A 115,343-nucleotide genomic window follows, 5' to 3' on the forward strand; every position below is an offset into this window, starting at 1 on the left:
GTCCTGCCGGGGTTGGTCGCTCACATTCTGTGAGTATCTCTAAGTTACACGACGCATCTTAGAATCGTACAACGGCCTAAATCTAAAGGCCGAAGCGGTCGTTCTCAGTTCAACCGCCGGTTGTACGGCCTACAGGATCGTCTATATGAACTGCTGGGATTGCTGAGTCAATGGGCTAAGGCTGAAAATACGCGCTTTTCAGTGGACTCGTGTCCCTTGCCAGTTTGCAAAAACATCCGCATCAGCCGCTGCCGATTGGTTAAAGGCAAAGCCTTCCGGGGCTACAACGCCAGCAAGCGCGAGTACTTTTACGGCTACAAAGTGCATCTGATGACGGCGGCTGACGGTCGGATCATCGAGTTCGACTTCACACCTGGCAGCGCTCATGACCAGATTGGCTTTGAGTTGCTGGGCTTCGATTTACCGGCTGGTAGTGAGGTTTATGCTGACAAAGCCTATAATCACTACGCTCAGGAGGTTTTATTGGCGCAAGCCGGTGCAATCGCCTTTCAACCAATTCGGCGCAGCAATTGTCGGCGGGTCGACAACGACTACTGCACCAACTGGCTGCGCCAGCAAGCCCGACGTCATATAGAGACTGACATTAGCCAGTTGGTCAGCCGATGGCCCCGGCGCATCCATGCGGTAACGGCGAAAGGCTATTTGTTGAAAGTGGCAGGCTTCATCCTGGCTCACAACATCTTGTTCTATTTGTAACCACACAACTTAAGTTAAACTAGATATTTCACATCAGAACCCACCTTTTATGCAGAAAGGAGCTAGAATATAGACAGTACTTCATTACCAAAACAAATGTTGTATCTATCACTGTACCTAAACTGTATAAAATAAGAAAAGCACTCACGGTTAAGATCGTAAGTGCTTGAAAAATAAAAGTTTACTTCTGAGCGGGAAATGGGTCTCGAACCCACGGCCTGCAGCTTGGGAAGCTGCCGCTCTACCAACTGAGCTACTCCCGCTTACTACTCGTGCAACAAACATACAGCAAACTATTTGACTTTGTCAAGTCCTTCGCTGCGTGAACAAATTAATTCAATTGCGATTAACAAGGTAAATAGCGGTTTTCGCTTTCTTTGGTTTAAAAGCCTGTCTGCATGACATCAACTCCTACGCACAAACCCTTCATACCTGCTTCCGAATCCCCAGCCGAGTTCACGATGAAAGCCATCATCACGGGCGCGGTATTTGGGGTACTTTTTGGGGCAGCTACCGTTTATCTTTCCCTCAAAGCAGGCCTATCGGTGTCAGCTTCCATACCCATTGCGGTGCTGGCCATCTCGCTGGGTCGCCGATTCCTGAATACGACCATTCTCGAAAACAACATCATCCAGACAACCGGTTCGGCGGGTGAGAGCATTGCGTCGGGCGTCGTGTTTACCATGCCCGGCTTCCTGTTCCTGACGAACGGAACCGGTGCCGAGTTTTTCAATTACTGGACAATCCTGACCTTATCAATCCTGGGGGGATTAGTCGGTACGCTCATGATGATTCCGTTACGTCGGTCGTTGATTGTGCAGGAACACGGTACGTTGCCTTACCCGGAAGGTACGGCCTGTGCATCGGTGCTAATTGCCGGAGAAAAAGGGGGCGATTTTGCCAAGACTGCCTACCAGGGCCTGGGTATTGCCCTGCTTTACGCCTTACTGCAGAAAGTGCTGCACGTCATCGTGGAGGTACCGGTCTGGGCAACCAAACAAACCAACCGCTATTTTCCGTCGGCGCAGGTAGCCGGGGAAATCACCCCCGAATACCTGGGCGTAGGTTATATCATTGGTTTCCGCATTTCGGCCGTGCTGGTTGGCGGGGGAATTCTGGCGTGGCTGGGTATCATTCCGCTCCTGGCTTCGGTTGTGCCAGGCGATACAATTGCGCTTCAACTACAAAAACTTGGCTACCTGGATAACCTACAGACGGCCGGTGGACCCGGTGGCTGGAACCCACAGACGCATACGTTTACGGATACAGCAGCCGCTATTTATCGGGCATACATCCGACAAATTGGGGCTGGGGCCGTTACGGCGGGGGGGTTCATGACGTTAATCAAAACGATTCCAACGATTGTGTCGTCGTTCCGGCAGAGCTTTAGTCGATCGTCGCTGAACGCGATTGACACCGAAACCCAACTGAGCGAAGCGAGCCAGACGGCACGTACTGAACAGGATTTGAGTGTTCGCGTGGTCATTATTGGCAGCGCGGTGTTGGTGGGATTGATGGTGTTGCTGCCTCAAATTCCCGGTGATTCGTTGTTGACCAAACTGTTGATTGCCGTACTGGTGATTGTGTTCGGTTTCTTTTTCGTAACGGTTGCCAGCCGCATTGTTGGGTTGATTGGGTCGAGTTCGTCGCCGGTATCCGGCATGACCATTGCTACCATTATGGGAACGGCGCTTGTGTTCATCGGTTTCGGCTTGACGGGTAAGGCCTATGAGCCGGCCGTGCTGGTCGTCGGCAGCATGATCTGTGTAGCGGCTGCCAACGCTGGCGCTACGTCCCAGGACCTGAAAACGGGCTACCTCATTGGCGCTACGCCCCGGTATCAGCAGATTGCGCTATTTATTGGCGTTATCGTTTCCTCATTGGTTGTCGGCGCTACGGTAAAAATCCTCGACACTCCTACGCCCGATCTGGTTGCGCAGGGCATTACGCACGCGATCGGGTCTGACAAGTTTCCGGCTCCGCAAGGAACGCTCATGGCCACGCTCATCAAAGGCTTATTGTCGTTCAACCTCGACTGGCAGTTTGTGCTGGTTGGCGCATTTATTGCCTTTGTGTTTGAGCTGGTAGGCGTTAGCGCGCTGGCCTTTGCGGTTGGGCTTTACTTACCCCTTTCGACAACCTTGCCCATTTTCGCCGGTGGTTTGGTTAAAGCTATTGCCGATAGCACAGCCAAACGCCGGGGTATCGTTGAAGAAGATGCTGATTTGGGCAAAGGAAATCTGTTTGCAACAGGTCTGGTAGCAGGGGGTGCGCTGGCGGGTGTTGCCGTCGCTCTGTTATCGGTCAATGAATCGGTTTATAACAGCCTAACCGCCTTAACTCTGGAACCTGCCCTGGCAAGTGCCCTGGGCGAAGGTGGATATGAACTGCTGGGCGCTTTAGCGTTTGCTACCCTGGCTGGTATTCTCTGGCGAATCGCTACAAAGCGCTGATATTGCCTTTCTTTTCTGAGCTTAAACGGCCAGTCACAGCAATTGTGACTGGCCGTTTACTTAGTAGTGTTATCTTCCACAACCGGTTAGTAAGTACATGCGTAATAGTCAATGGAGCAGGTATTAATTAGCAGACATAATACTACTTTTCAAAACCACCCACATCCATGCTCACCTCACTCTCAACCTTTCTGTACCGGATTGCCTCCTGGAAAACCTTACTGGTGGCTATGTTACTTTACGTACCCTTTCCAGCCTATATCCTACGAACCCTGGAAGCCAACATGAACGCCCTGGCGGGTCAAACCCTTGGACCAATCGACTTATTGATTGGCTATGATCCGGCCAAAATTCAGCAGATGGTAGCTGCGTATGGCCCGGAAGGCCGAGCTATTTATGCGCAGGGTGAACTAACGGCTGACATCGCCTACCCGTTTATTTATACGCTGCTGTTCTGTCTTATTTTGTCGCTTCTCTTCCGAAGTCGGCTGTACACATCTTTTCAGCTTATCAACATAGTACCCCTTATCGCGCTGCTGTTTGATCTGTTGGAAAACGGCTGCATTATTTATTTGCTGAAAGCATATCCAACCTCATCCGATCTAATTGCTTCGTTGTGTTCGGTATTTACCAACCTGAAGTGGGCGGCATTTCTGCTTGTCGTTGGCCTGACCTTGTACGGATTAGTACGATTAACATTACCTAAACGACAAAGTGCATTGAGACAAGGATAGAAGGTGGCTTATTAGGTTGTTGCGAACCACTCAATCACCGCGCCTGGCCTGCCTTTTTAAGTAGCTCGACCACGCGTTCGACGGGCAACCGTTCTACCTGATGCCCCTCATCCCCGGTCATGGTCTGAGCAGCGAACAGCGAATTGATGATGGCCTCTTCGGTCGCTTCAATAGCTGCCATGAATAAGGGCGATACGTTATCGTTTCGTAGTAGTTTAACCTCATCAAATACGCTGGCCGTTTCGTGCGGAATGCGATACGCCGTTGAAACGGCAATGACGTAGTCACCACTGCCGTTTGAAGCGATACCCCCTGTCTGGGCTAAGCCCATGAACGCTCGTTTGGCCAGCCGTTTCAGGTTCCGGGCGTCGAGGGGTGCATCAGTAATTACGACCATCATGCAGGAGCCGTCGAGCTTTTCCTTGAATGAATAACGGCCCAACGCTACGCCTACTGGTACGCCCGCAATTTGCAGCACACCCCCAAAATTGGTTTGCACTAAAGCGCCAACGGTATAGCCGCCCAAGGATGCGGGCAGCTTGCGCGAAGCGGTACCAATGCCGCCTTTGAAGCCGAAACAAACTGTTCCGGTACCCGCTCCAACGTTTCCTTCGTCAACCGGACCAGCTTTTGCCTGCCGGATTGCGTCGAGTACGTGTTGTTTTGTTACGTGCCGTCCGCGAATATCATTGAGATATCCGTCGTTTGTTTCGCCGACAACCGGGTTTACGGAGCGCACTTGACCATTGCCCGGCTGCGCCAGGGTGTAGTCGATCAGGGCATCGGCCGCCGTTGGCAGACTCAACGTGTTCGTCAGCACGATTGGTGTTTCGAGGGTTCCCAACTCTTCGACCTGGCTGTAACCCGACAGTTTACCGAAGCCATTGCCGATATAAATAGCCGCCGGACTTTTCTGCTGAAACAGATTCCCGTCGTGCGGTACAATCGCCGTAACCCCCGTCCGAACAGTTTGCCCTTGCTGAAGCGTAACCTGTCCTACCCGCACGCCTGCTACGTCGGTAATGGCATTATGCTGACCGGTGGGTAGCACCCCAAACCGAATGCCATAGTCACGCGGGCGTTTTGGCGATTGAGCCATGGACGTATAAGCAATTTGTAGTGATAAAGTGGCCAGAACAATACGTATCACTGATTCCATTCGCGGTGTAAGTTCTTATGGTTCCCGGCCAAATTACTGGATAACGGTCAAAACTTACGAATAAAGAGGCTTTTGCGGTCCTAGCCTTAGTTGCTAAAACACAAACAAGGCTTTGCGAATTACTGTGGTATCAACAATAACCAAGGCTATGAAAATCGGCGAGAAGTTACTCAAGCAGTTAAACAAAACGTACGAACCGTCGACAATGGTTGCGGCTACATTCGGCCGGTATGACGTAGCGTTTAAGACAGACGAAGAAGGAAATCCGCTTCTCCTGTTCATCGGTCAGGCTGATGAACAGGGTAGGATCAAAGGCGATCAATTTACGCGTCGGCTATTAAAAGACCCCAACGGAGCTGTCATTAAAGATCACTGGGACCACAAAGGCAAGGTGTAGAATTAAATACGTTCTAGCTGGCCATCGACCGGAGCGTTAAGGCATTCCGGATGGCGTGGCCATCGATATCGTTGTTAAAGTACACGTAAATGTCTTTTCCGATGGCGTTCCACGACCGAATGTGTTCAGCCCACTCGCTCAGTTCGGCGTCTGAGTAACTGCCGTGGTACAATGGCTGCGACTCTGGCCCGTGCATACGTATGTAAATAACCGGAGCCGTTACGCGATAAATGCAGGGCAGATTCGCCCCGCTCATCATGCAATACGCTACGCGGTATTGCTGCAGCAACTCGAAAATAGCTTCGGTATGCCAGCTCAGGTGGCGAAACTCAACAGCGAGCCGAATCCATGACGGCATCTGAGCCAGAAAATCGGCTAACCGGTCGTAGTTCATGGCAAACCGAGGTGACAGTTGCACCAGCAAAATAGCTCTTTTGTCGCCCAGAGCGCTCCAGCTTTCCACAATCCGATCGGTCCATAGCTTGGGTTCTTTCAGGTTTTTGACGTGCGTTAGCCAACGGGGCGCTTCGGCGCACAATAGAAAATTATCAGGCAGCTTAGCCTGCCACCCGGCAAAGGTTTCGGGCTTGGGCCATCGGTAGAAACTACTGTTCAGCTCAACGGTATCAAACTGCTCCAGATAATACGTTAAGCGCTTGGCAGCCGGTGTTTTAAGGGGATACAAAATACCTTGCCAGTGGTCGTAACTCCAGCCTGATGTTCCAATGTGAATGCCCATGCCACCGTATAGCTAGTCTTTCAAAGACTATAACTATACCGCAGCCGTTTCTTCTTGTGCCGTTCGCATTCGCTTAATCACTATTCTTGACCCGCCTTACTTCGCTTCACCGGATAAGGGGATTAATTGGGCGGATAAGTCGGGGGTTTTCATGTCTTTGTCGAGCGGAAACATCGGCCGGATGATACGCTTGTATGGCAAGCGAGCCAAATCCTGATCGACACCGCCGGGCGTCAGCGCCATAATCCAGTCGGCGCGCATGGCGTACAGTTCGGGTTCGAGGTAACCGATTTTCACGACCACAATATCGGACTGGCGGGGCTTCAGGCCCAGTCGGGTAAAGTCTGCTTCCTTATGGTAGGGCTTCCGTTTCTGCGTAACGATAACGTGTACACTACCCACTTTCATAACTACCTCTACTTCCGCATCTTTGTCACCTTTCACAATTGACTCTACCGTGCCTTTGAGGGGTACGGGCGGGGCAAACCGGGCATCCACGTTAGCGCCTGCCTTACCTTCCACCTTGCCCCCCACACCAGCCGCTATCGCCTTTTTCACCAACTCCGGGTCGGGAATAGACGCATAAATCAGCGACGGACCATTTTCCTTTTGAAACTCGGGCCGAGCCAGTATCTGCGTGAGTGTCCAGGTTACATCGCCAGCGCCCCCGGCAGTCGGGTTATCGCCCGTATCGCTGATAAAGAACGGATGCTTTGGGCTCGCTAAAGCTTTGGCCAGACACTGCTCCAACGTACCGGTTGGGGCTACAAAGTCGAACTTGAAGCGGGCGTTCCAGAAGTCAAGGGCCAGCTTTTCAGCCGCCTGCGTCACTTTTGTTTTATCATCGCCCGTTACCATCACAGCCGCGTGGTTGCGTGGTTCATCGGCCCAGGCGTACCCGATCCAGATACCCGCATCGACAATGCCTTCCTGATGATCGGCAAGGGGTGCCACGGCTTGATACAGGGTTTTGCCCGGCTCAATGCGCGTGCTGGTCTGTTCGCCCGGTAGCAGAATGGGAATAGCGATCAACGCCTTGTAAGCAGGCTTCCCCTTTCCGCTTTTGATGCGCTCCAGCAGATTCACTACCGCCCGTTCTTTAGTCTGCATGGCATCCTCGTGGGGTGCCATTCGGTAGCAGGTCATCAGGTCGGTGTTCTGCGCCAACCGGGGCGATACGTTGCCGTGCAAGTCCATGGAAGTTGAAACCAGCGTTTTATAACCGATCACTTGCCGGATTCGGGTGATTAAATCGCCTTCGGGATCGTCAAGTCCCTTGACGCTCATCGCGCCGTGGATGTCGAAGTACAAGCCATCATAAGGACCATATTTTCGGAGCGAATCCAGCATTTTGTTGACCAGCGATTCGTATGCCTCACGGGTTACGGCTCCTCCCGGCAGCGATTTACCCACGATGGCCGGCAACCAGACTGCCTGTTTGCGCAAGGGAGAAACGGGCATCATAAACGGATACGCGTTGAAGACTTCACCGCTGTAGCGGGCATGAAAGGCTTCTTCGTGCGTAACAGCCGGCGAGAACGTACTTGATTCAATACCGAGTCCCGCAATAGCGATTCGTGGTAAGTTGGTTCGGTTAGCCGTATTTGGCGATTGGGCAGATACCCAGCCGGTAAAAGCGAAGCAGGCAGTAAGCCCCAGGAACAGGTGTTTCATGCCTCCAAGTTAACGTATTGACAAACGCAAGCAAGCCTCTACCAAGCGTTCTCCTTACGGAAGCTTAGTAGAGGCCATTAACTCAACCTCTTAACCGTTCCAGACAAGCCTTCGGGTAGAGAACCTGGTTACTTAGCCTCAACCAAAGCCGACGGCTGACTCTGGATCAGTTTAAGCGTGTAATCCATCACCGGGTCACGGTGGTTGAGAATATCGTCGATGGTTGGAGCAACGGCATGATCGGGTATGATGCCCTGCCCTTCCCGGATGTCTGCCGGTACGTTGGCCATATTGAACCCGAACGTGCCGATACCGAGGTCAATTTTAGAGTTGGGTAACTGGGTGATCGTGAAGATACCGCTGCTGTTGACTTTATAGCCGCCCCCCGATTCCTGCCCCACGAACGTAGCGCGTTTATCGGCATGGACGCGGGCGGCAAATTCGGTCGTTACCGAGAAACTATTTCCATTGAGCAAGACGTATACCTTAGCCCGAAACGCATCGCGATTAGGTTTCTTCGTTTTTAAGCCAGGCAGCATGGTCATGATGTAGCCATTATCACGCTTCTTCACCGCCAGCCATTTCATCTTCTTGTACAGATTCGAGGTCCAGGCGGGAAATGAAAATCCCTTTTTCTGCCGCACACTGATGTGATCGTAATAGCGAAAGGGTTTTTCGGCCAGGTACGTATAGAGTTCAACGCCCCAGGATTCCTCACCACCTTCGTTGTCACGTAGGTCTAGTACGAGGTTTCGTACACTTTTTTCTTTCAATTCCCGAAAAGCTTCTTTCAGGAACTTGTGAAAGTCCTGCTCTTTTTTGTCGCTCCAGAATCGCTCAATCGTCATTATGGCAGTTTGCTGATCGGCAAACGTTAGTCTAAACGGCTTTTGGCCGGCTGGTTTATGTGCCTCGACGTACTGTTTGATAGTCGTTTCGGTTACGGGCGATAGCGCGGCTGTTTTTTCTTCATGACCAGCCTTGTACACAACCTCAAACGTAGCGGGAGAACCAATGAACGTAGCGTAGTAGCCAGAAAAGTATCGATTCAAATCTTCGTATTTGCCGCCAATCCGGTCACCGTCGGCAAACATCATGTTGGGCAGCAACTTCTGAATGATGGCGGCTATTGGTTGCCCATTAATCGAGACAAGTTCAGCTCCGGCCGGAATAGTACCGGTACCATAATTCCCGACTACCCAGGCTTTGCTGTCCAGAAAATACAACTTCAGAGGGAACAGCTTATCTGTCGAAAATGGGTAGTGCTCATCGCGCCCGGAAACGATCCACTTGATGTGACCGTCCCGCAGAGCAGTTAGCAACGGCACCATCGTTACGTAGAATTCCTGCTGCGTCATGGAACGGTTTAGCTGAGCCGACGTAGCCGCAAACAGCGAATCGAATGTCGGCTTTGGCGTATAGCGATACATCTCGGGATGAACCTCATTCAATGCCGTCCGGAAACGGGCAAAATCGGTTTGGAGCTGTTCGGGCGTCAGCGTTTGAGCGATAAGCGGTGAACAGAGGAGTATGCAGAGGAAGGTAGCGAACAGCGTTTTCATAGATTGTTGTTTTTTGATTGAGCAAAACTGGCCGAAAAAAGCCGCTGCCAAAATGGAGCGGCTACCCAACAGTCGAAATTCAGCGCTGGGGCGTCAGTTTCATTCGCCCAACCAAAGCTTAAATTCACCCGCCTTCTCACGGCTGATAATGACTTCTTCCTCAAAAGCCGGGCATAGATTCACCTTCAATTTGCTGTTGAAGTACAGATGCGCTTTGTCGATAGACCGTAATTCGGCAATGACCTGGCGGTTAAGCCGGAAAAAACGCCGAGGGTCGAGCATGTGTACCAGTTCATCCAGGGTATAATCAATGAGCCATTCGTGTCCGTCACGGGTTTTGAGAAACGCCATTTTGTTGCGGGAGAAAATATAGGCGACCTCCTCAATGCTGATCGAAAATAAGCGCTGCCCCTGCTTGATCATGAATCGATCACGGAACGTAGCGGCTGGGCGAATAACTTCACCAAAAGAATCCGGCACCGGTTGCACAGCGCGTAACTGCCCAAGTAAGCTCGCTAATGATGACTCGAAGGTACTCGTCACCGCCAGGCCAGCCTGATCGACAAGCACTCGTTTGAAGGCATTCAACTTGGCTAACGCCTGCCGCAAATCGTCTTCTTTGACGGGCTTTAGCAGATAGTCGATGCTATTTACCTTAAACGCCCGAATGGCGTATTCATCGTAAGCGGTCGTGAAAATGACGGGGCTTTTCACCGTAACCTGATTGAAAATATCGAAGCTCTGTCCGTCGGCCAGTTCAATATCCATGAAGATCAGATCGGGCTGTGGGTTGCTTCGTAGCCAGTCTACTGACTCCTCAACGCTAACAGTCATGCCGACAACATTGGCGGTTGGCTCTACGTCGACTAGTAGTCGCTGAAGCTTACGGGCGGTCAGTTCTTCGTCTTCAATGATGAGAATAGTCATAATGGGTTTCTTGAATGAGCGGAATCATCACCTGAAAACAGTCGTCCGTTTGTTTTACCAGCACATCGGGCTGACCCAACAGACGGTATTTAGCCGTGATATTAGCCAGTCCAGTCTGGTTCGAGGGCACCAGATTCGTCTTTTTCCGGACTGTATTCAGAACAAACAGATTACTCGCTTCGTCAGAATAGATTCGGATCACAAGCGGCTTACTCGGCAGGGCAGCATTGTGTTTTACGGCGTTTTCAACGAGTAGCTGCAAGGTCAACGGCGGAATCATAAATGAGAGATAACGTTCGTCAATCGATAGATCTAGCTCGACACTCCGGCCAAAGCGCATTTGCAGCAAATGAAAATACGCCCGGATAAACTGGAGTTCACTCGCCAGCGTTGTCAGCAACTGTTCGTTGGTCTGCAGGACGTAGCGGTATACCGAGGCTAATTCTTCGATAAAGCGTTCGGCCTGTTTCGGGTTCTCGGCCACCAGCGACGATAACGTACTGAGGCTGTTAAACAAAAAGTGCGGATTGATCTGGGACTTTAGTGAATCGAGTTGGCTTTGCAGTGCTTCCTTTTTGAGTCGTTCAGCCTCGTGATAGGTCGACCACCACTGGTGGTACAAATATTTGGCTTCGTAAATAGCCGCCATCGGCACGGTAAACAGAAACGGAATCAACGTATTGACCCAGTAGGACCGTTCGGAGATCGGGTAGCCCCAAAACAGCGTTACGTCGTAGAGGTACATGATACCAACTCGCTGAACCACCGTAACGATCAGGAACCAGACAACCTGCTCCAGAATACGGGGGGTAGTTTGGTTGAGTCTAGGATAATGCCGACGCGCCCGAATGATACCTAGCCGGACTGCCTCCCAAAGCAGCACGCACTCGACCAGGCTTACGAGCAGGGCTACCCAACGACTGATGTGGTTAACATCGTTGCTGGGCTGGTAGAAGATATAGTTGGAGACAATCGAGATGAGCGGTACGCCCACCAGTCGCATCCAGCGATCGTTTAGCTTTTCCATCAGAGTGTAAATGTGTTAAAAAACCGGCTGACGCGAAAGCGTAGGGCTACCGAAGTGTCGGAAAGGCCTGCTTAAGTGTCGGAAGTTCAACGTACAGGAGTAAATAGCGGTAGCTTAACCTAACTGCTGTCTTTTGTTGAAAACAAGACACCCTTTTAGCCCTATGTTACGTCTCGCTACACTGAATACAGGCATCCGATTAGGCATAGCCCTCTTCGCGACAAGTTTGCAGGTAATGGCCCAGGCACCCCAGCGCCAGCCAACGCCTAACGATACGCTCAAATCTCCGAACGTACTGGCCGATAACCGGGTCGCCATTCGCCTGTATGCGCCTAAAGCCAGTGAAGTAACTGTCTCAGGAGATTTTTTGGGGCAGCCCAAACCACTCAATCTGACCAAAGATGAGCAAGGCGTATGGTCGGTGGTGGTTGGCCCACTCAAGCCAGACTATTACAGTTATACGCTGATGGTCGACGGAGTGCGGACGATGGACCCCAAGAATCCGTCTGTCAAGCAAGGCATCAGCAGTTTGGAGAATATGATGGCGGTGGTAGGCAAGGAGACCGCTTTTGAGGATAATCAGCCGGTTCCACATGGCGAAGTGCGGCAAGTCTGGTACCAGTCCAATTCACTGGGAATGCCCCGCCGGATGCACGTATACACACCGCCGGGCTATGAACAAAGCAAGTCGAAATATCCCGTTTTTTACCTGCTCCACGGGGGTGGCGACGATGATTCAGGTTGGAACACCATTGGTCGGGCCAGTTTCATCCTTGATAACCTGATTGCCGCTGGAAAAGCCAAGCCTATGATCGTAGTCATGCCGAACGGCAGCATGCCGATGCCCCCTTCGTCCGGTATGGCTGACTTTGCCAAAATGCTTCCTAAAATGCAGGAGATGTTTGCCAACGAACTCACGAAAGACGTAATGCCTTACGTAGAAAAGAGCTATCGAGTCTTAACCGGAGCTAACAATCGGGCGCTGGCGGGTCTGTCGATGGGCGGCATCCAAACACTAAACGTGAGCCTGTCGCGCCCTGAGTTGTTCAATTACGTAGGGGTGTTCAGTTCCGGTTTCTTCGGCGGTTCTATTGGCGAGGCCGAAACGCAGTATGCCAAAGCCTTACAAGACCCTAATTTCAACAAGAACAAAAAGGTGTTTCTGTTCGAGATCGGTAAAGATGATTTCCTGATGGAACCCTGCAAGCAAACCATGGCCCTGCTCGACAAGCATCAAATCAAATATCAATACAAGGAAACCGACGGTGGCCACACCTGGATCAACTGGCGGCATTACCTGAACGAGTACACGCCCTTGCTGTTTCAGTAAGGTTCGCACGTGCTAATCAGTAGGTAAACGATGAATCGGCTACGTAACAAATCGGCTCTGTTCGCAACGATGGCTATCGTTTACCTACTACTGGTGCTTACCTCAAGTACTAGCCACGGCCAGGATGGTTTTGTAGGTGAAAGTCCGAAGCTAGCGTACCGGAAAATCGGGCACAAACCAGAGGTTGTCATTGTACTTCACGGCGGTCCAGCAGCCCAGCACGAGTATAAAGCGCAACCGATTTATTAAAGTGACTAGAAAGATCTGATTAATCCCTAACAGCCAGGATTCGCCAGATAACCATTCCTGAACCTAACTGTTCTTCCGAAGCATCGGCATTCTTGGCCTACGCTAATCAGCATTAAAGCCTGATAAGTAACTAGCAAAAAAGTCGCTTGCCGGGATTAGTCACGTTCGGGAGCGCAATCGACTCTCGTCAATACGTATTGATACCCCTGCTCTGGGTTTGCCAGTACCCACTTGCCTTGTTTTTCAATGCGTTCACCTTCGAGCCATGTTACGGAATCGCCTTTAATGGTAAACAGAACTTCATAAGGCTGCGTAACCCCCTCGCCCGAGCGTTGCCAATCGGCCTGTATCTGGCCGTTTGTTAGCGTACCACGAATAGGACCAACCGCGCGATCTTTCTCGAACGGCAGTACCGACAACTCGCCCGTTACAATTGATTCGTTGACAGTTAAGTGCAGTACGGTTGTATCGCGCCCTACGACCTGTTGAAAGCAAGCCGTCTGGGAGGCAGTTGTCGTTGCAACGGAGTCAGTGGATGATGTTGTTTCGGAGGGCCGTTTGCCACAAGCCGCCAGGCAAATCAACAAGGTTACACAAGAGAGAATAAGTCGCATGAAGCAGAATAGTTTAATTCTGTAAAAGTACGAGTAAACACAGACGGCCGACCACCATTTTATAGTAGTCGGCCGTTTGTTCATCTACCTGAAGGGCAGGTTTATTCGTCTTCAGTAGTGGCTTCCCGATTAGGTTCGGGTTTGCCGTACTCGCCGTGGTAAGGGGTACCGGCCGTTACCTGACCACCGCTGGTCCATAAGCCACCTCCGCGTTCACCGTCATTTTTGGTGTTTTCACCACTGGGGCCGTCTTTCGGTACGCTCCGTTTTTCGTCGTTCTCTGTGCCGGAGTGCCCCAGACCTGATTTATCAGCTACGCCGTCTACCTGATCATCTGGCTTTTCAGAGCCAGACTTGTTTGCTTCGTTTTCCATGGTTGAGCTGGTTTATTACGTTCGCATTTGGGCTCGCGTTACGTAGCTCGTCGTTGCACCCTCAACCCACTAGTCAAATCGAATGTTTACGCTGGTAAGTTTAAGGAACTGGGTACGTACGCCCAACTATAAACCGTTCAACGGCTCATAGAACGCCAGCTGATTTTGCAGTTGGATTACCTGCTGCTGTAGTAACTCAATCCGCTTCAGGAGGTCGCTCACAACATCCAGATCGTCGGCGTGAATCGCCAGGTCCTGATGCAGACGTACTAGTTGCTCTAACCGAGGCAGCTCGTCGGGTTGAACGTAGGCCACCTGCTCGATCACTGTAATCTGAATGAGTCCACGCTGCTCCAACACGTCGATGAACGTAACGTCAACCTGATGATACAGACAGAACTCGCTAACAGGGATTAAGGGGTTCGTTTGCATAGGATTCATTTAAAGGCTGGCTAATTTCCGGAATAGGTCTTTCTGTTCGTCCGTCAGGTTTGTTGGTAACTTCACCTGCCACTGCACGTATAAATCACCGAACGCGCCTTCCTGTTTGTAAACAGGAAATCCTTTGCCTTTCAACCGCACTTTAGTGCCATTCTGCGTTTCGGGCGGTACCGTTACCTTTACGCGACCATCCAGCGTATCGATAACTTTCTCACCGCCTAACAGCGCCGTATACAGGTCGATCTCTTCATCCACGTAAAGATCGTTGCCTTTGCGCTTATAGCGACTGTCATCGGCAATCACGAACGTAATGTACAGATCGCCCGCAGGACCGCCGTTAACGCCTGGCCCGCCATAGCCAGCCAGCTTGATTTTCTGACCATTTTCGACACCCGCCTTTACGGTAATGCTTATCGTTTTACCATCAATGCTCAGCGTTTGTTTATGCGTTTTATAGGCGTCGCGCAGACTTATGTGCAGCTCGGCCTGGTAATCCTGCCCCCGGAATAGGGCTTCGCGCCGACCCGCCCGGGGACCGCCTTCCTGCCCAAACATTGACGACAGAAAGTCTGAGAAATCAGCTCCGCCAAATCCTTCCGAAAAATCATAATCGCCTGTTGTGCCCCGCGCTTGCTGACGACGTTGCTGCTGTTGCTGGCGGGCTTGCTCGAACTGCTCAGCCTGTTGCCAGTCTCTGCCGTACTGATCGTACTTCTTCCGTTTCTCCGCATCGCTTAGTACTTCGTTCGCTTCGTTAATCTGCTGAAACTTTTTGTTAGCCTCAGTGTCGTTCGGATTCAGATCGGGGTGGTGCTTGCGGGCCAGTTTACGATACGCCTTCCGGATGTCTTCGTCAGACGCGTTTTTGGGAACACCCAGCACATTGTAGTAATCAACAAAGTCCATAGTGGTTAAAAACAAAGCGTGTAGCAGCCACTTCCGTAAACGAGCAACCCATCAGGAAGGTTGCCGATATTCACACCGCAGCTTTGGGTTAAATAATCTTGTCACCTACGCCATCCGGTTATAAACCTTCGGATTACTTCTTTCAGACCTAGGTATCATACCATAAACAAAATTTTACTTGATTTTAGCCCATGAAAAAAGGCTTACTTATCCTTGCTCTTTTCTGCTTAACCCTTGCCGCTAAGGCCCAAACGGCATCGAAAACAGGTAGTTTAGCCGACATCAGTTTCATTGAAGGGCACTGGCAGGGCACCTTCAACGGTGGGCCAATTGAAGCGACCTGGATGGCTCCAGCAGGTAACAATGCCGCCGGATTTATCCGAATGATGAAAGACAGCAAAGTCACCATGTATGAAATCCTGGTTTATGAGCAAACCGAACAAGGGCCCGTCTCGATGGTGAAACACTTTAAACCCGGTCTAATCGGGCAGGAAGAAAAAGACAAGTCGGATCGGTACCGGTTTATCTCCGCCGAAAAAGACCGGGCGCTGTTCGAAAAAGAAGACGGCTCCATTCGTATTATCTACGAAAAACGCGGCAAGGACCAGCTAGCGATCCAGCGGGGTCAACAGAAAGAAGGCCAGTGGTCATTCAGCGATCTGTTTGTCTTCAACCGCGTTCGATAGCCCCCCGTTACGTCGGCCAGTACGAAGCAAACGGTTTCTGGACTACGTATCGCGTGGGTAGTCGGTTTGCTCAGGCCGATACGTTTAGCCTAAGAACGTAACCAGTTATACGTTAGAATAACGCCGTAAGTAAATACGATATGCGCTACAAACAGGCTCAATAAATATGGCTTCAACTGTATGGCGGGGGGCTTGGGATGCATCGCAAAAAAGCTGAACCAGGACACGATGGCGACCAACCCGCTTCCGACGCCAAACCAGATTCCCGATTGGATATCGGGTCGGCCAATATGCAGCGACCAGAGAAGATAATAGGCTAAGGCAAAGGCAATACCGATGGTATAATGCGCCAGAATGCCCACCGCAATCGCTCGCTTACTATCCGAGAGCTTTCCATCGGGCGACGTCTCAAACGTTAGCATCGTACCTAAAATCTTGGTTACTTTCATGACTCGTTCGGTAAAGAAGGTCATGATATACATGAACAGCGTCATCAGGGCTGTTCCGGCTATACCGGCAATAATGATCTCTAAGAACTTCATAGCCTGCGTATTCAAGGTTGGTGGTTAGTAGGGAGCAATGCAGTATAAACTAAATTTAGCGCGAATCGCTACAATCTGTTCGTCTATGGCACCTTACACAATCCCCGCACAGACCCGTATTGGTCACGTTCACCTCAAAGTAGCCGATCTGGATCGCGCGCTGGCTTTCTACTGCGATTTGCTGGGTTTTTCCCTGATAACCACCTACGGAAAAGAGGCTGCGTTCATTTCGGCGGGCGGGTATCATCACCACATTGGCCTCAATACGTGGTACAGCAAAAACGCCCCACCCGCGCCGGTTCACAGCGCAGGCCTGTTTCACACCGCTATTCTTTATCCGACACGACGCGACCTGGCCGTCGCGTTTCAACGGTTGATTGACGCCAAATACCCCATTACGGGCGCTTCTGACCATGGCGTATCGGAAGCTTTGTACCTGAATGATCCAGATCAAAACGGGGTAGAACTGTATTGGGATCGTCCGATGGATCAGTGGCCACACAAACCCGACGGGTCTATTGAGATGTATACGCACCGACTGGACCTGAACGACCTGCTTACAGAGTTGACTAAGTAAGAGTAGGGTAAAGAAGCGTTTCCCCTGTTCTCCTTGCCGCAGGTAGATTTACCTCAGCGATAACCGCCCCTCCTACTCTGAAGCCTTTTCGACCAAAAGTCTATCAGGGCTTTTGATTTATGACGCATTGGTTACCCCAGGCTCCACAAAATCTTACCTTATTTGCTGGTAGTAGTCGATTTGCTCGTTAACTCAATACAAAGCCTGGTGTTACGTTCAGTTGTCGGCTATTTGCAGAGAATTTAGCTATATTACCCATGCTTTCCTGCTTTCGTTTTATTTTTGCTTAAAAACCTACAATCTTACATGGAGACGCAATCAACCACCACTTCATATCCATGGCGACGCTTTTACCCGAAAGAAGTGCCGTATGAAATAAACGCCGATGCTTATCCGTCACTCGCTGCAATGATGGAGGAGGGTTTTCAGAAGTTTGCTGACCGACCTGCTTACGCGTGCATGGGTAAGCAACTGACCTTTGCCGAAATCGATAAGCTGTCGCAGCAGTTTGCCTCCTTCCTACAAAACGACTTAGGCTTAAAAAAAGGCGATCGGCTGGCTATTCAGATGCCAAATACGTTGCAATATCCTGTAGCTATGTTTGGAGCTTTACGGGCCGGGCTGGTGGTTGTCAATACAAATCCGCTGTATACTCCCCGCGAAATGCAGCATCAGTTCAAAGATTCAGGCGCAACGGCTATCGTTATCCTGTCCAATTTCGCCAGTAACCTGGAAAAGATTCTGGATAAGACGGATATTAAGCACGTAGTGGTTACGCAACTGGGCGATTTGCTGGGTTTCCCCAAGAAGCAGATTGTCAATGCAGTCGTCAAATACGTGAAGAAGCTGGTGCCTGCCTACAACCTACCGGGTGCTATCTCCTTTAACGATGCCTTAAGCCGGGGTAGTCGGCAACCCTTCCGGCCCGTCGCTATTAAAAATACAGACATGGCCTTTATTCAGTACACGGGTGGGACAACCGGTGTATCGAAAGGCGCAATGCTGACGCACCGCAATATCATCTCCAACGTAGAGTGCCAGCATTACTGGATGAAGCCGGGCGGTATTCCCGACGGCGAAGGAACAATTGTAGCCGCTTTACCTTTATACCACGTTTACGCCCTGACGACCAACGCGCTGGCCGCCCTGAGAAGCGGTTCAATGAACCTGCTGATTACGAACCCCCGTGATCTGAATGCGTTTATCGACGATCTAAAAAAGTATAAGATTACGGCCTTCACTGGAGTCAATACGCTGTACAACGGCTTGCTTAACCACGCACGTATTGGCGAAGTCGATTTTAGTCATCTGAAAGTAACGTCGGCCGGTGGCATGGCGTTGCAAACAGCGGTTGCTGAACGCTGGGCAAAATTAACCGGTAATACCCCCTGCGAAGGGTACGGGCTTACGGAAACCTCCCCGGTTCTTTGCTCTAACCCCGTCGACGGAACGGTGCGAGTGGGTTCCATTGGTATCCCCTGGCCAAGCACCGAAATGAAAATCATTCATGATGATGGTACCGATGCCGAAGTTGGCGACCCCGGCGAAATCGTGGCGCGCGGCCCTCAGGTCTTCCTAGGTTACTACAACCGCCCCGACGAAACCGCCAAATCCATGATCGGCGACTGGTTCAAAACGGGCGACGTGGGCGTAATGAACGAAGATGGCTTCTTCAAGATCGTTGACCGGAAAAAAGACATGATTCTGGTGTCGGGCTTCAACGTGTACCCAAACGAGATCGAAGACGTAGTAGCCCAGTGCCCCGGCGTAATGGAAGTAGCCTGCATTGGCGTTCCCGACGAAAAATCGACGGAAGTGGTGAAGATATTCGTCGTCAAAAAAGACCAGGGCTTAACCGAAGACTCGATCAAAGCGTACTGCCGGGAAAACCTGACTCCCTACAAAGTCCCCCGCATTATCGAATTCCGGAACGAGCTGCCTAAGTCGAACGTAGGTAAAATTCTCCGCCGACCGCTGCGAGACGAAGAAATGGCAAAACTGAAAAAATAAGCCTTAACGAACCGAAGCCCCGAACTATCTCTAGTTCGGGGCTTCGGCTTTAGCGACAGGATTAGTTAAGTCAGGCAACGAGTTGCTCCATTGAAGGCACTTCGTCGATCGTTGACAACTCCTGCTGAAATCCCTTCACCTGTTTGATAAACCGGCTTGCCTTCCGGCGGGATACCTCGACCCGGTCGCCGTTCAACAGGCTGACAGTCAATTGCTGCTGGTCGGGATGAATACCCTTCAGGTAAAGCAGGTTTATAATGTTTTTCTTGTGAGGCCGCACGAACACTTTGGCGGAAAGGCGGCTTTCCATCTTTTTCAGCGTGAGCGAAACCATAAGCTGGCTGCCGTCGTCGAAATGGAATACAGTGTAGTTTCCTTCGCCTTCCAGCCGTACAATACGATGCATGGGCATCTTCTTACGGTATCCCCAAAAAGGAAGTGTGAGGTCAGGCATAGCAAATTGGTCGGCAATTTGCTCCACGCGGGCATTCGTTAAGGGCTTGGCCAATAATAGAGCCTTCATAAACTGGACATTTTGAGGTGTGAATAGATAATCTGTGCTCTACAAGAATAAGATTATTCATCTATCTTCATAGGTCAACAGTAGCAAGTTTACACAAAATTCAGAATCAAGCCGTTAGATAACGTTATTTTTTTTAATGACTAATTTCAATTAGCCACTCAAATGCCCTAAAGCTAGCGTTTTGAGGCCTTCGACTTGTACATAAATATTGCTTAACGAACTTATTGAAGCGCTTTAGCCTTTGACGCTAAACGGACTAGTACTCTTTTACCAGCATGGCAACCCTGCTCGATTTAGTCGGCAACACTCCTTTAGTTGAATTAAACCAACTTAATCCCAATCCCAACGTAACGCTTTACGGCAAACTTGAAGGCAACAACCCCGGTGGCAGTGTAAAAGACCGCGCTGCTGCCAGCATGATTCAGGGCGCTTTGGAACGGGGCGAAATCAAACCCGGTACTACACTCATCGAAGCCACCAGCGGTAACACCGGCATTGCGCTCGCCATGATCGCCCGGCTGTACGACATCCCAATCGAGTTGGTCATGCCCGAAAATGCAACGCGCGAACGAGTGCTAACCATGGAAGCGTTCGGGGCCAAAGTCATCCTGACCGAAACCATCGAAAGCGCCCGCGATTATGCCGACGCTCAGGTGCAGAAAGGCGGGTATCTGATGTTAAATCAGTTTGCGAACCCCGATAATTACGGAGCGCACTACCGCACAACAGGTCCCGAAATCTGGCGTGACACCAACGGGCAGGTTACGCACTTTGTCTCGTCGATGGGCACTACAGGTACCATCATGGGTACGTCGCGGTATTTGAAAGAGCAGAATCCGAACGTGCAGATTGTGGGTTGCCAGCCAACGGATGGCTCCTCCATTCCCGGTATTCGGAAGTGGCCGATCGAATATCTTCCCAAGATTTTCGAGCCTGAACGCGTAGATCGTGTCATGGAAGTTTCCGAACAGGATGCTGTACTGATGACGCGCAAACTCGCAAACAGAGAAGGCGTTTTTGCGGGTATGAGCAGTGGCGGAGCGGTTCATGCAGCCGTGCAGCTTGCCCAGGAACTCGAATCGGGCGTGATCGTCTGCATCATCTGCGATCGGGGCGACCGGTATTTATCGTCGGAATTATTCGGTTAACTAGCTTTCCGAACAAACCCTGGCTACGACGGTACGTCTGCTACCTTTTACAGATTCACCCCGAACATAGCCGTGTTTTGGGTACCTTTGTGGCATGTATAAGCGTATTATTCTACCGCTATTATTCCGTTTTGACGCCGAAACGATTCACCATTTTGTGACATCGCTGCTCAAGCTGGCGTTCGCCATTCCGGGTATCTCGGCCATTTGTAGAAAACTCTACCTTGTAGAAGATCGCCGTTTAGAACGTACTGTTTTCGGTCTGACTTTTCCGAATCCGATTGGCATGGCGGCTGGGTTCGACAAAAATGCCGAACTGGTTAGTGAGTTGAGCGACCTGGGGTTCGGCTTCGTTGAGATTGGTACCGTTACCCCTCGCCCGCAGCCGGGAAACCCGCGCCCACGCCTGTTTCGTCTGAAAGCGGATGGCGGTCTCATTAATCGTATGGGGTTCAATAACAAAGGCGTTGGTCCAGCCGCGGGTCGCCTGCGTGATTTTGCGAAAAACAAAGGCCAGCGAACGGTTATCATCGGCGGTAACATCGGTAAGAACAAAGACACGCCCAACGAAAACGCGCTCGATGACTATCTGATCAGCTTTCGGGAGTTGTTCGATGCCGTCGACTATTTTGTGGTTAATGTGAGTTCTCCCAATACGCCGGGTTTGCGGGATCTTCAGGAGCGGGAGCCACTCACCCGCCTTTTAACCGCCCTGCAAACCGAGAACCACCGTCAGGTAACGCCCAAACCAATTTTACTAAAAATTGCACCTGACCTGACGAATGGTCAGTTAGACGACATCATCGCCATTGTGGGTGAAACAGGCATTGCCGGTGTCATTGCCACCAACACAACCATTAGCCGGGCTAACCTCGTCACGGATTCGGCCGCTGTTGAGCAGATGGGTGCCGGGGGCGTTAGTGGCCGTCCGCTGCGGGAACGAGCCACCGAAGTGATTCGGTATTTACACCAGCAGTCGGGTGGTGCGTTTCCGATTATTGGCGTGGGCGGTATCTTTTCGGCCGAAGACGCCCTCGAAAAGATTCAAGCCGGTGCCAGTCTGGTTCAGGTCTACACGAGCTTTATTTACGAAGGTCCAGTTCTGGCCAAACGTATCAATCAGGCGCTGTTACGCGATATAGCGACCAGGGCGCTCCCCACAAATTCGCCAACAGATTTTGGCTTTAGGGCGGTTGGTTAAGGTTGTTCAGTAATTCCATGCGTTTGTTCGCGGTTTTTCGTTAAAAAATGGGAAATTTACCCCTGCCGCTACAGCTTCATCTCAACGCATGGCTCAACCAACCACATCACCCCGCCAGAATACACTCCGACGCCCTACCGAACGTAACGAACCGCGACAGCCCCGGCCGAATCGGAACAGCGCAACCGGCGGTCGGCCACGAACTCCTTCGTTCAACTGGGGAGCTGCGCTCGATCGATGGCTTACCGATCAGCGCTCAACGCTTACTTTAGGTGTGTTGCTCATGGGGCTAGCGATTGGATTGCTCGTCGCCTTTGCCTCGTACCTGATCAATGGAGCAGCCGATCAGAGCGTAGTAGATTCAGCCTTTTCGGAACCGCTGGCCGAGTCGGGGACTGAAACCCGCAACTGGGTAGGTCTGGTTGGTGCGTATGTAGCGCACGTATTTGTTTTCCGCTGGTTTGGTGTAGGTGCCCTGGCTTTACCAATCATTGTGTTTCTGGCTGGTTTCAAGCTAACGTTTGGGCACGAACTGCTGCCACTGAGCCGAACAACCACGGCGTTGCTGTTTACCGCCGTCTGGACCAGTCTCATGCTGGGCTACATTGTGCTCGTTACCAACTCCGCCGAAACCGCCAGTGTCTGGTGCGGAGGCATTGGTTATGAGCTTAATGTGGCGATGTATAGTCTATTTGGCTGGGGGAATCTGGCCTTTATCGCTTTCCTGCTGTTCTTTTTTATCGTCTATTTCTTTGACGTCAGGAGCCTGCGCATGCCGAGTTTCTCAACCGCCACCCGGCCCCGTTATGAAGTTCGCACTGGCGATGCTCTGCAGACATACGAAGAAACAGATGAAGCCGAGGAGACGGCCGAGTCACCCGAAATGGAACCAGCCGTTCCCCGCAATCAATTTATTACGCCTACCCCGGCCGCTGAATTAGAAGACGAGGAGACGACGGATATCGCGAATCTACCTACTGATCCGGTAGAAAAGCCGTTTCCAGAGATCATTGCCCAGACAACCGGCGTTACGTTAACGATCAAGAACCGCGAACCGCTGTCCGACCCTTCGGCTGATGAAGAGCTTAGCGCTACGCCCGCGCCTACGTTTGAGCCCGACCCGTTTGAAGACGACGATCTGGTGGCTATTCATGGGTTGTACGACCCTACGCTCGACTTACCCCAGTATCTGTACCCCACAAACGAGCTGCTGACGGATTACCCAAACACCCGCAAGGCACAGGTATCGGACGATGAACTGACGGCCAATAAAGAAAAGATCGAGAACACGTTACGTAATTTCGGTATCGAGATCGACTCTATTCAGGCGTCGATTGGCCCAACCGTTACGTTGTATGAGATTGTTCCGGCCAAGGGGGTCCGTATTTCCAAGATTAAAAGCCTTGAAGATGACATTGCGCTGAGTCTGGCCGCTCTTGGCATCCGGATTATCGCGCCGATGCCCGGCATGGGTACCATCGGTATCGAAGTACCCAACAAGAACCGCGAGATGGTGTCGATGCGCTCGGTGATTACGAGTGACGTTTTCTCGAACAGCAAATTCGATTTGCCGATTGTGCTGGGCAAGACGATTTCCAATGAGATCTACGTAGCTGATCTGGCGAAGATGCCCCACCTGCTCATGGCCGGAGCTACCGGACAGGGTAAATCCGTAGGCTTGAACGTACTGCTGACTTCGCTGATCTACAAGAAACACCCGTCCCAATTGAAGCTGGTGCTGGTCGACCCGAAAAAGGTGGAACTGACTCTCTTCAATAAGCTGGAGCGGCATTTCCTGGCCAAGCTACCCGACTCCGAAGAACCGATCATTACCGATACGAAGAAGGTCGTGAATACGCTCAATTCGCTTTGTATCGAAATGGATAACCGGTATAACCTGCTCAAGGACGCTGGTTGCCGAAACATCAAGGAATACAACGCGAAGTTTGTAAAACGTCGGCTCAATCCCGAAAAAGGGCACCGGTTCCTGCCTTATATCGTCTTGATCATTGACGAGTTGGCCGACTTGATGATGACGGCCGGTAAAGAGGTCGAGCAGCCCATTGCCCGGCTGGCTCAGTTAGCGCGGGCCATTGGTATTCATCTGGTTGTGGCTACGCAACGGCCTTCGGTGAACGTAATTACGGGTCTGATCAAAGCTAACTTCCCGGCACGGTTGTCGTTCAAGGTAACCTCGAAAATTGACTCCCGGACCATTCTGGATGCGGGCGGGGCCGAACAGCTTGTTGGCATGGGCGACATGCTACTGTCTTCAAATTCCGACATTATCCGCCTACAGTGTCCTTTTGTTGATACCAACGAAATTGAAGAGCTTTGTGAGTTTGTCGGCAATCAGCGGGGATACGACGACGCGTATGCCCTGCCCGAATTTGTTGGCGATGATGGTGGCCAGGGTGAAGATAAGGATGTAGACCTCGACAACCGTGACCCGATGTTCGACGAAGCGGCCCGCCTGATCGTGATTCATCAGCAAGGCAGCACATCGCTAATTCAGCGTAAGTTGAAACTCGGTTATAACCGCGCCGGGCGGCTCATCGACCAGTTGGAAGCGGCCAAAATCGTCGGTGCGTTCGAGGGCAGCAAAGCCCGCGACGTACTGGTTTCGGATCTACAGGTGCTGGAGGAGATGCTCAAACGATTAAAAGGTGAGTAATCCAACCCGGACTTTCATCCAGTTAAACTTTTGTCTTCACATTTCAGTCTAACTACTAGACAAATCGCTTGACGAATAAGCGAATCAGACAGCTTTAGTTTACGAGTAACCCATAAAATAATGAGAAAATTAGCGTGGATGCTGAGCCTGGCAATGATCATGACCGTACCTGCCGTGGCCCAGAAAGATAAACGCGCCCAGACTATTCTGGATGCGATGAGCAAGAAATATAAAGCCTTAAAATCCTATCAGGCCAGCTTCACCTACGCCAGCGTAGGCGGAGGAGCTAAAGATTCGTACAAAGGTGATTTGACGGTAAAAGACAATAAATTTCGGTTGTTGTTAGGCGGTCAGGAAGTATTTACGGACGGTAAAACGATGTCGACCTACATCAAAGAATCGAATGAGGTGAACGTTCAGGACTACGATGCCAACGCCAACGGCGAGCTGAATCCAACCCAGATCTACACCATTTACAAGCGCGGATTTGATTACCGGTTCCTGAAAGAACAGAAGCAGGGAGGTCGCACGCTCGAAGTGATTGAGTTAACCCCGAACCGGCCGAAAAGCCCGATCGCGACCGTTCAGATCTCGGTTGACAAAGCCGATAAATCGGTTCGAAACTGGCAGATTGTGAATAAAGATGGGAAACGGACGTCGTATACCATTACCAAGTTTACGCCCAACGTTACGGTACCTGATACGTATTTCGTCTTCGACAAATCGAAATATCCCGGCGTTGAGGTCGTAGACCTTCGGTAAATGTTAATCGCTCAGGGCTGTGCATGAACGGGATAAAAACTTTTTTCTCACTCATGCACAGCCCTGTTTATTTATACTTTTCCGCCGAAAGCCAGATCGCCTGCGTCGCCGAGGCCGGGCACAATATAGTAGTGATCGTTCAGATAGTCATCGATAGCGCCTAACCAAAGGTGGCACTGTGGTAATCGCTGCTGAACGTGCTTAACTCCCTCGGGGCTGGCAATGGCCGCTGCAATATGCGTTTGGGCCGGAATTCCGTAACGTAACAGCGCATGATACACTTTTTCGAGCGAACGGCCCGTGGCTAACATCGGATCGCATAAGATCAGCGTTTTGCCACTCAGGTCCGGACTAACCACGTAGTCCATTTCGACGGTAAACTCGTCGCCTTCACCCGGTACGTACCCCCGGTATGCGCCGGCAAATGCGTTTTCGGCCCGGTCGAAATAGTTAATAAATCCTTGATGAAAAGGCAGGCCCGCGCGCATAATTGTGGCTAAAACGGGCTGTTGACGAAGAACTTGCGTGTTGGACGTACCTAACGGCGTCGAGACCGATACGTTATGATATGGCAACGTCTTGGAGATTTCATACGCCATGATTTCACCGATTCGCTCCAGATTCCGGCGGAACCGCAACGGGTCTTTCTGGAGAGAAACATCACGAAGTTCGGCGATAAATTGGTTGGCCAACGAGGGTTGCTGCGTAAAAACGAACATGAGTTGAAACGGTCTTCGGCTGTAAATTACCCGCACGGTTGGCGTATATCCAAACCAATTGTCTAATTTAACCGACTCATACGACCACCCGGTCGCCTTATGGAGCACCTTAGGGCCAACACCCGCAGACTTACATGCGTACCAACGTTTATCTTTTTTGCCTTCTTTTTTTTTCGATATCCGCTCGGGCACAAAGCCCATTTGTGCCGCTTAACGCCGATTATTACCACATTATCGATCGGTTCGAAATCCGCCAGAATCGCTGGGCAGACGGTTTTCACAGCTCCGTCAAGCCCTACAATCGCCAGAGCATTATTCAGCTAACCGATAGCCTGGCCGCTAATCCTCAGCGCGAACTCTCGGATACGGATTATTTCAACTACGATTACCTCCGGGACGATAGCTGGGAATGGGTGAAGCCGCAGGATTCGCTGCGGGTAGATCCGTTGCTGCGCCGGGTAACGTCGTCCGGAGCACCCGGCGATAGCCCCAAGCCATTTCTAAAGCATTTTTACCACAAGAAAGCCGACTTTTATAGCTTACAAACGGCGGATTTCGACTTGCACGTCAATCCGGTGCTGAACCTCGGCTTCGGTGTGGAAAACGTATCGCAACGTACTGAGTCCCCAACCCACGGGTTCGAGCAGCTATTTGTGAACACCAGAGGTATTGAAATTCGGGGCACCATCGCCAATAAGCTGGGCTTCTATTCATTCTTTTCGGATAACCAGGCGATTTATCCGACCTACATCCAGCAATACGGTCAGATTTACAGCCGCAACGCAGGTATTGAACCAGCCGCGCCGGGCGAAGGGTTTATCAAACCGTTTCGGACAAACGGCGTCGACTTTTTGTCGGCGCGGGGATACATTACGTTCAATACGTTAAAAATTATCAACGTACAGTTTGGCCACGATCGCAACTTTTTCGGTAACGGCTTCCGTTCGCTGCTATTGTCCGATAACAGTGCGCCCTATCTGTTCCTGAAGCTCTCCACTCGTTTAGGCCGTCGTATTCAGTACACGAATCTGTTTACGTCGCTGCAGAACACGCAGGCTCCGTTACCGAATGGCGACAAGCTTATTCCACCCAAGTTTGCGGCCATGCACCACATCAGCATCAACGTAAACGACCACATCAACGTCGGTTTGTTCGAAGCGGAAGTATTCAGCCGCGATCGGCTCGACCTCAGCTATCTGAACCCGATTATCCTGTACCGTTACGTTGAGTCCGGCCTGGGCAGCGCTGACAATGCTATGATCGGCATTGACTTCAAGGCCAATTTCCTGTCGCATTTTCTGGTTTACAGCCAGTTTATGCTCGATGAGTTCCGGCTTCAGCAGCTCGTAGGCGGCAAAGGCGACTGGACAAACAAGTTTGCGGTGCAGGTCGGTGGCAAATACATCGACGCCTTTGATGTTCCCAACCTGGATTTGCAGGTCGAAATGAACCTGGCTAGGCCGTATACGTACTCGCACGAAGCTTCGCGAACGGTAAGCTCAGGCCAAACTAACTACGCCCATTACAGTCAGCCACTGGCTCATCCGCTCGGGGCTAACTTCCTCGAAGGATTAGGTATTGTTCGGTATCAGCGAAACAAGCTGTCGGCAAACGGCATTTTCGGAATCATGATGTACGGCGCTGACCCAGCCGAGGACATCAACTACGGCGGTAATATTCTGAAAGATTATAACACGAAGTTCCGCGACGAAGGCAATTTCATTGGTCAGGGCCGTAAAACGGTCGTTACCTACGCTGATCTCCGAGCGTCTTACATGATCCGTCACAACATATTTCTGGATGCCCGGTACATGTACCGATTCCAGGACAGCCAGTACCGACCCAACAGTTACACCAATCAGGTAGCCAGCTTTGCCCTCCGCTGGAACCTACCCTACCGAAATTGGGTATTCTAAACGGATAACGGAGTTATTTACGGCTAACGTTATCTAGTTTAAGCGAAATGGTAAAACTTTGCAGAATTAAACCTGCTGAACGTATTAAATGCTCGACCTCATCCGTCAGGAACTGACTGAAGCCCAGTCCGTTCTGGATACATTTCTCAACAATCCGAATCACCTCAACGCAATTGCGCAGGCCGCTGAACTCATGGCCGATGCGCTGAAAGCTGGGCGTAAGATCATTTCCTGCGGCAATGGCGGCTCCCACTGCGATGCCATGCACTTCGCCGAGGAGCTGTCTGGCCGTTACCGCGACGAACGTCGGTCGCTGGCAGCCATTGCTATTTCTGACGTTAGCCACCTTTCCTGCGTCAGTAATGACTACGGGTACGAACACGTGTTTTCGCGCTTCGTCGAAGGCTTAGGTAACGAAGGCGATGTATTGCTCGGCCTGAGCACGAGCGGTAACTCAGCAAACGTAATCCGGGCCGTAGAAGCCGCCCGCCAAAAGGGAATGAAAGTCGTTCTGCTCACGGGTAAAGATGGAGGCAAACTCGCCAATCAGGCCGACGTTGAAATACGGGTACCCCACTTCGGCTACGCTGACCGTATTCAGGAAATTCACATCAAAGTGATTCACCTCTTCATCCTGCTCATCGAAAAACAGGTTATCTAAACCGCACGGGCCGCCCGTGCGGTTTAGAATTGCTTCAGGTACGATACCTTACCGATGATGTGCTGCTCCTGCTGGCGGTCGGTGATCCGTAACGAACCAGCGTAACTGCCGTGATTATACACGATGTACAGAAACGACAGGGGCTGAAACTCCCAGGATAACCGCATGTTCCAGACGTTTTTGTCGGTGTAGGTATTCCGCTGGAAAAAGCCGATGAGTTGTACACGAGGGTTCATAGCCAGTCGACCCTCGACGCTGTAGAGCGCAACGGTTCCCGTATAGCTACCTACGTTCTGAAACCGGTTCAGTTCGCTACTTAGCGTAAACGAGGTATGCGGGATGGGGGCCAGAATCATGGACGCCCGACCGTAATGCAATTGCCCATCGTAGTACCGGCCGGTTTCCAGGAACGTATTAAATGATACGCGTTTGGAAGGGTCGGTGCCCAGTATGGCCGCGTAGCGAACGTAACGAAACTTACCAGACCGGATTGCTAGATCAAGCGGGCGGTAATCGCCGTCGTCCAGCCGCTGAAACACCGGATTAACGAACAGACCAAAGTTGCCCGCGTTCTGAAACGTAAACCAGACAGGATTCAGGTTCCACTGCGCTTCCTGCAAATACCCCGTCGATGCTTTGTGGTAGAGTTCAATAAACGCGCCTGGCTCAAAATTACGGACCCATTTGGGGATCCACTTCGGCCGGTTGACGAGGAATCCGCCAAACGAATGAGAGAATACGTCGGAGCGTGACACAAACCCCATCTCAGGGTTGAAGTCCCGGGTTACTAACGTCTGCGTCAGCCAGCCAACGAACTGATTGGACCGATAAAAGAACTGACTATATCCTGCCAGGCCCTGGCCATTCGCGTTCGACTGCGCCCCCGACTCATTGGCGTCGTTGGTAAACGAGCCAATTACCATCGCGTTATAGGATAATGATTGGCTAATGCGAAAAAAACCGTCTACAGCTACCGTAGCGTTCTGACGCCCGGCGGTACTGTCTGTCGCGTGCACATTCTTAAACGTCACAATGCCACCAATGCGGTTCTGTTTGCCTACATTCTCTACGTAACGCCCCACGGCAAAATCCGTAGTTGGACTACCCGGAATGCCGCGCTGACGGATAAACATGCCGCCGTAATTGCGCGCAACGGACCGGTACACGATCCGGGCACCTGCGTCGATGGGAACCGGAGAACTCGTGCCATCGGGTAGTTGCGCCAGCCCGATTGTCCGGCTAAAAAACGGCTGAATAACCATGCTACCACCTTCGCCAAAATCGTTACCCGCTAATCCGGCCCCGAACAGACTGGCATTTTCCAGAAAGAATCCCCGTCGTTCGGGAAACAGCACCGAGAACCGCTTCAGGTTGTTCACCTGCCGGTCTACGTCGGCCTGCGCGAAATCCGTATTCAGCGTCAGATCCAGCACCGTGTTCGGGTTGATCGCCCATTTCAAATCCCCACCAATTTTAAGTTTGGCGTCGCTGCTAGTCCCTACCTCCGTGCCGTTATACCGATCATCGGCGATAAGTACGTACGGCTGTACACGGATATTGGCTCGGGGCGGAGGAGGCTTAATACCCATGATCAGACCCGCATACTCCATACGTAATGCGGAAGGAAAAGCCCTCGGAAACGGGGACCAGGCCGACAGCTCATTGCTCGATCGGCGGTTCCGAAAAAAGTTGATGCCCCACGTTTGAACGGAATCGGTGGTTCGGGGGTAACGTAACGTTTGCCAGGGAATCTGCATTTCGGCAACCCAGCCCGAGTCCGTTCGGGTCGTGCGCACTTTCCACAGTCCATCCCAATCCGTGTCGTACAGCAAATCATCGAAAGAAAGCAGATCGCGCTGCGTAGCGTACGGATTTGTCAGAAACGCCATGGCGTTACGTTTATCGTGAAATCCGTCCACGGCCACCCCAAACAGATCATTTGCCTGTGGTGAAAAATCGCGTTTGAAATTTGGTGTTCGTAACGCCCGGCGGCCTGCGGAGTCCCGGTTGAAAGCCGCGATGTACAGAAACTGCCGGTTATAAAGCACCCGAACGTCAGTGTCAAACGTAGCTGGAGCGCCCTGTTTTGGGTCAACCTGAATGAATTGGCGAATTGGGGCTGTACGTTGCCAGCCGGCTTCGTCCAACCGCCCGTCAATCTTCAGCTTCTCGTTGATTTCAACGGCCCGGATCGTTCGCTGCTTTTTGGCCGGAGCGAAAATAACGGCTTCTCCTCCATTACCAGCCAACGGAACCAGCTCTTCGCGCAGCGTATCGGGCTGCACAACGTCGGACTCGGCGGTATTCGGAATAACCGTTGTTGTCTGCGCGGTTACCGCAACCGGAAAAAGAAACAGAAGAATAAGGTGGGATAAATTAAACTGCATACCGAATGAATCGAGACGGCAAAAATAAACGGACAAACTTGGTTAGCCGTTTATTTTTGGCCGAACGGTTACTTCCTCTGACAGAAAGCAAATTTGTTCGGCAAAGATCGTTCATCGACAGCGCCAGGCTCGTAATGCTTCATCGCCCTAACGTACCGTACAGGCTGCACTGGCAGGTTATGAAGAAGCGCGAACGGGCAATCTAGTAATCACCACCGGCCCCACCACCACCGAAGCTTCCGCCCCCGAAGCCGCCAAAATCACTCCCCCCACCACCACTCCAGCCGCCCCCACCGGAGCCTCCCCAGCCGGAATAAGTAGATGTCGGGAAGAATACTGGTGGGAAAAAGCCACCACCCCGGTTGCGGTTGTTCCCTCCCCCGCCGTTGCGCCGTGAAATGGCGAAGACGATGATAAAAACAATAAAGATGATGACAAGGAGCCCTATCCCCGCACCGCCTGACCCATCCTCGCTCGAATCGTCCTTGTATTCGCCACGAGCACGCTGGATAATCTCGGTAGTCGCGGCATCTAGCCCTTCGTAATAGCGCTCCTGCTTAAAGGCGGGCGCAATTGTGTTGCTGATAATTCGCTTGGCAATGGCGTCAGGAATGGCTCCTTCCAGTCCGTATCCGGTCGCGATGAATATTTTTCGGGTTTGGGTAGCCCAGGCCAGCACCAGACCGTTATTCTTACCTTTTTGGCCAACGCCCCATTTCCGGCCAACCTGAAACGCAAAGTCACCGATGGGATACGGCTCCGTTGTCCGGACAATAACAATCGTGATCTGGGTCGAGGTCGTATCGTTATAAGCCCGCAGCTTTTGTTCGAGTTGTGCCCGTTCGTTGCTGCCCAGTATACCCACAAAATCGTTTACGAGCCGGGGCGGATTTGGCCGGTTCGGAATAACGGAATCGGCGCTGCTTACCTGCGCCAGCAAACGTAGTGGCGCAGTAAGTAATAACACCAACAGCCCTACACGTAACGTTCGGGCGATATGATAAAGGGTGGGTACGTTCACGGATGTATCAGTCAAACGAAATTTCGTCAGAGAGTTCGTTGGCGTCGTCGCTGGCGTAAGGAAAATACTGTTTCAATTGCTGCCCGGCCCGTTCGATACCCCGACTTAACCCCTCGGCGTACTCCCCGGCCGCGAAATGGCGCCGAAGCAGGTCTTTTGTGCTTTCCCAAAAATCTTTGGGCACTTTTTCGTCAATCCCCTTGTCGCCCACTACGGCGAACTTCCGATCAGCATGAGCCAGATAAAACAAGACGCCGTTTTTCGCTTTAGTCTGATGCATACCCAGCCGCGCGAATACGTCAATGGCCCGTTGCACAGGGTCCTGATCTACGCAATGGGGCTCTACGTGCACCCGGATTTCGCCAGACGTTGCCTTTTCGGCTTCCTGAATGGCTTTAACGATACGTTGCTGATCGGCGGGGGTGAAGGGGCTGTTCATGGCTTGAGTTATTGTTACCTTCCGATGTTTTTACCCCTCCCAGCCTCCCCTCGTAGGGAAGCCGGAAGGGGTAAAACACTGTAAGGACAACGTAATAACAGTTAAAACTGAACCGTTGGTGCACTCTGAGCCGCCTGCGAGGCTTCGAAGAGCCCGCGACGCTGGAAGCCGAAGATACCGGCAAAGATATTGTTTGGGAACGAGCGTACCGATTGGTTATAACTTGTAGCCACACCGTTGAAGTCGTTACGCGCTACCGTAATCCGGTTTTCGGTCCCTTCCAGCTGTGCCTGTAGCTCTGAGAAGTTCTGAGTCGCCTTCAACTGCGGATAGCTTTCGGCAACCGCCAGCAACCGGGACAATGAGCCGCTCAACTGATCCTGTGCCGCCTGAAACTTCTGAATATTTTCCGGGGTCAACTGGTCGGCATTCAGATTTATACCTGTTGCCTTCGACCGGGCTTCTATAACGGCCTGTAAGGTACTTTTCTCAAAATTAGCAGCCCCTTGTACCGTCCGAACGAGGTTCGGGATCAGGTCAGCGCGACGCTGGTATTGGGTTTGAACGTTAGCCCAGGCGTTTTCAACAGAGGTATCCTTTTGAACTAGCCCGTTGTATGAACTACAGCCGTATACACCTAAAATAAGGAGAATAGCAACGACGATAATAGTGGTTCTTGACATGGTTGTGTTACCTGATTAGGTTAGTTATTGATTCAAATTTGACTAAAACTTCTTACTTGTCAACGCAAAACTACGTCAACGGTGTTTTTCGGCCTATGTCCATTTGTCTGGATTGATGACCGGTAATGGGTAATCCTGGCCCAAACTAACGCCAAATTGACTTTGTTCCTGGGCGGATAAGTTATACACCAAATGGACGCGATCGGCGGGCACATGGGCCAACTCCGGCAGCCAGTGTTTTACGTATTGGCCTGCTTCATCGTACCGGGAAGCCTGGCTGTAGATGTTGAAATACCGATTCTCGCGCGGATCGTTGCCGACGCCCGCTACGTAATTCCAATTTCCCCAGTTACTGCACGGGTCGTAATCGACCAGTAAACTCTCGAAGTAAGCCGCCCCCCAGGTCCAGTCGATTCCCAGATCTTTTACCAAAAAACTGGCCACATTCTGTCGGCCTCGATTCGACATAAACCCCGTTGCGTTCATCTCCCGCATGTTGGCGTCGATAAACGGAATGCCAGTTTTACCATTGGCCCACGTGGCAAATGCCTCCGGCTCACGACGCCACTTTCGGTTCAAATCATGCTTGATGCCGCTCGGCTTAAAAATTCGGGTGCCGTACCGTAACGCTATGAACCGGAAAAAGTCACGCCAGATCAGTTCGAAGATCAGCCAGTACGTCGATTCGTTCTTAACCCGTTCTTCTTCGTACCGTTTAATTTCCTGATAAATGAGCCGGGGCGACAAACAGCCAATGGCTAGCCAGGCCGAAAACTTGGACGAGTAGTCTTCGCCCAGCATCCCGTTACGTGTTTCCTTATACGTTTGCACAAGGTCTTTTTCCCAGATGTAGCGCTTCAGTCGGGCGAGAGCTACCGTTTCTCCTCCTTTAAAAGGCACCGCTGCGCGAACGTCGGCGGTTAGCTCCGGCGCAAAGTTGAACGAAGCCAGCGTAGGCATATAGCCCGGCTCTACAGACGTGGTTACGAAACGAAGCTGTTCGGGTAGGGCAATAGGTTCACGCACCTGCGCGTGTTTTTCGAGCAGGCTCCGGAATTGAGTGAACACATTGGGCAATCGTGAAATTTCGAACGGCAGATCCCGAACATGATACAGCGTAGCGCCCCAGAACAACTCCAGGTCAACGTTAATCGGCTTCAGGCGTTTGCTCAAATCCGATTCCACGTCGGTTTCTTCCTGAGTGACTTCTTTGCTGGCATAAATGGCCTCCGCTTCCATATCCTCTGCCAGTTGAGCCAGTATCGTAGCGGCATCGCCCGTTCGAATAATCAAATCAGCGCCTTTGTTACGTAACGACTGACGCAGGTCAGCAACGGCTTCGAGAAGAAAACTGGTTCGGAAAATACCCGTCTTTCGAAAGCCAAGCTGCGGCATTTCATCAAACCAGTGGGGGTCGAACACATATACGGGCAACACTTCATCCGCAGCCTCAAGCGCACGAGCAAGGGCTTCGTTGTCGTGCAATCGCAGATCATTCCGGAACCAGTATACAATTCGTTTAGGCATAAGAATCAAGCAGAGGTAGTCTATGAACCGCAGTTTATACGTTATAATCTGAACCTGATTTCAGCCGCATTGTTCGCAACGAAAGGTCGGCTACTTAACGGCTTTCGGATGTTACTGCTCGTTAAGCGCCCAGTTGTATTTTAGAAACGAGATGGCCGTACTGCTGCGAAGTTTGATGTTGGCGTATTGATTTACCCACTCCGAAACGGTTTTTCCGTTTCGGGTCCAATCGCCTTTGTACCAGTCGAAATACTTCGATAAACTGGCTCGTTGAAGCGTAATCGCGTTCTTGGTCGGATCGTTCAGAAAATCCCGTCCCTGCTCGTCGAGTTGGGCGATGAGTTTGTTACCCGTATAGGCTTCGTTTCGCAGGCGGGGGCTCGACCGGGATGCGTTCACCAGAGCAAAGTGAATTCTGGGCTCATTAAACTCCTTAAGCACGTTGCGCTCAATATGGTCAAGACTCATCGGCTTCCCGCCAATACTGAAAAACTTACTGGCCCCCGGCGTAGTGACGCGCGGAATTTTGATCCTGGACCCAATATCGTTGACACTGGCTACCGGATAGTGGTTCAAAATCAGCTGAAGCGTATAGGCATCGTAGGCGTTGATCCAGTACGCAATCTGATCGGGTCTGGACCACGTAGCGGTCGGCGAATTACGACTCAGGAGATCGAGGTACTGTTTCAGTACGTTCTCCTCACCCTTCAACCCCTTGTAATTGACCAAGCCCTTCTCGTTGACGTATTTCTTTAGCAAACGATCGAGGATACGATTGTCCGTGCGGTCTGTGGCAAGCGGTCTTTCTGGCTCCGATCGGGGCTCTGTAAACGCACACAAAGCAAGAATCACTAGTCCGATCAGCTTACTGAGTCCTTCTTTTCGCATGGCATAGCCCATTATTTTTTGTTTGTTTAGGGCAAACATACGTAACGTCTGAACAGGTTTACGGTTTGACAAGAACTGACTAAACGTAAAAACAGAGCATGAATCTTGACTTCTCTGGAAAAACAGCCCTTGTTGGCGGCAGTACACAAGGCATCGGCCGGGCTACGGCACAGGAGTTAGCACAATTGGGGGCAAACGTGGTTCTCCTTGCCCGAAATGAGGAAGCCCTGCAAACAACACTGGCTAGCCTGGACACCGCCAAAGGTCAGAAACACCACTACCTCGTTGCGGATTTCAGCCAGCCGGGTGCCGTACTAACGGCAGTCAATGAGCACCTGACTCAGTTTCCCGAAATCCACATCCTGATTAACAATACGGGCGGGCCAGCGGGTGGACCGCTGCTGGAGGCAAAGCCTGAAGAGTTCGTGCAAACGTTCCATAATCACCTGCTCATTAATCAGGTGTTGGTACAAGCAGTAGTTCCTGCCATGAAACAGGCCGGTTATGGGCGTATTGTCAACATCATATCCACGTCGGTGAAACAGCCCATTGTTGGCCTGGGCGTATCAAACACCATTCGCGGGGCAGTTGCCCAATGGGCGAAAACCTTATCTCTGGAAATAGCTCGGTTTGGAATCACGGTCAACAACGTATTACCCGGTTACACGCAAACTGCCCGACTTGAGGCCGTGTTGAGCATGCGGTCAAAATCATCAGGCAAATCGGAAGACGAAGTAGCGGACCAGATGAAACAGGAAATTCCGATGGGTCGGTTTGTAACGGCCGAGGAAGTGGCCGCGGCCGTTGCTTTCTTATGTTCTCCCGCAGCCGCGGCCATCAATGGCATCAACGTTCCCGTCGACGGCGGCAAAACGGGAAGCCTTTAAAGGAGTTATACAGTTAGCGGGTTAGAGCGTTGTACAGTTGGCTGTTGCTTCATGAACTATACAATTCTGTAACCCGCTAACTGTATAACTACGAGGCTAAACAAGGCTATTCTTAAACGCGTAGGCTACCATACCGGCCGTATTTTTTGTTCCGGTTTTTTCCAGAATACGCAGCCGGTGGCCTTCAACCGTTCGGGGGCTCAGGAAGATTTTCTCGCTGATCTCGTTGGTCGAAAGCCCTTCGCAGATGAGCGTAAGCACCTCTTTTTCGCGTTCCGACAAGAGGATTTTGCTATTGTAAAACGCATTGACCGGTTTCGCAACGGTGGTTTTGTTGGTCATTTTCCGAAGCATGGCTTTCGAAACGAATTCGTTGAGGTACACGCCTTCGTCCATCACCTTGCGAATGGCTTTCTCTACTTCGCCCGCTTCTGCATCCTTCAGGAGGTAACCACTGACTCCCTTTTCCAGCAGGTGCAGCACCATCCGATCTTCGTCGTGCATGGTGAGCACGACTATTTTAATGAGCGGATAATTCTCCCGCAAAAAATCGGCGGTGGCGGTCCCGTCCATCACCGGCATCTGCAGATCAAGCAGCACAACGTCGGGCATCCGACGGGGAATTTTATCGATAAGTTCCTGTCCGTTGCCGGCTTCCAGGATTAATTCGAAATCGTGAATTTGACCGAGTATCGTTGCCATCCCCACGCGAAACAAGGTGTGATCGTCGCAGAGGGCCAGTTTAATTTTTCGCATAGAGGAGGGTTATTAGGTGCCGACTCGTTGATGGGCGATACCGTCGGCCATCCGGCTAACAAATTAACTCAATAAATCAACAGGTTCCGCGTCGTGGAGTCGTACTTGTACGTGAATCTGCGAACCCCGGCCGGGAGCAACGTCAAACGTTACGTGGCCATTGACAACACTTAATCGACTTTCTATATTTCGTAGCCCTAACCCTCCCTGCCGTTTCTCCATAATCGCGTCGAAGTCGAACCCGATCCCATCGTCCAGAACGGACAAACGGACCTCATCATCGAAGCACTGCAACTGAATGGCGATGTGGCTTGCCCGCGCGTGCCGGATGGCATTGTTGATCAGTTCCTGAGCAATTCGATAGAGCATCAGGTCAAGAGCGGGCGAAAGTTGCTCAATCGCTTCGGGGCAGCTTATCTGAACGTCGAGCTGGTTATCGGCAACGCGGTCGGCCAGTTCTTCCAGAGCGGCCACTAATCCAAATCGTTTGAGCGTTGTCGGGACCAGGTCGCGGCTGATACGCCGGACGTTCGTCATGGTTTCGTCAAGCATCGAGCGCGTTTTCTGAACCTGTAAGCTTGTCCGGATAGTATCGCCGTTTAACTGCCGTTCGAGTTGGTTGAGGCTCATTTTCGTCACCGACAGCATTGTACCAATTCCATCGTGGAGGTCTTCGGCCAGCCGTCGGCGCTCTTCTTCTTGTCCCCGAAACGTAGCGGCCATAAGTTCACGCCGGTGTTGCTCCTGCAACTCCTTAAGTGCCAGCTGCTGCTTTGCCTGTTTCTGCTGGTAATAGGCGACAAAAATGATGATGAACACCGCCATCATCAACAACACGGCCGTACCGACCGCAATTACAAAACCGGAATCCATCGGCGTTTTGTCTACTCACGGCGTAATCTGAGCAGAGTAAAGTTGAATAATTGTCAGCTGAATGTCAACGTCTTACCCATTGCTATTGAGTAAGCGGCAACGTACCGGTTTCACTACGTTACGTTTTCACGATCGTATTGGCCAAGCCAGAGACCAACCGAGAAAAATAGGCAGAAAACCATGAACAATAGCTGGCTTACGTTCCAGAAAAAATCGAATACCTCGTCAGAAACTTCTTTAGGATTATAGATGTACTCACCGAATAAAAAGATAAAAAACGTACCGGCCGTATATATTAATAAACCCGATGTTATCCAGAACATGCTGTACGTAAGTATATTCCGGACCACCAGTCGACTAATCAAATTATTGAAATACAGCAGGCAGACAGCAATCGAAAATATGCGGAAAATAGATTGTATCTCAGCAGATACCGCATCGGGTTTATAGAAAAAAAGCAAGATTGGGATGGCTACCCCAACCAAGGCCATAATGGTCAGTTTCTTACCTCTGGATGGGAACGAAGCACTGTATAAGACGCCGATCAACAGCAGTTCGATAATAGCCTGTATATTTTGTATGTATAGATTATTGTGATGGTGCAGACTGAGCCAGAGCGAGTACGTGTCTTTGATAAAATAAAACGAAAATAACAGCAGGCCTACCCGCTGTTCTTTTGCAATGAGCCGATAGTTGAACAGACCTACGAATATGGGCAGCAGACTACCGAAATGCGATATAAAATCGAGTGGATACTCTTTAATTTGTTCGTAAAGCTTTTCCCACATTTCGGTAGTTAAAACAATCGGCTATATCTCCTAAGCACAATGTCTTGGGCATGTATGACCTTCTCCTAACATTTCTTCACCGCCATCGCCGGGCATGTCCTTCAAACCGGCCTGGTCGCTCCGGATCGGCATGTCCTGACCTTTCCCGTCGACACCCGTTAATAACACGCGGGGTTTCAGCTGCCCTTTGCCGGGTTCGGTTGGATTGCCGTCTTCATCTTCCCACCGCTTTGCGTGGTGGATGCGCAGTCCTACGCAGCCCGGCTGACTCAGCAACTGCATGACCTGGTTAATACCAAAATATTCTGAGCGGACGTAATCGTCTTTGGTCAGGCCAACCGCCAGCTTCCGATCCCGGTAAGCATCCAGCAAGGATGTTGTTTCAGGCCGACTAAGAAAGCGCCCTGCATTTTCATTAAAAATACCCATAGAGGTAAACGTTTAAGAAGGAATTAGTACGTGCTAAGGTGGATGGATTTAAGCGGAAAGCTGAATAAAGATACAGCGAATAGATTGATGTTATTACATCACATGGCACACCATATAAAGTTCAACCCTCTGTATTTCAACAAGTTGAACTAACAATTACTTTATCTAATACGTACTTCTACGTGCTAAATTGCGGGGTTATGCCTGCTTTGTTTTTGAGAAATAAAATCGGGGTTTTTGCGCTTACAAACCAGCACCGGCCTATCTACCTTTGTCACGTAGCAATTAGGTCACGAACAGACAGAGCGCTGTGACTAGCCTGACTGCAACGACTTTTCTCATCCGCTTCGGCGGTACGATCATAGGTTAGGTTAACAAAAAACGCCGAAGCACTTGCTCCGGCGTTTTTTTATGTCAATTTAAAAAAGCGCTATTTTAGAATGTTCAGCAGGTATTCGCCATAGCCGCTTTTCACCAGTGGGCGGGCTATTTCAGCTAACTGATCGGCGTTGATGAATTTCATTCGATACGCTACTTCTTCGATAGCACCGATCTTTAACCCTTGTCGCTCTTCAATGACATGCACAAACTGACCGGCCTGCATGAGCGACTCGAACGTACCGGTGTCAAGCCAGGCGGTACCCCGGTCTAATACGCCGACTTTCAGTTTCCCCTGCTCCAGATAAACCCGGTTTACGTCCGTGATTTCCAGCTCACCCCTAGGCGATGGTTTGATATTCCTGGCGATGTCAACCACGTTGTTGTCGTAAAAATACAGCCCCGGCACCGCGTAGTTAGATTTTGGCTGTTTGGGTTTTTCTTCAATAGATACGACCCGATGGTCACCATCGAATTCAACGACGCCGTACCGCTCCGGATCATGCACTTTGTACGCAAATACGACTCCCCCGTCGGGGTCGTTGTTGGTTTGCAGCAGCTTCGATAATCCTGAGCCGTAAAAAATATTATCACCCAGTACCAGCGCCACTTTATCATTGCCGATGAACTTCTCGCCAATGATAAACGCCTGCGCCAATCCATCGGGGCTGGGCTGAACCGCATAGCTGAACTGGCAGCCGATCTGCGATCCATCGCCCAGGAGCTTCTCAAAGTGAGGTAAGTCGTGGGGCGTCGAGATAATCAGGACTTCACGAATGCCCGCCAGCATCAGAATCGAGAGCGGGTAATAAATCATCGGCTTGTCGTAAACCGGCATCAATTGCTTGGAGACGGCGAGCGTAAGCGGATGAAGACGAGTACCGGAGCCTCCGGCGAGTATAATTCCTTTCATGGTTTGTGAATGAGCGAAAGAGTGAATGAGCGAAAGAGTGAATTACTAATATGACTAATTCACTCTTTCGCTCATTCACTCTTTCACAATTTATCGATTCGCGTACATTCCCTGGTAATAGCTTTGATACGCTCCGGACGTAACGTTATCCAGCCAGGCCTGATTGTCCAGGAACCAATCAACTGTTTTTTCGAGACCTTCTTCAAACTGCAGCGAGGGCTGCCAGCCTAATTCGTTCATAATCTTGTTCGCATCGATCGCGTACCGAAGATCGTGCCCCGCCCGGTCAGTGACGTAGGTAATCAGCTTCGCCGATTCGCCTTCGGACCGACCCAATTTACGGTCCATGATCTGGCACAACAGGTTCACAAGATCGATGTTCTTCCACTCGTTGAAACCACCGATGTTGTAAGTTTCCCCAAGGCGACCTTTATGAAAAACAGCGTCAATAGCCCGTGCATGGTCGACCACATACAGCCAATCACGCACATTTTCGCCCTTGCCGTAAACAGGCAGCGGCTTGTTGACCTGAATGTTGTGAATCATCAGCGGAATCAGCTTCTCCGGAAAGTGATTCGGGCCGTAGTTGTTCGAGCAGTTCGACAGTACGACCGGCAGCTTATACGTATTGCCATACGCCCGTACGAAGTGGTCAGAAGCGGCTTTAGAGGCCGAGTACGGCGACTGTGGATCATACGGCGTTTCTTCGGTAAAGAACTCATCCGGATTGTGCAGTGAGCCGTATACCTCGTCGGTCGATACGTGGTAGAAACGCTTTTCGTCGAAGGCGGACGCGCCCCCGGCCTGCAGCCAGCTATTTTTGGCTGCATTCAAAAGGTTAACCGTTCCCACCACGTTCGTCATTACAAACGCCATTGGGTCAGTAATGGACCGATCGACGTGCGATTCGGCCGCGAGGTGAATCACTCCATCGAACGAAATCTCGGCGAACATATCCTCCAGAAATTTCGCGTCGGTGATGTCGCCTTTTACGAACGTATAGTTCGGTGCGTTCTCAATGTCAGTCAGGTTCGCCAGGTTACCGGCATACGTCAGCGCATCGAGATTATAAATGTGATATTCCGGGTATTTTGTAACAAACAGCCGGACAACGTGCGATCCGATAAATCCGGCTCCGCCAGTGATTAATATAGATTTCATAAACGGTATATCTTGGTGGGTCTCAAGTCGATTATTTTGCTATTGCGCCTGTATCAACTTATTTCATTAGTTTTTGCTGCCAGCGCCAGGCATCGCGCAACGATTCAGCCAGCGACCGACGGGCGGTCCAGCCCAGCTCACGGTTAGCTTTGGTTACGTCGGCGTATACCTGCTCAACATCACCCGCTCGGCGAGGGCCAATGGTGTAATTCAACGTAACGCCGGTTTCCTGCTCGAACGTTTTAATAATATTCAGTACGGTTTCGCCCCGGCCGGTACCGATATTGATTACGTCGTAAAACGCGTCGGTATCGGTCTCGCTCAGCTTCCGTAACGCCTGCACGTGCGCTTCCGCCAGATCCATTACGTGTATATAGTCACGAATGCAGGTACCGTCGGGGGTGTTGTAATCAGCCCCGTATACCGTCAGTCCCGCCCGAATACCAGCGGCTGCCTGCGTAATAAATGGTACCAGGTTTGCGGGTACACCTAAGGGTAGTTCGCCAATCTGGGCGGAGGGGTGAGCCCCAATCGGGTTAAAGTAACGTAACGCCATCGCTTTAATGGGCGCTTTGGCGTGTACCGTATCGCGAATAATATCTTCGCTGATGGCCTTTGTGTTGCCGTACGGCGACTGGGCCGGAAGCCGGGGCGTCTCCTCCGTCACGGGCAGCTGCTCAGGCTGGCCGTATACGGTGCAGGACGACGAAAACACCAGGTTCTTCACTCCGTATTTTGGCATTAGCTCCAGCAGCAATATCAGCGAATCGAGGTTGTTGCGGTAATATTTCAACGGCTGAGCTACCGACTCACCCACGGCCTTATGGGCAGCAAAGTGAATAACTCCGCTGACAGCTTCCTGCTGGAAGATACGTTCCATGGCGGGCGCATCGTTGCAGTTAACAGAATAACACGTTACGTCGCGCCCCAATATGGCCCGCAGGCCATCCAATGCTGAGCGTTCGGAATTGGAAAAATCGTCGACGATAACCGGCTCAAATCCGGCTTCGACCAACGAAACAACCGTATGCGAACCAATGAATCCAGCTCCGCCGGTAACCAGAATTTTGGGAGAATTGCCTGTAGGAGTCAAACCGTTTTTTATGAAAATTTTGTTATTACTTTAGCAGGATAGGTCGTTAAACCAGACAAAAGTAGTATATTCAATAGGTTTCCGAAAGCAGTATTTATCCTGGGGCTACTCAACAAAGGAGCAAAATCGAATGAACGACAACGAATTAAAAGCACTTATATCGCTCTTAGACGACGAAGACCAGGAAGTAGTGGAGCACGTCGAACAGCAAATCCGGCAGTTAGGTGGCCAAATGATTCCGCTTCTGGAGACTGAGTGGGAAGGCAGCTTCAGTCCAGCCCTGCAAAAGCGCATTGAAGAGCTTATTCATGACCTTCAGTACGAGTCGGTGCTCGACCGGATGCGCGACTGGAAAAACGGGGGCGCCATGGACCTGCTCGAAGGCCTCTGGATTGTAGCAACGTACCAATATCCCGATCTTTCGCTGGAAAAGCTCAGGCAGGAAGTAGAACAGCTGTATTATGAAGTCTGGCTGGACATTAAACCGGAAATGCACCCCGATGAGCAGGTTAAGGCGATGAATAATGCGTTTTTCACCAAGCTGAAGTTCGCGCCCAACACCAAGCATTTTCATTCGCCGGCCAATTCCATGATCAATCAGGTGCTGGAAACGCGCCGGGGCAATCCAATTACGTTATGTGTGCTGTACATGCTTATTGCCAAACGGTTGAACATGCCCATTTATGGCGTCAATCTGCCTAATCTGTTCGTGCTGACTTATAAGAACAGCAGTGGAGTTCAGTTCTATATCAATGTGTTCAATCGGGGTCTGGTCTTTACCCGAAAGGATATTGACCAGTACATTGATCAGCTTAATTTAAAGCGGCTCGATACGTTTTATCAGCCCTGCACGAATGCTGACATTGTGCGTCGGGTGTTACGTAACCTGACCCTGGCGTTCGAGAAGAACGGCGATACCGAGCGCGTTCGCGAAGTTGAACAGATCCTGAACACGGTCCGCGACGATGGCGACGGCCTTCCCCTTTCTGACTATACGCAACGCTAAAAAGCAGTTATAAAGTTGTAAGGTTATAGAGTTGTATAGTTGACTTCACTCATTAACTATACAACTCTGTAACCCTACAACTTTATTTAAAATGCCACGGCCAATAATCCGGGACCGACGTGAAAACAACGTACCGTAAGCTGCTCTTCGTGATCGGGCAACCGGACATGGCCAACAAGGTGTTCAGCCTTATCCGAGAACGGCTCAACGTGTAAATGCTCCCGGAATGTAAGCTCTCGTTTTCCGTAGAGTTTGTACAGTGCTTCTTTAGCGCACCAGTAGACAGCCAAGCGACCCACATCCCCGGCCGCGTGTGCAATTTCACTTTCCGACAGAACACGCGGCACTACGCGTCGAAATTGCTCCCGCAGCGGCTCAATGTCTATACCCACGGGTCTTGACCGGTGTAGTGCCGCAGCGGCCCAACCCGTCGTGTGCGACAGCGAAATATGCCAGGGTGCATTGAGCAAATGCGGCTTTCCAAACTCATCTTTTATCAGACCGACGTACTCAAGTCCCTGTTCTCGGGTCAGTTGCTGAATAGCAGCCCGGCAGGCCAGCCATTCGACGCGCTGAACCGGATGACGAATACGATCCAGCTCTTCCAACTCTAAGGATGAAAGGGGTAATTGATGGCGAAGCATGGTTTCATCTTCGGCAATTGACCAAAGTAATACCGTGCAGTCGTCGTTTATGAGTAGCTTACGTGTCACACGCCAAAAGTCGGAATAGGGTTAGAAAAAAGAAAGGCAAAGCCGCTTTCCTTACCTTTGGTCACTAATTCTGATTTACCTGTGCTTGTAGAGAAACTCGATACGTTCGGCGGACACCGCGACTGTGTGTATGCTCTGGAACGTGGCCCCGCAGTTGACCAATTTTTTTCGGCGGGAGGAGATGGGCTGGTGGTGCAATGGCAACTCGACCGGCCGGACTTAGGCAACGTAGTGGCCAAAATTCCAACTTCTGTATATGCCCTGGCGCTCCACCCGACTAGTGGCTTGTTGTGGGTAGGACAAAACTACGAGGGTATCCACGTAATCGATACCGCCCGTCAGCGGGAAGTTTACTCGCTCAACCTGACCTCAGTAGCTATATTCGACATCAAATTTTACAAGACTGATGCGTTTGTGGCCCTGGCTGATGGAGTGGTCGTCGTGCTGGATGCGGAGCAGTTAGTGGTGCGTAAGCATCTGAAAGCATCGGATCAATCGGCCCGGTGCATCGCCATCAATCCCGTGGAGCGTGAAATGGCCGTCGGTTATAGCGACACGACCGTACGCATCTTCGATTTACAGACGTACGAGTTAAAACGAGTCATTCCAGCGCATACCAACTCGGTATTTACCGTTGCGTATTCGCCCGACCTGCGGTATCTGTTAACGGCCGGGCGCGATGCCCACCTGAAAATATGGGATGTAGAAAAAGCTTACACTCTCCAGAACGATATTGTCGCACACATGTTTGCCATTAATCACCTTACGTTTAGCCCGGATAGCACGTGGTTTGCGACGGCGAGCATGGACAAATCCATCAAAATCTGGGATGCCGAAACGTACCGTCTGTTAAAAGTAGTCGATCGGGCCCGACATGCGGGACACGGCACATCGGTTAATAAATTGTTGTGGGTTGACCGCGACAACCAGTTACTCTCGGCCAGCGACGACCGGACGATTTCAGTCTGGAAGTTGACCTGATCCTCATCATTTGGGCGGAAAACTGCTGATTTTGTTGCTTTTTTTGTAAAATTCGCATTAAGGACGTTAATTCACCCTTACCAGAGTAGACAAAACCTACCAAACCCTAAGCGCACCGATGAAAATTACGGCTATAGAAATCCGGCAGCATACATTTGATAAAGGGTTGCGTGGTTATAAACCCGAGGATGTCGATGCATTTCTGGCTTCGTTATCGCAGGAATGGGAACGAATTACCGGCGAACATAAAATGCTGAAAATGCAGCTTGAACTAGCCGAAAAAGAGCTAGGAAAGCTGAAAGAAGTCGAGATGACGCTTTTCCGGACGCTGAAAACGGCCGAAGATACCAGCACACAAATTACCGATCAGGCCAATAAAGCAGCTGAACAATACGTTACCGAAGCGCGTCAGAAAGCCGATGAACTACTGGCCGAAGCGCGTAAACGGTCGGCGTTGATGGTGCAGGACGCCGAAAACCAGGCCAGATATCTGAAAGATAATATACTCAATGACCTGAAAGCCATGGAGTATGATTTTAAGGCACTGGAAAGCTATAAGGAGAACCTAGCCGTTCAGATTCGCAGCCTTGCCAGCAATGCGGTCGACACGGTAGAGCGCTTTGAGAAGAAGTTTGCCAAGCAGAACCTGAAAGGAAAAATTGATGAAGTAACCACTCAGATCAACGATGGTTCTCAGGAAGGTAACGATGAATTGGCTTCAGCACCAACAGCCGAGCTTCCTCCGTTAACCGAGCGCGAGACAGCAGTTCCCGAAGCCATTCCGGTTGATGAGGAACTCGTCGACAAACTCGACGAGGCTATTGAGCAGACCGATCATGCGTCTGATATGCCTGCCGCTGAAGACACAAGCGCAGATTCGGCAGAGATCGTTTCGAATGAGTCAACTTTACCAGAGCCAACGGCCGTTGAAGCAGCTCCCGCAGCGGTTGCGGAGGACGACAGTCAGCCTAAGAAAAGCGGCTCATTTTTCGATCAGATTTAACTACGTAATAGCCTGACGGGGTGGCATAAGATTCAGACAGTAACACCTGAAACTGGGCCTCGGTCGGGCTATAATTTTTATGGGAACCATTGCCCTGGAAGGCCTCGAATTTTTCTCCTATCATGGATTCTACGATGAGGAGCAAAAGATTGGCAATAAATACTCAGTCGATATTGTGGTAACGGCCGACTTTTCGGAAGCGGCCCGGCGCGACCGGCTAAGCGCAACAGTCAATTACGAAGACTTATACCGAATTACAGCTGCGGTTATGCAACAGCCTGCCCGGTTGCTGGAACACATTGCGCACCGTATCATCCAGGAAATTCGAACAAAATACGCGGATTTGCAAACCGTAGAAGTTAGCGTATCAAAGTTCAATCCGCCGATTGGGGGCGTCTGCCACCGGGCTAAGATTACACTGAGGGAATAAGTAAGAAAAGGCCAAAGGGGAAGAAAGAGACAGGTTACAACAAATGACACCTGTACTCCTTCTTCCCCCCTTTGGCCTTTTCTTATACCGCTTGCTGTAGACCAGCAAATGAAATGGCCATGTGTGAAGCATCGTAAACACAAGTACCATTTTTGATGAGCAGGACCTGAGGAGACTCGTGCTCAACACCAAATTCACTTTCTACTTTCTTAGAAATCGATCGATTGGCATGTAAGTCCAGATAGTACGGCTTAACTCCCAATTGATCATTCCAGTTACGCTCCATACGGCTCAAGGCCATGGCACTGATCGAACAGGTTGTACTGTGCTTAAAAATCAGCACCGGCTGTTTCGCCGACTCGTCTTTAATTGCCTCGAGTTGAGCGTCGTTTGTTAGTTTATTCCAGTTCATTGTATCAACACGCACTCTGTTGACGTAGAAGCATTTTTTAATATGAAAAGTTCGCTTATTGGTGCCGAACGATCAGCTTTTGTACCATCTCGGTAGATAATGCATCAGCATAGGGACCATAGGCGTTTACGAGGGTTCCGCGTTGGCCATTCTTTTCCTCAATTGCATACAAAATAGTTTCGTCATCGGGATCCGTCATCCCCTCAAAGCGGTAAAAGCTGGCAATTGTAAAATCCTCAGGATGCAATTCAAGGGCATCCTGCTGGCACTTTAGGTGATCCGTTTTCAAGTTATAATCTCGAGTATATCCTTGTTTTCTGAGGTCGTCCAGTGCTTCGGTGAGCGTATCATAGCCAGGCATAATCGGGTGAGTTTGCGGGTGAGTTTGTAGCTTTGTACATATAACTAACTGCATATTGCCTTGTTTTCGGCACTCTACACTACAGGAATTCACGCATTTGAACTGCTGTTACGGGCCATAGCCCCATTTAACCGAAAGGCTCGGCAGTGGATTGACGGGCGAAAAGGCTGGGCCGCAAACCTGGCAAAAATGCTGGCGGAACATACACAGCCCATTGCCTGGTTTCACGCAGCTTCGCTCGGCGAGTTTGAGCAGGGACGTCCGGTTATCGAGGCATTTCGAGAAGCGTATCCCGGCTACCGAATTTTACTTACCTTCTTTTCTCCGTCGGGTTACGAGGTCCGCAAAGATTACGACGGAGCCGATTACGTTACGTATATACCCACTGATACGCCCGCGAATGCACGCCAGTTTGTAGAGACAGTAAACCCCAAAATTGTCTTCTTTATCAAATACGAATTCTGGCATAACTACCTGCATACGTTACGGGCGGCTAACATACCAGTCGTGTCATTCTCGGCCATCTTCCGGCCAGATCAGTTATTTTTCAAGGCCTACGGTGGCTTTTATCGAAACATGCTTCACTGTTTTGACCATATTTTGGTACAGAATCAGCAGTCTGTTGAGTTACTGGCCTCTATTGGTATCACCAACGTAACATTAGCCGGTGATACCCGATTCGACCGGGTTGCGCAGACGGCAGCAGCCCGGAAAGACATACCGCTGGCGCAGGCGTTCAAAGCCGGTCAGCCATTGCTCGTTGTCGGCAGTGCCTGGCCGGAAGATATGGACGTTTTGATTCCGTTTATTAATCAATTCGATCAACCGCTCAAAGTCATCATTGCCCCGCACGAGATCCACGATTCTGAAATCGAACGCTGGCGAGGTCAGCTTACAAAGCCGTCGGTTCGGTTTTCACAGGCTGCTGACACCAACGTAGCGACTGCCGACGTACTGATTATTGACAACATCGGCATGCTGTCGTCGCTCTATCAGTACGGCGAGTTTGCCTATATCGGTGGGGCGTTTAAGCAGGGCTTACATAACATCCTGGAGGCTGCTACGTTTGGCATGCCCATTTTCTTTGGCCCCGAATACAACAAATTTCAGGAAGCGATCGATCTGGTTAACGAGGGGGGTGCCTTCCCGATTGGCGATGTTGATACGTTATCAACCGTCTTTGCGAAGCAGTATGCTAACGCAACTGAAGCCGCTCAGATCAGCCGTAACTACGTGCAGCGGAACATTGGCGCAACCGCACAGGTTATGAAAATTGTAAAGCATCTAATGAGCGAAAGAGGGCTGTAGTTCTCGCTCTTTTGCTCTATCACTCTTTCACTCTTTACCCCATTGCAGCAAGGTTTAGTCATACGCTCCACCGGCTCCTGGTACGACATCCGTAATGCGGACGGTCATATTTATCAGGGCCGTTTGAAGGGCAAGTTCAAAATTGCCGGTTTAAAAGTCACCAACCCGATTGCGGTGGGCGACCGGGTCGTATTCGACGTTGAAGATGAAGCCGAAAATACGGCGGTAATCACCGATATTGAACCCCGCGAAAATTACATTATCCGGCAATCGGTGCATAAAACGGCGCATGGTCATATTCTGGCCGCTAATCTTGATCAGGCTGTTCTGCTGGCAACGCTAACCTTGCCCCGTACCTCGCTCGGGTTTATTGATCGCTTTTTGGTCTCGGCCGAGTCGTTCCGTATCCCCACAACCGTGGTCTTTAACAAAGCCGATATTCTGAACGACGAAGGGCTTGCGTATCAGCAGGAAATTATAGATATGTACGAGCGTATCGGCTATAAATGTCTCACTACGTCGGCAACGGATGGCGTAGGCGTTGACGAGTTTCGGCAACTCCTGGACCATAAAGTAACGTTACTATCAGGACACTCGGGGGTGGGAAAATCTACGCTGGTCAACGCCATTGCCCCCGATCTGAACCTACGTACCAACGAAGTGTCAACGTTTGCCAATAAGGGCGTTCACACGACTACGTTTGCTGAGATGTTCGAACTGGCTCCTGATACGTACATCATTGATACGCCGGGCATCAAAGAGCTTGGATTGATCGATACGTCGAAAGAAGAGATCAGCCATTATTTCCCCGAAATGCGGGATCGGCTCAACCAATGCCGGTTTCATAACTGTCTGCACATTAACGAACCCGGCTGCGCCATTAAAGATGCCGTTGGCGAAGGCGAAATCGCCGAAAGCCGGTATATGAGCTACCTGAGTATGATGGAAGGCGGAGACAATAGGCGTTGATTACAATACGCCTTCTTCGGTCAGGATGGCTGCTACGTTGAGCGTAATATCGTCCATAACCGGAACAGGAGTGTCCCAGTTGACGGTAATCCAGTTTTCGCCTTTGGTAGCGACGAGTACTTTTCGCGATTGGGTCGTAATCCAGATAACGCGTTCCGTGCCGAAGTCGAGCATAGCCTGCGTTTTCTGGTGAACATAGTCCTGCTCCATGGCCGGAAAAGCTTCCAGATCGACCTTAATGTCGACCTCGACAACAACCTTTGGCGCTACATCAAAAAACTTACCTTTGATGGTTACTTTTTCCTTTTCGTAAAAAGCGATGTCATTGGCTAGATTGCCGCCTAACTGCAAGTGTAAACCCGGCTCATTCGTGACTACCCAGTAGACTTTTCGGTTGGTGTGATTTCCTAGATACAGATACAGAGCAGATACAATGATTGCTTGTAGATCGCTACAGCCCATGATTTCACCGGGAGTTTTTCGGTTTGCTAAAACATCTTTATAGCCCTTGCGGTATAAGGGTTTCCCGTTGAGCGTCTCATAAATCAGGTAGGACGGAATGGTCTGTTGCGCTGCTTCAGGTTCCATCGTCGTCAGTTCTGTTGCCATAGTTTTCCGATTTAAACCAATATACAAAGGTTTCAAAATATAACGCAGGGTTGCCCTGCGTTATAGGCCTTAGTTCGTCATGGCAGCTAGCAGATCGGCTTGCGTGATGATGTGTACCTGCTCTTTTTCGTCACGTACCAGCAACGCTTTATTATCTCGGTCGATGAGCGACGAAAGCGCATCGATGGTGTTATCTAAGCCGACAAATTTGAACGGTTTGTCCATGACTTCGCTGACGGCGTGGTCTTTGATCGCAGGGTCTTCAATGAGTCGCGTTAATACCGTTGAGTCGGTCAGGCTACCCACAATTTGACCCCCTTCGTCAGTAACGGGAATCTGTGAAATACCGTAGCGGTTGAGCACCTGAATAGCCTGGCTTACCGATACGCCCGAGCCAATGGTTGTCAATTGCGACTGGCCATTTTTACTATGGACAATATCGCGGGCTGTTTTGAACGACCGGTCTTCGAGGAAGCCGTGGTCCTTCATCCACGTATCGTTATAGATTTTGGCGAGGTAGCGCGTACCGTGGTCGGGCAGCAAAATAACCATTACGTCCTCGTCAGTCAGGTGATCTTTTGCCCACTCTAGCGCCCCATGCACGGCCGTACCGCACGACCAGCCCACGAACAAACCTTCTTCCCGCGACAGTCGACGCGTCATGATGGCGGCATCGCGGTCGGTAACTTTAATGAACTGGTCGATTACGTCAAAGTTGACGTTTTGCGGCAAAATATCTTCGCCAATGCCTTCGGTGAGGTACGGATAGATTTCGCCCGGATCGAAGATGCCCGTTTCTTTGTACTTCTTGAACACCGAGCCATACGTATCGAGGCCCAACGTAAATAGATTCGGGTTCTGCTCTTTCAAGAATTTCGACGTACCGCTGATCGTCCCCCCCGTACCGACCGAAGCCGCAAAGTGCGTAATCCGTCCGTCGGTATCCCGCCAGATTTCGGGGCCCGTTGTCTCGTAATGCGCGGCTGTATTCGACGGATTATCGTACTGGTTCGGATACAGCGAGTTCGGAATATCGCGGTTCAGCTTCTTAGCAACGGAGTAGTACGAGCGTGGATCGTCGGGCGCTACGTTTGTCGGGCAAACAACGACTTCGGCCCCAACCGCCCGCAGAATATCGATCTTCTCCTTCGACTGCTTATCCGCCATCGTAAAGATGCACTTATAGCCCTTGGCAATAGCCGCTAGTGCCAGACCGAAGCCCGTGTTCCCGGAGGTACCCTCGATGATGGTGCCGCCGGGTTTTAAGATCCCCTGTTTCTCAGCATCCTCGATCATGCGAATGGCGATACGGTCTTTCACCGAGTTGCCTGGATTGAAGTATTCGACTTTGGCGAGAATTGTCCCCCGGATGCCTTTCGTTACGTTGTTGAGTTTGACTAAGGGCGTATTGCCGATGGTATCGACAATGGTGTTGTAGTAGTTCATGTTGATAAAGTTTTGTTGTACTGGTTCAGGAAGGTTATCACCTGATTATGAAAATGTTTAAAACTAGCTGAGCGTTGCTCTAACCAAGAAACATCTAAATGCACTAAAATGTCATTAGCCAGTTCGAGTTGTTTAGCTACAAGCTTCGTATTAGCATAGACCGCTTGTTTAGCAGAAAGCCGTGGTTGCGGTTCCAATGCTGTATTCTTACCAGGTTCGTCTCTGTGCCGTTTAATGTACCAGAGCCAATATTCAATACATTGAACAGGCAGCATCACAACTGCTGGATGGTTTCTGCACTTATCCGTATAATGCTCCTGCTTCAGCTTGATTGCTGGATGATGTTCTGTGTCAATGTCACGGCCAACGAACAGTACGTCAAGGCCTAATAGAGCACGCTGCCGCAAAGCGTCTGGCAATAATACGTCTACCTATGCTCACTAAGAACATAATCCAAGAAAGCGACTAGATTAGAGGCATCTGCATTTACTATATCGGCCCCTTCACCAACTAAACTAGGTTGAGCTAATTTATTAGGGTCCGGTTTATATATTACCGCAGGTCCGATCTTCTCCTTCATCTTTTGAGGATCAAAATGCAGAAAGCTTCCAGTACCTTGTGTCTTTATATCAGCCTTTTCTATAAAGCCATTACTCGTCACTCTACAATTGACACCTTTTACAGGGTCTTGTTCATTAACAAGATACAGTAGTTCAATTTTTATTTCATGACCTTTCTGTTTTCCAAAAACCAGATGCTCAGGCTCCTCTTGATTTGTGTTATCCTTGACCATGTACTCTAGCGCCTTCAAGAAATTGGTCTTGCCCGAGTTGTTGGGACCGATGAGCAAGTTGACTTTTTGAAGGTCGAGCGTTACGTCTTTTAAGCTCTTGAAATTCTGGATAGAAACGCGCTTGAGCATGATCAGTAGCGGTTAATTTGCTTGTAAGTTAGGCAATTACTTACCCGGTTGAGTACGGCTCGACGCTTCGGCCCGCATGAGTACCGTGTTGTCAGGATCAATCACCACCGTAGCCGGGCGGCTGGCTACCGGAACCGTAAACGACTGCGTTTGTGCGTTCATGGTTAGCTTTCCAGTGCGGGTCAGTTCACGGCCACTGGCATCGCGGATGCTGAACACGAGCGGCAAGATATACGAGCCGGTACGTTGAATCTGCCGTACATCAATCACCATCGCTTTTTTAGCCGCATCGTAATTCGACTCCCACACTACGTCCGGAAAGCCCGGTTGGTAAAGCCATTGCTGGAAGAATCGGCCTAACCGTTTGCCCGATACCTTTTCCATAACCGTCTGCAAATCGCTGGTTCGGGCGTTGGCATTGCGGAACTTCTCGTAATATGTCCGCACACCTTTCCAGAATACGTCATCGCCCAGCTCGTGACGTAACATGTGCAATGCCCAGCCGCCTTTCTGGTATTGGTTTGGGTTCAGCAAATCCATCAGATTGGTCGTAGTCGAGTCGATAATCGTACTAGTCGGCTTTAGGGCTGTGTAGCGAAAAATCTGGTTTTTGTTCTGGTTGAGCACCGCATTGAGCGTATCGCGACCATAAGCCTGTTCGAGATATAAGGCTGAGAAATACGTAGCAAACCCTTCACTCAACCAAAGGTGAGCCCAGTCGGCTTCGGTAGCCGAATTACCAAACCACTGATGCGCAATCTCGTGCGCCAGCAACGCTTCAACGTCCGAATCTTTCCGACCGACAATGATTTTCTCATCGTAGAAAATGCAGCTCGCGTTTTCCATACCGCCAAATACGGTTGTTGACTGCACGTTCGCCAGCTTCTCATACGAGTACGGCCCGACCTTGTCAATGAAGAATTGTAGAATACTTTTGGCCGGTCGGTAATCAATAAAACCCTTCTGACTGTCGTTGGGATACAACCAGCTTTGCACCGGTACACCACCAACTGCGCCAACCTCCTCAACCGCAAATCGAGCCGCGCCAATCACCATCACTTTGGTTGGGATGGGTGTGCTTTCCTGCCAGCGCGTCAGCTTGCGGCCGTTGGGTTGTGGCGTTTCGCTCAGTAACTTCCCGTTCGAGATTACCCGATACGTAGCGGGCGCATTGATCGTGAACGAGCAGGTCGCTTTGTCAGACGGGTGATCGACGACGGGCAAATAATGCCGGGCATTGTTCGGCCAGTTGTCGCCAAAGAAAGTGCGTTCACCAAATTTATTCCGACTAATAATCAACCCTTTCGCGGGCGTACCGACGTAGCGTATCGTGAGTTCCGTTGGCTGATTGGGGGCGGCAGGTAAGTTGATAAAAACCCGATCGTTACGTTGGGTAAAGGGCGTCGACTTGCCATCGGCTAAACGCACCTCACCGACTTTCATTCCCGTTACGGTGGAGTCGGCACGTTCGCCAACTAAATCGAACCAGACTGTCTGGCGGTCATCGTTCCGGGTAAACCTAATTGTGGCTTCGCCCCGAATCTGATTCGTTGAGTCGCTGAGGGTTAACGAAAAAGCATAATTCAATACGTCGACGCCCGGCTGCGTGTAGCGAGCCAACCGATCGGGTAGCTGCGCATAGACAACAGACGTCAGCAATAAAAAAAGACTCAGCAACTTATATAACTTGGTACTCATCATAGAATAGGTTTGTCATGCATATACGAATAAGCAGGCGGCACGACAATGCAGTAATTGTTTACTCTTTAATTTCCTGGCAGAGCTCAATCAGCACGCCATTGGTTCCTTTGGGATGCAGGAAACATACCAGTTTGTTATCGGCTCCGCGCTTCGGCGTTTCTCTTACTAACGTAAAGCCTTCGTTTTTTAGCCGCTCCATCTCGGCGACAATATCATCGACTTCGAATGCCAGATGATGTATTCCCTCGCCTTTCTTCTCCAGAAATTTGGCGATGGGGCTATCCGGATTCGTTGCTTCGAGCAGTTCTATTTTGGTTTCATTGACCCGAAAGAACGACGTAGTGACGCCTTCTGACTCCACCGTTTCCGCCTTGTAAGGCGCTACGTTCAGCAGCTTCGTAAACAGGTCATTCGACGTAGCGATGTCGTGGACAGCGATCCCGATGTGTTCAACGTTGGTAAGCATAGGTAAGAAAAGAACTTTTCCGTTTGGGGGAAAGTTAATAGATTAGTATCGATTCGCGTCAAATTCGACTGTATTACGACTATGGTTACTGTCTCAGAAATTGCCAAAAATAAGATTATTGAGCTGCGTCAGAAAGACGGCCTTGCCGAAGAGTACGCCATTCGGGTAGGTGTACAAGGTGGCGGTTGTTCGGGACTGATGTACGATTTGCAATTCGACGCAACGCAACAGCCAACCGACCATGTCGTTGAAGATAAAGGCATTAAAATTCTGGTTGACCGAAAAAGCCTGCTGTACCTTGCCGGTACCGAGCTTGATTTTTCAGATGGCCTGAATGGTAAAGGTTTCCAGTTCAAAAACCCGAACGCCAGCCGTACCTGCGGCTGTGGTGAGAGTTTCGCTGTCTAGATCCGGATTTATCGGATTAGCTGGATTTACAGGATTTTGTTATATGATGAGAGCTGACTTGAGTAAGTCAGCTCTTGTTGTTTGTTAGTGTTGATTAACTTTCCGGCTTATAGCAAAATCCTGCTAATCCTCCCAATCCCGGCCGCAGTGGCGGTCCAATCTAATGAGCGCTAAACCAGTAAGCCATTCTCGCACGACACTTACGGAGTTGATGATTCCGTCGTATGCCAATTTCGGTGGTAAAATACACGGTGGTATTCTGCTATCCCTAATGGACAAGCTCGCGTATGCTTGTGCGGCCAAACATGCTGGTCAGTACTGCGTAACGGTATCGGTCGACGGCGTTAATTTCCGGCAGCCGGTTGAAGTTGGCGAGCTGGTATCGCTGATGGCGTCGGTAAATTACGTGGGTCGAACGTCGCTCGTGGTAGGAATTAAAGTTATTGCTGAGAACGTAAAGACGGGTGTTGTAAAGCACACGAATACGTCTTACTTCACGATGGTGGCCAAAGACGAATTGGATACGCCGACCGAAGTTCCTCCACTACTCCTCGAAACACCCGACGATGCCCGCCGTTTTCTGGAAGCGATAAAGCGCAAAGAGTTACGAGCCAGCTACAGCGAACACTTCGATAATGCCAAAACCCGGATGCTGTTAACCGAAAACGTCGGTAAGCTAACCAGCGAGCGCTGCCAACTTACCGACGATCTTAAAAATCAACTGTCGTGATCTAAAACCCCAGTTCGGCCCGCACTTTTTGGGCTCCAGCAACCATGTTAGTCAGCTTTTGCTTGGCAGCCCAGCGCGCCGTTTGGCTTAAGCCGCAGTCGGGGGCAACCGCCAGTTTCTCAGCGGGTACGTATGGCAAACACTTGCGAATCCGTTCGGCTACGTCGTCGGGCGTTTCGATGTAATAGCTCTTTACGTCAATAACACCGACCGCTACATCAAACTTTTCGGCAAAGCGTTCCAGCAAGTTGACCTCTGCGAAATTCAGAATGGTCATCTCCGAGTGAAGCTCGTCGACGGTCATGTCCAGAAAATCAGGGAGCATCGGCGCAATGCTCTTTTTACCGACCGACCGGCCTTTGTAATTGCCAAAACACAGGTGCATCGATAAGCGCGTTTTACCAACGCCCGGTGCAACCGTCCGATTGAAAATATCGACAAACCGCTTTGTATCCTCCCGATAGGCGTAGCACGACATGGATGGCTCATCGACACAAATTTCGGGCACTCCCAAAGCGACTAGGGCTTCAATTTCTTTACGAACTAAAGGCAGTAGGGCTTCGGTAACTTCCCAACGATCTTTATACAAGTCACCCGGTAACAGCCGACCGCTCAGTGTGTATGGACCAGGAATCGACACCTTCAGTCCTTGGCCTACCGGAGCCAGGCGTTTTAACCGTTGGTATTCCTCAACCACACCTAGGCCTTTGGGGGCCGACAGTGGCTCAACGATGTTGTGCTTTCCCCGCTGATCGTGCGCCGGTGGACCAAACCGACGTAATTCTGTTTCGTTATTCTGAATACCGTTGATGTAGCCATAAAAAGACAGGTTGAAATCAAAGCGGGTTTGTTCACCGTCGCTGATCACGTCCAGGCCAGCTGCCACCTGATCGTGAACCGACGCGACTACGGCGTCTTCAATCATTTCGTTGATGTCAGCAGGACCGAACTGAGATAGGTTCTGGCTGGAGAACTCAAGCCAGCCGGGAAATGGCATAGAGCCAACAACGGTTGTTTTGATAGGAGTCGGTTGCAAAGGAGTTAGCCGTTTTAATGAGAGTAGGAATGTATTCGCCCCTGTTCAATCCGGGTACGCGAATATAGGCTAATACCCAATCAGCTGTAATCGCTGATCCGACTGATCTTTCCGTCGCTAAACGCGAAGATGGTTACGCCCCGCAGCGATAACGTATCGCCAGCGTTACGTCCATTGGGGAGATCGATAGCTAAAACAGCTTTATACTCAATTTCAGCAGCAGCCGTCCGGACGCCTAGCGTCAGCGAACGGATCACTTGTCGACGGCTTTTGAACACGCCCAGCGATTGCTTCGCTAACGCTTCAAATTCGGCCCGGCCACTGGTTTCTGTAATCCCTGCCGTATTGGATACATTCTCGAAAACGATGACGTCATGCAGTAACGCCATCATTCCCGGTACGTCCATGCGGTTATAGGCCGAAATATACTGTTCGATTAGTTCTTGCATAGGCGGCAATGTAGCCAACGAACCGCTTAGAACGGCTTTTTGCCAAGCACTTTCTTAAATACTTCCTTAAGTAACACGGGTAAGGTAAAGTTGTGGCTCACGGCGTATCGGAAATTGCCGGTATTGATCGTCTCGATTGGCTTACCGTTCTCGCTATGCTGTACCGTCTTACCGGTGGCGATGTTTACTACGTGCCGCAGATTGAGGTTGTTGGCAAACATATCGGAGAACCGGGGCGAGTAATACATACAGCCTTCGAAGTAGTAGTGGGTCACCTGCGACCAACGCGTTACGTTACCGCCTTTTATGGGCATCCCGCCGTGAACTAAGTTCGACGACCAGATCAGGACGTCGCCTTTCTGCATGTGGATCTCCTGGCGTTGGTAGCCGTTTGCTTCCATGAAGTCTTCCATGAAGTCTTCGTAATGCGGATATTCAGCGTAGTTCTCCTGGGCTTCAATGCCGATGTCAAAGTAGTTAAATTCCTTCTGCCGGTGCGACCGCGGATAATAAAACAACGGGCCATTGCTGGCATTTGTCTCTTCCAGGGCCACCCATACGCCACACATAAAGCGGGCAGGTGTGCTGCTGAAGTGAATGGTATCGGAGTGCGCCCGTTGCTGCGTACCAAACTTGAAGTTGAGCGTTTGAAAGGGAATAGGTTCGCGTTCGTACAGCAACCGAAGAACGTCGAAAATCTGAGGTTGGCTGGCAATATCACGTACCGTCTTATACTTTTTCCAAAGATCTTGATGTCGGCTGGGCTGCTCACCTAGATTCGCCGGATACTCATGTTCGATTTCTTTTATAGTGCGATCGATTAGTTCAGGGGCAACCTGCTGACGTAAGAGCAGAAATCCTTCACGATTATAGTGAGTGACCATTTCTTGCTGCTCGGCGGTAAGGCTTCGTTTCATCAGCAGATCACTAAAGAAAGGAGACTCAACCCAGGGTAGGTTCATTTTCTGGGCTACGGCAAGATTGTTCATGGATAGAAAGGTTTGGGGTGATGATTAGAGTATCAATCTACTTCATTTATCGCCTATAGGATGAATTGATTTTAGTGAACGGCATACAGCTGTTGCACGTAATAAGAATTCAACTAAACGAATGCCAAACTATTCATTATAAGCATGATACCTTAAGCTGCCAGCATTAAAAGTTGATTAAAATGAAAGCGCCGGAAGTTGACATGACTTCCGGCGCTTTCATTTCTTATAGCGATTATTATTACACTCAACTAAAATTCATATTGCCACCAGAGCAGGTTCTCTGTCCGGTTGAACAGGACAAATCTATTTTTTTCGAGTACCTTCTGCGACGCTACATTCTCGACGTCCGTATCGGCGACTACGCGCAGCACACCGGGCTGTTTCCCGGCCCAGTCCACGAGTCCACCCACCATTTCGGACATATAGCCCTGCCGCTGAAAAGCTGGATACGTACCGTACCCAATTTCAACAGCACCCGTTTCATCAGGTTCGCCCTTGAACTTGGCTTCGGCAACAATCTGCTGTTTTTGTCGATCAATGGCCAGCCACATAGTATGATACAGCGGGTCGCGTGAAGGTTCTTTTAAACGGGGAATGGTGAAATGGGTAATCACGCTTAACACAGGCTCAACTGCCTTCCGATGACCTTGCCGTAGCCCCAGCGTTTCTTCAAGCCGATAACTATCGGCAACGTGTAAAATAACCTGATCGAGCGTCAGGGGGATAATGGTCAGACGTAACGTTTCAATCATAACTGAGTATCGGCCTGGCTAACGTAACTACTAATGCCAACATGACTATATAATTTGGCTAACCGATGCGCATGTTCGTCATAAGCCGCTTCAAATAAATCAACCGCCCGCTGGGCTCCCACAACCACGCCTGCGCTCAATACCTTCGGTGGCCGCCCCGCTTCGGTGAGCAGTCGTGCGACCTCAGCCTTGATACTATTGACAATAACGGCTCCGCCTACCGTACTCCCCGGCGCAACAGGTGTGTCAAGACCGGGAATGGTAAGCATCGCGTCGCCCACGGGTGCCCCTGTGTCGAGAATTAAATCGGCAAAGTCGCTTAATTTTTTACCATCAGTACGTTTACTGGTACTCTTCTCCGAATGCTCTTTTGTGATCAACACAACGACTTTTACGCCTTTTTGCTGAAACAGCTCAGCCATTTCAATAGGCACTACGTTGCAGCCCGACGACGATATGACCAGCGCTGAGTCCTGATCTGACAAGTCGTAGTTGCGAAGAATTCGGTCGGCCAAGCCAGGAACATTCTCCAGAAACATAGCCTGCCGTTGTCCGTTGGCTCCAACAACCAGGTTATGAAACGTAAGAGACAATTCGACAATGGGATTGAATCCCGGAAACGAGCCATAGCGTGGCCACATCTCTTCGACCATGATGCGGCTATGTCCCGAGCCGAACACATGGACCATGCGCCCCGCCAGAATCGTCTCAGCGAACCAGTTTGCTGCTTGCTGTATCTGAGCTTCCTGCGCTTCGACCGTATCTAGAATGGCGCGGCATTTTTGGATATATTGAAGAGTCATAATGTCTGAACCGGGATTAAGCTGACTATTCCTGATTAATTTGATTTAAACATGAGCTAGACAGAAACGTGCCTAAGCCAAACTTATCTCGCTGCTTATGTCCCATACTATGTCTGATTAGTTAATCAGCAATCAGGTCAATCAGCATCAATCAGCTTAAACCCGGTTTTGAAGGGCGAAGCTGGCCGCGCCGATAGCACCGGCCATATCACCAAAATGGGCTATTTTAATTGGTGTGACCTGACCACCCGGCCGCCACTCATACAAGCTCATAAATTCAGCCAGGGGGCGTAATAAATCATCTTCCGCCTGAGTGATGCCCCCGCCCAGCACGACTAAATCGGGCGAAAACAGGTTGATGAGTGAGTTAATGCCTATTGCCAGTTTTCTGACTGATGTCAACCACACCCACTGCGCAAAATACTCTCCCTGCTTATACGCTTCGAGCAGTTGGTAGGTCGACGTAAACCGCCCCAGCGACCGACGTTCGATTGTTGCGTTGCCAATGGCATCTTCTAGACTACCTGGCGCTCCGGTTATATCCCGATCGGCCTCAGCGTCTACGGTCATATGCCCAATGTGCCCGGCCTTCTGGAAATTCCCCTGATACAGTTTACCGTCGATTAAGATACCGCCCCCAACGCCCGTACCGAGCGTAAGCATGACTACGTTCCGACAACCTTTGGCAACACCGAATCGGCTTTCGGCCAGTAAAGCAGCGTGTGCATCGTTAACAACGTGAACGGTTGCGTTCAGGAAGTTGCCCCAATGGAACCCTTCCAGACCGCTCAGCCGACCAGGCATAAACGCAATGCACTGATTGGTTACGTTCGGCAAACCCGGAGCCGATAGCCCGGTAAACTCCACAGGTTCGGCCGAATAATCACGAAGCTCCTTGACGGTTTCCGATACGGCCTGCTTCCAGTGAACGTCAGTTTGGTCTTTCTCACCGTTGGTAGGATGGTATAGCTGCTTGACAATTTCGCCGGTATCGCTGTTCATAAGTACCCCTTTAATCCAGGTGCCGCCAAGATCTATACCAATTGCGTTCATAATTGCCCTTCGCTAACACTCCAGCCGCCGTCGACGGTCAATATCTGGCCGGTGGTGAACTTCGACTGGTCTGACATAAAATACACGGCGGCTCCGTCGAGGTCACTGGGCTGCCCAATACGTCCTCCATCGAGCGGTTGCTTACTTTTTGTGAACGACATGATCGCATCGTCTTTCGTAGCTCGTTGGGCCATGGGTGTTTCGACCAGAGACGGTGCTAAGGCGTTGATCCGTATGTTGTCATTGGCGTAGTAGGCCGCTACCGATTTTGTAAACCCGATAACGGCTGACTTCACGGCAGCATAGGCATGGGTAGCAAAGTAGGTTGGCGACGGTGACGACCCGAGTACCGATCCCATGTTCAGAATAGCTCCACCCGTTTTTTGGGCTCGAAACGCCCGAACGGCTGCCTGGTTCGATAGCATCAACGACGTAAGATTAAGATTGACGGTGTAATTCCAGCCCTCAAGGGTTATATCATGAAGCGGGCCATCTCCGAACCGCCGTCCACTACCTCCTGCTACGTGATATAATCCATCGAAGCCACCAAATATCTGCTGACAAAGCGCAATGGCTTTAGTGGCGGTTTGAGGGTCTGAGGCATCGCCCGACATGGCTAACCCGTTGCCATCTAATTGCTGTTCAGCGGCTGTGCAGCTTTCCGGATTACGTCCTACTACAACGACCTGTGCTCCTTCCCGGACAAACGCTACGGCTGCCGACAATCCCATTCCTGTGGTACCACCCACCACCACAATACGTTTATTCTCTAACCACATTCTGTTTGTTGACTCAAATTGATTTATACCGCAAGAAACGAAATAGACCGACGTCCACCAAGATTGCCCACAGCAAGCTTCTGTAGTAGTCTAGTCGAATTATTAAAGCAAAAGCGGAGCCTCAGAAGAAGCTCCGCCAATTACGTTACACTAAATCGCGCTCGATGATTTTCCCGCTGGCTTTTTCTTTCAGGATAAGCTTGTTGCGGCCGTCGTGGGTCATTTCCTGCTTGATAAGGTAGTGGTCAGCGTCGTATTCGGTTAAGGTTGTTTCCTGGGTTAGACCCTCTTTACCCCGCCAGACGGGCAACTGCACAGGCTCCCACTGCTTGGTTTCGGCGGACTTGTAAGCGGCATCAAGAATCGCGTTGACAACGTACCCATCGTAGAACGTTTCGGCTGGTTCACGCCCTTCCTCTACCGCCATAAACATGTCTGTAAACATGTGATTATAACCCAAATCGTTTACTTCATCGCCAACGGGGAATAACCAACCTGTGTTCGATTCAGCTTTTTCGGCTACGTAATCAGCACCTTTACCCGTTGTGAACATCTCAAAGCCGGTGCGCAGGAAGTTGTTGATCCAGATCGTACCCTCGGTACCCATCACCTCATCGCGAAGGTCCATACCGCCCCGGAACGTCCAGCTCACTTCGAACTGACCGATCGCGCCATTTTCGTACTTGACCAGCGCGATTGCGTGATCTTCGGCGTCGATCGGCTTCACCTGGGTAGCTGCCCAGCACATCACCTCGACCGGCTTCACATCTTTGCCGATGAAGTTTCGGGCAATTTCTACGCAATGGCAACCTAAGTCGAGCATACACCCGCCACCGGCCTGCTCTTTATCCCAGAACCAATTGGAGTGAGGGCCTGGATGCGTTTCGCGTGACTTTGCCCAGAGGATTCGGCCCAAAGCGCCGTTCTGGACGCTGTCTAAAGCTTTCAAAAACTTTGGGGAGTAACACAAATCTTCAAGGTAGCCCCCAAAAATTCCGGCTTCTTCTACCAATTGCATCATACGCAGTGCCTCTTCCGCCGTACGGCCCAGGGGTTTTGTGCACACTACGTTCTTTTTATGCTTAGCGCAAAGTTCAACCGCTGACGCATGAAGATTATTTGGCAAGGCAATGCACACCATGTTCACATCGGGATGGGCGATGACCTCTTCCATATCGGTCGACATGAAGGAACAGCCATAATCATCGGCAAACTTTTTGGCGGTTTCTTCCCGACGGGCGTAAATGGCTACGACTTTGTCGCGGCTCCGTTGACCATGAAGTGAATCGGCGTAAAAGCGGCCAATAAAGCCACCTCCCAGCATAGCAATACGTTGCATACGTAAAGTTTTAGGTAAAGGGTTAATCCGTACTTTCGCGGAATTCACGGCACTGGATTAAATCCGTAGACTTACATTCAGCGCCTTGAATCCGCGAACTAAAGTAGAGAAACACTGACTGAATACTGCCCCGATGGCCGATTTTTTTGATATCAACACGCTGTTCTTTACCGTCTGGGACTACCCGATGAGTTACCTCGAATTTTTTGGTGTCGTCAGCGGGGCGGTCGCGGTGTGGTTATCGGCCCGGGCCAACATCTGGAGCTGGCCGATCGGCGCGGGTAGTGTCGTCTTGTTCTTCTTTCTGTTCTATCAGATCCAGCTCTACCCGGATATGTTCTTACAAGTGTTTTTCTTTATCACCAACCTACAGGGCTGGTGGCGATGGTCGCACCCCGCACCGGTAGAAGCCGACGGCAAGCAAGAACTAAAAATCACCCGAATGCCTTCCCGCAGGTTAATGATCTGGACGTTACTAGGTATAATAGCAACCGTCCTTCTGGGCACTTTCGCCAGCAACTTACACGAGTGGTTTCCGATTCTGTTCAGCAAGCCTAGCGCTTTCCCTTATCTCGACTCCTTCACGACGGTTATGAGCATTGTGGCCACGTTCCTGATGATTGAGAAGCGGGTGGAATGTTGGTACGTCTGGCTGCTGGTCGATATTATCCTGACGTACATGTACTTCGTCAAAGGCGTTAAGCTGGTGGGTGTTGAGTACTTCGTGTTCTGTTTTGTCGCTATGGTGGGTGCCTGGCACTGGACCAAAGAATATCGGTCATATTCCACCCAGACGGCATGACAACAGGATTAGTTTTTGGCAAATTTATGCCAGTTCACAAAGGTCATTTAGCCCTGATCGAGTTTGCCCGACGTCAATGCGACCGTCTGATTGTGTCGATGACCGTCACGCCAACCGATCCCATTGATCCCAAGCTTCGGCTAGATTGGCTTACGGAACTTCTCGCCCCCTACCCAACCATTGAGGTTGTTGCCGAGTCGGACGACTTTCATGATCCAACCTTGCCATTGTGGGAAGCGACAAAGCTCTGGGGCGCGTTCATCAGGAAACGGTTTCCGGACGTTAGTGTGTTTTTCTCCTCCGAAGAATACGGCGCACCACTAGCCCATCATTCCGGTCTGCGACACGTATTGTTCGATCCGACGCGTCAACTTGTGTCTGTTTCCGCAACGCAAATCAGGCAGCACCCCTATCAATACTGGTCGTATATTCCTGACGTAGTACGGCCTTATTTTGTCAAAAAAATATGCCTGTATGGCCCCGAAAGCGTTGGCAAAACCACAACGGCCCATGTATTGGCCACTGAGTACCAGACAAGTTTTGTTCCGGAGGTTGCCCGCGACATGATCACCTCCAATGATTTCACACTCGACGATATTATCCGGATTGGGTACGCCCAAACGGAAGCGATCAAAACGGCTGAGCGGCAGGCTAACCGGATTCTGTTTTGTGATACCGACGTCATCACGACCCAGATTTACTCCGACCTCTACCTCCACCAGGTTCCGCCGGTTCTGTATGAATTGGAGCAGCAGGTAACGTACGATGCATACGTATTACTCGATATTGACGTACCGTGGATTGCCGATGGGCTACGCGATTTAGGCCACCGCAGACAGGAAATGATGGCTTGGTTTCGCTACGAACTCGATAAACGAGAACTGCCTTATTCGCTGGTAAGCGGCTCATATTCAGAACGTCTAGCCAGCGTCCGGGTTATTGCCAATCAGCTGTTAAACCTGAACGAGAATTACCAAACGGAATAGTCTGTATCTCAAGTAGATAAGTATAATACAAGATACATTGATTAGAACTATTTAAAGAATTTATGCCGGTAACCTATTGATAATTATGATCTTATTTTTTTGATAGTATAATTTTGCATTTGAAACCAAACTTTGTATTCATTATGGCAGTTGCCAAACAATTCCTTAAAAGCAAGCCAATTGCAAAAGTAACGTTTGAATTGTCGGCTGACGCCGTCAATGGAGCTAAGACGGTCGCGGTGGCCGGAGAATTCAATAACTGGGACCCTACTGCCCAGGCATTGAAGAAGCAGAAAGATGGTTCTTACAAAACTACGGTTGAGCTGCCAGTTGGCAACGAATACCAATTCCGTTACGTTTTGGACGGTTCAAAATGGGAAAATGATTCGGCTGCCGACAAATACGTAGCTAGTGGGGTTTCTAACGAACAGAACTCAGTAGTGGTATTATAATCAACATCTACTCAAAAAGAAGACCCGACCAATTGGTCGGGTCTTCTTTTTTGAGCGGTTTCCTTAAACGGTAAAGTTATCCGACTCTACATACGCTTTAATGAGCGCCAGTTCACCTTCTTTACCCTTCTGCGATTTACCGTGCTCCATACCGAAAATAAACTCTTTGTTTTCGGCCTTAGCCTTCTGGTAAACGTGCTTGAAGATATTTTTATAATTGATTTCGCCAGTCGTAGGTTCGTTACGTCCCGGATTATCACCGATCTGGAAGTAGCCAATCTCGCTCCAGGTCCAGTTGATGTGCGGGATAATATGCCCTTCATTTTTCTGCATGTGATACACGTCGAATAGAATCTTGCAGGAAGGACTATTCACCGCCCGGCAGATTTCGTACGTCTGGTCGGAGGTGCGTAAAAACAGGTTTGGCGTATCGCTGAGCGGTTCCAGCACCATAGTCAGTCCGGCCGGAGCCAGAATATCAGCACCCCGGCGCAGGGCGTCGATCACATTACCGGTTTGTACGCCTATTGGCAGGTTACGCTCAAAATCGCCGGGAACAACGGTTGTCCATTTGGCGTTGACCCGCTTGGCAGTTTCAACAGCCCTGCGGCAACCATCCAGGAAAATGTCGATATATTCTTTCTTGCCCGCGGCTAATGTATTTTGGGAATTGCCGCCTTTGTCGAGTACGAACACGCCCATGGTCATCCCGAGTCTGGCCAGTTCACTGCCTATTTTCTCCTGCAGCGCAGGGTCGCGGCCCATCATGCCGTTATCCTCCAGGGCAGTAAATCCCAGATCAGCCATGAATTTCAGTTGATCAATAGGATCTTTACCAGCACTGTTTTCAAACATGCCGAAGTGCGGGGCATATTTTAGCTTGAAGTTGTTTTTAGCGAACAAGGTGGGCTGCGAATGCCAGTTTCCGGCGACAGCCTCACCCGATACAGCGGCTCCGGCAAGGCCTAAGGTCGATTTTACAAAATTGCGACGTTGCATAATTGATTAAGGAAGAGTTTGCCTGCACACCTACGTAGGTGTGCAGGCAAAGAAACACGTTTATTTCCGTTTCAGGCTGCTTAGGTATTCAACCAAATCTACTAACTCCTGGGTGCTCATGGCCTCCTGCAAGCCAGAGGGCATCATCGACGAATCCATTTTTTTCATAGAGACGACATCCGACATTTTGTAGTTCTGCACGACCCCGCCAGGAAACTTCATTTGCAGATCGGTTTCGGTTTTGCTCGACACAATACCCGACATCGTGCTGCCATCTTTGAATTTTACCTCCCAACCTTCGTAGCCAAAGCTGATACCGGCATCGGGGTGTAAAATAGCCAGGTACTGACCTTCTTTTGGCAGTTTAGAGCCAATCTCCGACAGTTTAGGGCCGAAGTCCATGCCATCGCTATTGACCTGATGGCAGGTAGAGCAGTTGGTTTTAAACACATTAAGCCCTTTTGAGACATCGCCGTTCATCGCCAGTAGCTCGTTCATCGCCGGAAGCTTCTTGGTTGTAGCCACTGAACCCGCATCCAGGAAACTAGCGGCATCCTGACGTATTTTTTTCCGCCACGAACCACTTACCCCCTGCACCGCAGCGGCTTTATACTCGCCTTTTATATCGCCGGATTTAAGCAGAGCAATAACCAGATCTTCACCATCGCCACTTCCGCCCAGCGAACGGGTGGCCTCCCGACGTAACGGTGTGGGTCGTTTCTCATCCAACGCCACGGTTTTAAGTATCTCAATCGATTCTTTACTACCCACCCGACGTAACGCCATAAGCATATTCGTGGCCGCTTCGGGATCAGTACCGTTAACGACTTCCCAAACCATCGGGCCACCCTGCTGCCTGAGCAATTGCCGGGCGGCATCACGGCCCATACCGTCCAACGCTTTTTGAACCGCCAACTGCTTCAGGCGGGTGTTCTCGGAAGAAGGCTGATAACGGGTTACCAATTCGATGTATTCTGGGGTACCATATACATCGTTCATAAGTTTAGTCAAAGCACTGGCAGCTACGTCGGAGCTCTTGACGAAAGCCGGATCGAGGTGGCGGAGAGCCAACTTCGTTACGTCTACGGAACCGCTGTTTTCCTGCAAGATGGCTAACAAAGCCGTCGATTTCTCGGTAGCACCAGGGTTGAAGTCAAACGCCCGGAAGTAACGTAACCGCTGATTCAGATCGACACTGGCATCGCCAGCCAGCTTTGCCAGCATGGGCACCGATTCCTTCGTGCGAGCCCGCCACACTATATCTTGACCACCGGCGTTAGCGAGCGGATTGTTGTTCATCTGCTTCACCCAGGCGGTATAGTAACTGTCCCAATTCCCGTCGGCTCCGATACCGAGTGCTTCCAGATACCACCGGTCTTTGCCGTCGTGTCTACTGGCTAGCTGCGCCCATAAACCAGGTGCTTCGGATGACGTGCTACGACGAAGGGCGAGAGCACATTCGCGCTGTACCTGGGCGTCTGCCGGGCCGCCGTTGCGGTCGTTGACCAACTGTTTCACGGCTTTGATGGTCTGATCGGCTCCTAACTGACGCGCGGCACGTAACGCCGTAATGCGCAGGTCTGGGTTATCGCTCTTGAGCGCCGTCTCGACGTATTTGGAGCCATTATTTAACTTACTCAGCAGCCACAGTGCGCGGGCCTGCATGCGCGGATCACTCGACGATTTATACAGCTTCGCCAGCGGCTTCTCAGCCTTAGCGCCCATGTCATGCAGCTTTTGCCAACCGGCGTAACGGATTGCCATGTTTGGGCTTTGCAGCGCTTCAATGGCCCCTTCTGTCGTGGTTACATCGACCTTTGGCATTTTGTAAGGCGAATTTGGCGGAGCCACCCGATACACCCGACCCCGGTTCTGATCGCCCGCCTGGTGGCCACCTACTCCTGGATCGTACCAGTCAGCAATAATTAGCGAACCATCGGGAGCCACGCACACATCCGCCGGACGGAACCACTGATCCCGAGCCCCTTCTAAGACATTCACAATCTCAGCTTTATAGCCCGCCCCGTCTTTCTGCACCGGATACGAACGTACTACGTTAGGGCCCGCATCGCAGTGAATAACCTGCCCCTGAAACTGCTGCGGTAGCAACTTTCCTTCGTACACAATGATGCCCGTGGGTGAACCTGCGCCGGTTTGAAGTAAGTTGGGTACCACACCGGGATCGTTCAGGTGCCAGTGCCGCCGTGGCGTTTCGGGTTCAATATTGTCGCGATTTGCCTGCCAACCTGCACCCGTCATTTCGTCGGTATAGCCGTAGTTGCCGTACTCCATGACGTAGTTAATCCGAACGCTTTTGTTGCCATCGTCGTCGTTGTCCGACTGCCAGAGCGTACCGTAGGAGTCAACCGCTACTTCATAGTTGTTGCGGAAGTTCTGGCCAAGCAGTTCTACGTTCTTACCGTCTGGATCGCAGCGGAAGACCATGCCCTGCTTGAAATTTTCTTTGTTGATCGCTTTACCCGTGGCAATGTCGATAACCGGCTTACCATCTTTATCGAGTAACTGACCGCCTTCATTCCCGAAGTTAAAGTACCACTTGCCATCGGGTCCAAACACGAAGGTGTGCATCCCGTGGTCATGCTGCTCTCCGCCGATACCGGTAAACAGAAGCTCTTTTTTATCGGCCTTGTCGTCGCCATTTTCATCGGTCAGTACCCACACATTCGGGCTATCGGACACGATAACTTTGTTGCCCTGTACCCAGATACCCAGTGGTGATTCAATACTCGGATCCTGGAAGAATACCTTGCTGACATCCGCTTTGCCATCGCCGTTCTGATCTTCCAGAATAACAATGCGGTCGCCTTCCTTTCGGGTTGGATTACCGTTTATCGCGGGTCGATAGTTATAGGCTTCACACACCCAGACCCGTCCTTTTGCGTCTACGTCAATATCCGTCGGGTTCGTCAACATCGGCTCCGAGGCAAACAAGGTTGCTTCAAGTCCCGGCGCTACGTTCAGGCTGCCAACGGCATATTTTGGATCGTGCTTATCATCGTCGGTAAGCTGGGCAAACAGGCTTGTCAGGTAGCGGTTTGACGCAGCGTTGAGGTTGCGGTTCTGATACGCTCCGACGAACACACCACCTGCCAACAGGCCAGCCGCCGATAGCGCTACGGCTCGCTTAGACAGTATAGAGAAACCAGCGGATTGAGAAAATTTCATAGTACAGAATCAGGAAGAAACAAGTTGTACTTTGCCGAGTAAATTTAGTGACAAATCGAGTCCTCTCGACGCATTCACCACCGAATTCAGCTTACAAATACGTGCAGTATGAGAAGTAATTACCTGATAGAAACCTACTCACTTTATCTAAGTTGCAGCGCTGAAAAGGTTGTTACAGTATTTTTTAGCCATGTGTGTTACACCAATGTCAGACAGGACCGATACGGCATTTCCAGGGAAACTAGTGCAGAACATGCTGTTTCATCAAACCGCTTGTAGCATCATGCACTGGTAATAAGGCTATTGAGAATTATTGATTTTTTTATTAGAATACTTAAACAATAGACTTCATTCGCTGTTCTTTACTACAAAACGAAGGCAACTAATTTCAACCTTACTTAATAACTCAACTATGAAAAAGGTAATTGTAGGCGCATTATTTGTGGCAGCGACCGCATTCAGCGCCCAGGCACAGACAACAAACTCAGGAACTACCACCAATTCGGGTACCACAACGAACTCGGGTACTACACAAAGCGGTACAACGGGTAGCACTAATATGGGATCAGGTACAACCGGCACGACTGGTTCGAGTACGTACGGCACGCAGAGCGGTACTACTGGCTCCGGCACCCAGGGCTCTACGTATGGAACCCAGGGCACAACCGGTACCAGCAATACGGGTTCGGGTACAACCGGCACCGGCTCAGGTACGTATGGTACCAGCGGTTCTAGCTCATCAGGCATGGGGACCGGAAGTACTTCTGGTACGTATGGCACGAGTAGCAGTTCTGGCCAAACCAGCGGCAGCATGAGTAATACCACGACCAATAGCCGTAGAAACAACCGGAATAACAATAGCAACAACAGTAGTAGCGGTAGCAACAGCTCAACCACTACGCCACCACGGCGGTAATTGCTAAATAGCTTATTACGGAATCGGCCAGCTGATACGACTAGTCGTATCAGCTGGCCGATTCCGGTAAAATACCATTTGTGCGCACGTATACCCACCCAGAAGAGGGTATCGAACTGATTATCGTTTATCTATATCTGTCAAGCTCGCCGGCTGGCTTTGCCGGCCGGTCGACTTTTTCTGTACGTAGCCGTAAGTCCTGGTACCAGAAGCCGGTATCCCATTGACTGTCTGCCTTATCAGCATAATCATCAGAGCTTGTGGACGGCGCGTAGGTTCGCCGAACGATTTCGCCTTTCTCAAACGGTACGGGCTGCACAAAGATAGGCCCGTCATAAACGAACGAATGGTACTCTCCATTCTCCCCGCAGGGATCAACGGACTTGGGTAAATCCTTGAGTAAGTCGAGATCCAGCTCACGCCCTAAAAATTCAGCACCAAGCTGCTTTTCGTTGACACAGACGAGCACCGCCCGAAACCCTAGGTCTACAAACTCATGGATGAGTTCGGTTGAGTTACGCTGCCAGATCGGAAATACACCTTTAAGGCCAGCGCGTTGTACCTGCACTTCGCGATACTGCCGAAGGTCTTCCAGAAAAATATCACCGTAAATAGCATACGTAACACCTTGCTCGCGAGCGGTCTGAAAGGCATTCAACATACGGGTATTATATGTTTCCATCGATACATCACCCGCGAGACGTAGCATTTGTAGCGGAATGCCTATCCGATCGGCCTGAGCCGTTAGCAAGTCTGTTCGAACGCCGTGCATACTAACGCGATCAAGCTGATCATGAACTGTCGTCAGCAGGCTTGCTACGTTGTAATCACCTGACTGAAGGCAATGAAACAGAGCGAGGGCCGAATCTTTGCCCCCGCTCCAGTTCATGATGGCCGAATACCGGCTCATCGGAAATAAAACTTCGACGGGGCAATTTCGGCCCGAACTGAATCGATCAGGGTGCCATTGGTCTGATAACGCAGCACATAACCCGCCTGTTTAAAGGAAGGCGTGACACCAGCATACACAACACCATCCGAATATCTTGGGTCCGCAGTATCGACGCCTAATCCGCTAAATAACCGAGATTGAAACGGTGTTGACGTACCGGTGTTGACCGAGAACTGATAGGTTTGCCCTTTTTCTTTGAAGTTATCGGCAGGGTCGTAGAACGAGTTTACGAAATAGAATGCCTGCTTATTGGGGCTCAACACAAATGAGCGCGAAGATCGGGCCGGATCCCCCACTTTAAAACGCGCTTCCACCGTTTTACTAGCCGGGTTGATCCGAACCATTTCCTTATCGGACGAGGCATAAGCCCACAGCTTGCCATTAGCATCTACAGCCAGTGGATTAGCATTAACGCCGACATCAATACCCGGCTGTTTTACCTCATCAGTTTCGGTATTGATCACCGTAATGGTACGTTCGCCACCAGCGCTGCCGACAAACGCTTCGTTACCCACCACGACAATATTCTCAGCACCCTTCGTAACCGAAATCTTCTTCGTTACTGTCCGAGAGGCCAGATCCATCACCAGCACATAACCGGGTTTCACGTAGAAGTTAGAGAAATCGCCCGTGGCATCCCAGCAGGTAATGTATGCCTTGTTCGCGCCAGCTCTGGCTACGTAACGCGGATTCTCTACGTCGGGAGCTTTAACCGTTAGTATAGACTTAAACGTACCCGATTCAACTAGCTCAACTTTATCCTGTCCAGCGGTGCTGTTATCAACCAGAATTACTCCTTTGCCATCAATTTCTGTGAAATCCTGCACGCCACCAGTTAACGTTCGGGCATTGACGGCATTAAAAATATCTGTCGCTGTAGTCGTTGAGTTTTTGGGTAAGAATGAAATGGAGCCGTTGTTGTCGGTGAAATTACCAGAATTGATAATAAAGGCACCGGATTCATAAGGTGTTGGTTCTGGGTCTGTGGTTTTACAGTTCCACGCGCTCAGGGCCACTACTACTGCCACGATGCTTCTGGTTGCTTGCTTTTTCATTGTGTGTTGGAAGATAAATTGATAATGATATTTACGGCTACGTTTCGTCCAGGCATCGCATTCCGTTTAACGCTGAACGCCAGCGCATCAAATACGTTATTGATCTGGCCCTGCACTCGGATAGGTATGGGACCAAGCTTTACGGCACTTTCGAGCAACACGTTCGTTAACGTAGCGCCTTTGAAATACTGACTCTCATCGAACGTAATGTAGCGACGAGAATTGGCTTGTGTCTGCACCGTCAGACGCGTGCGGCCACGTTGCAGATAGGCATTTAATGTGCCTGTATGTATTGGTACGTAAGGCAGTTGCTTGCCGACGACGTCCTGCGCGTACGTGCTATACGCCCGCTCCTGCGAAGAGCGCGTGAGCGCATAACCCACTCGAACCCCCGCCAGCCAGGGCCCATGTGCGTAGGCAACCGTTGTGGTGAGCTCTCCACCCCGCGCCACAACCAGCTGAAGATTCTCGACGCGATAGCCATAGTCGGGATTCCAATACGACCAGTTATCAACGCGGTTCCGATAGGCGGTTGCTTCGGCGGTCAGGCTTATCGTTTCGGTTAAGCTGGCTTTGGCGGCTACTCCTCCCTCTACATTAAATCCATCCTCTGGAAGCAGGTTTGGATTGCCCAGGTTTTGCCAGTAGCGCTCATTTAAAGTCGGCACGCGGTAACTACGACTGATTGAGGCTTTCGCCGTCAGTGCAAACTCGTTACGTTGTATAAGCCGGTACTCAGCGCCAAGCGAAGGCGTTAGGGGCGGGTTGAAATGAGTCACAAACGCCTGCCGAAGGTTAGCCGAAACGAGCCAGCGCGTGGTTTCATAGCGCAGCAATGCATACAAATCACCCCTATTTTCTGTGATAAGCTGCCCGCCATAGCCATCCGTCAGCGTGCGATAGTGGGACAACTCGCCCCCAACCCGCAGATTTAACTGCGCATTTACGTTGGTTGGCATTAATTTAAACTCACGTTCGACGCGGCCCACAAACCGGTCGGTTTGCGTGTGGCTCGGCGCATCAAAATTGCTTTTCGCGTAGTCGTACACATCACGAATCCAGCCTAACCGAAGGGTCAGCCAATTTGCTTCGTAGGTCGTTAGCAGACGCGCCGATTGCGTTCTAGTCCGTTCGCGGGCGATAATATCCTGCGGACTTACGATCAGATCATTATCCGACAGCCAGGTATTCACCGAAATCTGCTTGCCGTTCTTGTGCTGAAAATACAGGTCCTGCACGAACCCTCGCTGGGCCGTCGTCGATTGCTCGACGAAGTAATTCCGGCGTTCGCTATACGGATAGGCGTTGTTGTATTGGTTTCGATAGGCAAACGTTTTACCAGACAGTTGCCAGTTTTGCCCTAAAGGCGCTCCGTAACGCACACCAACCTGGGTGTTGTTATTGTGAAAACTGGCAAACTGCTGACCGAGTGTAACGGTCACGCCATTAGCATACGTTGGACTACTCCCCAGCAAGACACTTCCTCCCACAGCATCGGACCCAACGGCACTAGCTGATGAACCGTACTGAATTGCTAATCGATCGAAACCCGCAACGGGTAAAGTCGAGAAATCGGTTTGGCCCAGGTTTGGCTGGTTGATGTTAATTCCGTTCCAAAGCACAGCCGTATGGTTAGCCGATGTTCCCCGAAATGATACGGTGGCTAACTGACCGGGCCCATAATTCTTGAACGCCAACGGTGTATTCAAGGCCAATAAGTCTGTAATTGTCCCGAACCGAAACTGGAGTAAGGTTGCTGAATCAAGTCGTTGCAGCTTCTGCCCCGCCAGAAATCGCTCGGGCGCAATGGCACGTACCGTTACCGTCGACAGCGATACAGTAGACGCCGTGGCCAGCGAATCCGTCCGGGTTTCCATACGCGTAACTGTATTGGGTTGCGCAAAGCCAACCTCAGTCGCCAGCAGGCAAACAACCAGTAGAGCCACCCACCGATGCAGGGTTCGTGTCAACAAAATGAACTGTCTTCAAATTGTGTGCAACCGTTTCAGTCGAAACGGCGCGCGGTCAGGGCATTTCCTCCGAACACCAAAACAGCGGATGATCTTTGGCAGGTCTCCTGGCTTGTCTCACCGGTTCGAGCCTTCCCGTGCTGATTGTGAACACAGTGGCTACGTAGATTGAACCGGTTTGTAAAAAGACTTACAGTTGCGGGGACAGCGTCGGTTTTACACCAACTTCCCTTTTAAGCCGTGAAAGCCACCACGAAGTGACATCAGGCACCAAAAACTCAGCCACAAAGGTAGAGTGAATAGCGCAATAAAAAAACCGGCACTTCCATGCAGAAAGGCCGGTACTAAACTTTACCAGGTTAAGTATACGTACAGAAGTATGAGAAAACGGCTGACGCGAAGCCCCGCGGCTAATTAGTTAATAGAAGCTGGCGCTATGATTAAACAGGCTTACTTTGTTCTACCTGATACGTTGTACCAACTGGCTTTTCTTCGATACCCTTTCGGGTCAGCAGGTGAATAATCACCCAGGCGACCAGATACGTAAAGCCGCAGATGGTGAACAGTACGTTATACCCACCAGACAGGTTTCCGGCGGCTTTGTAGTCATCAAGCAGACTGCCGACCAGCATTGGGAAGAGAATTCCACCCACCGCACCCGCCATACCCGCTATACCAACAACCGAGCTAACCGCCTTCTTGGGAAATAGATCGGACGCTAACGTAAATACATTAGTTGCCCACGCCTGGTGGACGGCAACGGCCAGACTGATCAAACCAACCGCAACCCAAACATTAGTGGCAAACTGTGCCAAGATGATGGACACCTCCAACCCAGCGAAGACGATTAGAACCGTTTTCCGGGCTTTAAGTGTTGGCCAGCCGCGCTGGATTAGCCAGGACGATAAATAGCCACCACCGATGCTACCAATCGTGGTAGCGGTATAGATAATCATCAACTCCCAACTGGGTTTCTTCAGATCAAGGCTGAAGGTTGATGAAAAATAGGAAGGTAACCAAAACAGGAAAAACCAGTATATTGGGTCAATTAAGCCTTTACCGGCAATCATAGCCCAAGTTTGCGGCATCGTAAAAAGCTTAAACCAGCTTATCGAGCCCTCCTCATCGGTTTCCTCAACACCCAACGTCTGACCGCTGACGATGTACTGATGCTCTTCCTTGGTTAGTCGGTGCTGCCGGGCGGGCACGTCATAAAAGATCAGCCAGAAGATTAACCAGACGAAACCCAGGGCTCCGGTAATCCAGAACACTTCCTGCCAGCCGTAGCGATTCAGGATTAAGGGCACGATGAGTACAGCTACCACTACGCCAATGCTTGTACCGGCGTTGAACAGCCCCGTTGCCAGTCCGCGTTCCTTTTGCGGGAACCACTCGGCTACTGTTTTCACCGCAGCGGGATAATTACCTGCTTCACCGATTCCTAGTCCTACCCGCGCGATACTAAATCCGGTAACACTCCGCGCAACGGCATGCAGCATACCCGCAATGCTCCAGATGATGATCGTCAACGAATAGCCAGCTTTTGTACCAATTCGATCGATTATCCAGCCGAATAGCAGCAAGCCTACCGCATACGCGGCCGTGAAGGCCATGACAATGTGCGCGAAATCGGTTTCCGACCACGAAAACTCTTTTTCCAGAATGGGTTTAAGCAAGCCGATTATTTGCCGATCAAGGTAGTTGATTGTCGTAGCGATGAACAGCAGGACAACAATGAGCCACCGGTAATTTTTAAGTCTAAGGGTTGACATACAGACAAGGTTATTTCATGAGTTTAGGGACTCTCTGGCTAATGAATTGATTCACGGGCTAAAGCACAGCGGACGGAACCTTACTGGCAAACTGTTTAAAATGCGCTTTTAAACCAGCCCAGTCGTTTTGCTTTATTAAGGTTTTATCAAACAATTGGCTACCCACACCTAACCCAACGGCTCCAGCCTCGAAGTAAGCGTTCATGTTATCCAGGCTTATCCCCCCCGTCGGCATCAGTTTGACCTCATCGAGTGGCGCTTTCACGTCTTTGATGTAATCGGGGCCGAGCGACGTAGCGGGATACACCTTAATCATAGAAGCACCTAACGACCAGGCCGTATAGATCTCAGAGGGCGTGAACGCACCGGGAAAAATAGGCACACTACGCTTCACGCACGCTTTGATGACCTTCTTGTTAATGATGGGCGTTACGATGAATTGTGCTCCGGCAGTCAGCGCTTTTTTCAAATCATCTTTCGTGCAGACGGTTCCGGCTCCAATGTTTAATCCATCACCGTGATTAGCCAGGGCGTGCCGGATAATCTCTTCGGCTCCGGACGTATTGAGGGTAATCTCGATGGTAGTCAGGCCCGCTTCCCGGTAAAGCGGTAAAATCTGATCAATCTCGTCAAAGCTCAGTCCTCTGACAATACCTACCAGGGGCACTTTATGAAATAGCTCCCAGGAAAACGGATGTTGACTACTGCGGCTCATTTGCTGACGGGGACGAGTTGGTTCTGAAAAATTTTCACTTGCCCGGCAAAAGCGGCTTTATCAATAAGATCAGCCGAAATTGTGGTCGTACGTTCGGCCAGACCAAGCTCATCGATGGCGGATTTGTACAGGTCGTATAAGTTATTTCCGCTACACAGAATCAACGGCCAACTGTCTTGTTCCAGCAAAGCTTTTAGTTCGTATCCAATAAGTAAACCGCTCAGATAGAATGTGTTCTGTTGTTTTGTTAGCTTATCGAACAACTGATTCGTGCGAACCTTGAACAAACTGTTCAGGATGGACGAATTCGTTTCCCGAACGCCCTGCTTAAACGCGCTTAGCTCATCGCCTGAGAACGTAGCCAGCCCCGTCGGCGCGATTGAATCCTTCAGAATGCTATGCTCCGACATCAACTTGAAAACTTCGCCCGTCATGAACGTCTGAAAGTCGACGACCTGCTGATGCTGAATGTAAATATGCTTCGAATGCGTACCGGGAAAGATCAGGATCGCATCTTTTACGGCATGGTGCAACGTATCCAACAGCGCGAGTAAGCCAATCAGCTGCGTTTCCTCCCCGCGCATAACGTCGTGCTCCGTTCGAACCCCGGCAATCAACGTAACGTCGTTAGTAAAGCCGTCCTGCCGCTCAAGTCGCTTCGTACTGGCCTGACTGCCATCAATCAGGAATGGCAACGTAGCATAGGGTACCTCTTCCATGCCAATCGACGACGATGCCATGCCCGATATTACAATTGGAATACCATCTAGATTTGTAGCCAGCTTGGCCGCTAACCGGTTAAGCTGGTTCTGTAGCCGATCCCGGAAAAAAGCGTCTCGCGATATGCCGTTAGGCTCTCCCTGCGTTTTCCAGGCCGTATATGTATGAGCAATGCCTTCCTGAGATGTAATTTCTCCGGTGAGCTGGAGGTCAGGAACACGAATTAAGCGCAGCCGGAATGAGGAGGTCCCCCAGTCACAACCTAACAGATAGTTTCTCATAATTAATCCATTTACGGCAGTGCAAACGCGATATACGAACCACCCGGTTTCAGGCCATACCGAGTACCACCCGCAGCAATGGCGACGTACTGCTTACCATCCACCATATACGTAATTGGTGTGGCGAATCCGCCCGCGGGCAGTTTGTACTCCCACACGACTTTACCGGTTTTGCGGTCGTAAGCGCGAAGTTTTTCGTCGTACGTAGCAGCAATGAAGAGCAGGCCCCCGGCCGTTACAATGGGGCCGCCATGATTTTCAGTGCCCGTTTGCGGAACACCTTTTTTCGTTAGCTCTGGGTATTCGCCCAACCGTACTTGCCATAGATACTCGCCTGTATTCAGGTCAATGGCGTTCAGTGTGCCCCAGGGCGGCTTAATGGCGGGATAGTTTTCCTGATCCCGGAACTGGGTGTTTCCGTTGTTCAGATACGGCGGCATATAGGGAAACTCGTCTCCTTCGGTAACCGGTGTCGTAACGGCCGAGCTGTGAATGTCGGTCGATGCGGAGGCAACCGCGGCCGGTTTCGATTCCATGTTCAGCAGGTAGTTAACGATGGCGTCCCGATCGTCTTTATTGATGTGCTGAAACGAAGGCATTCGTCCCCGCCCGGTCGACAGGATGTTGTTGATCTCATCGCGGCTTAGGCGTTTGCCCACATTGGTCAGGTCAGGATAAGCCTGTGCTCCTTTTGCTTCGTTACTCCCCTTTCCGCCAATGCCGTGACATACGGAGCAGTTGGTGTTAAACAGCGATGCTCCGCGCGTCATGGCGACGCCTTTACCCTGCATTCGGCTATCGCGCATCTTCAGCCACCAGAGCATGTTATTGCCGTTTACGTAGAAAACCCCGTTCGGGTCGGCAGCGGTACCGCCCCACTCGGCTCCTCCGCCAAACCCAAAAAACAACGAGCCTTCTTCGCTGGGCGGCATGTATTTACTACCGTGTCGGCTGTTTCGAAAGCGCTCCAGCACATACGCCCGCGCTTCTGGCGTACGGCTGGTGATGTTGGCCTCCGTCAGTTCCTGCATAGCGAACGGCGCGGGTTTTGTCGGAACGGGCTGCGTTGGCCAGGGCTGCTCGCCCGGTAGTGCGGGCGAGGTCGGTACCGGTACCTCTTTGACCGGGAACAACGGCTTACCCGTATCCCGATCGAACACAAATACGTACCCATCTTTCGTGGCTTGCGCGACAGCCTCAACCAGCTTGCCGTTGTGCCTTACCGTAATAAGGTTCGGCGGACAGGGTAAATCCCGATCCCATAGGTCGTGGTGTACGGTCTGGAAATGCCAGATTCGCTTGCCGGTTTTAGCGTCGAGGGCAATAACGCAGTTCGCGAACAGGTTCTGCCCAACCCGAGCCCCGCCGTAAAAGTCGACCGAGGGCGAACCCGTACCAGCATACACAACGCCCCGCTTCTCGTCGACGACCAGGCCCGCCCAGCAGTTAGCGCCACCTAGCTTTTTATATGAATCCTTCGACCAGGTTTCGTAGCCATATTCACCTGGTAAGGGAATCGTTCGGAAGACCCACGCCAGCTTGCCGGTTCGCACATTGAACGCCCGGATGTAACCCGGTGGCGCATCCCCGCCTTCGTTAACACTGGAACCGGTAATTAGAAAGTCTTTATAAATGACACCCGGTGTCGTGACGCGTATCGACAGGTTCGTTACGTCATGCCCAATTGTTTCTTTATCACCCAGCCCCGCGTGCAAGTCCGTCTCACCGTTTTTGCCGAAGTTTTCAACCAGCTTACCGGTCAATGCATTGACGGCATAGAGCGACGAGCCCACCGTGTACAGTACCCGTTTGTCGTCGCCGTCTTCCCAGTACATTACCCCACGTAACGGATGAAATCTGGGTCGCTTATCAGGACCAGCAAACGGATCAAACTGCCAGAGTTGCTTGCCCGTGGCCGCATCAACCGCGAACAGTTTCATTCTCGGTGAGGTACCATACATAATTCCTTTGACGACAATGGGCTGGCACTGAATGTCCATGCCCCGCTGCGTTGGGTCGCTATTGTCGCCGGTATTGTACGTCCAAGCCGGTTTTAAATTCTTTACATTCTGGAGGTTAATCTGAGTCAGGGGTGAGTAGCGGTTACCAGCGCTGTTTCCCCCGTAGGTTGGCCAATCATCACCGGTCTGTCGTGGATTGTCTAAGCTGATCTGGTTAAAAGACAGATAGCTTCCCAAAACCAGCAGACCCCACCCGCATTTTGCGATAAAATTCATGTAGTAACTACGTCAATAGGTTAAGGAATACGAAGCGGGCGCTTATCGCAGCGCACTACTTTGCTTTTTCGTAAAATTCATACGTAATGCGCCACGTCACCTCCTGATTTGGAGCTGCTTCCAATCGAATATACGGCTCCGGGCAAGACGTTGTAGCACAAGCCCAGTAGACTAATTTCTCCAGGGGCCGGTCACCCGTGATGTGGACACCAGCGCCTGATTTTACATTTTCAATCCGGATGTTGTAGTCATTCGCGGTGGGCGCGAAGCCCTGCAAACCCGCGCTGTATACATTCTCTTTTTTCTCGAAGTCACGTGTGTACACCAACCGGTTGCCTTGCGGTTGAATGAGGCTGCCAAAGCCTTTTCCTTCGCCGTTAACAGCAAACGGAAACTGGATCTCTATGCCCGGCCCGGTGGGCTGTTTGTCGATCACAAAAAAGTTGTGGTTGTACACACTCGTTTTGATCGGTTGCTTACCGGTATTTTTCAGGCTGTGTTCCAGCACTAACTGAGGTTTTCCGTTTACCAACCGCACCGTTTTACGATACAGATAGCTATAGCCCGTTGGGCTGTTCAGTTCGTGGGTAAAGTCGACATGGTCTTTATAGGGCTTCACGTTCCAGCGACCATGATCGGTTATTTCGTAATACCTCCCGAATGCATACGCTTTTTCATCGGCTCGTTTGAGAACACCCACGCCGATCTTGACGAACGTATCGCCCGGCTTGGCGTCTTCATACCCTAAGGGCACAAACTCCTCCACGGGTCCGTTGATGGCATCGTGCAATTGGGGATCATACTGTTCAAACCACTGGTCAACAAAGCTGTGCCCGTTGTACGTGAGACTTTTGAACGCACCCGCCCAATCGAAGCGGGTACCCCGGTAGTACCCCTGCTGAGCATCCGGCAGGTATAGCGTAGTCCGGATAATTCCGTTCGACAGTTCAGCCTGCGGCCACTCCGCTACGGGTACGGTACTGGCACTCAGACCCCATAGTGCACAAACGGAAATAAGAAGCTTTTTCAAAGTGGTCGCCTAAGTTGAAGTCCTCACAAGTTATCCACATCGAGCCCTATTTAGACAACCCGATGTGGATAACTATTACTTATTGATTCAAATTTGGGTTGATAGACGTATCTGAGTACGGCAACGTGAACCAATAATTCGCTTTGGTAATGGGCTTGATGGGTTGAAGGTCCTCAGGGCTCTTTTTCGCATTGGCCTCTTCCACTTTTTCGAGCCGGATCAGGTCAAACCAGCGCGTGTATTCACAGGCAAATTCCCAGGCCCGCTCCTGCACCACTTCGTCGGCAAACTGAGCCGACGAAAGGCCATCGGCTGGCGACAACGACTTGGCTCCGGCCGCCCGACCGCGCAATCGTACCTTGTTAAGGGCATCGTAAGCCGCCTGATCGGGGCCACCCGTGCCCCGTGCTTTAGCTTCGGCATATACCGTCAAGACGTGTGGATAGCGCATCATAACCGATGGTAGCGAACTGCTGGACGTAACGACATTACCTTTAATATACCACTTTTTGTAGTACGGGTGCTTCGTCAGGCTTTGCTGCCAGGGAATTGTCGTGGCACCAAGGCCAAACTGCGTCCGGAAAGTGGCGTCTTTGCGGGGTCCTTCGGGGAAATCACGGAAGAAGTTGAGTTCAGCAAACATATCGTCCCAACCGCCTTCTTCACCCGGCATGGTTGTATTTCCATACGTAGCGTTGGCCGTTCCGCTGCCACCCGTAAATCCGTTGATCTGGAAAACTGACTCTGGAAGAATAGCCACCGCCGGATCATTCGCAAATACCTCCGCAAACGTAGGCAGTAAGGCAAACCCGTATTTGGTGCTGTTGTCGATCACTTCTTTGGCTTTGGCCGCGGCCAGATCGTATTTGTCGGTTTGCTTGAGCGGCCAGCCCGCCATGGTCAGGTACACATCGGCCAGATACGCCTTTGCTGAACCGGCATTGGGCCGACCCGGATCGCGCCGGGTGTTCGGCAGCATCGTTTCCGCTTTTTTCAAATCTTCAACGATCAGCGCGTATACCTCAGCCGGTGTCGATTTTTTAACCGTAAGCAGGTCCGCCGAATATTCGCCCACCGTAATCAGCGGAATATTGCCGTAAAAGCGGGTTAGCCAGTAGTACGAGAACGCCCGGATGAAGTGCGCTTCGCCCGCAATGATGTCGATCGTGGCTTTGGTACCGACCGTTTTCTGGTAGTTATTGATCACATTGTTCGCCCCCTGAATGGCTTTGTAGCAGCCATTATACACCGCGCCCGAACGCTGGTTAGTGGTCGATACGTTGAACTGATCGAATTCGCGCCAGTCAGCTTTGTTACTCGCCGGGTGCGTCGTTACGTCGTCGCTGCCAATGGTAGCTGCGGTAGCCGATGGATGCAGAAAGCCATACCCCCACTGGTTACCCAGGCCCCGGTAAGCGCCGGTCAGCGCCGATTCAAGCCCGTCCTGCGTCGAAAGCACGTTACCGCCGTATAACAAGCCGGTTGTATCTTCTTCCAGATAACCGGTGCAGCCCGCCGTCAGCAGAGCTGCAATGCCAATGATTACTAATTTTTTCATGGTTGCTTAAAGAAGGTTAGAAGCCCAGGTTGATGCCGAGCGTATAGGTTTTCGCGTTTGGATAAGAACCGTAGTCGATGCCGATGGCCGTGTCGGTGCCCGAACCGACCCGCGCCGACTCTGGGTCCGGTCCTTTGTACTTGGTGATCGTCAGCAGGTTGGTCGCGCTGGCGAATACCCGAACGTTAGCCTTATTGCGCAGGATACCACTGGGTATGTTGTAGGACAGGCTCACGTTTTTCAGCCGAACGAAGCTGCCGTCTTCCAGGAAGCGGCTCGACTGGGTGAAGGGTTGATACGTTCGGGTAAAGGCTGGAATATTCGACGTTTCGTTGCCCGGACGGTAGTAGTCCCGAATTTCGGACAGAATGAACTGGCGAGCGTCACCCGAACCCGACAGGGCAGCCGCCCGGGTGTAGTTGAGCTTATCGACGCCGAATACGCCGTTAAAGAATACGTTCAGGGTCAAACCTTTGTACGTAAGGGTGTTGTTCCAGCCACCGGTTGCTTTCGGGAACGCGCGGCCAATGATCTGGAAATCGTCGGTCGTGATGGCATTGTCGCCGTTGAGGTCCTGATAATGCGGATCGCCCGGTACCCGGCCCTGCTTGGCCGCCTGATCGGCTTCATTGGGTTTCCAGGTACCCAGGTACTGTAGTCCCCAATAGGAACCTAGCGGCTCACCCGGCAGCAGCATGAACTCGTTGGTTGTCGACATACCGGCCCCTACACCCGTACCCTGACCCAGTCGTGGAAGCCCGCCCAGGCTAATTACTTTGTTTTGCAGGGTCGAGAAGTTCAGGTTAGTCTCCCAGCGGAATCCGGCGTTGTCGACGGGCGTACCGCCAATGGAAAATTCAAATCCCCGGTTCTCGATTTCTCCGACGTTACGTGCCTGCGTACCCCCACCGGCATAGCTCGGTATGGCTACGTTCAGAAGCAGATCGACCGTGTTTTTCTTGAAATAATCGGCTTCAATCCGTATCCGCCCGTTCAGGAATTCCATTTCCAGACCCGCGTCAATCTGACGGGTGGTTTCCCATTTGAGGTCGGGGTTACCGGGGTTGCCCAGGATGACCCCCGCGGTTGCGGCCGTGTTGTTGAACGCCGAAACGATGGTATTGTAAGTAGACAACGTAGCGTACGGGTTAATGGCCTGGCTGCCCGTCATACCCCAACTGCCGCGTAGTTTCAGGTTGCTGAATACGTTGAGCTTCTGGATAAACGCTTCTTCCGACAACCGCCAGCCGAGGGCGACGGACGGAAAAACGCTGTACCGGCTCGACGGGCCAAATTTGGACGATCCATCCCGACGAACCGCTGCCGTGACCAGGTATTTGTCTTTAAACCCGTAGTTGACCCGCCCCAGCAGCGAGAGCAGCGTCCATTTCTGATACCCCGATCCCACGGTAGCCGCGGTATTGCCCCCAATGTTGTTGTATCCTAACTGTGGAAACCGTAAGCCCGACGCACTGGCCGTAAAGTTCTGATTGGTGAACTGCTGCGTTTCCAGTACGGCTACCGCATTGATCGAGTGATCGCCCAGCTTGAGTTCGTAATTCAGGTTGTTAGTGTTTTGCAACGTCAGCAATTCAGCAGAATACCGGCTGGCCGTTGGGTTGTTGTTGGACAGGCGCTTGCCGTTCAGGTTCAGGTTTTGCTCGTTTACGTAATTGATCGCGTACTGTAAATCGAGCGAGAGGCCCTTAATCGGCAGCTTATAATTCAGCCCCCCATTTACATTTAAACCGGTTCGGTTCTGATCGACCGACTGATCGTAGAGATAATCCAAGGGATTCCGGTAAACTGAGCCGATTGGGTCGGTAAACGTAGGCTGGCCATCCGCGCCATACGCCGGTGTGGTGGGCGCCCAGGCCAGCGCCTGCACAATAGCACCGCCATCGAGGGTATTGTGGTTCTGCGTGCGCGTTCCCCACAGATTCAGCCGCAGCGAAAGCTTGTCGTTGATCTGCGTGTTGATGTTCGAGCGAAGAATGTACCGCTTAAACCCACTGTTATTAACAATACCATTCTGATTCAGGTAATTACCAGAAATCAAAAACGTAGTCTTGTCGCTGCCGCCCGATAAGGTAACCTGGTGTTGCTGACCGCTTCCCGTCCGGAAAACCAGGCTCTGCCAGTCGGTGCCGCCGTTCTGCTTGAACTGGGCAATCTGATCGGTAGTAAACGGCAGTCCCGAGCCAACGGCTGTAGCGCGGGCATTCACGATTTCGGCAAATTCACCAGCGGGTAATACGTCGTACCGTTTGATGTTTTGGGCCAGGCTAAACTGACCTTCGTAATTCACTTTGAGTCCTTTTGCTCCTCTTTTGGTCGTGATGATGACAACGCCATTAGCCCCCCGGCTACCGTAAATCGACGTAGAGGCTGCGTCTTTCAGGACCTGAATGGTTTCGATGTCATTGGGATTTACAAAGTTGAAGTTGGCTCCCACAAACCCGTCGACTACGTATAATGGGTCATTATTGCCCAATACAGAGTTGGCACCACGAATCCGGATGCGGGCATCACCACCGGGTGCGCCGTTGGTTTGGGTAACCTGTACACCCGCAGCCCGGCCCTGAAGAACCTGGTCGATCCGGGTAACGGGCTGCTGGGCAAATTCTTTCGTAGAAATAGCCGTTAAGGCCCCCGTTACGTCTGTTTTACGCTGCGTACCGTAACCGACCACAACGACTTCGCTGAGTGTTTTTTGATCTTCTTCCAGTTGCACATTGATAACGCTGCGTCCGTTCACCGGAACGGTTTGACTCACGTAACCGATGTTCGAAAATACGAGCGACGCGTCACCAGCTACGTTCAGGGCAAAATTGCCGGAGGCATCGCTGGATGTACCCAGCGTGGTGCCGCTCACTTGTACGTTAACGCCCGGTAGACCCTGATTGTCGGGCCCGGTGACTTTACCAGTCACCCTACTGGTTTGCGCAAAGGCATAGCTTCGGCACAAAAGCAAGACTAAAATAAAAAGCTTTACACAGTTTTTCATGGGTAATTAATAAAAAGGATTAGGAACTCCTAAATAGGTAAACAATTAATTACCAGTCTACTACTGACCCATCGAGGGCGTTGTAGCTTTCGGGGTTTTTCCAGTCGTGGCCGATCTTGTCTTTCATCTGGGCTTCATCAAGTTCAATGCCTAGACCCGGTCCGCGTGGTATCAGAACCGTGCCATCCTGCTGGAGCTTGAACGGGTTTTTCAGGTAGCCTTCGCCTAGCGAAACCTGTTCCTGAACGAGGAAATTTGGCACACTGGCGGCCAGATGGAGCCCTACTGCCAGCGAGATCGGTCCCATTGGGTTATGGGGCGCGATGGGTACGTAGTACGCTTCAGCCATACCCGCAATGATACGTCCTTCGGTAATGCCCCCGGCATGGCAGAGGTCAGGCTGCACAATGCTAACCGCCCGCTTTTCGAGCAGTTCGCGAAAGCCCCACTTCGTAAAGATGCGCTCGCCAGCGGCAATGGGCAGGTGTGTTCCCCGAGCAATGTCAGCCAGTATGTCTACGTTCTGCGCCTGCACCGGCTCCTCAACGAACATGGGTTTATAAGGTTCCAGCTCTTTAATGAGAAGCTTTGAGGTTTGGGGCGGAATAGCGCCGTGAAAATCGATGGCAATGTCCATGTCGTCGCCCCCGGCATCGCGCAACGACGCAAAGTTGTCGATGGCGTACTTAATAAATTTCGGGTTCTCAACGATGTTGGCCGGGCTCTTCTTAGCTACTCCCGTCTTAATGACCGTGTAGCCTTCCGCCTTCCGTTTCTTCATATCCTCGGCGTTGCTGGCCCGGCCATATACCCGAACCCGATCGCGCGTTGGTCCGCCCAGCAGTTCATACACCGGTACATTCAGCAGCTTGCCTTTGATGTCCCACAGAGCATGATCTATGCCGCTCAGGGCGCTCGTCAGGATAGGTCCACCCCGGTAGAAAGCGTGCCGGTAAATTGCCTGCCAGTGGTGCACAACTTGTCGGGGGTCTTTACCCAGCAAGTACGGTTCAACTTCTTTAATTGCCGTTTGAATGGTCAGCGCCCGACCTTCGAGCAGCGGTTCGCCTAAACCAACAATACCTACGTCGGTATGAATTTTCAGGAAAATCCACCGGGGCTTTACCAGAAAGGTTTCGAGCTTTGTAATCTTCACTTTACCATAGTCCACAAAGTGACCTGGGTTATGGGCATACGACGCTTCGGGCAAAGCCGTTATACTTGCCCCAACAGCGCCTAACACTGATTGTATAGCTGTTCGGCGGGATACAATACCAGTTTTTTTCATGCACGTTATCAGTTGACGGTTAATTTAATCGTTTAAGCAACTATCAAAAAAAAGGGTAAGTACAAGTCTACGGTGGACTTACCAACCTATGTAAGGCATTGTGGTGTCAGGTTTAATAACCTGACACCAGGGTAACGTCATGCTGTTCATTAAGGCCGAATGATCGTACCATCCATCTTCCGAACTTGCCAGTTCGACTTGGTCGAAATCGGGTATTTAGCCGCTTCTTTCTCGTTGATATCCACCCCCAGGCCGGGTACTTCGTTTACCGACATATAACCTTTGTCCATTGTCGGGCAACCGCTGAATACGTCCTTCATTTTGTCGGAAAACGATACGGCTTCCTGAATACCGAAGTTCCAGACGGCCAGGTCAATATGCGCGTGCGCTGCGTGTCCTACCGGCGATACGTCACCGGGTCCGTGCCAGGCGGTACGCACGTTGAACCACTCGCCCAGCCGGGCTACTTTCATGGCGGGCGTAATGCCCCCGATCTGCGAAACGTGAATCCGGATATAGTCGAACCACTGGTTCACCATAGGCTCTTTGAATTCATTGATGTTGTTGAACAGCTCACCCATGGCAATAGGTACGCTGGTTGTTTGCCGTAGTTGGGCGAACCACTTCATGTTCTCGGGCGAGAAGGGGTCTTCAATAAAGAACGGCCGGTAGTCTTCCAGCTTTTTGATCATGTTGATGGCTTCCATTGGCTGCACCCGCTCGTGAATGTCGTGGAGCAGTTCGATCTCTTCCCCGCACTGTTTGCGTACTACGTCGAACATCTTGGGCACCGATTTTAGATAGCCCTGTACGTTCATATAAGCGTCACCTTCGTAACCAAAATTAGCCGTTTTGAAGTCGGGCTTATCGGTGGTTGAGCCAACAGCACCATAGCCGCCCTGTTGAATCCGAATGTATTTGAAGCCCTGTTCCATGAACTTCTTCACACTCTCGGCGGCCGCTTCGGGCGTGTTACCACCGGCGTGGGTATAGCAGGGAACGGCAAAGCGAACCTTGCCACCGAGCAGTTGGTAGACCGGCATGCCCGCCCGTTTGCCTTTAATGTCCCACAGAGCCTGGTCCAGACCACTCAGCGCGTTGTTCAATACCGGTCCATTCCGCCAGTACGAGCTTACATAGGCCGATTGCCACATGTCTTCAATGTTATCCACATCTTTACCCACACAGAAATCATTGAGGTAGGAGTTGATAGCCACGACTACGGCGGCAGCGCGTTGGGTGAAGGTAGCACAGCCTAGGCCGTACAGACCCGGCTCGGTGGTTTCGACCTTAACGACAATCAGGTTTGAGCCCTGCGGAGCCGTAGCAATGGCTTTTACACTTTTAATTTTAACGGGTGCCGCTCCTTTTGCATAGGCTGGCGTCTCTTTACGTTCCTGGGCCTGGGCAGTCGAGTTGCCCCCAAATAAACCGAGCATACCAGCCGATGAGCCGAAGCCAAGCATTTTCAACGTTTCCCGGCGATTGTAATCCAGTTGATTCATAAGAAAAAGACTTGATAAGTTTAATACGTGACGGACGGCGCTTTACCCCTCCACTCGTTCTGGTGAAGTGATTAAGGGATAAATCCTACTTTTTATCCCACCACACGCGGGTATCTAATGTGTTCGGCCCCTGACGGGTGATGGCTTCGTTCAGTTTGCCCGAGTTGACAATGATCTCACTATCCGGATAAGGCAGCCGACGGATGAAGTCGCCTTTCACTTCAGAGCCGGGATACGGGTTTTTCTTTAGAGCCGGGAAACCGCTACGCCGGAAATTGGCCCAGGCTTCGTTGCCATCCAGGAAGCTAGCTACCCAGTATTGTGTATTGATCAGCTCTAATCCATTGGCTGCATTATACGGATGAGCATCCAGATAGGCTTTAATCGAGGCTTCGGGTATGGTTGTACCATACGAAGCCATCTGCTCCAGATTGGCCCGAATGCCCTTTGTGTAATAGTCATCCGCCGTGCCGGTTACCCAACCGCGGGTAGCCGCTTCGGCCAGAAGGAGCAGGGTTTGTGCGTACGTAACGTGAAACTCAGGAGAGTCCAATTTTAGTACCGTACTGAGGTTCACCTGCGAATAATCCCACAGACTCACGACCTTGTTGGCGGCAAACGTGCTCGCAATCGATACGTCGTTATAGCCCATCGGCATCCCGATCTGAACCGATGGGTCCGACGAGGCTCGTGCCGCCACCTGCTCCTGACCACCTTTCGCCCCTACGTAACGTACCGCAAAAATGGGCAAACGAGGATCGTTATTGGCTTTCAAGTAATCGACGAAGGGAGCAGCCAAGTAGAAGTTGGTTTTCTCGCGGGCTTGTAAGTGGTTGGCGATGTAGTTGTTATACAGCGACGTATGCCGAAGCGTCGAATTGTCCGCATTCGACTGGAACACACCACCCGCTACGGCTTTCTTCACGTACGATCCCGCCAGGGCCGGGTCAACCTTAGTCAGGCGCATACCAGCCCGTAGCATGAGCGAGTAACCCAACTTTTTCCATTTCGCTACGTCGCCACCATATAGAATATCCGTCACCACGGCGGCTTGAGCGGTGGTTAGAGCGGTTGAAGCCTCGTCAAGCTCTTTCAGAATATCCTTGTAGATGTCCTGTTGCGCGTCGTATTTGGGGGTAATGATTTCGGTTGTGTACCCCTGTCCCGCTTCCGTGTAAGGAATATCACCATACGTATCGGTCAGGATCATAAACACATACGCGCGCCAGATGCGGGCGGCCTGATACGTATTGATTTGCAGTGGATCGGACTTGGTTTGATCGAGCACGGACACCAACTGTTTCACTACGTTGCGGTAGAAATTCTGCCAGACCAACGGCGTATTGCTGTTGTTCACCTGGTCGTAGTTCGCACCGGAAAGCGAGCTACCATAGGGCGTGATAATCTGTTGCACAATGCCGAAGTTATACGTCAGCATGCCCAGCGTACCAAATCCGTCGAGGTAACTGGTGTTGATGATGGCTTTGTTCAGCACCATCGACGCAGCCAGCGACGTAGGGTCAACCTTGTTGGTATTGACCTCCGTAAAGCCCTTGTCGCAGCTCGTCAACAAACCCAACGAGAGCGATAATGTAAGAATATATTTGAAATATGTTTTCATGACTTTAAGTCTTTATAACGACCGGAATTAGAATCGAACATTGAGGTTAAAGCCCATCGTACGGGTTGGCGGAAGACCGGGCCAGAAATCAAGACCAACCGAGTTGTCGGACGATACCATAGCTTCTTCAGGGTCCATGTTCTCGGTCCATTTCTTGATGACCAAGACATTATTGGCGACTGCACTCAGCTTAATGCCTTTGATAAACAGGCGCTCAGGTAGCAGTTTAGTAAAATCGTAGCCGATCGTGATCTGACGCAGTTTCCAGAAACCAGCGTTGTTCACAAAATCTTCGTGGATACCCAGCGGGTTGAGCGACTCGTAGAAAGGCTGTACGGCGGCTTTGGTTTTGTTGACTTCGCCGTTCGGGTTCACGCCATCGCCAATCACGTATCCCACATCGCGGCCGGGCAGGGTCCGTTTCGACAGACCGTGACGCAGGTAGTTGATGTTGCGCCCGGTAATCATCTTATGCCCCAGTTTGAAATCGATCAGGGCCGATAACGTAATACCCCGGTAGGTGAACGTATTGGTGATCCCTCCGAAATAGGTTGGTAAAGCGTTACCCACATTCACCAGCGTATTGTTGCGGAGTGGCATCCCGCTGTTGGCATCATACACTTTACGCCCCTGCGCATCACGCAGATACGTGAATGTGTACAACTGCCCGATGGGTTTACCCACGACCTGATTCAGCACCCGGCCACTGCCACCGCTCACCGTAATCACCGTATCGTTCGGCGACAGACCCAATTGCAACACTTTCGACGTATTATAGGATACGTTGGCGTTGACATCCCAACGGAAGGAATTCGTAACCACCGGCGCGAAGTTGACGGCCAACTCAAGTCCCTGGTTCATGCTACGTCCTACGTTGATCAGCTTACTGGTATAGGAGGAAGCATCCGAAACCTGGGCGGCCAGAATTTGGTCATTGGTGGTTTTGTGATAATACGTGAAATCTAAGCCGAATTTGTTATTAAACAGTCTCAACTCTAGACCAACTTCAGCTTCCTCGATCCGTAGTGGGCGTAGGTTTTTGTTAGGAACTGTCGATGCATTTATGCCGCCCACCGGCACAAGTTGACCCGCCGGATTTGGGAACGAGTTGTTGTCGACCTGATAGTAAAGCGCGTTCGAATAGGGCGCTACGTTATCAGAACCGACCTGTGCGTAGGCCGCCCGAATTTTGCCGAACGATATCCACTCCGGTAATTTGGGGAAAGCCTGCGAGAACACGAAGCTCCCCGTTACGGACGGGTACAGAATACTTCGGTTCGATTCGGCCAGCGTTGAGAACCAGTCGTTACGTGCCGTTGCGGTCAGGAAGAGGTAGTCATTATAGGAGACTGTAGCCGAGCCGAACAGCGAATTGATTTTCTTTTCCGACAAGGCATAAATTGGATTTTTAACCCGTCCGTTCGCTACGGTATATAAGCCCGGCTGCACGAAATCCTGCACCGTTACACTGTTGTAATCATTGCGGGCGTAACGGGCATTGCCACCCAGCGTTACGTCGACACCGATCTTGCCAAACGTTTTATTACCACCCAGAATGAAGTCGATGTTCCGTTCGGTGTTCTGGCGTACGTCCTGCGTGTACGAACCGTTCACGTAGCCCGTAGGCGCTTTGGCGATAGGCGCGTACCCATTCGGAATGTTGTAGTCCTGATTCCGAACGTAATAATCCTGCGCAATACGTCCCTGAATGTAGAGCCAGTCGGTAAATTGGTAACGTAGCGCGAGGTTGCCGAAAATCCGATCCCGAAGGATATTTTCGAAGTGGTAATTCATCGAATAGTATGGATTGTTCCGTACCAGGAAGCGCGAGAACACGAATTCATCGCCGTTGGGTAAGACCTGGTTCTGACGCAGCGCATCGAACGGCATGGAGTTCGCCAGCGTGAACACCACGGTCGATACCGAGAAATCCTGTGCGTTCAGCTGGGGTGGGTTGATGTTATTTTCTTTCGAATAGTTAATGTTTCCAGATGCAGTCAGTCGGCTATTGATGTTCTGCGAAAAACCCAGGTTGATCACCTTCCGATTGAAGGAGTTGTTCTCCATAATACCCTTGTTGTCGGTATTGCTGAACGAAAGGTTGAAACCACCATTTGGCCCATTGTTAGACACCGCTACCGTATTGGTAAAATTGGTACCGGTACGGTAAAACTGTTTCACCCGGTTGCGAACGGGCTCATACGGCCAGGTTTCGTTGTCGAATAATGTTTGAGTCATGCCTGGCTGGAATTTTTCGCCAAAGCTCCAAACGCCCGATGTTGGATTGGCCGCCGTAGGTCGTAAGCCGCCTTCGCCCTGTCCGTATTCATACTGAAAATCGGTGAAGTCCATCGCCGTTTCGGTAGTGAAGTTTGTGTTATACGTAACGCCGAATCCTTTGCCGACACCCCGGCTTTTGGTCGTGATCATCACCACGCCGTCCTTCGCGCGGGAGCCGTATAGGGCGGCCGCCGTACCGCCTTTCAAGACGGTCATGGTTTCGATATCGTCGGGGTTAATAGACGATAGGCCGTCGCCACCGTCGGAGTTGTTCATAGCGCGGTTACCAAAGTCACCACCGAGCGAATAGTTGGAGTTGTCGATGGGAACGCCGTTGACTACGATCAGCGGGTTGTTCTGCCCACTAAACGACGACTGTCCGCGAATCCGGATTTTTGCCGTTCCGGCCGGTCCCGAACCCATCGTTGTAATGTTGACACCAGCCATTTTTCCCTGCAAACTGCTCACAAAGTTGTTGGTGCGGTTTACCGAAATCTGGTCGGCATTGACCGTTGCCGTTGCGTAACCCAGCGTCTTCGCTTCGCGCTTGATACCGAGCGCCGTAACGACCACTTCGTCAATCGCCTTTGCGTCTTCGACCAGCTGCACGTTAATCACCGAGCGATTATTAACGGGAACCGTCTGCGTGACGTAGCTGATAAACGAGAAGACCAGCGAAGCATTATCCGACACGGTAATCGTATAATTGCCCGAGGCATCGGTAGCCGTACCGGTCGTACTCCCATTTACAACAACGTTCACGCCCGGCAAACCCTGGCTGTCAGGTCCAGTCACTCGGCCGGTCACTCGATTAGTCTGAGCAAACGTAATGCAGACGCCCAGCCACAAATGACATACGGTAAGGATTAAAGATTTTTTCATTTTTGAAAACGATTAAAGGAATAGGAAAGGAATTCATCAGGGTAAAACGGGTATTAAAAACTTGACTTGTTAATTACTCAGCGCCGGAATCCACATACGCACGCCAGCGTTTTTCCGGACCAACATCGTTCTGTTCTGTATGCAGACTTTATAAGAGTCGAAAAGCATCTGCCTACCAGTTATGAATAGCACCGTCGGGACTTTTCAGGATTGGGTGTGGGAACTTGGTTTTCTCTTTTACTTCCATCACGAAGGTGGCTTTCTTCGGATCGAACTTGACGCCTAAGCCCGGATTGGGATTCAGATACAGCTTCCCATTCTTGAAGTTCAGGTAATCTTCGTTAAAGTAAGCAGGCCGCTCCGGCTCTCCCCCGGCCAACTCCATCAAACAGCGGGTCGGGCTGCTGGAGCCTAATACGTGCACCAAAGCGGCCGTCGACAACGGGCCCGTAAAATGCGGAATCATGCCCACGTAATGCGTTTCGCAAAAGGCAGCTATTTTCTTAAGCTCCGAAAGGCCACCGGTATTAGGGAGCGTAACGCGGGTGTAATCAATCAGGCGATCTTCGATCAGTTCATTAATATCCCAGCGGTCGCCGAACTGCTCGCCAACGGCAATCGGGACTTTCGTCATAGCACGTACCGTCTTATAAACACCTGGATTTTCGGAGCGAACAATATCTTCGATGAAGTAAGGCTCCAGATTTTCCAGCGCCGAACAAATCTTGATTCCTTCCGTCAGGTCGAAACGCGTGTGCAGGTCAATGGCCCACTTGCCCCCACCGCCTACGGCCGCATCGATCCGCTTGCAGAACTCGATGGTTTTCTTGGCATTATCGTAGAAATCGAACGGCTGATCGCCATTACCACCCGTCGGCCCAATCCGGTAGGCACGTAGCCCCGCTTCAATACAATCCCGGGCGCGCTCTTCTTCAGTTTTAGCTTTCGAAGCCCGGAAACCTGTTGCATAGCACTCCACATAATCCCGCGTGGCTCCGCCGAGCAGTTCATACACCGGAACGCCGAGCGCCTTGCCTTTAATGTCCCAGAGGGCCATTTCGAGGGCACCTAACGCATGGAGTTTTTCGCGGCCGGGCGGATAAAACATCCCCCGGTACACATTTTGCCAGATATGCTCAGTGCGGAACGGATCTTCACCAATCATCATCTGCGCGCACTGCTCAATGACGTCTTTGAAGCCACCTTCACCAATACCGACGATGCCTCCGTCAGTTTCAACTTCGACAATACCACGAGCCTGATTAAAAAGCGGCTTATTGTAGCCCGGTGCACTGTAATAACGGATTTTGGTGATTTTCAGCTTCGGTGCGCTTTGGGCTAAACTCGCTGGTATACCCGTCCACAAGGCGGTGGAACCAATCAAAGCGGACTTTATGAAATTACGTCGTTGCATGAAAAAGTTAACGGTTTAGAAGGCGCTTAAACGATTAAGCAAAAGACTAAAACTATATCGAAATCATTTGTTTAGTTTCTGAAGACGCTTTGGTAATCAACTCGGCTTCCATACGTATCTGGGCGGGTTCCTGTAACTGACCTTTCATTTTATTAACCAACACCTCAACGGCAGTTTGCCCTAGCCGCACAATAGGTTGCTTTACGTAGGTTATCGGACAATAATAAAGCTCAAATACCTCAGCCTGGCCGAAGCTGACTATTGCCAGATCAGTCGGCACGTTCAGCTTTAGCTCGTTGATACGTTTCAGGCCATTGATGGCCAGGCTATAGGTTGCAAATACTATGGCATCTACTGCTGGGTCAGCGGCAAGCATCGCTTTGAGAGCCACTTTAACGCCCCCGTCAATGTCATTTATTCGAACCTTTTTCAACCAGTCTTTCTGCACCACGATGCCGTTATCGGTAAGTGATTCGGTATAGCCTCTGATCCGCTCCTTCATATGGAACATTTCCGATTCATAGGCAATCATGCCGATCCGTTGGTAACCGTTCCCGATCAGGTGCGTGCCAGCATCGTAAGCGGCTTTGTAATGGTCAGTGGATACGAAATCAGTTGATATATCGGGAAAATACCTGTCCAACAAAACGAACGGTACGTTCTTGTCTTTCAGAAAATGAATCTGCTCTTCAGAACCTTCGGACGACACGATAATGAAGCCGTCCACTTGTCTATTGATCAATACGTTCAATAAATCACGCGACTTAGCGGCACTTTCGTCGGAGCTACCGATAATGACCGTGTAGCCGTAATGTTTCGCTTCGTCTTCGACCACCCGGGCGATATTGGCAAAAAATGGGTTCGATATATCGGCAATAATTAACCCAATGGTGTGCGTTTTTCCGCTTCGTAAACTTTTCGCCAGGTGGTTCGGCCGGTAGTTTAGTTCCTCGGCAATCTGCCTGATCTTAATGGCGATCTCCTGCCCTACCCGACTCTCCTTTTCTTTGCCATTCAGCACATACGACACTAAGGCTATAGAAACACCTGCCTGTTGCGCAATATCCTTTAAAGAAGTTTTTTTAGTATTCATCCACGACCAAAAGTATGCTTAATCCTTTAAACAAAAAATATTTTGTGAAATTTTTTCGCAAAAATGAAGCGATTAAGTAATGTAACCGGCACAGATTAGTTGGATGACCAGCCATTAAAAAAGCACAAGCAGGCTATGAACGCCCACTCGTGCCATGAGTAGTATAAAGTCGAAATACCCTTAAAATCCTTCGGCCTTTATTTCCTTCTCGGTAATAACCCCGTATTTTTTCACCTTATCGCGAATGGCATCCGCCTTGCCGATCAGGACAAATTGCAGGTTATTCTTCGGGAAGTATTTATCAATGATTTCGCGAGTCTTCGCCACGGTCAGTCCGTCTACGTTGTTCTGAAAATTGTTGATAAACGACTCGTCAAACCCTAAGCTGAACATATCGGTCAGCAGGTTAGCCAGTGAACTAGCCGATTCGTAGTTAGGCGGAAAATCTCCTTTTACGTAGTTCTTAGCCGAACTCAGCGTTTTTTCGTCGATACCCGTACGGTGCAAACTATCGAGCACCTGCAAAGCCATATCGATTGCCTGCGTCGTGGTGCTGACCTTGGTGAAGGTTGAGATAGCAAACGTACCGCTGTTCCGATACGTACCGAAGCGGCTATTGGCACCGTAAGTCAGCCCGGAATTTACCCGCAAAGCATCGTTCAACCAGGACGTAAAGCGCCCACCCAGAATTGTATTCACGACCACAACCGGAATGTAGTCGGGATTACTATGCGTAATGCCTTTACCACCGATTAAAAACGTCGTCTCGCGGGCGTCGTCTTTGTTGACCAGCAACACCCGGTTTTTATCGAACGTAAAGGTAGGTTCGGTTAGCTTAGGCGACGTAGCAGCCGCCGTTTTCCAATTGCCAAACAGATTCGTAATGCGTTTTTTCATGTCGGCGGTGTTGAAATCGCCGACGACAGCAATGGCCGCCCGATCAGTCGTATAGTTTTTCTGGTAGAACTGACGGGTATCATTGGCGCTGATGGCCGACACAGCTACAGGCGTACCCGTAATCGGGTTGGCATACGGATGACTTTCGAACACAAACCGGTTGAAATACGAGCTGACCACCGATCGGGGACTTTCTTTCTGCTGCGTCAGCTGGAGCAATTGCCGCTGCTTGTACTTATCAAACTCGGGCTGATCGAACGTTGGCTTTGTAATTACGTCCTGGATAATGTCGAACAACAAGTCCTGATCTTTTACGGCAAACGAGGCCGAAAGTTTAGCCACTTCCTTACCCGCATACGTATCAATACTGGCACCCACGTACTCAGCCTTCTCTTCCAGTTGTGCCTTGGTGTACTTCGAGCTGCCAAACAGCAAGGCATCGGCCGTCATGTTGGCCAGACCATAGCGGTTACCATCCTGCACCGCTCCGGCATCGAATACAACCGAAACGTTAATCAAGGGCACCTCACGTTGCTCCATCAGGTAGACAGTAAGGCCATTCTTCAATTTAAACTTTTGGTAAGGCGGCACCTTAAACGTTTGTGCCATCGACGCCCCTGCCAGGAGCAGCGCCGTCATTAAAGTAAGTACTGATTTCATTTATCAGGCGTAGTGAGGTGAATTAGTTAGAGCCAGCACTCTTTTTCGGTTCGGGCAGTAGATAACCAACAGTACGATTACGAGCGGTGAGATAAGTTTTGGCGACCCGCTGTACGTCTTCTTTGGTTACCTTCTCATACAGCGTCGGGGCCTCGTAGAGCTTTTTATAGTCGCCAAAGAACAGTTCGTAGGTGCCCAGCGAGTTAGCTTTGCCATTAATGGTTTCCATCGTCCGGTAAAACTCCATCAGCTTCTGGTTTTTCAGCTTCTGCAACTCAACATCGGTAATGCCCTCGTTGGCAATCTTGTCGATCTGGTACAATACTGAGCGCTCTAGCTGCTCGGCCGATACGTTGTTAGCAGCAATGGCGTAGACATAAAACAGGTTTGGATCAAACGACTCGCCGAAGTTGGTGAACGTCCGCGACGCAATGGTTGAGTCAAGCACCAGCGACTTTACCAAACGCGACGAGTTGCCACCGCTCAATATACCGCTCAGCAGATCCAGCGCGTAATAATCAGAATGGCGGGTAGCGGGCGTGTGGTAAGCCATCAGAATGTTTGGCGTAGCAATGTCTTTGTACGTCGTGACTCGTCGCTCACCGTTCTGAGGAGGTTCTACCGTACGTAGGCTATCGGGTAATTTTTGAGCCGGAATTGGCTCGATATACTTCTGGGCTAATTGCTTAACCTGAGCCGCCGTGATATCGCCAACAACTACGGCAACTGCATTATTTGGCGAATAATACGTTTTGAAGTAGCGCTCCAGATCCGCCTGCGACCATTTCTTGATGTCCGACTCAAAGCCAATAACGGGAAACATGTACGGGTGTTCGGTAAACGCAGTCGCTTTCACCAGCTCACTAATAACCCGGTAGTTGCTGTTTTCGAGCCCCGTGCTACGTTCCGACAGCACCACACCCCGCTCGCTCTCGACCATCTTCGGATCAATGGCCAGATCACGAATGCGGTCGGCTTCGAGATCGAAAATTGTTTCGAGTGCTCCGCTTTGAAACCAGTCAGTATACACCGTTGTGTTTTCGGTCGTGTAGGCGTTGTTCGACCCGCCGTTTGCTTCCATAACCCGGTCGAATTGCTTAGGGCCGTATTTCTTGGCCCCGTTGAACATCATATGCTCGAAGAAGTGCGACAGGCCCGTAATGCCGTGTACTTCGTTGCGGGCACCCACTTTCCAAAAGGTGTAGAAGTTCGCGTTGGGAATCGAATGGTCTTCGAGGACCATAAATTTCATGCCGTTCTTCAACGTAAATGTCTGCACATCTTCCGGCTTGGGCTTATTTTGCGCCACGGCCATGACGGCCGCCGAAAGCAACAGCCCCGCCAACAGACTCACTGGTTTGTTCATGTTATAGGTAATGTGGTTGGGTAACCCCTAAAATTAAGCGTGGCTGGGCGTATTACAAAAAGGTACTTTTGCTATGTTGACACGTGAAGAACACCCAAACGCTAATTCCATGAATCAATCGATATGGTCGCTGAGCGGCCAGCGTGCCCTGATCACCGGCGGCACCAAAGGCATCGGCGAAGCCATTGTGCGGCAATTCCTTGATCTCGGTGCGGCCGTCTTCCTGGTGGCTCGCGACAATGAACTGTTACAAACTCAATTGGCGGACTACCGGCAGCAGGGCCATACGGTCGAGGGCATTGCTGCAGATGTTAGTCAACCCGGCGTAGCGACTCAAGTTATTGACGCCGTTCGGGCCAAGTGGGATAGCCTGCATATTCTGGTCAATAATGCGGGGACCAACATTCGCAAACCCACCACCGAATACAATACGGATGAATATAACCATGTGCTGAATACCAATCTGCGCTCCGCTTATGAACTAACTCAGGCCGCTTACCCGCTTCTGAAAGCGTCGGGCGATGGCAAAGTCGTGATGGTATCGTCGGTATCGGGCTTGTCGCATACGAGCAGTGGTTCACTCTACGGTATGACCAAGGCGGCTATGCTGCAACTGACCCGCAATCTGGCGGTTGAGTGGGCGGGTGATTTAATCCGGGTCAATGCTGTAGCGCCCTGGTACATCAAAACACCACTGGCCTCGCCCGTGCTTACAAATCCCGAAAAACTGGAAGGAATCTTAAAACGGACACCAATGAAGCGCGTCGGCGAACCCGATGAAGTAGCCTCAGTGGTATCATTCCTGAGTATGCCCGCGTCCGGTTACGTCACCGGCCAGACCATCGCCGTAGACGGCGGGCTGTTATCGTGGGCGTATTGATTGGTAACGCACAACACAATCAAGTGTAAAAGCTGACGCTGGTCCCTTCGACTCCATGCCTAAATGAGTTCAATTTTTGTCATCCCGACGCCAGGAGGGATCTTCTCTTACCGGAGGTAATGTTAGCCTCACCCGAAGATCCCTCCTGGCGTCGGGATGACAAAAATTAAGCCTCCAACGCCTGACTTACAATTATATGCTTGAGCGAATGCTCATTATCCACGCCATATTAAATGAAACACAGGCTGAAGCCGAACGCGGCCCGGCCTGCGCTCCGAACTACACACCTTTTACCATCGCTTTCATCTTCTCCATAGCCGTTTTGGTTACGGTCAGCGGATCCTGGGCGTAGTAATTTTTGTTGAACACTTCCAGCGATAACACGATTGGACGATCGGGCCGTTTGATTTGCGTCAGCGTTTCCCGAATCGGAGCCACTCCATCACCGGGAAACACGCGATCAGCGTCGGTGATTTTCTCCGGCGTAAAATCGGCGGTGTAGTCGTTGACATGGAAAATTTCGATGGCCGGTTTGCCCACTAATTTCAGGCTATCCCGGCTAGAGCCTCCTTTATAGAGGTGATAAATATCCAGCAGCAGCCGAGCCGATGGGTGCCCGCTTTCAACAGCAACAAACATCACCTCGCTCAACTTGTTCAGATTCTTCGAAAAGCCCCACAGTTCAAGTTGCGGAATAACCCCCGTTTTATCGCTCACCTCCAGAATTTTCCGGTAGCGCTCTGCAACTTTATACAGATCAAGCTTTGGGTTGTTCGGTGCCTGAGCGCCGACCGCTGGGGTCGCCACGCGCTTACAGTCGATTTGAGCCAGCAGTTCCATCTCCCGTTGAAGCTGCTCAACACCTTTGGCACGGGCTGCATCATCGTCGATAATCCAGGGCGCAAAGCCAATTGCGTTTTCTACGCGTATGCCCAAGTCACCAAGACGTTTTTTCAGATCGGGCAGCGTTCCCCCTGATTTAAGGTACTCCTGAAGGCTATCGATCCAGATTTCGACGGCCCGAAATCCGCCTTTTGAGGCTGTTTCCAGCTCTTTTACCAAGCCGAGCTTATGCCCGCGGATGGTGCTCATGTTCAGGCAGAGGGTAAAGCCAGGATCAGCGGCTACGGAATTTGCGGGCGAACCGGCTACTGCCGACGCGTCATTGGAGACGAACGGTAAGGTGAAACTAGCAGCTACTGCCGCCAGGGTCTGGCGACGGGTTACGGATTGGGACATAAACGTTGGACGATCGTGCAGGTTGGTTTACGTACGAACAGCAGGCGTCAGCTCTGACAAGCTGACGCCATATATAGCTTTAAACCTAAAACCGGGCCTGTCCTACTCTAATAAGCCTTTCTTTTATAACAACGGGTCATTGACCTGCGTGTCGAAAACGCCCGTCAGCACGCGTCCATTGCGCTTCACCTGCACCCAGATACGATAGTGCCCCGCCCGAGGAAACGCATACGGAAACTGCACCATGTTATTGGTCGTCATCGCATGATCCATCTGAGGCATGGTCGCCATTAACATCCGATTTTTCTCAGTTTCGGGTAAGGTTTTTAGCCTAGCTACGTACGTATCGATACTGTCTCGGAAATGCTTCGCATCGGGATAGTGGAATGTCCGGGACGTATCAGCAATGCGCCCAACCAACGACTCTTCGGCGGCCATTGAGTACGTACCGACCGGGTGGAGGTGAATGTACACGGAGCCATCGGAACGTAGTATGGCTGCGTGACCGCCCATTCCCAGATACGGCTCCAACGTAGCGGCCTTGCCTTGCGGATCAGCTACGGCAAACTTCAGGTTGTATAATTTTCCGGACTCCAGCACTTTGCCGGGTTTATCCATCCAAAGCATCGTTGACCCGTCGTCGAGTTTACCGCTAGCGCCGGGCTTACCACAGACAACCATGTCGTTGTCCAGGTGCGGTACGTTCAAAGCATTCGCCTTTACACCCATTGGTTCAGTTACGACCCAACTATCATCAGAGTCGGTGAGCTTAGCGGCAGCCGCGGCACTCGCGGATAGTTTCAGCGAAGGCACCTCAACCGTATCGGTCAGCGTTTCAGTAAATCCGCTCCGGTATACTACGTCGGCGTAAATTAGATAGCGTCCGCCTGGCAAGAGCGGCAGCTTTGACTCGTACTGCAACGTATCACGGCGCTCCGGGTGAAGGTGCGCAAAGGCGTCCAGCCCCGGCGTCCTCACCATAAAAACGTGCATCAACTTACCGTGATCGGGTAGAATATAGCTCAGCATTCGGCGCTTTTGCCAGTTCGTGCTGAAACCGGTTGTATCCATCTTTATGGTCAGTTGCGGTTGCGACTCCGCTACGCGAACCGACGCGTTAATCGGCATTGGCTGATAAAGCTGCTCGTTGCGATACTCCTCGGCCGAGCTGTTCCACCAGGACCGCCAGCCCGTTAGCATCAACGCCAGCACAACGGCCCCAACCCCCATGCCAACCAAACGACGACGACGTAACGTGGCTGGTATTGCTTGTCCAGGGGCAACAACCCCGTCGGCATTGCTGGCTCCGATGATGGTGATCATCATCACAACCAGCAGCAAACCCAGCAAAGCTAACCCGATACCTGTACCTTCAGGCATAGTACGTAACGCTGTGGCTACTGACATTACTGGCACGACCACCGTTTCGTGACCGTCCGGCCCGTTCAGTTCAATCTCGATACTTGATGAGCCCGAATTCATCAGCCACAAGTCGCCGGTATACCGATTGTCCTCTACCCGCGTCAGTTCATCAGGCATCGGCGAGCCTTCGTCACCCGATCGAAAATAAACCGGCCGGGCGGCCATTTGGCTGATACGTCCCTGCTCCACAAACACGATAACCTGAGCCGTGCCGGGCACTACATCGGGCGGCTGAACACTGATCAGAAGCCGGTATTTACCCGCCTGTTTCTGCACGATTACGCCCGCGCTACCGATATGCGCTTTGGCAATGGACGAAAGAGTGAATGAGTAGGTGAGCGAAAGAAGCAGTACCAACCTCTTCATTCTGTGTATGTTCTTCATTGTGTTGGCTATTCCTTGTTTTACCGAGCTACCCGTTTCATCCAGTTTCCCCACAGCAAACCAACTCGGGCCGATAACGTCGCATAAATCAATGCTTTCCCGAAGCCAATCCAAAAATCAGCGGCAGATTGCGTATTCCAGGGTGCAAAGGCATACCGATATTCCCAGTCCGGCGGGCTGTCATAGGTCCAGGAGTAAGACAGGAAGAACCCGTTACGCGCCAGCGGTGATGTCAGCAGAAACTCACCGAAGGGCCACTGCACCGCCAGCAGAACAAGCATGAACGCAACGGCTAGCAGCCCCGCTAAAAGCCAATCGTTCAGCTTTCGGCCTTCTGCCCTGGGTTTGTCGAAACGATGGAGCAATACATCAACCACAAACGCCGGAATCACCAGCAACATTGGAAAATGAAACGGCTGATAATGGTCAATCGGGTTAAGCACCGGACCTAGCCGCGGAGTTGCCGGAAAATTCTGAATAATCCAGCTCGGCACCACGAGTGCCAGCATATACAAAGCCGCAATCGTTGTGACGGGCCAGCGTAACAGAGAGGCCCGCCCTACGGCAAACAGAAAGAAAGGAAAAACAATAGCCGCTGTAGCGTAGTACCCCGACTGGTGCGATTCATGCATACCCATCGATTCTGAAATCAGGGTAAACAACATGCTCAGCAACAGGCCCGCCCCGATCGCAAACAGCCATTTCAATTGAGTAGCAATCGGGTGATTCTGGTCGGTAAGGTTGCGGTATTTGTTCTGCAACGACAAAACGCCTACCATAGCTCCAAACTGAACCGTCATGATCCCGATGGCCAGTATGGTATGCGGGGGTGTCAAGATCTGCACATCTAGCCCGTAGGCATTATGCCACCAATCATCGAAAGGAGCCGACGTAAGCATGGCCAGCGCCCCCCAAACGGAGAACATAGCCCCGAGCGGTCCGTAGAAAACACCCCAGAACGGAACAGCATTGACGCGTTCGGGATGATTTTTGGTTAACGTCAGTCGTAGAATTTGATAGGCTGAAAACAAGCCCGATACAACCGCCCCGACGTAAATAACGACGTGGGGTGGCGCAAAAAGTCCATCGCGGCCAATGCTCATGTGCCACATGATGTCCCAGAGCAGCCCAACCATTACGCAAAGGGAAGCAAAAACAACGGCGTAGATATAGATTGGAACGGACGTTCTGGTTCGTTCTACACCCCAGGTTGACACCCCCGCAGCGGCCTGGGACTGGTTAGGTTGAAAGGAGGAAGGAATAGCGGATTCCATATACAACAGATTTTGAGAATAGGCTATGAAAGATAGAAAGAAGGTAGCGGTTTAACATATATGCCCTAGCTGAACCAGCGTAAAAACGACCTGAATCGACAAAAACTTGACAAGACGTACCGAAGATAGAAAACTGATACTGAACAGCTTCTGTCATTTTTGAGTTAGTGGAACAATATGTCAGCGGATTTACCCCGTTATTCGTACAAGAATTTCCTGCGTTCACCGTCATGCGACTTTTGCCAAATTCCCCTCTCAGACATCTCATCGCTACGTTACCCCTACTCATCAGTTTAACTTTTCTGATGAGCGGTTGTATTCCCGATTTTCTGGCGTCGGATCCGGATTGGGTGGTCATTGAAGAAGGCGACCACGAACCCCTGCCCAAACGTAAAGTGGGTGTGGTCATCGCGCCGGAAGAAATCTCGGCAACCGTTACCTTCGATAGCTCCTGCATCTACGACCTTGGCGCAGTCGATGCCGACGACTGGAACAAGGTAATTGGGTTAGGTTTTGTGGGTTCCAAAGACCAGGACGTAACAACCGGCGTTCCTCCGCATCAGGTAGATGGTGTGCGGGTAGGCTGGCGATGGAACCCCCAACGTGGCCGTATCGACCTGGGAGCTTATATCTATGTTGCTGGAAAACGAACCGATTTTAAAGTTGCCGAAGCGTTTATCAACGTACCAACGAAACTGACGATCAAGATCGATTACAATCGAAAAATGTATCAAGTAATCGGTGGCCAGACGGTGCCGTTTACGCACAACAAGACCTTTGCGTATAAAACGGGCTTATACTTCGGCGGTAACCAGCCCGCTCCTCACCGCATCCGGGTCAAGATTGAAGATTAGGCCTGTGCTTTCTCTAGTCAAAGTGCGTAAGTATGGGTTATGAACGCTCATGAGCCAGCTGATTATTAATTAGCAATTGCTGGCACTAGGCCCCGCTACGGCGTACCGTTTCGACTCCGCTCGGGGTGACATTCAACCTCTAGCTGTTTGCTTAAAGCTATCTGGTAAGCCGAAACGTACGCCGTCCGGAGCTGCATCAGCAAACACTGCCTATTGACCAACATCCTATCATTAGCAAGATATTATTTGTACGTAGTTCCCATTACGTTAAAGCACTTGCCAGACGCCGTACACACTGACGCCGAGTATGGATAGGATGCTCAGCCATAGCCAGAGATCGTAAGCAACGGACGGTTTCAGACTGACAGGTAATTGGCGGTACCGAAACTGGATAGCGGCCCATACGACGACCAGCAGTAGCACCGACGTAGCGATACCACCCAGGAGAATCATCAGCACAGGGAGTTTAATAAACAGAAACAACAGACACCACAGCGCCGGAAATGCCCACGACAACGTAGCAATGGCCTTACGCCGAACGATTGGATCACCGAAGTTGATCCAGCCCAGTTGGCCAAAGGCATCCGCAAAAATCCGTGACCAGCTGGCTGTTGCGGTAAAGAGTGTAGAATACAAGACGAAGAAAGCACCAATCATAAATACGGCCTTGGCGCCGGAGCCCAACGTAACGGTAAACAGCCGCGACAGCGTTTCAACCATGGCATATCCTTCGAGTACGCCACCGCCTTCGTGCAGCAACGATGCGCCCAGCAGATAAAAAGCCGCCGTAACCAGCGTGTACACTACCATAGAGCACAAGGCGTCCAGCGTCATCACCCGAATCCAGCCGCGGGCTCGCTCTGCCCATTCGGCTGTATCCTGATAAGGACCTGTGTAAGCGGCATAGCCTTTTTCAATGCACCAGTAGGTGTAATACATGATCTCGTCGCCACCAACCCCCGTAATTCCAAAAGCAGCCAGGGCTATGCCAACTATGGCGGGCGGTAACGAAAAGGTAACCCCTTCGGCAAACTGCGCCCCGCTGATGGCATAATCAGTACGTTGCAGCATCAGTAGTGACAACAAAATCATGCCCGTGAACAGCAGAATCATGAGCAGCGATCCCTTCTCTACCCAACTGTAATACCCCCGATAAATGAGCAAAGCGGCCGATGCAGCTGATAATATGGCCCACACACTCGCGGATACGGCGGGGAAAGCCATATTCATTACCAACGCAACACCGCCTACGATGCCACCGACCTGCAAAACTTTCAGCGTCTGTAAACTCAACCAGAGCCAGATCGTCCAATGCCCCTGACCTAGTCGCGGCCCCGACAATCGGTTAAGTGACTGCATCGTCGGCAAGCCGCTGTAAATGGCATTTTTACCGAACTCGAGCTGCAAGGCCACCTTGACAAAACAGCTGACCAGAATCACCCAGAACGCTACGAAACCAGCCTTCGCTCCCAGCGCTGTGGTGGCAATCAATTCGCCAGAGCCAACAATAGCTGCCGATAAAATAAAGCCCGGCCCGAGGTGGCTTAGTTGTCCTCGAAACGTTGTAGGAGCCGGTTGAATCAAACCGGACGAACGGGTATATAAGTCAGCTGCAACCGGCGTCGGTGGTGTTGAAGGGCTAGAAGGTGTCAAGGCTGTCGGGAGAGGATTCGTTCTACGTAGAAAGTAGTAGAGGCCATAGGACCTACCGTCCTGATTCCAAATTACGTTGATTGAGTGGTCCGCAAAGAAAAATAGATTTCATTGGACTAAGCAAACCAATTTTGGTAGTTTGCCCACATGATAATCTCACCCTTCGACCTGATCCTGCTGCTAGGCGCTATGCAAGGCTTTATCCTGGCTTCGCTGCTGTGGTTCAACCGGAAGGGTAATCGGTTGTCGAATCGCTTATTAGCCGGGCTAATCGGCTTTATGGCGTTGATGAGCTTTTGTGTTGGCATACCTATTCCTAATCGATACGTTAGCTTGTTCATTGATCTGGTTCCAATGATCAATGCGATGCCCCTGGGTCCACTAATTTACTTTTATACAAAGTCAGTACTTAACCCTGACTTCCGGTTGAGTAAATGGGAATTGCGACAGTTCTACCCCATCGTGCTTGACTGGGGCGGTAACTTAATCGCCTGGACGTTTGTAATTGGAGCAATTCTCCATTTTTTCCCCCAACAGGACGGCCCCTCATGGGGGAATGTAATCAACGAATACAACACCTACGTCGATATTCCACGGTGGCTGTCTATGACCACCTACGTAGTACTGGCGCGCAACTGGCTCAATGCTCATTCGCGTTCCGAAGGTGAGTTCAACGTTCGTTGGCTACGCCAGTTTCTAACGATTCTGCTCGTATTTCAGGGCATTTGGCTAGTGCATCTGGTGCCGTACATCATTCCAGACACGCGTTCAACTTTATTAGACAAGTTTGGCTGGTATCCGATCTATATACCTATTACCGTTATGATCTACTGGCTGGGATTAAAAGGGTATATACTTTCACGCAATAGTCCAGTAGAACCAGTTGGCCGAAAAACCCGCCTAACCACCTTACCCAGTGAAACAATAACGCAAGTTGTTGACTCATTGCTAAACATAATGGACTCAGATAAGCTGTATCTCGATCCCGAACTAACGGTTGAAAAGGTAGCCCGACGTTTACAGGTACCGGCTAAAACCATCTCATTTGTACTTAATCAGTATCGGCAAAAAAGCTTTAATACGTTCATCAACGAGTATCGTATTGAAGCGGTCAAGCAGCGATTAACCGATCCGGCCAGCGAGCACCTGACCTTGACGGGCATTGCCTTCGAATGCGGGTTCAATTCGCAGGCTACCTTCCAGCGAACGTTTAAGCAGTTTACCCAGCTGTCTCCTTCGGCCTTTATGGCTCAGTTAGCTTCACCGTCGTCACGCCAATAAGCTGAAAAACTAACGTACCACCAATAAGACTTTGGTGGTACGTTATAAAGGCTGGCACTATGGCCTGAGCGGAGTCGAAACGTTCCGCTATGGCGGAGCCTACCACTGGTAAATTATAGCTACCGGAAGCAAAAACAAACTTACCTTACGCTATAAGCTTTTTTACTGAAAAGCCGCGCGTAACTGCTTAGCGGCCAGTTCCTGTGCTTGGGCCGCTTCTGGCACAATAGCATACATGCCAAAAAACTCATGTGTCACACCCGTATATAGCTGGTAGGTAACAGGAATTTGAAGCGATTGTAGTTTATCGGCCAACTGTTTACCTTCTGATTGCAACGGGTCAATTTCAGCTCCAATAATAGTAGTTGGTGGTAAACCACTTAGATCAGCCACATCTACCAACGAAATTAATGGACTATCACCGTCGGCTGGCGTGTTGAAATACTTGTCGACAAACCACTGGACTAAGGGCTTGCTCAAGGGCATTGCATTAGCGTATTTATTATAGGAGGGTGTATTCAGATCGTTATTGGCAACTGGGTACACGGACAAAATATGCACAGGCAAGCCCACTTCTTTCCGATCGCGGGCCATCATACTAACCGTTACAACCATGTTTCCCCCAGCACTTTCGCCTGCCACGGCAACTTTGTTCGCATTTCCATTCAGAGAAGCGGCATTCTGTTTTACCCATTTATAAGCCGCATAAGCATCTTCGTGAGCGATAGGAAATTTGTTTTCAGGAGCCTTACGGTACTCAACCGAAACCACAATTGCGCCCGTATTCTGAGCCAGTGCCAAGGTCGAATACTCGTATACTTCCGGATTAGCAATTACCCATCCACCGCCATGGTAATAGACAATAACAGGAGCCATCGGCGATGCGCCTACTGGTGTATACACGACCGCCCGAATGGGTACTCCTCCGGCACCTGGGATCATGCGTTCGCTCTTCGATACGTTGGCCTGAGGTTGGCTAATGCCATTCTTGCTGAGTAAGCTATTGACCGCATCCTTAAAGCTGGGTTTAGCACGCGCTTCCTGCGGGGCCAGCGTGTACAAGGGAACGGGATTTAGCCGCATCAACTCTTCGATAACAGCCAGATTTTGGGGTGTAATAGTCGGCCCCCAATCTGGTTTAGGACTGTTCGATTGAATACCTTGGCCTGGTAGAGGGATGCGGTGGTCCTGGCAGGAAGTCAGTGCAACAGTGAGCCCACAAAGAGCGAAAAAACAAAGACGGCATAAGCCATTCACGTAATTGGGTAAGTGGTTTTTCATCATGTTGAGTATTTATGTACAAGCCTTAACCTGGTTCTACCTGGCTTGTTCAGTAAATACGACGGAAAGCGCTTTGTAACCAGACAAATTGATTAAGCGACTATTTGACTTATAAGACAACTCCAGCTATGATGCTAAGTGAGCGATGCTCAAGAACTGATCCATTTTTCCTTTTACCCCAGTCTTTACAGAGGACAAGAGAGCCTCTAATTGTAAATAGACGTAGCCTCTCTATAGCCTGGGTGTATGATATAGGGTACAAGTACACACAAAACTCTGCTCAAATCCGGATTTGAGCAGATATAAGCAATCGGTTTAGCTTGTTTTGAGGCATAAACCAACGTCCGATGAAAGCCCTCCTCTGTCTTTTATTCTTAATTCCATTGTTAGCTAACGCTCAACCTGGAACTGATTCGTTAGCCAGCAAAACACTGCAACCAGCTAACATGCAAGCAGACTTCCGTTACCTGCGTCGGATGCTGGAAGAAACACACCCCGGTTTGTATCGCTATACGCCTAAAATAGTTATGCAGGCGAAACTCGACAGCATTGACCATATTCTGAATCGCCCGATGCCGTTTTATGATTTTTATCGGACGATTGCAGCGCTTATGGCCGACATCCGCTGTGCACACACACATGCTCTACCTTATAAGAACTATAGCGAGCAGTTTATGCACACGCTGAAAACGATCCCGTTTTTCCTGTTTCCGTCTGAGAACCGGGCTTATGTGTTGCTAAATGGCACAACCGACCAAACCATCAAGCCTGGTTTCGAGCTACTAAGCATCAACGGGCGATCAATGGAAGACATTCGGCAGCAAGTGGCTCGCTATTATTGGGCAGATGGATACATTGAATCGGCTAAAGCAGCCACATTGAAAGGTGAATTGTTCGCTTTGTTTTACTACTGGTTCATTGATCGACCGGATACGTTCAAGCTCACGTTCCGCACTATGACCGGTGATACCGTCCGGTTTGAAACACCCGCCAAACCCTTCGGCACTTCGCTGCCAATCATGAAGAAAAACCCCGTCAATAAACAAATGGTGGCCTGGTACGTGACGAAAAACTCAAAGCGTCCGTGGCGGCTCTATTTTCCGGACACCTTGGCTAGCACGGCCTATCTGCGGCTTGATGGATTCGGAGGCAAAGGCATCAATAGCAACGAAGAGGCCGTTCGGGTGTTTAATCAATTCATGGACAAGAGCATGGTCAAAATTCAGAAGAAGCAGTCCAAAAACCTGATTGTCGATGTTAGAGCGAATACCGGCGGCTGGGATAGCCAAGGCATTGAACTACTTACGTATCTCCTTAAAGCTGACACCGCCGTAGCTTATTATGCCCGACAGCATAGCAAAACGGATAATGCGGATTCTGAGTTTATCAAATTCTCCGATCTATCCGAAGCCGACCGAAAAAACATAAAAAACGAGTTGATTGCGGAGCCTGACGGTACGTTTACCCTCAAACAGGGTAGTGATACTAGAGAGCCTAAACGGTATGCCCCCAAACCCAACCGTTTCCGTGGCCAGGTATACATTCTAATGGATGGTCAGAGTGCCTCCACGGCATCAGAGTTTCTGGCCCTAGCCCACGCAAATCGGGTAGGTGTGTTTGTGGGTGAAGAATCAGGCGGGGCCTACGAAGGAGGCAACGGCAGCAGCTTTGTCCACCTCGAACTACCGAAATCGGGTATACAGGTAACTACTCCTTTGGTGTATTACAACACCGCCGTACCAACACCGAAGCAGAAAGGCCGCGGCACCATGCCTGACTATTCAGTTCCCCTTACCATCAGCCATGTTCTGAACCACACGGCCCCACACTTCAATTTTGTTAAAGGGTTGATCCAAAGACAAAGTCAGTAAATGGTGACAAAACGATACTTATGAGCATTGTAGTTTGGCCGTGGTTATTCAGACTGCATGCACCAATCGTTTGTCTGGTAATGAAACTACTGACCCCGCTTTTGTTTATTTCCTTTTTAAGTTATAGTCAGATAACAGCCCCTTCAACCACTCAGGCTAAACCCGATACTGCGTGGAAGCTAGTCTGGGCTGACGAATTCAATACCGACGGTGCGCCCGACCCTAAAAACTGGAAGTTCGAACAAGGCTTCGTCCGGAACAACGAACTCCAATGGTATCAACCAGACAACGCTCGTTGCAAAGGCGGTTTCTTGGTTATTGAAGGGCGCAGAGAGCATCTGCTCAACCCATTGTATCAAGCTGGCAGCACCAATTGGAAGGCCAAACGGCAATACATCAGCTATACCTCCTCTAGCCTACAAACTGCGGGGTTACACAGCTGGAAATACGGCCGCTTTGAAATGCGGGGACGTATTGAAACCCGTTCCGGCTTATGGCCCGCTTTCTGGACGCTGGGTGTTACCGGGGAGTGGCCGTCTAACGGCGAAGTCGACATCATGGAGTACTACCGAAACAAACTGCTGGCGAACGTAGCCTGGGGCACAGACAAGCGCTACAAAGCCGAATGGCGAACAAAAACAAAAGCCATTGATTCATTCAACGATCCTGATTGGGAAAAGAAGTTCCACATCTGGCGCATGGATTGGACCGACACGGCTATCGACTTATATGTTGATGATCTACTGCTAAACCATGTCAATCTTAATGAGACAATCAACGGCGATGGTTCAAATATCAACCCATTCCACCAGCCACATTATCTCTTGTTAAATCTAGCCATTGGTGGTGATAACGGCGGTGACCCTTCAGCGACACCATTTCCAAGCAAGTACGAGGTCGATTACGTGCGTGTCTATCAGAAATAAGCGAACGAATAAACCTGCGCCCTATCTTACCGGTTAGAGACGCATGGCCGACTACCAACCACTCCACGACTGGACGAACATCTCCCCCGGCGAGGCTGTTGCGCTCCAACAGCAACTGCGTTCGCAGATACGCATTGAACCGCTAACGAAAACGCCCCAAACCATTGCGGGCTGCGACATTTCGTTCAATAAGTTCGAAGAAACGGTTTACGCGGGGATTGTTGTCCTGGATCTGGAAACACTGGAAACCATTGAAGAAGTCGGCGTAATCAGTTCGGCAACGTTTCCTTACGTACCGGGATTGTTATCCTTTCGCGAAATTCCATCGCTGCTCGAAGCGTGGCAAAAATTAAAAACCGAGCCTGACGTCGTCATGTTTGACGGTCACGGTACAGCGCATCCACGCCGGATTGGAATCGCTTCACACGGAGGACTTTTCCTAAATCGGCCAACCTTTGGTTGTGGTAAATCGGTACTGGTCGGTAAGTACGAAGAACCCGCGTTGGAACGTGGTTCCTGGTCGCCGATGATGCATTACAAAGACGTAGTGGGTGCGGCACTACGTACTAAGAACAAAGTCAATCCGGTATACGTATCGCCCGGCCACCTAATTGACTTAGAAACCGCCATTGCTCTAACCTTGCAATGTGACGGCGGCTACCGAATTCCCGAACCCACTCGACGAACGCACAATCTGGTCAATGCCCTGCGAAGAGGTGAGCGCCAGCCCGATTAAGCAATTAATTGACATTCAACGACCGCTCTCTAAAAAATATGCGCAATGAGTGTTAGCTAAAGCGTAACTTTTTACGACAATCAAGTTCATCGGCAAACGGCAACGTCTTGTCACCAAGATCAATTGTTGTAAACAAACTTTAGTTGTGAAAACTGCCCTTCTAATCACCTCATTGTTACTCAGCGCAACCTGGGCTAAAGCACAGGCTGATTCAGCTTCAACACCTATGACAGTGTTCACCGTCGTGGAACAGCCACCCGCGTTTCCGGGAGGTATGGCTAAATTAAGTACATACCTCCGACAGAATCTGCGTTATCCCGAAGCGGCCCAAAAGGCAGGTATCAAAGGCCGCAGCTTTGTCAAGTTTATAGTTACGGATACAGGGGAGGTCAAAAACGTGCAGGTTATAAAAAGCCTGAACCCGGAACTCGATGCTGAAGCTATACGGGTTGTTAGTGAAATGCCGCGCTGGACACCCGGTCGCCAAAATGGCAGGCCAGTTAATGTGGCTTATAATCTGCCGATCAATTTTCCTAATCAATAACTATTTTCTTCGAGCTTCACCTTGCCGCGAAAGGTCCAGAACATAAACAGCGTGTACGTAGCAACTAGAGGTATCCGTGCATAGTTATACAGACGAAGAACAGCGAGGAAATTTTTGTTCTATTGACGGCATCACCTGTAAAAGGCTTCCCCACCAGAAGAACGAGAAGAAATAGTAAATTTGTTATAGATGATAAAGTAAAATCAGTTCAGCTATGCAACAACTAAGTGGCTTGAATGACGTGCAGCTCAGTTTATTACGAATGTTCAACCGACAGATGAGCTACGAAGAGTCCGTCGAAATTAGAGATTTACTGGCGAAACACTATGCCGAAAAGCTTTTCGATGAAGTAGACAGTGTAGTTGCCAGGAAGAACATTACAGAAGCCGATTATGAAACCCTCCGTAATCAGCATCAGCGCACTCCGTCTAAGCAGGAATGACCTTTTCAGATCAGCCCTCCCTTCCTCTGGTCGTTATTGACACAAATGTTCTTATCGCGACAATCAATCGCAGCAACACAGAGTTTTTTATATACGAAGCGTTTGCCGCTAAAAAGTTCACTTGGGTTGTTAGCACCGAAATCCTAAATGAGTACGCTGAAAAATTGACCGAGTTTTATTCGTCAAACACGGCTGATTACGTACTCGACATTTTATGCAGTGCCACTAATGTGCTATTTCATGAACCTTATTATCGCTGGAAGCTGATCGAAGCTGACCCTGATGACAACAAATTTTCGGATCTCGCTCTATCAGCCAATGCTTACTGTTTGGTCACGTACGACTCTCACTTTGACGTATTCAAACCGCTCCCATTTCCTTCGCTTCGAATAATGGCCCCTACTGAATTTAAGCAATTCTTAAACTTATAACCGGCCTACACTCATTCAATAACTATGTTCTTCGAGCTTCACCTTGCCGCGAAAGGTCCAGAACATAAACAGCGTGTACGTAGCAACCAGCGGCATACCGATGAAGGCAAATAGCAGCATTGTACGTAATGAGCCCTCCGACGAAGCTGCTTCATAAATGCTGATGTGTCCTTTCGGATCAGCATTCGACAACACCAGGTTCGGATAGAGTCCCATCGCGAACAAAATTAAGAGCAGCGCTGTCGTAATCGCCGATGAAACAAACCCACGGCGGTACTGCCGTTTCTCGATACTCCGACGAATGTTCAGCACGATCAGAACGGCCGCGATAGGTAAAACGAACAGCTCCGGATAGGCTTTAAAAATAGCCGTCATGTGCGGTACGTAGATCAGCGTTGCCAGTGAGGTTGCGATGAAACACAGGATGAAAAACTTACTTGTGTTGTTCGCAATGATGGTCAGCTTGGCGTACAGCCGGTCCTCCGTTTTCATGATGAGGTACATCGCCCCGTGCATCATAAACAGCGCTAGCACCGTAACGGCAATCAACCCAGCGTATGGATTAAAAAAATCGCTCAATCGACCAATAAACTCGTGATTAGCATTGAGCGGAATACCCTGAATCAGGTTACCTAGAATCAGACCCAGCAGAAGAGAAATCGCGATACTGGACACGGAGTAGCTAACATCCCAGAGCCTTCGCCACCACTTCATCTCTTCTTTGCTCCGAAACTCGATCGAAATCGCCCGGAAGATAATAGCGACCAGAAACAGAATAAACGGTAGATAGAACACCGACAAAATAGTACCGTATACCAATGGGAAAGCCGCAAACAACGAGCCTGCACCAATCACGAGCCAAACCTCG

Annotated in this window: 104 protein-coding genes, 1 tRNA gene, 2 pseudogenes and 1 riboswitch (1 of these 108 running past the window's edge); of the genes and pseudogenes, 37 read left to right on the forward strand and 70 right to left on the reverse strand. The window is 50.7% G+C overall.

From position 1 onward, the window contains the following. Positions 1 to 99 precede the first annotated feature (99 nt). Positions 100 to 717 (forward strand): annotated as a pseudogene (locus ACYVIY_RS18065) (IS982 family transposase); the annotation flags it as partial. Between the two features lie 190 nt (positions 718 to 907). Here the strand turns inward: ACYVIY_RS18065 and ACYVIY_RS18070 are convergent. Beyond that, a tRNA-Gly gene (locus tag ACYVIY_RS18070) sits at positions 908 to 980 on the reverse strand. A gap of 135 nt (positions 981 to 1,115) precedes the next feature. On the opposite strand from ACYVIY_RS18070, the gene ACYVIY_RS18075 reads away from it, so the two are divergent. Further along, entirely contained in the window at positions 1,116 to 3,170 is a 2,055-nt protein-coding gene (locus tag ACYVIY_RS18075; RefSeq protein ID WP_460977791.1) for an OPT family oligopeptide transporter, read from the forward strand. A 167-nt stretch (positions 3,171 to 3,337) separates the two neighbouring features. Continuing rightward, complete coding sequence (locus ACYVIY_RS18080) at positions 3,338 to 3,904, forward strand: hypothetical protein (RefSeq protein WP_460977792.1); 567 nt, start codon at positions 3,338 to 3,340, stop codon at positions 3,902 to 3,904. Positions 3,905 to 3,938: 34 nt separating this feature from the next. On the opposite strand, the gene ACYVIY_RS18085 is transcribed toward ACYVIY_RS18080, so the two are convergent. Next, on the reverse strand, positions 3,939 to 5,063 hold the full coding sequence (locus ACYVIY_RS18085) for a DmpA family aminopeptidase (protein WP_460977793.1): 1,125 nt from the start codon (positions 5,061 to 5,063) through the stop codon (positions 3,939 to 3,941). Positions 5,064 to 5,211: 148 nt separating this feature from the next. On the opposite strand from ACYVIY_RS18085, the gene ACYVIY_RS18090 reads away from it, so the two are divergent. Continuing rightward, positions 5,212 to 5,460, forward strand: a complete 249-nt coding sequence (locus tag ACYVIY_RS18090; RefSeq protein ID WP_460977794.1) for a hypothetical protein — start codon at positions 5,212 to 5,214, stop codon at positions 5,458 to 5,460. A 13-nt stretch (positions 5,461 to 5,473) separates the two neighbouring features. Here ACYVIY_RS18090 and ACYVIY_RS18095 read toward each other — a convergent pair whose 3' ends face one another. The 5 genes from ACYVIY_RS18095 to ACYVIY_RS18115 all read right to left on the reverse strand — a co-directional run bounded on the left by ACYVIY_RS18095 (position 5,474) and on the right by ACYVIY_RS18115 (position 11,389). Next, the gene (locus tag ACYVIY_RS18095; RefSeq protein ID WP_460977795.1) at positions 5,474 to 6,199 is read right to left on the reverse strand and encodes a DUF72 domain-containing protein; all 726 of its coding nucleotides are present in this window, start codon (positions 6,197 to 6,199) and stop codon (positions 5,474 to 5,476) included. Positions 6,200 to 6,295: 96 nt separating this feature from the next. Next, positions 6,296 to 7,873 (reverse strand): M81 family metallopeptidase, encoded by a 1,578-nt coding sequence (locus ACYVIY_RS18100; RefSeq protein ID WP_460977796.1) that lies wholly within the window; start codon positions 7,871 to 7,873, stop codon positions 6,296 to 6,298. Positions 7,874 to 8,001: 128 nt separating this feature from the next. Continuing rightward, positions 8,002 to 9,435 (reverse strand): S41 family peptidase, encoded by a 1,434-nt coding sequence (locus tag ACYVIY_RS18105; protein WP_460977797.1) that lies wholly within the window; start codon positions 9,433 to 9,435, stop codon positions 8,002 to 8,004. 99 nt (positions 9,436 to 9,534) lie between these two features. After that, a complete protein-coding gene (locus ACYVIY_RS18110; RefSeq protein ID WP_460977798.1) occupies positions 9,535 to 10,362 on the reverse strand; it encodes a LytR/AlgR family response regulator transcription factor in 828 nt (275 codons plus the stop codon). Beyond that, a complete protein-coding gene (locus tag ACYVIY_RS18115; RefSeq protein ID WP_460977799.1) occupies positions 10,343 to 11,389 on the reverse strand; it encodes a sensor histidine kinase in 1,047 nt (348 codons plus the stop codon). Before ACYVIY_RS18115 ends, ACYVIY_RS18110 begins: the two co-directional genes overlap by 20 nt. A 163-nt stretch (positions 11,390 to 11,552) precedes the next feature. Between ACYVIY_RS18115 and ACYVIY_RS18120 the strand changes: the two genes are divergently transcribed. Both ACYVIY_RS18120 and ACYVIY_RS18125 read left to right on the forward strand, forming a co-directional pair. Then, positions 11,553 to 12,719, forward strand: a complete 1,167-nt coding sequence (locus tag ACYVIY_RS18120; RefSeq protein WP_460977800.1) for an esterase — start codon at positions 11,553 to 11,555, stop codon at positions 12,717 to 12,719. A gap of 30 nt (positions 12,720 to 12,749) precedes the next feature. After that, the gene (locus ACYVIY_RS18125; RefSeq protein WP_460977801.1) at positions 12,750 to 12,968 is read left to right on the forward strand and encodes a hypothetical protein; all 219 of its coding nucleotides are present in this window, start codon (positions 12,750 to 12,752) and stop codon (positions 12,966 to 12,968) included. Positions 12,969 to 13,123: 155 nt separating this feature from the next. On the opposite strand, the gene ACYVIY_RS18130 is transcribed toward ACYVIY_RS18125, so the two are convergent. From ACYVIY_RS18130 to ACYVIY_RS18145, 4 genes are all read right to left on the reverse strand, one after another. Continuing rightward, on the reverse strand, positions 13,124 to 13,582 hold the full coding sequence (locus ACYVIY_RS18130) for a hypothetical protein (protein ID WP_460977802.1): 459 nt from the start codon (positions 13,580 to 13,582) through the stop codon (positions 13,124 to 13,126). 101 nt (positions 13,583 to 13,683) lie between these two features. Continuing rightward, positions 13,684 to 13,956 carry a hypothetical protein gene (locus ACYVIY_RS18135; RefSeq protein ID WP_460977803.1) on the reverse strand — a complete coding sequence of 91 codons (273 nt, stop codon included), beginning with the start codon at positions 13,954 to 13,956 and terminating at the stop codon, positions 13,684 to 13,686. A 126-nt stretch (positions 13,957 to 14,082) separates the two neighbouring features. Next, positions 14,083 to 14,388, reverse strand: a complete 306-nt coding sequence (locus ACYVIY_RS18140; protein ID WP_460977804.1) for a chaperone modulator CbpM — start codon at positions 14,386 to 14,388, stop codon at positions 14,083 to 14,085. A 9-nt stretch (positions 14,389 to 14,397) separates the two neighbouring features. Then, positions 14,398 to 15,303: a DnaJ C-terminal domain-containing protein gene (locus tag ACYVIY_RS18145; RefSeq protein WP_460977805.1), complete on the reverse strand. Its 906-nt coding sequence runs from the start codon at positions 15,301 to 15,303 to the stop codon at positions 14,398 to 14,400. A 191-nt stretch (positions 15,304 to 15,494) separates the two neighbouring features. Here ACYVIY_RS18145 and ACYVIY_RS18150 point away from each other — a divergent pair, with 191 nt between their 5' ends. After that, the gene (locus ACYVIY_RS18150; protein ID WP_460977806.1) at positions 15,495 to 15,989 is read left to right on the forward strand and encodes a DUF6265 family protein; all 495 of its coding nucleotides are present in this window, start codon (positions 15,495 to 15,497) and stop codon (positions 15,987 to 15,989) included. A gap of 89 nt (positions 15,990 to 16,078) precedes the next feature. Here the strand turns inward: ACYVIY_RS18150 and ACYVIY_RS18155 are convergent, their stop codons facing one another. After that, entirely contained in the window at positions 16,079 to 16,531 is a 453-nt protein-coding gene (locus tag ACYVIY_RS18155; RefSeq protein ID WP_460977807.1) for a DUF6789 family protein, read from the reverse strand. Between the two features lie 85 nt (positions 16,532 to 16,616). Here ACYVIY_RS18155 and ACYVIY_RS18160 point away from each other — a divergent pair, with 85 nt between their 5' ends. Further along, a complete protein-coding gene (locus ACYVIY_RS18160; RefSeq protein WP_460977808.1) occupies positions 16,617 to 17,108 on the forward strand; it encodes a VOC family protein in 492 nt (163 codons plus the stop codon). Positions 17,109 to 17,414: 306 nt separating this feature from the next. Further along, on the forward strand, positions 17,415 to 19,118 hold the full coding sequence (locus ACYVIY_RS18165) for an AMP-binding protein (RefSeq protein WP_460977809.1): 1,704 nt from the start codon (positions 17,415 to 17,417) through the stop codon (positions 19,116 to 19,118). A gap of 70 nt (positions 19,119 to 19,188) precedes the next feature. On the opposite strand, the gene ACYVIY_RS18170 is transcribed toward ACYVIY_RS18165, so the two are convergent. After that, the gene (locus ACYVIY_RS18170; RefSeq protein WP_460977810.1) at positions 19,189 to 19,641 is read right to left on the reverse strand and encodes a LytR/AlgR family response regulator transcription factor; all 453 of its coding nucleotides are present in this window, start codon (positions 19,639 to 19,641) and stop codon (positions 19,189 to 19,191) included. Between the two features lie 275 nt (positions 19,642 to 19,916). Here ACYVIY_RS18170 and cysM point away from each other — a divergent pair, with 275 nt between their 5' ends. The 4 genes from cysM to ACYVIY_RS18190 all read left to right on the forward strand — a co-directional run bounded on the left by cysM (position 19,917) and on the right by ACYVIY_RS18190 (position 25,426). Beyond that, the gene (gene cysM / locus ACYVIY_RS18175) at positions 19,917 to 20,789 is read left to right on the forward strand and encodes a cysteine synthase CysM (protein ID WP_460977811.1); all 873 of its coding nucleotides are present in this window, start codon (positions 19,917 to 19,919) and stop codon (positions 20,787 to 20,789) included. Between the two features lie 94 nt (positions 20,790 to 20,883). After that, entirely contained in the window at positions 20,884 to 21,990 is a 1,107-nt protein-coding gene (locus tag ACYVIY_RS18180) for a quinone-dependent dihydroorotate dehydrogenase (RefSeq protein ID WP_460977812.1), read from the forward strand. A gap of 88 nt (positions 21,991 to 22,078) precedes the next feature. Continuing rightward, positions 22,079 to 24,664 carry an FtsK/SpoIIIE family DNA translocase gene (locus ACYVIY_RS18185; protein WP_460977813.1) on the forward strand — a complete coding sequence of 862 codons (2,586 nt, stop codon included), beginning with the start codon at positions 22,079 to 22,081 and terminating at the stop codon, positions 24,662 to 24,664. A gap of 120 nt (positions 24,665 to 24,784) precedes the next feature. Further along, the gene (locus ACYVIY_RS18190; RefSeq protein ID WP_460977814.1) at positions 24,785 to 25,426 is read left to right on the forward strand and encodes a LolA family protein; all 642 of its coding nucleotides are present in this window, start codon (positions 24,785 to 24,787) and stop codon (positions 25,424 to 25,426) included. Between the two features lie 71 nt (positions 25,427 to 25,497). Here ACYVIY_RS18190 and upp read toward each other — a convergent pair whose 3' ends face one another. Beyond that, complete coding sequence (gene upp / locus ACYVIY_RS18195; RefSeq protein WP_460977815.1) at positions 25,498 to 26,145, reverse strand: uracil phosphoribosyltransferase; 648 nt, start codon at positions 26,143 to 26,145, stop codon at positions 25,498 to 25,500. Between the two features lie 134 nt (positions 26,146 to 26,279). Here upp and ACYVIY_RS18200 point away from each other — a divergent pair, with 134 nt between their 5' ends. Both ACYVIY_RS18200 and lpcA read left to right on the forward strand, forming a co-directional pair. After that, entirely contained in the window at positions 26,280 to 28,061 is a 1,782-nt protein-coding gene (locus ACYVIY_RS18200) for a hypothetical protein (protein ID WP_460977816.1), read from the forward strand. 88 nt (positions 28,062 to 28,149) lie between these two features. After that, on the forward strand, positions 28,150 to 28,722 hold the full coding sequence (gene lpcA, locus ACYVIY_RS18205; protein WP_460977817.1) for a D-sedoheptulose 7-phosphate isomerase: 573 nt from the start codon (positions 28,150 to 28,152) through the stop codon (positions 28,720 to 28,722). A gap of 23 nt (positions 28,723 to 28,745) precedes the next feature. Here lpcA and ACYVIY_RS18210 read toward each other — a convergent pair whose 3' ends face one another. From ACYVIY_RS18210 to ACYVIY_RS18235, 6 genes are all read right to left on the reverse strand, one after another. Further along, the gene (locus ACYVIY_RS18210; protein ID WP_460977818.1) at positions 28,746 to 31,109 is read right to left on the reverse strand and encodes a carbohydrate binding family 9 domain-containing protein; all 2,364 of its coding nucleotides are present in this window, start codon (positions 31,107 to 31,109) and stop codon (positions 28,746 to 28,748) included. A gap of 202 nt (positions 31,110 to 31,311) precedes the next feature. Then, positions 31,312 to 32,145, reverse strand: a complete 834-nt coding sequence (locus ACYVIY_RS18215) for a TPM domain-containing protein (protein WP_460977819.1) — start codon at positions 32,143 to 32,145, stop codon at positions 31,312 to 31,314. Continuing rightward, positions 32,138 to 32,569: a TPM domain-containing protein gene (locus ACYVIY_RS18220; protein WP_460977820.1), complete on the reverse strand. Its 432-nt coding sequence runs from the start codon at positions 32,567 to 32,569 to the stop codon at positions 32,138 to 32,140. The genes ACYVIY_RS18215 and ACYVIY_RS18220 overlap by 8 nt, the downstream gene beginning before the upstream one ends. 101 nt (positions 32,570 to 32,670) lie before the next feature. After that, positions 32,671 to 33,252, reverse strand: a complete 582-nt coding sequence (locus tag ACYVIY_RS18225) for a LemA family protein (protein ID WP_460977821.1) — start codon at positions 33,250 to 33,252, stop codon at positions 32,671 to 32,673. Between the two features lie 93 nt (positions 33,253 to 33,345). After that, positions 33,346 to 34,779, reverse strand: coding sequence for a DASH family cryptochrome (locus tag ACYVIY_RS18230; RefSeq protein ID WP_460977822.1), 1,434 nt, complete (start codon positions 34,777 to 34,779; stop codon positions 33,346 to 33,348). 111 nt (positions 34,780 to 34,890) lie between these two features. Continuing rightward, entirely contained in the window at positions 34,891 to 35,706 is an 816-nt protein-coding gene (locus ACYVIY_RS18235; protein ID WP_460977823.1) for a DUF547 domain-containing protein, read from the reverse strand. Between the two features lie 59 nt (positions 35,707 to 35,765). Here ACYVIY_RS18235 and ACYVIY_RS18240 point away from each other — a divergent pair, with 59 nt between their 5' ends. After that, a complete protein-coding gene (locus ACYVIY_RS18240) occupies positions 35,766 to 36,554 on the forward strand; it encodes an SDR family oxidoreductase (RefSeq protein ID WP_460977824.1) in 789 nt (262 codons plus the stop codon). Between the two features lie 96 nt (positions 36,555 to 36,650). Here the strand turns inward: ACYVIY_RS18240 and ACYVIY_RS18245 are convergent, their stop codons facing one another. The 7 genes from ACYVIY_RS18245 to galE all read right to left on the reverse strand — a co-directional run bounded on the left by ACYVIY_RS18245 (position 36,651) and on the right by galE (position 42,945). Continuing rightward, complete coding sequence (locus tag ACYVIY_RS18245; protein ID WP_460977825.1) at positions 36,651 to 37,310, reverse strand: response regulator transcription factor; 660 nt, start codon at positions 37,308 to 37,310, stop codon at positions 36,651 to 36,653. Between the two features lie 63 nt (positions 37,311 to 37,373). After that, positions 37,374 to 38,183, reverse strand: coding sequence for a sensor histidine kinase (locus tag ACYVIY_RS18250; RefSeq protein WP_460977826.1), 810 nt, complete (start codon positions 38,181 to 38,183; stop codon positions 37,374 to 37,376). A gap of 113 nt (positions 38,184 to 38,296) precedes the next feature. Then, on the reverse strand, positions 38,297 to 38,971 hold the full coding sequence (locus tag ACYVIY_RS18255) for a hypothetical protein (protein WP_460977827.1): 675 nt from the start codon (positions 38,969 to 38,971) through the stop codon (positions 38,297 to 38,299). 30 nt (positions 38,972 to 39,001) lie between these two features. Beyond that, a complete protein-coding gene (locus tag ACYVIY_RS18260) occupies positions 39,002 to 39,400 on the reverse strand; it encodes a hypothetical protein (RefSeq protein WP_460977828.1) in 399 nt (132 codons plus the stop codon). 430 nt (positions 39,401 to 39,830) lie between these two features. Continuing rightward, positions 39,831 to 40,691, reverse strand: coding sequence for a glucose-1-phosphate thymidylyltransferase RfbA (rfbA, locus tag ACYVIY_RS18265; RefSeq protein ID WP_460977829.1), 861 nt, complete (start codon positions 40,689 to 40,691; stop codon positions 39,831 to 39,833). Between the two features lie 90 nt (positions 40,692 to 40,781). Continuing rightward, positions 40,782 to 41,852, reverse strand: a complete 1,071-nt coding sequence (gene rfbB, locus ACYVIY_RS18270) for a dTDP-glucose 4,6-dehydratase (protein ID WP_460977830.1) — start codon at positions 41,850 to 41,852, stop codon at positions 40,782 to 40,784. Positions 41,853 to 41,910: 58 nt separating this feature from the next. Then, positions 41,911 to 42,945: a UDP-glucose 4-epimerase GalE gene (gene galE / locus ACYVIY_RS18275; RefSeq protein ID WP_460977831.1), complete on the reverse strand. Its 1,035-nt coding sequence runs from the start codon at positions 42,943 to 42,945 to the stop codon at positions 41,911 to 41,913. Positions 42,946 to 43,075: 130 nt separating this feature from the next. On the opposite strand from galE, the gene ACYVIY_RS18280 reads away from it, so the two are divergent. Next, positions 43,076 to 43,951: a transglutaminase-like domain-containing protein gene (locus tag ACYVIY_RS18280; RefSeq protein ID WP_460977832.1), complete on the forward strand. Its 876-nt coding sequence runs from the start codon at positions 43,076 to 43,078 to the stop codon at positions 43,949 to 43,951. An 86-nt stretch (positions 43,952 to 44,037) separates the two neighbouring features. Here ACYVIY_RS18280 and ACYVIY_RS18285 read toward each other — a convergent pair whose 3' ends face one another. After that, positions 44,038 to 44,664 carry a 4'-phosphopantetheinyl transferase family protein gene (locus ACYVIY_RS18285; protein ID WP_460977833.1) on the reverse strand — a complete coding sequence of 209 codons (627 nt, stop codon included), beginning with the start codon at positions 44,662 to 44,664 and terminating at the stop codon, positions 44,038 to 44,040. Between the two features lie 81 nt (positions 44,665 to 44,745). On the opposite strand from ACYVIY_RS18285, the gene ACYVIY_RS18290 reads away from it, so the two are divergent. From ACYVIY_RS18290 to folB, 3 genes are all read left to right on the forward strand, one after another. Then, positions 44,746 to 45,645 carry a WD40 repeat domain-containing protein gene (locus ACYVIY_RS18290; RefSeq protein ID WP_460977834.1) on the forward strand — a complete coding sequence of 300 codons (900 nt, stop codon included), beginning with the start codon at positions 44,746 to 44,748 and terminating at the stop codon, positions 45,643 to 45,645. Positions 45,646 to 45,763: 118 nt separating this feature from the next. Further along, positions 45,764 to 46,648 (forward strand): DivIVA domain-containing protein, encoded by an 885-nt coding sequence (locus ACYVIY_RS18295; protein WP_460977835.1) that lies wholly within the window; start codon positions 45,764 to 45,766, stop codon positions 46,646 to 46,648. Positions 46,649 to 46,727: 79 nt separating this feature from the next. Further along, positions 46,728 to 47,078: a dihydroneopterin aldolase gene (gene folB, locus ACYVIY_RS18300; RefSeq protein WP_460977836.1), complete on the forward strand. Its 351-nt coding sequence runs from the start codon at positions 46,728 to 46,730 to the stop codon at positions 47,076 to 47,078. An 82-nt stretch (positions 47,079 to 47,160) separates the two neighbouring features. On the opposite strand, the gene ytxJ is transcribed toward folB, so the two are convergent. Both ytxJ and ACYVIY_RS18310 read right to left on the reverse strand, forming a co-directional pair. Continuing rightward, a complete protein-coding gene (gene ytxJ, locus ACYVIY_RS18305; RefSeq protein ID WP_460978049.1) occupies positions 47,161 to 47,490 on the reverse strand; it encodes a bacillithiol system redox-active protein YtxJ in 330 nt (109 codons plus the stop codon). 55 nt (positions 47,491 to 47,545) lie between these two features. Next, on the reverse strand, positions 47,546 to 47,851 hold the full coding sequence (locus ACYVIY_RS18310; protein WP_460977837.1) for a phosphoribosylpyrophosphate synthetase: 306 nt from the start codon (positions 47,849 to 47,851) through the stop codon (positions 47,546 to 47,548). A gap of 60 nt (positions 47,852 to 47,911) precedes the next feature. On the opposite strand from ACYVIY_RS18310, the gene ACYVIY_RS18315 reads away from it, so the two are divergent. Together ACYVIY_RS18315 and rsgA are read left to right on the forward strand one after the other, a co-directional pair. Then, a complete protein-coding gene (locus ACYVIY_RS18315) occupies positions 47,912 to 49,159 on the forward strand; it encodes a 3-deoxy-D-manno-octulosonic acid transferase (RefSeq protein WP_460977838.1) in 1,248 nt (415 codons plus the stop codon). Positions 49,160 to 49,201: 42 nt separating this feature from the next. Then, positions 49,202 to 50,128 (forward strand): ribosome small subunit-dependent GTPase A, encoded by a 927-nt coding sequence (rsgA, locus tag ACYVIY_RS18320; RefSeq protein WP_460977839.1) that lies wholly within the window; start codon positions 49,202 to 49,204, stop codon positions 50,126 to 50,128. On the opposite strand, the gene ACYVIY_RS18325 is transcribed toward rsgA, so the two are convergent. From ACYVIY_RS18325 to mce, 6 genes and pseudogenes are all read right to left on the reverse strand, one after another. Next, positions 50,129 to 50,737, reverse strand: a complete 609-nt coding sequence (locus ACYVIY_RS18325) for a PDDEXK family nuclease (protein ID WP_460977840.1) — start codon at positions 50,735 to 50,737, stop codon at positions 50,129 to 50,131. Positions 50,738 to 50,806: 69 nt separating this feature from the next. Continuing rightward, positions 50,807 to 52,183, reverse strand: a complete 1,377-nt coding sequence (locus tag ACYVIY_RS18330) for a cystathionine beta-synthase (RefSeq protein WP_460977841.1) — start codon at positions 52,181 to 52,183, stop codon at positions 50,807 to 50,809. After that, positions 52,180 to 52,602, reverse strand: a complete 423-nt coding sequence (locus ACYVIY_RS18335) for a hypothetical protein (RefSeq protein WP_460977842.1) — start codon at positions 52,600 to 52,602, stop codon at positions 52,180 to 52,182. Before ACYVIY_RS18335 ends, ACYVIY_RS18330 begins: the two co-directional genes overlap by 4 nt. A gap of 23 nt (positions 52,603 to 52,625) precedes the next feature. Beyond that, positions 52,626 to 53,105, reverse strand: a pseudogene (locus tag ACYVIY_RS18340) (AAA family ATPase); the annotation flags it as partial. A gap of 36 nt (positions 53,106 to 53,141) precedes the next feature. After that, the gene (locus tag ACYVIY_RS18345; protein ID WP_460977843.1) at positions 53,142 to 54,806 is read right to left on the reverse strand and encodes a M1 family metallopeptidase; all 1,665 of its coding nucleotides are present in this window, start codon (positions 54,804 to 54,806) and stop codon (positions 53,142 to 53,144) included. A gap of 58 nt (positions 54,807 to 54,864) precedes the next feature. Continuing rightward, positions 54,865 to 55,272 carry a methylmalonyl-CoA epimerase gene (mce, locus tag ACYVIY_RS18350; RefSeq protein ID WP_460977844.1) on the reverse strand — a complete coding sequence of 136 codons (408 nt, stop codon included), beginning with the start codon at positions 55,270 to 55,272 and terminating at the stop codon, positions 54,865 to 54,867. Positions 55,273 to 55,353: 81 nt separating this feature from the next. Here mce and ACYVIY_RS18355 point away from each other — a divergent pair, with 81 nt between their 5' ends. Then, entirely contained in the window at positions 55,354 to 55,680 is a 327-nt protein-coding gene (locus ACYVIY_RS18355; protein WP_460977845.1) for a HesB/IscA family protein, read from the forward strand. Positions 55,681 to 55,843: 163 nt separating this feature from the next. Next, a complete protein-coding gene (locus ACYVIY_RS18360) occupies positions 55,844 to 56,410 on the forward strand; it encodes an acyl-CoA thioesterase (RefSeq protein ID WP_460977846.1) in 567 nt (188 codons plus the stop codon). A 1-nt stretch (position 56,411) separates the two neighbouring features. Here the strand turns inward: ACYVIY_RS18360 and ACYVIY_RS18365 are convergent, their stop codons facing one another. The 8 genes from ACYVIY_RS18365 to ACYVIY_RS18400 all read right to left on the reverse strand — a co-directional run bounded on the left by ACYVIY_RS18365 (position 56,412) and on the right by ACYVIY_RS18400 (position 63,613). Then, a complete protein-coding gene (locus ACYVIY_RS18365; RefSeq protein WP_460977847.1) occupies positions 56,412 to 57,446 on the reverse strand; it encodes a methionine synthase in 1,035 nt (344 codons plus the stop codon). 80 nt (positions 57,447 to 57,526) lie between these two features. Then, positions 57,527 to 57,895 (reverse strand): nuclear transport factor 2 family protein, encoded by a 369-nt coding sequence (locus ACYVIY_RS18370; RefSeq protein ID WP_460977848.1) that lies wholly within the window; start codon positions 57,893 to 57,895, stop codon positions 57,527 to 57,529. A 26-nt stretch (positions 57,896 to 57,921) separates the two neighbouring features. Then, the gene (locus tag ACYVIY_RS18375) at positions 57,922 to 58,884 is read right to left on the reverse strand and encodes a phytanoyl-CoA dioxygenase family protein (protein WP_460977849.1); all 963 of its coding nucleotides are present in this window, start codon (positions 58,882 to 58,884) and stop codon (positions 57,922 to 57,924) included. Positions 58,885 to 59,135: 251 nt separating this feature from the next. Continuing rightward, the gene (locus ACYVIY_RS18380; protein ID WP_460977850.1) at positions 59,136 to 59,639 is read right to left on the reverse strand and encodes a GNAT family N-acetyltransferase; all 504 of its coding nucleotides are present in this window, start codon (positions 59,637 to 59,639) and stop codon (positions 59,136 to 59,138) included. Next, complete coding sequence (locus ACYVIY_RS18385) at positions 59,636 to 60,442, reverse strand: sugar isomerase domain-containing protein (RefSeq protein ID WP_460977851.1); 807 nt, start codon at positions 60,440 to 60,442, stop codon at positions 59,636 to 59,638. The genes ACYVIY_RS18380 and ACYVIY_RS18385 overlap by 4 nt, the downstream gene beginning before the upstream one ends. Before the next feature lie 156 nt (positions 60,443 to 60,598). Continuing rightward, the gene (locus ACYVIY_RS18390; protein ID WP_460977852.1) at positions 60,599 to 61,495 is read right to left on the reverse strand and encodes an ROK family protein; all 897 of its coding nucleotides are present in this window, start codon (positions 61,493 to 61,495) and stop codon (positions 60,599 to 60,601) included. Then, positions 61,492 to 62,274 (reverse strand): SDR family NAD(P)-dependent oxidoreductase, encoded by a 783-nt coding sequence (locus ACYVIY_RS18395; protein WP_460977853.1) that lies wholly within the window; start codon positions 62,272 to 62,274, stop codon positions 61,492 to 61,494. The genes ACYVIY_RS18390 and ACYVIY_RS18395 overlap by 4 nt, the downstream gene beginning before the upstream one ends. Positions 62,275 to 62,419: 145 nt before the next feature. After that, positions 62,420 to 63,613 carry a Gfo/Idh/MocA family protein gene (locus ACYVIY_RS18400; RefSeq protein WP_460977854.1) on the reverse strand — a complete coding sequence of 398 codons (1,194 nt, stop codon included), beginning with the start codon at positions 63,611 to 63,613 and terminating at the stop codon, positions 62,420 to 62,422. A gap of 133 nt (positions 63,614 to 63,746) precedes the next feature. Here ACYVIY_RS18400 and pnuC point away from each other — a divergent pair, with 133 nt between their 5' ends. From pnuC to ACYVIY_RS18415, 3 genes are all read left to right on the forward strand, one after another. Further along, entirely contained in the window at positions 63,747 to 64,415 is a 669-nt protein-coding gene (pnuC, locus tag ACYVIY_RS18405) for a nicotinamide riboside transporter PnuC (RefSeq protein ID WP_460977855.1), read from the forward strand. Continuing rightward, a complete protein-coding gene (locus ACYVIY_RS18410) occupies positions 64,412 to 65,401 on the forward strand; it encodes an AAA family ATPase (protein ID WP_460977856.1) in 990 nt (329 codons plus the stop codon). Before pnuC ends, ACYVIY_RS18410 begins: the two co-directional genes overlap by 4 nt. A 143-nt stretch (positions 65,402 to 65,544) precedes the next feature. Continuing rightward, positions 65,545 to 65,853, forward strand: coding sequence for an isoamylase early set domain-containing protein (locus ACYVIY_RS18415; RefSeq protein WP_460977857.1), 309 nt, complete (start codon positions 65,545 to 65,547; stop codon positions 65,851 to 65,853). 63 nt (positions 65,854 to 65,916) lie between these two features. Here the strand turns inward: ACYVIY_RS18415 and ACYVIY_RS18420 are convergent, their stop codons facing one another. Together ACYVIY_RS18420 and ACYVIY_RS18425 are read right to left on the reverse strand one after the other, a co-directional pair. Continuing rightward, positions 65,917 to 66,852, reverse strand: a complete 936-nt coding sequence (locus ACYVIY_RS18420; protein WP_460977858.1) for a hydroxypyruvate isomerase family protein — start codon at positions 66,850 to 66,852, stop codon at positions 65,917 to 65,919. A gap of 60 nt (positions 66,853 to 66,912) precedes the next feature. Further along, complete coding sequence (locus tag ACYVIY_RS18425; RefSeq protein WP_460977859.1) at positions 66,913 to 70,038, reverse strand: PVC-type heme-binding CxxCH protein; 3,126 nt, start codon at positions 70,036 to 70,038, stop codon at positions 66,913 to 66,915. Between the two features lie 412 nt (positions 70,039 to 70,450). Here ACYVIY_RS18425 and ACYVIY_RS18430 point away from each other — a divergent pair, with 412 nt between their 5' ends. Next, positions 70,451 to 70,954 carry a hypothetical protein gene (locus ACYVIY_RS18430; RefSeq protein ID WP_460977860.1) on the forward strand — a complete coding sequence of 168 codons (504 nt, stop codon included), beginning with the start codon at positions 70,451 to 70,453 and terminating at the stop codon, positions 70,952 to 70,954. Positions 70,955 to 71,081: 127 nt separating this feature from the next. On the opposite strand, the gene ACYVIY_RS18435 is transcribed toward ACYVIY_RS18430, so the two are convergent. The 18 genes from ACYVIY_RS18435 to ACYVIY_RS18520 form a co-directional block, all read right to left on the reverse strand. Beyond that, a complete protein-coding gene (locus tag ACYVIY_RS18435; RefSeq protein ID WP_460977861.1) occupies positions 71,082 to 71,864 on the reverse strand; it encodes a Dph6-related ATP pyrophosphatase in 783 nt (260 codons plus the stop codon). Further along, entirely contained in the window at positions 71,861 to 72,961 is a 1,101-nt protein-coding gene (locus ACYVIY_RS18440; RefSeq protein WP_460977862.1) for a DUF5074 domain-containing protein, read from the reverse strand. The genes ACYVIY_RS18435 and ACYVIY_RS18440 overlap by 4 nt, the downstream gene beginning before the upstream one ends. After that, a complete protein-coding gene (locus ACYVIY_RS18445) occupies positions 72,958 to 74,934 on the reverse strand; it encodes a TonB-dependent receptor plug domain-containing protein (protein WP_460977863.1) in 1,977 nt (658 codons plus the stop codon). Before ACYVIY_RS18445 ends, ACYVIY_RS18440 begins: the two co-directional genes overlap by 4 nt. A gap of 77 nt (positions 74,935 to 75,011) precedes the next feature. Continuing rightward, positions 75,012 to 75,221: riboswitch (cobalamin riboswitch) on the reverse strand. A 150-nt stretch (positions 75,222 to 75,371) separates the two neighbouring features. Continuing rightward, complete coding sequence (locus ACYVIY_RS18450; RefSeq protein WP_460977864.1) at positions 75,372 to 76,703, reverse strand: MFS transporter; 1,332 nt, start codon at positions 76,701 to 76,703, stop codon at positions 75,372 to 75,374. A gap of 58 nt (positions 76,704 to 76,761) precedes the next feature. Continuing rightward, positions 76,762 to 77,418, reverse strand: a complete 657-nt coding sequence (locus tag ACYVIY_RS18455) for a bifunctional 4-hydroxy-2-oxoglutarate aldolase/2-dehydro-3-deoxy-phosphogluconate aldolase (RefSeq protein ID WP_460977865.1) — start codon at positions 77,416 to 77,418, stop codon at positions 76,762 to 76,764. Continuing rightward, the gene (locus ACYVIY_RS18460) at positions 77,415 to 78,419 is read right to left on the reverse strand and encodes a 2-dehydro-3-deoxygalactonokinase (RefSeq protein WP_460977866.1); all 1,005 of its coding nucleotides are present in this window, start codon (positions 78,417 to 78,419) and stop codon (positions 77,415 to 77,417) included. Before ACYVIY_RS18460 ends, ACYVIY_RS18455 begins: the two co-directional genes overlap by 4 nt. 11 nt (positions 78,420 to 78,430) lie before the next feature. Further along, entirely contained in the window at positions 78,431 to 80,656 is a 2,226-nt protein-coding gene (locus ACYVIY_RS18465; protein WP_460977867.1) for an outer membrane protein assembly factor BamB family protein, read from the reverse strand. Between the two features lie 55 nt (positions 80,657 to 80,711). Next, the gene (locus ACYVIY_RS18470) at positions 80,712 to 81,686 is read right to left on the reverse strand and encodes a hypothetical protein (RefSeq protein WP_460977868.1); all 975 of its coding nucleotides are present in this window, start codon (positions 81,684 to 81,686) and stop codon (positions 80,712 to 80,714) included. 79 nt (positions 81,687 to 81,765) lie between these two features. Next, positions 81,766 to 83,244 carry a RagB/SusD family nutrient uptake outer membrane protein gene (locus ACYVIY_RS18475; RefSeq protein WP_460977869.1) on the reverse strand — a complete coding sequence of 493 codons (1,479 nt, stop codon included), beginning with the start codon at positions 83,242 to 83,244 and terminating at the stop codon, positions 81,766 to 81,768. Positions 83,245 to 83,260: 16 nt separating this feature from the next. After that, positions 83,261 to 86,251, reverse strand: a complete 2,991-nt coding sequence (locus tag ACYVIY_RS18480; RefSeq protein ID WP_460977870.1) for a SusC/RagA family TonB-linked outer membrane protein — start codon at positions 86,249 to 86,251, stop codon at positions 83,261 to 83,263. 49 nt (positions 86,252 to 86,300) lie between these two features. Then, positions 86,301 to 87,539 carry a galactonate dehydratase gene (dgoD, locus tag ACYVIY_RS18485; RefSeq protein ID WP_460977871.1) on the reverse strand — a complete coding sequence of 413 codons (1,239 nt, stop codon included), beginning with the start codon at positions 87,537 to 87,539 and terminating at the stop codon, positions 86,301 to 86,303. 149 nt (positions 87,540 to 87,688) lie between these two features. Then, positions 87,689 to 89,044: an enolase C-terminal domain-like protein gene (locus ACYVIY_RS18490; RefSeq protein ID WP_460977872.1), complete on the reverse strand. Its 1,356-nt coding sequence runs from the start codon at positions 89,042 to 89,044 to the stop codon at positions 87,689 to 87,691. An 85-nt stretch (positions 89,045 to 89,129) separates the two neighbouring features. Then, the gene (locus ACYVIY_RS18495; protein WP_460977873.1) at positions 89,130 to 90,665 is read right to left on the reverse strand and encodes a SusD/RagB family nutrient-binding outer membrane lipoprotein; all 1,536 of its coding nucleotides are present in this window, start codon (positions 90,663 to 90,665) and stop codon (positions 89,130 to 89,132) included. A gap of 27 nt (positions 90,666 to 90,692) precedes the next feature. Next, positions 90,693 to 93,827 carry a SusC/RagA family TonB-linked outer membrane protein gene (locus tag ACYVIY_RS18500; protein WP_460977874.1) on the reverse strand — a complete coding sequence of 1,045 codons (3,135 nt, stop codon included), beginning with the start codon at positions 93,825 to 93,827 and terminating at the stop codon, positions 90,693 to 90,695. A 172-nt stretch (positions 93,828 to 93,999) separates the two neighbouring features. Continuing rightward, complete coding sequence (locus ACYVIY_RS18505) at positions 94,000 to 95,241, reverse strand: mandelate racemase/muconate lactonizing enzyme family protein (protein WP_460977875.1); 1,242 nt, start codon at positions 95,239 to 95,241, stop codon at positions 94,000 to 94,002. Between the two features lie 52 nt (positions 95,242 to 95,293). Then, a complete protein-coding gene (locus ACYVIY_RS18510; RefSeq protein WP_460977876.1) occupies positions 95,294 to 96,334 on the reverse strand; it encodes a LacI family DNA-binding transcriptional regulator in 1,041 nt (346 codons plus the stop codon). A gap of 180 nt (positions 96,335 to 96,514) precedes the next feature. Next, on the reverse strand, positions 96,515 to 97,891 hold the full coding sequence (locus tag ACYVIY_RS18515) for a M16 family metallopeptidase (RefSeq protein ID WP_460977877.1): 1,377 nt from the start codon (positions 97,889 to 97,891) through the stop codon (positions 96,515 to 96,517). 22 nt (positions 97,892 to 97,913) lie between these two features. Next, a complete protein-coding gene (locus tag ACYVIY_RS18520) occupies positions 97,914 to 99,257 on the reverse strand; it encodes a M16 family metallopeptidase (protein WP_460977878.1) in 1,344 nt (447 codons plus the stop codon). Positions 99,258 to 99,366: 109 nt separating this feature from the next. Between ACYVIY_RS18520 and ACYVIY_RS18525 the strand changes: the two genes are divergently transcribed. After that, positions 99,367 to 100,137 (forward strand): SDR family oxidoreductase, encoded by a 771-nt coding sequence (locus ACYVIY_RS18525; RefSeq protein WP_460977879.1) that lies wholly within the window; start codon positions 99,367 to 99,369, stop codon positions 100,135 to 100,137. A gap of 279 nt (positions 100,138 to 100,416) precedes the next feature. Here the strand turns inward: ACYVIY_RS18525 and ACYVIY_RS18530 are convergent, their stop codons facing one another. The 3 genes from ACYVIY_RS18530 to ACYVIY_RS18540 all read right to left on the reverse strand — a co-directional run bounded on the left by ACYVIY_RS18530 (position 100,417) and on the right by ACYVIY_RS18540 (position 104,456). Further along, the gene (locus tag ACYVIY_RS18530) at positions 100,417 to 101,376 is read right to left on the reverse strand and encodes a sugar phosphate isomerase/epimerase family protein (RefSeq protein WP_460977880.1); all 960 of its coding nucleotides are present in this window, start codon (positions 101,374 to 101,376) and stop codon (positions 100,417 to 100,419) included. A gap of 123 nt (positions 101,377 to 101,499) precedes the next feature. Continuing rightward, positions 101,500 to 103,164 (reverse strand): hypothetical protein, encoded by a 1,665-nt coding sequence (locus ACYVIY_RS18535; RefSeq protein WP_460977881.1) that lies wholly within the window; start codon positions 103,162 to 103,164, stop codon positions 101,500 to 101,502. 38 nt (positions 103,165 to 103,202) lie between these two features. Further along, on the reverse strand, positions 103,203 to 104,456 hold the full coding sequence (locus tag ACYVIY_RS18540) for a hypothetical protein (RefSeq protein WP_460977882.1): 1,254 nt from the start codon (positions 104,454 to 104,456) through the stop codon (positions 103,203 to 103,205). Between the two features lie 305 nt (positions 104,457 to 104,761). Between ACYVIY_RS18540 and ACYVIY_RS18545 the strand changes: the two genes are divergently transcribed. Then, positions 104,762 to 105,310, forward strand: a complete 549-nt coding sequence (locus ACYVIY_RS18545; RefSeq protein ID WP_460977883.1) for a hypothetical protein — start codon at positions 104,762 to 104,764, stop codon at positions 105,308 to 105,310. Positions 105,311 to 105,577: 267 nt separating this feature from the next. On the opposite strand, the gene ACYVIY_RS18550 is transcribed toward ACYVIY_RS18545, so the two are convergent. Next, on the reverse strand, positions 105,578 to 106,963 hold the full coding sequence (locus tag ACYVIY_RS18550) for an Nramp family divalent metal transporter (protein ID WP_460977884.1): 1,386 nt from the start codon (positions 106,961 to 106,963) through the stop codon (positions 105,578 to 105,580). A gap of 147 nt (positions 106,964 to 107,110) precedes the next feature. On the opposite strand from ACYVIY_RS18550, the gene ACYVIY_RS18555 reads away from it, so the two are divergent. Then, positions 107,111 to 108,244 carry a helix-turn-helix domain-containing protein gene (locus ACYVIY_RS18555; RefSeq protein WP_460977885.1) on the forward strand — a complete coding sequence of 378 codons (1,134 nt, stop codon included), beginning with the start codon at positions 107,111 to 107,113 and terminating at the stop codon, positions 108,242 to 108,244. A gap of 162 nt (positions 108,245 to 108,406) precedes the next feature. Here ACYVIY_RS18555 and ACYVIY_RS18560 read toward each other — a convergent pair whose 3' ends face one another. Next, positions 108,407 to 109,525 carry an alpha/beta hydrolase gene (locus ACYVIY_RS18560; RefSeq protein WP_460977886.1) on the reverse strand — a complete coding sequence of 373 codons (1,119 nt, stop codon included), beginning with the start codon at positions 109,523 to 109,525 and terminating at the stop codon, positions 108,407 to 108,409. A 446-nt stretch (positions 109,526 to 109,971) separates the two neighbouring features. On the opposite strand from ACYVIY_RS18560, the gene ACYVIY_RS18565 reads away from it, so the two are divergent. The 6 genes from ACYVIY_RS18565 (at position 109,972) to ACYVIY_RS18590 (ending at position 114,475) form a co-directional block, all read left to right on the forward strand. Next, positions 109,972 to 111,396: a S41 family peptidase gene (locus tag ACYVIY_RS18565; protein WP_460977887.1), complete on the forward strand. Its 1,425-nt coding sequence runs from the start codon at positions 109,972 to 109,974 to the stop codon at positions 111,394 to 111,396. Positions 111,397 to 111,476: 80 nt separating this feature from the next. After that, on the forward strand, positions 111,477 to 112,322 hold the full coding sequence (locus ACYVIY_RS18570; protein ID WP_460977888.1) for a glycoside hydrolase family 16 protein: 846 nt from the start codon (positions 111,477 to 111,479) through the stop codon (positions 112,320 to 112,322). 43 nt (positions 112,323 to 112,365) lie between these two features. Then, entirely contained in the window at positions 112,366 to 113,058 is a 693-nt protein-coding gene (gene nfi, locus ACYVIY_RS18575) for a deoxyribonuclease V (RefSeq protein ID WP_460977889.1), read from the forward strand. Positions 113,059 to 113,203: 145 nt separating this feature from the next. Next, positions 113,204 to 113,602: an energy transducer TonB gene (locus tag ACYVIY_RS18580; protein WP_460977890.1), complete on the forward strand. Its 399-nt coding sequence runs from the start codon at positions 113,204 to 113,206 to the stop codon at positions 113,600 to 113,602. Between the two features lie 214 nt (positions 113,603 to 113,816). After that, the gene (locus tag ACYVIY_RS18585) at positions 113,817 to 114,044 is read left to right on the forward strand and encodes a hypothetical protein (protein WP_460977891.1); all 228 of its coding nucleotides are present in this window, start codon (positions 113,817 to 113,819) and stop codon (positions 114,042 to 114,044) included. Beyond that, complete coding sequence (locus ACYVIY_RS18590; RefSeq protein ID WP_460977892.1) at positions 114,041 to 114,475, forward strand: putative toxin-antitoxin system toxin component, PIN family; 435 nt, start codon at positions 114,041 to 114,043, stop codon at positions 114,473 to 114,475. The genes ACYVIY_RS18585 and ACYVIY_RS18590 overlap by 4 nt, the downstream gene beginning before the upstream one ends. Positions 114,476 to 114,490: 15 nt before the next feature. Here ACYVIY_RS18590 and cydB read toward each other — a convergent pair whose 3' ends face one another. Continuing rightward, a protein-coding gene (cydB, locus tag ACYVIY_RS18595) for a cytochrome d ubiquinol oxidase subunit II (RefSeq protein ID WP_460977893.1) crosses the window boundary here: on the reverse strand, positions 114,491 to 115,343 show its 3' portion. The gene runs 182 nt beyond the window's last position; 853 of the gene's 1,035 nt are visible here — the last part of the coding sequence; its start codon lies beyond the right edge, outside the window; the stop codon is at positions 114,491 to 114,493.

Source organism: Spirosoma knui, from assembly GCF_054780635.1.

Coding starts and splice junctions, on each gene's coding strand:
- ACYVIY_RS18075 (WP_460977791.1), top strand. CDS start 1,116: ATGACATCAACTCCTACGCACAAACCCTTCATACCTGCTTCCGAATCC.
- ACYVIY_RS18080 (WP_460977792.1), top strand. CDS start 3,338: ATGCTCACCTCACTCTCAACCTTTCTGTACCGGATTGCCTCCTGGAAA.
- ACYVIY_RS18085 (WP_460977793.1), bottom strand. CDS start 5,063: ATGGAATCAGTGATACGTATTGTTCTGGCCACTTTATCACTACAAATT.
- ACYVIY_RS18090 (WP_460977794.1), top strand. CDS start 5,212: ATGAAAATCGGCGAGAAGTTACTCAAGCAGTTAAACAAAACGTACGAA.
- ACYVIY_RS18095 (WP_460977795.1), bottom strand. CDS start 6,199: ATGGGCATTCACATTGGAACATCAGGCTGGAGTTACGACCACTGGCAA.
- ACYVIY_RS18100 (WP_460977796.1), bottom strand. CDS start 7,873: ATGAAACACCTGTTCCTGGGGCTTACTGCCTGCTTCGCTTTTACCGGC.
- ACYVIY_RS18105 (WP_460977797.1), bottom strand. CDS start 9,435: ATGAAAACGCTGTTCGCTACCTTCCTCTGCATACTCCTCTGTTCACCG.
- ACYVIY_RS18110 (WP_460977798.1), bottom strand. CDS start 10,362: ATGACTATTCTCATCATTGAAGACGAAGAACTGACCGCCCGTAAGCTT.
- ACYVIY_RS18115 (WP_460977799.1), bottom strand. CDS start 11,389: ATGGAAAAGCTAAACGATCGCTGGATGCGACTGGTGGGCGTACCGCTC.
- ACYVIY_RS18120 (WP_460977800.1), top strand. CDS start 11,553: ATGTTACGTCTCGCTACACTGAATACAGGCATCCGATTAGGCATAGCC.
- ACYVIY_RS18125 (WP_460977801.1), top strand. CDS start 12,750: ATGAATCGGCTACGTAACAAATCGGCTCTGTTCGCAACGATGGCTATC.
- ACYVIY_RS18130 (WP_460977802.1), bottom strand. CDS start 13,582: ATGCGACTTATTCTCTCTTGTGTAACCTTGTTGATTTGCCTGGCGGCT.
- ACYVIY_RS18135 (WP_460977803.1), bottom strand. CDS start 13,956: ATGGAAAACGAAGCAAACAAGTCTGGCTCTGAAAAGCCAGATGATCAG.
- ACYVIY_RS18140 (WP_460977804.1), bottom strand. CDS start 14,388: ATGCAAACGAACCCCTTAATCCCTGTTAGCGAGTTCTGTCTGTATCAT.
- ACYVIY_RS18145 (WP_460977805.1), bottom strand. CDS start 15,303: ATGGACTTTGTTGATTACTACAATGTGCTGGGTGTTCCCAAAAACGCG.
- ACYVIY_RS18150 (WP_460977806.1), top strand. CDS start 15,495: ATGAAAAAAGGCTTACTTATCCTTGCTCTTTTCTGCTTAACCCTTGCC.
- ACYVIY_RS18155 (WP_460977807.1), bottom strand. CDS start 16,531: ATGAAGTTCTTAGAGATCATTATTGCCGGTATAGCCGGAACAGCCCTG.
- ACYVIY_RS18160 (WP_460977808.1), top strand. CDS start 16,617: ATGGCACCTTACACAATCCCCGCACAGACCCGTATTGGTCACGTTCAC.
- ACYVIY_RS18165 (WP_460977809.1), top strand. CDS start 17,415: ATGGAGACGCAATCAACCACCACTTCATATCCATGGCGACGCTTTTAC.
- ACYVIY_RS18170 (WP_460977810.1), bottom strand. CDS start 19,641: ATGAAGGCTCTATTATTGGCCAAGCCCTTAACGAATGCCCGCGTGGAG.
- cysM (WP_460977811.1), top strand. CDS start 19,917: ATGGCAACCCTGCTCGATTTAGTCGGCAACACTCCTTTAGTTGAATTA.
- ACYVIY_RS18180 (WP_460977812.1), top strand. CDS start 20,884: ATGTATAAGCGTATTATTCTACCGCTATTATTCCGTTTTGACGCCGAA.
- ACYVIY_RS18185 (WP_460977813.1), top strand. CDS start 22,079: ATGGCTCAACCAACCACATCACCCCGCCAGAATACACTCCGACGCCCT.
- ACYVIY_RS18190 (WP_460977814.1), top strand. CDS start 24,785: ATGAGAAAATTAGCGTGGATGCTGAGCCTGGCAATGATCATGACCGTA.
- upp (WP_460977815.1), bottom strand. CDS start 26,145: ATGTTCGTTTTTACGCAGCAACCCTCGTTGGCCAACCAATTTATCGCC.
- ACYVIY_RS18200 (WP_460977816.1), top strand. CDS start 26,280: ATGCGTACCAACGTTTATCTTTTTTGCCTTCTTTTTTTTTCGATATCC.
- lpcA (WP_460977817.1), top strand. CDS start 28,150: ATGCTCGACCTCATCCGTCAGGAACTGACTGAAGCCCAGTCCGTTCTG.
- ACYVIY_RS18210 (WP_460977818.1), bottom strand. CDS start 31,109: ATGCAGTTTAATTTATCCCACCTTATTCTTCTGTTTCTTTTTCCGGTT.
- ACYVIY_RS18220 (WP_460977820.1), bottom strand. CDS start 32,569: ATGAACAGCCCCTTCACCCCCGCCGATCAGCAACGTATCGTTAAAGCC.
- ACYVIY_RS18225 (WP_460977821.1), bottom strand. CDS start 33,252: ATGTCAAGAACCACTATTATCGTCGTTGCTATTCTCCTTATTTTAGGT.
- ACYVIY_RS18230 (WP_460977822.1), bottom strand. CDS start 34,779: ATGCCTAAACGAATTGTATACTGGTTCCGGAATGATCTGCGATTGCAC.
- ACYVIY_RS18235 (WP_460977823.1), bottom strand. CDS start 35,706: ATGTTTGCCCTAAACAAACAAAAAATAATGGGCTATGCCATGCGAAAA.
- ACYVIY_RS18240 (WP_460977824.1), top strand. CDS start 35,766: ATGAATCTTGACTTCTCTGGAAAAACAGCCCTTGTTGGCGGCAGTACA.
- ACYVIY_RS18245 (WP_460977825.1), bottom strand. CDS start 37,310: ATGCGAAAAATTAAACTGGCCCTCTGCGACGATCACACCTTGTTTCGC.
- ACYVIY_RS18250 (WP_460977826.1), bottom strand. CDS start 38,183: ATGGATTCCGGTTTTGTAATTGCGGTCGGTACGGCCGTGTTGTTGATG.
- ACYVIY_RS18255 (WP_460977827.1), bottom strand. CDS start 38,971: ATGTGGGAAAAGCTTTACGAACAAATTAAAGAGTATCCACTCGATTTT.
- ACYVIY_RS18260 (WP_460977828.1), bottom strand. CDS start 39,400: ATGGGTATTTTTAATGAAAATGCAGGGCGCTTTCTTAGTCGGCCTGAA.
- rfbA (WP_460977829.1), bottom strand. CDS start 40,691: ATGAAAGGAATTATACTCGCCGGAGGCTCCGGTACTCGTCTTCATCCG.
- rfbB (WP_460977830.1), bottom strand. CDS start 41,852: ATGAAATCTATATTAATCACTGGCGGAGCCGGATTTATCGGATCGCAC.
- ACYVIY_RS18280 (WP_460977832.1), top strand. CDS start 43,076: ATGAACGACAACGAATTAAAAGCACTTATATCGCTCTTAGACGACGAA.
- ACYVIY_RS18295 (WP_460977835.1), top strand. CDS start 45,764: ATGAAAATTACGGCTATAGAAATCCGGCAGCATACATTTGATAAAGGG.
- folB (WP_460977836.1), top strand. CDS start 46,728: ATGGGAACCATTGCCCTGGAAGGCCTCGAATTTTTCTCCTATCATGGA.
- ytxJ (WP_460978049.1), bottom strand. CDS start 47,490: ATGAACTGGAATAAACTAACAAACGACGCTCAACTCGAGGCAATTAAA.
- ACYVIY_RS18310 (WP_460977837.1), bottom strand. CDS start 47,851: ATGCCTGGCTATGATACGCTCACCGAAGCACTGGACGACCTCAGAAAA.
- ACYVIY_RS18325 (WP_460977840.1), bottom strand. CDS start 50,737: ATGGCAACAGAACTGACGACGATGGAACCTGAAGCAGCGCAACAGACC.
- ACYVIY_RS18330 (WP_460977841.1), bottom strand. CDS start 52,183: ATGAACTACTACAACACCATTGTCGATACCATCGGCAATACGCCCTTA.
- ACYVIY_RS18345 (WP_460977843.1), bottom strand. CDS start 54,806: ATGATGAGTACCAAGTTATATAAGTTGCTGAGTCTTTTTTTATTGCTG.
- mce (WP_460977844.1), bottom strand. CDS start 55,272: ATGCTTACCAACGTTGAACACATCGGGATCGCTGTCCACGACATCGCT.
- ACYVIY_RS18355 (WP_460977845.1), top strand. CDS start 55,354: ATGGTTACTGTCTCAGAAATTGCCAAAAATAAGATTATTGAGCTGCGT.
- ACYVIY_RS18360 (WP_460977846.1), top strand. CDS start 55,844: ATGAGCGCTAAACCAGTAAGCCATTCTCGCACGACACTTACGGAGTTG.
- ACYVIY_RS18370 (WP_460977848.1), bottom strand. CDS start 57,895: ATGCAAGAACTAATCGAACAGTATATTTCGGCCTATAACCGCATGGAC.
- ACYVIY_RS18375 (WP_460977849.1), bottom strand. CDS start 58,884: ATGAACAATCTTGCCGTAGCCCAGAAAATGAACCTACCCTGGGTTGAG.
- ACYVIY_RS18380 (WP_460977850.1), bottom strand. CDS start 59,639: ATGATTGAAACGTTACGTCTGACCATTATCCCCCTGACGCTCGATCAG.
- ACYVIY_RS18385 (WP_460977851.1), bottom strand. CDS start 60,442: ATGACTCTTCAATATATCCAAAAATGCCGCGCCATTCTAGATACGGTC.
- ACYVIY_RS18390 (WP_460977852.1), bottom strand. CDS start 61,495: ATGAACGCAATTGGTATAGATCTTGGCGGCACCTGGATTAAAGGGGTA.
- ACYVIY_RS18395 (WP_460977853.1), bottom strand. CDS start 62,274: ATGTGGTTAGAGAATAAACGTATTGTGGTGGTGGGTGGTACCACAGGA.
- ACYVIY_RS18400 (WP_460977854.1), bottom strand. CDS start 63,613: ATGCAACGTATTGCTATGCTGGGAGGTGGCTTTATTGGCCGCTTTTAC.
- pnuC (WP_460977855.1), top strand. CDS start 63,747: ATGGCCGATTTTTTTGATATCAACACGCTGTTCTTTACCGTCTGGGAC.
- ACYVIY_RS18410 (WP_460977856.1), top strand. CDS start 64,412: ATGACAACAGGATTAGTTTTTGGCAAATTTATGCCAGTTCACAAAGGT.
- ACYVIY_RS18415 (WP_460977857.1), top strand. CDS start 65,545: ATGGCAGTTGCCAAACAATTCCTTAAAAGCAAGCCAATTGCAAAAGTA.
- ACYVIY_RS18420 (WP_460977858.1), bottom strand. CDS start 66,852: ATGCAACGTCGCAATTTTGTAAAATCGACCTTAGGCCTTGCCGGAGCC.
- ACYVIY_RS18425 (WP_460977859.1), bottom strand. CDS start 70,038: ATGAAATTTTCTCAATCCGCTGGTTTCTCTATACTGTCTAAGCGAGCC.
- ACYVIY_RS18430 (WP_460977860.1), top strand. CDS start 70,451: ATGAAAAAGGTAATTGTAGGCGCATTATTTGTGGCAGCGACCGCATTC.
- ACYVIY_RS18435 (WP_460977861.1), bottom strand. CDS start 71,864: ATGAGCCGGTATTCGGCCATCATGAACTGGAGCGGGGGCAAAGATTCG.
- ACYVIY_RS18440 (WP_460977862.1), bottom strand. CDS start 72,961: ATGAAAAAGCAAGCAACCAGAAGCATCGTGGCAGTAGTAGTGGCCCTG.
- ACYVIY_RS18450 (WP_460977864.1), bottom strand. CDS start 76,703: ATGTCAACCCTTAGACTTAAAAATTACCGGTGGCTCATTGTTGTCCTG.
- ACYVIY_RS18455 (WP_460977865.1), bottom strand. CDS start 77,418: ATGAGCCGCAGTAGTCAACATCCGTTTTCCTGGGAGCTATTTCATAAA.
- ACYVIY_RS18460 (WP_460977866.1), bottom strand. CDS start 78,419: ATGAGAAACTATCTGTTAGGTTGTGACTGGGGGACCTCCTCATTCCGG.
- ACYVIY_RS18465 (WP_460977867.1), bottom strand. CDS start 80,656: ATGAATTTTATCGCAAAATGCGGGTGGGGTCTGCTGGTTTTGGGAAGC.
- ACYVIY_RS18475 (WP_460977869.1), bottom strand. CDS start 83,244: ATGAAAAAATTAGTAATCATTGGCATTGCAGCTCTGCTGACGGCGGGC.
- ACYVIY_RS18480 (WP_460977870.1), bottom strand. CDS start 86,251: ATGAAAAACTGTGTAAAGCTTTTTATTTTAGTCTTGCTTTTGTGCCGA.
- dgoD (WP_460977871.1), bottom strand. CDS start 87,539: ATGAAAAAAACTGGTATTGTATCCCGCCGAACAGCTATACAATCAGTG.
- ACYVIY_RS18490 (WP_460977872.1), bottom strand. CDS start 89,044: ATGAATCAACTGGATTACAATCGCCGGGAAACGTTGAAAATGCTTGGC.
- ACYVIY_RS18495 (WP_460977873.1), bottom strand. CDS start 90,665: ATGAAAACATATTTCAAATATATTCTTACATTATCGCTCTCGTTGGGT.
- ACYVIY_RS18500 (WP_460977874.1), bottom strand. CDS start 93,827: ATGAAAAAATCTTTAATCCTTACCGTATGTCATTTGTGGCTGGGCGTC.
- ACYVIY_RS18505 (WP_460977875.1), bottom strand. CDS start 95,241: ATGCAACGACGTAATTTCATAAAGTCCGCTTTGATTGGTTCCACCGCC.
- ACYVIY_RS18510 (WP_460977876.1), bottom strand. CDS start 96,334: ATGAATACTAAAAAAACTTCTTTAAAGGATATTGCGCAACAGGCAGGT.
- ACYVIY_RS18515 (WP_460977877.1), bottom strand. CDS start 97,891: ATGAAATCAGTACTTACTTTAATGACGGCGCTGCTCCTGGCAGGGGCG.
- ACYVIY_RS18520 (WP_460977878.1), bottom strand. CDS start 99,257: ATGAACAAACCAGTGAGTCTGTTGGCGGGGCTGTTGCTTTCGGCGGCC.
- ACYVIY_RS18525 (WP_460977879.1), top strand. CDS start 99,367: ATGAATCAATCGATATGGTCGCTGAGCGGCCAGCGTGCCCTGATCACC.
- ACYVIY_RS18530 (WP_460977880.1), bottom strand. CDS start 101,376: ATGTCCCAATCCGTAACCCGTCGCCAGACCCTGGCGGCAGTAGCTGCT.
- ACYVIY_RS18535 (WP_460977881.1), bottom strand. CDS start 103,164: ATGAAGAGGTTGGTACTGCTTCTTTCGCTCACCTACTCATTCACTCTT.
- ACYVIY_RS18540 (WP_460977882.1), bottom strand. CDS start 104,456: ATGGAATCCGCTATTCCTTCCTCCTTTCAACCTAACCAGTCCCAGGCC.
- ACYVIY_RS18545 (WP_460977883.1), top strand. CDS start 104,762: ATGAGCGGTTGTATTCCCGATTTTCTGGCGTCGGATCCGGATTGGGTG.
- ACYVIY_RS18555 (WP_460977885.1), top strand. CDS start 107,111: ATGATAATCTCACCCTTCGACCTGATCCTGCTGCTAGGCGCTATGCAA.
- ACYVIY_RS18560 (WP_460977886.1), bottom strand. CDS start 109,525: ATGAAAAACCACTTACCCAATTACGTGAATGGCTTATGCCGTCTTTGT.
- ACYVIY_RS18565 (WP_460977887.1), top strand. CDS start 109,972: ATGCAAGCAGACTTCCGTTACCTGCGTCGGATGCTGGAAGAAACACAC.
- ACYVIY_RS18570 (WP_460977888.1), top strand. CDS start 111,477: ATGAAACTACTGACCCCGCTTTTGTTTATTTCCTTTTTAAGTTATAGT.
- nfi (WP_460977889.1), top strand. CDS start 112,366: ATGGCCGACTACCAACCACTCCACGACTGGACGAACATCTCCCCCGGC.
- ACYVIY_RS18585 (WP_460977891.1), top strand. CDS start 113,817: ATGCAACAACTAAGTGGCTTGAATGACGTGCAGCTCAGTTTATTACGA.
- ACYVIY_RS18590 (WP_460977892.1), top strand. CDS start 114,041: ATGACCTTTTCAGATCAGCCCTCCCTTCCTCTGGTCGTTATTGACACA.